The 92,384-nt window shown below is 65.4% G+C and carries 82 protein-coding genes and 1 tRNA gene (1 of these 83 only partly in view); 23 read left to right on the top strand and 60 right to left on the bottom strand.

What is annotated here, in order from left to right; genetic code table 11:
• Positions 1–113: 113 nt before the first annotated feature.
• Together CAL18_RS16670 and CAL18_RS16665 are read right to left on the bottom strand one after the other, a co-directional pair.
• Positions 114–701 (bottom strand): nucleotidyl transferase AbiEii/AbiGii toxin family protein, encoded by a 588-nt coding sequence (locus tag CAL18_RS16670; RefSeq protein WP_249278430.1) that lies wholly within the window; start codon positions 699–701, stop codon positions 114–116.
• A gap of 242 nt (positions 702–943) precedes the next feature.
• Positions 944–1,019: transfer RNA gene (locus CAL18_RS16665), tRNA-Phe, on the bottom strand.
• A gap of 165 nt (positions 1,020–1,184) precedes the next feature.
• Between CAL18_RS16665 and hemA the strand changes: the two genes are divergently transcribed.
• The 5 genes from hemA to CAL18_RS16640 all read left to right on the top strand — a co-directional run bounded on the left by hemA (position 1,185) and on the right by CAL18_RS16640 (position 5,396).
• The gene (gene hemA, locus CAL18_RS16660) at positions 1,185–2,459 is read left to right on the top strand and encodes a glutamyl-tRNA reductase (protein WP_026638906.1); all 1,275 of its coding nucleotides are present in this window, start codon (positions 1,185–1,187) and stop codon (positions 2,457–2,459) included.
• A gap of 93 nt (positions 2,460–2,552) precedes the next feature.
• The gene (prfA, locus tag CAL18_RS16655; RefSeq protein WP_026638905.1) at positions 2,553–3,635 is read left to right on the top strand and encodes a peptide chain release factor 1; all 1,083 of its coding nucleotides are present in this window, start codon (positions 2,553–2,555) and stop codon (positions 3,633–3,635) included.
• Entirely contained in the window at positions 3,625–4,455 is an 831-nt protein-coding gene (gene prmC, locus CAL18_RS16650; RefSeq protein WP_094797475.1) for a peptide chain release factor N(5)-glutamine methyltransferase, read from the top strand. Before prfA ends, prmC begins: the two co-directional genes overlap by 11 nt.
• Before the next feature lie 45 nt (positions 4,456–4,500).
• Complete coding sequence (gene grxD / locus CAL18_RS16645) at positions 4,501–4,830, top strand: Grx4 family monothiol glutaredoxin (RefSeq protein ID WP_026638903.1); 330 nt, start codon at positions 4,501–4,503, stop codon at positions 4,828–4,830.
• Positions 4,827–5,396, top strand: coding sequence for a UbiX family flavin prenyltransferase (locus tag CAL18_RS16640; protein WP_026638902.1), 570 nt, complete (start codon positions 4,827–4,829; stop codon positions 5,394–5,396). The genes grxD and CAL18_RS16640 overlap by 4 nt, the downstream gene beginning before the upstream one ends.
• 201 nt (positions 5,397–5,597) lie before the next feature.
• Here the strand turns inward: CAL18_RS16640 and CAL18_RS16635 are convergent, their stop codons facing one another.
• From CAL18_RS16635 to CAL18_RS16585, 11 genes are all read right to left on the bottom strand, one after another.
• Entirely contained in the window at positions 5,598–6,140 is a 543-nt protein-coding gene (locus tag CAL18_RS16635; RefSeq protein ID WP_026638901.1) for a DUF934 domain-containing protein, read from the bottom strand.
• The gene (locus CAL18_RS16630; protein ID WP_026638900.1) at positions 6,133–7,881 is read right to left on the bottom strand and encodes a nitrite/sulfite reductase; all 1,749 of its coding nucleotides are present in this window, start codon (positions 7,879–7,881) and stop codon (positions 6,133–6,135) included. Before CAL18_RS16630 ends, CAL18_RS16635 begins: the two co-directional genes overlap by 8 nt.
• A gap of 193 nt (positions 7,882–8,074) precedes the next feature.
• On the bottom strand, positions 8,075–8,686 hold the full coding sequence (locus CAL18_RS16625) for a glutathione S-transferase (protein ID WP_026638899.1): 612 nt from the start codon (positions 8,684–8,686) through the stop codon (positions 8,075–8,077).
• Between the two features lie 75 nt (positions 8,687–8,761).
• Positions 8,762–9,406 (bottom strand): carbonic anhydrase, encoded by a 645-nt coding sequence (locus CAL18_RS16620; RefSeq protein ID WP_026638898.1) that lies wholly within the window; start codon positions 9,404–9,406, stop codon positions 8,762–8,764.
• Between the two features lie 85 nt (positions 9,407–9,491).
• Positions 9,492–9,824 (bottom strand): FxLYD domain-containing protein, encoded by a 333-nt coding sequence (locus CAL18_RS16615; RefSeq protein WP_249278429.1) that lies wholly within the window; start codon positions 9,822–9,824, stop codon positions 9,492–9,494.
• 564 nt (positions 9,825–10,388) lie between these two features.
• Positions 10,389–11,429 carry a cyclase family protein gene (locus tag CAL18_RS16610; protein WP_094818363.1) on the bottom strand — a complete coding sequence of 347 codons (1,041 nt, stop codon included), beginning with the start codon at positions 11,427–11,429 and terminating at the stop codon, positions 10,389–10,391.
• A 3-nt stretch (positions 11,430–11,432) separates the two neighbouring features.
• Entirely contained in the window at positions 11,433–12,212 is a 780-nt protein-coding gene (gene pcaD / locus CAL18_RS16605) for a 3-oxoadipate enol-lactonase (RefSeq protein WP_094797470.1), read from the bottom strand.
• A gap of 29 nt (positions 12,213–12,241) precedes the next feature.
• Positions 12,242–12,538, bottom strand: a complete 297-nt coding sequence (locus CAL18_RS16600) for a YciI family protein (protein WP_026639769.1) — start codon at positions 12,536–12,538, stop codon at positions 12,242–12,244.
• A gap of 14 nt (positions 12,539–12,552) precedes the next feature.
• Positions 12,553–12,828, bottom strand: a complete 276-nt coding sequence (catC, locus tag CAL18_RS16595) for a muconolactone Delta-isomerase (RefSeq protein ID WP_026639770.1) — start codon at positions 12,826–12,828, stop codon at positions 12,553–12,555.
• A gap of 21 nt (positions 12,829–12,849) precedes the next feature.
• Entirely contained in the window at positions 12,850–13,494 is a 645-nt protein-coding gene (locus CAL18_RS16590) for a 3-oxoacid CoA-transferase subunit B (protein ID WP_094818362.1), read from the bottom strand.
• On the bottom strand, positions 13,491–14,177 hold the full coding sequence (locus tag CAL18_RS16585; RefSeq protein WP_094818361.1) for a 3-oxoacid CoA-transferase subunit A: 687 nt from the start codon (positions 14,175–14,177) through the stop codon (positions 13,491–13,493). The genes CAL18_RS16590 and CAL18_RS16585 overlap by 4 nt, the downstream gene beginning before the upstream one ends.
• A gap of 145 nt (positions 14,178–14,322) precedes the next feature.
• On the opposite strand from CAL18_RS16585, the gene CAL18_RS16580 reads away from it, so the two are divergent.
• Positions 14,323–15,111, top strand: a complete 789-nt coding sequence (locus CAL18_RS16580) for an IclR family transcriptional regulator (RefSeq protein WP_026639773.1) — start codon at positions 14,323–14,325, stop codon at positions 15,109–15,111.
• Between the two features lie 17 nt (positions 15,112–15,128).
• On the opposite strand, the gene CAL18_RS16575 is transcribed toward CAL18_RS16580, so the two are convergent.
• From CAL18_RS16575 to CAL18_RS16540, 8 genes are all read right to left on the bottom strand, one after another.
• A complete protein-coding gene (locus tag CAL18_RS16575; protein ID WP_026639774.1) occupies positions 15,129–15,767 on the bottom strand; it encodes a histidine phosphatase family protein in 639 nt (212 codons plus the stop codon).
• Between the two features lie 18 nt (positions 15,768–15,785).
• A complete protein-coding gene (locus tag CAL18_RS16570; protein WP_026639775.1) occupies positions 15,786–16,685 on the bottom strand; it encodes a LysR family transcriptional regulator in 900 nt (299 codons plus the stop codon).
• An 8-nt stretch (positions 16,686–16,693) separates the two neighbouring features.
• On the bottom strand, positions 16,694–17,779 hold the full coding sequence (locus CAL18_RS16565) for an ABC transporter ATP-binding protein (protein WP_026639776.1): 1,086 nt from the start codon (positions 17,777–17,779) through the stop codon (positions 16,694–16,696).
• On the bottom strand, positions 17,776–19,485 hold the full coding sequence (locus CAL18_RS16560) for an ABC transporter permease (protein WP_094818360.1): 1,710 nt from the start codon (positions 19,483–19,485) through the stop codon (positions 17,776–17,778). Before CAL18_RS16560 ends, CAL18_RS16565 begins: the two co-directional genes overlap by 4 nt.
• A 144-nt stretch (positions 19,486–19,629) precedes the next feature.
• Positions 19,630–20,952: an ABC transporter substrate-binding protein gene (locus CAL18_RS16555; RefSeq protein ID WP_094818359.1), complete on the bottom strand. Its 1,323-nt coding sequence runs from the start codon at positions 20,950–20,952 to the stop codon at positions 19,630–19,632.
• Between the two features lie 85 nt (positions 20,953–21,037).
• Positions 21,038–21,985, bottom strand: a complete 948-nt coding sequence (locus CAL18_RS16550; RefSeq protein ID WP_094818358.1) for a 3-hydroxyacyl-CoA dehydrogenase family protein — start codon at positions 21,983–21,985, stop codon at positions 21,038–21,040.
• A gap of 179 nt (positions 21,986–22,164) precedes the next feature.
• Positions 22,165–22,557, bottom strand: coding sequence for a Zn-ribbon domain-containing OB-fold protein (locus CAL18_RS16545; protein ID WP_038852355.1), 393 nt, complete (start codon positions 22,555–22,557; stop codon positions 22,165–22,167).
• Positions 22,558–22,577: 20 nt separating this feature from the next.
• A complete protein-coding gene (locus CAL18_RS16540; RefSeq protein ID WP_249278428.1) occupies positions 22,578–23,759 on the bottom strand; it encodes a thiolase family protein in 1,182 nt (393 codons plus the stop codon).
• A gap of 99 nt (positions 23,760–23,858) precedes the next feature.
• On the opposite strand from CAL18_RS16540, the gene CAL18_RS16535 reads away from it, so the two are divergent.
• Positions 23,859–24,665, top strand: a complete 807-nt coding sequence (locus tag CAL18_RS16535; protein ID WP_026639782.1) for an IclR family transcriptional regulator — start codon at positions 23,859–23,861, stop codon at positions 24,663–24,665.
• 32 nt (positions 24,666–24,697) lie between these two features.
• Here the strand turns inward: CAL18_RS16535 and CAL18_RS16530 are convergent, their stop codons facing one another.
• The 8 genes from CAL18_RS16530 to ppc form a co-directional block, all read right to left on the bottom strand.
• Positions 24,698–25,840, bottom strand: a complete 1,143-nt coding sequence (locus CAL18_RS16530) for a 2-methylaconitate cis-trans isomerase PrpF family protein (protein WP_094818356.1) — start codon at positions 25,838–25,840, stop codon at positions 24,698–24,700.
• Between the two features lie 54 nt (positions 25,841–25,894).
• Positions 25,895–27,283, bottom strand: coding sequence for an MmgE/PrpD family protein (locus CAL18_RS16525; RefSeq protein WP_094818355.1), 1,389 nt, complete (start codon positions 27,281–27,283; stop codon positions 25,895–25,897).
• 58 nt (positions 27,284–27,341) lie between these two features.
• Positions 27,342–28,541 (bottom strand): iron-containing alcohol dehydrogenase family protein, encoded by a 1,200-nt coding sequence (locus CAL18_RS16520; protein ID WP_094818354.1) that lies wholly within the window; start codon positions 28,539–28,541, stop codon positions 27,342–27,344.
• Between the two features lie 21 nt (positions 28,542–28,562).
• The gene (locus CAL18_RS16515; RefSeq protein ID WP_026639784.1) at positions 28,563–29,750 is read right to left on the bottom strand and encodes an acyl-CoA dehydrogenase family protein; all 1,188 of its coding nucleotides are present in this window, start codon (positions 29,748–29,750) and stop codon (positions 28,563–28,565) included.
• A 52-nt stretch (positions 29,751–29,802) separates the two neighbouring features.
• Entirely contained in the window at positions 29,803–30,579 is a 777-nt protein-coding gene (locus CAL18_RS16510) for an enoyl-CoA hydratase/isomerase family protein (RefSeq protein WP_026639785.1), read from the bottom strand.
• Between the two features lie 30 nt (positions 30,580–30,609).
• Entirely contained in the window at positions 30,610–33,057 is a 2,448-nt protein-coding gene (locus CAL18_RS19900) for a CaiB/BaiF CoA transferase family protein (protein WP_249278427.1), read from the bottom strand.
• Between the two features lie 55 nt (positions 33,058–33,112).
• On the bottom strand, positions 33,113–34,090 hold the full coding sequence (locus tag CAL18_RS16500; protein WP_026639786.1) for a Bug family tripartite tricarboxylate transporter substrate binding protein: 978 nt from the start codon (positions 34,088–34,090) through the stop codon (positions 33,113–33,115).
• Positions 34,091–34,319: 229 nt separating this feature from the next.
• Entirely contained in the window at positions 34,320–37,175 is a 2,856-nt protein-coding gene (gene ppc, locus CAL18_RS16495) for a phosphoenolpyruvate carboxylase (protein WP_094818353.1), read from the bottom strand.
• 159 nt (positions 37,176–37,334) lie between these two features.
• On the opposite strand from ppc, the gene queC reads away from it, so the two are divergent.
• A complete protein-coding gene (queC, locus tag CAL18_RS16490) occupies positions 37,335–38,048 on the top strand; it encodes a 7-cyano-7-deazaguanine synthase QueC (protein WP_094818352.1) in 714 nt (237 codons plus the stop codon).
• A 165-nt stretch (positions 38,049–38,213) separates the two neighbouring features.
• Here the strand turns inward: queC and CAL18_RS16485 are convergent, their stop codons facing one another.
• Together CAL18_RS16485 and CAL18_RS16480 are read right to left on the bottom strand one after the other, a co-directional pair.
• Positions 38,214–39,449: an MFS transporter gene (locus CAL18_RS16485; protein WP_094818351.1), complete on the bottom strand. Its 1,236-nt coding sequence runs from the start codon at positions 39,447–39,449 to the stop codon at positions 38,214–38,216.
• Positions 39,450–39,461: 12 nt separating this feature from the next.
• Positions 39,462–40,004 (bottom strand): GNAT family N-acetyltransferase, encoded by a 543-nt coding sequence (locus CAL18_RS16480; protein WP_094818350.1) that lies wholly within the window; start codon positions 40,002–40,004, stop codon positions 39,462–39,464.
• Positions 40,005–40,112: 108 nt separating this feature from the next.
• Here CAL18_RS16480 and CAL18_RS16475 point away from each other — a divergent pair, with 108 nt between their 5' ends.
• The gene (locus CAL18_RS16475) at positions 40,113–41,006 is read left to right on the top strand and encodes a LysR family transcriptional regulator (RefSeq protein WP_094818349.1); all 894 of its coding nucleotides are present in this window, start codon (positions 40,113–40,115) and stop codon (positions 41,004–41,006) included.
• 88 nt (positions 41,007–41,094) lie between these two features.
• Entirely contained in the window at positions 41,095–42,954 is a 1,860-nt protein-coding gene (ilvD, locus tag CAL18_RS16470; RefSeq protein ID WP_094818348.1) for a dihydroxy-acid dehydratase, read from the top strand.
• A 236-nt stretch (positions 42,955–43,190) separates the two neighbouring features.
• On the opposite strand, the gene CAL18_RS16465 is transcribed toward ilvD, so the two are convergent.
• Positions 43,191–44,138, bottom strand: a complete 948-nt coding sequence (locus CAL18_RS16465; RefSeq protein WP_094818347.1) for a LysR family transcriptional regulator — start codon at positions 44,136–44,138, stop codon at positions 43,191–43,193.
• Positions 44,139–44,231: 93 nt separating this feature from the next.
• Between CAL18_RS16465 and CAL18_RS16460 the strand changes: the two genes are divergently transcribed.
• Both CAL18_RS16460 and CAL18_RS16455 read left to right on the top strand, forming a co-directional pair.
• Positions 44,232–45,608, top strand: coding sequence for an acyclic terpene utilization AtuA family protein (locus tag CAL18_RS16460; protein ID WP_094818346.1), 1,377 nt, complete (start codon positions 44,232–44,234; stop codon positions 45,606–45,608).
• Complete coding sequence (locus CAL18_RS16455; RefSeq protein ID WP_094797725.1) at positions 45,601–45,990, top strand: AtuA-related protein; 390 nt, start codon at positions 45,601–45,603, stop codon at positions 45,988–45,990. Before CAL18_RS16460 ends, CAL18_RS16455 begins: the two co-directional genes overlap by 8 nt.
• 21 nt (positions 45,991–46,011) lie before the next feature.
• Here the strand turns inward: CAL18_RS16455 and CAL18_RS16450 are convergent, their stop codons facing one another.
• Positions 46,012–46,821 carry an SDR family oxidoreductase gene (locus CAL18_RS16450; RefSeq protein ID WP_094797453.1) on the bottom strand — a complete coding sequence of 270 codons (810 nt, stop codon included), beginning with the start codon at positions 46,819–46,821 and terminating at the stop codon, positions 46,012–46,014.
• Between the two features lie 220 nt (positions 46,822–47,041).
• Positions 47,042–48,205 carry an MFS transporter gene (locus CAL18_RS16445; protein ID WP_094797452.1) on the bottom strand — a complete coding sequence of 388 codons (1,164 nt, stop codon included), beginning with the start codon at positions 48,203–48,205 and terminating at the stop codon, positions 47,042–47,044.
• 108 nt (positions 48,206–48,313) lie between these two features.
• Here CAL18_RS16445 and CAL18_RS16440 point away from each other — a divergent pair, with 108 nt between their 5' ends.
• Positions 48,314–49,195 carry a LysR family transcriptional regulator gene (locus CAL18_RS16440; RefSeq protein WP_094818345.1) on the top strand — a complete coding sequence of 294 codons (882 nt, stop codon included), beginning with the start codon at positions 48,314–48,316 and terminating at the stop codon, positions 49,193–49,195.
• A 60-nt stretch (positions 49,196–49,255) separates the two neighbouring features.
• Here CAL18_RS16440 and CAL18_RS16435 read toward each other — a convergent pair whose 3' ends face one another.
• The 8 genes from CAL18_RS16435 to CAL18_RS16400 all read right to left on the bottom strand — a co-directional run bounded on the left by CAL18_RS16435 (position 49,256) and on the right by CAL18_RS16400 (position 60,228).
• Positions 49,256–49,966 carry an RraA family protein gene (locus tag CAL18_RS16435; RefSeq protein ID WP_026641379.1) on the bottom strand — a complete coding sequence of 237 codons (711 nt, stop codon included), beginning with the start codon at positions 49,964–49,966 and terminating at the stop codon, positions 49,256–49,258.
• 25 nt (positions 49,967–49,991) lie between these two features.
• Positions 49,992–50,882, bottom strand: coding sequence for a TauD/TfdA dioxygenase family protein (locus tag CAL18_RS16430; protein WP_094818344.1), 891 nt, complete (start codon positions 50,880–50,882; stop codon positions 49,992–49,994).
• A 290-nt stretch (positions 50,883–51,172) separates the two neighbouring features.
• Positions 51,173–52,510 (bottom strand): NAD(P)H-dependent oxidoreductase, encoded by a 1,338-nt coding sequence (locus CAL18_RS16425; protein WP_094818343.1) that lies wholly within the window; start codon positions 52,508–52,510, stop codon positions 51,173–51,175.
• 150 nt (positions 52,511–52,660) lie between these two features.
• A complete protein-coding gene (locus CAL18_RS16420) occupies positions 52,661–53,221 on the bottom strand; it encodes a 5'-3'-deoxyribonucleotidase (protein WP_026641382.1) in 561 nt (186 codons plus the stop codon).
• Positions 53,222–53,266: 45 nt separating this feature from the next.
• Positions 53,267–53,833 carry an RNA 2',3'-cyclic phosphodiesterase gene (gene thpR, locus CAL18_RS16415; protein ID WP_094818342.1) on the bottom strand — a complete coding sequence of 189 codons (567 nt, stop codon included), beginning with the start codon at positions 53,831–53,833 and terminating at the stop codon, positions 53,267–53,269.
• A gap of 516 nt (positions 53,834–54,349) precedes the next feature.
• A complete protein-coding gene (locus CAL18_RS16410; RefSeq protein ID WP_419670218.1) occupies positions 54,350–55,822 on the bottom strand; it encodes an efflux transporter outer membrane subunit in 1,473 nt (490 codons plus the stop codon).
• Between the two features lie 13 nt (positions 55,823–55,835).
• The gene (locus CAL18_RS16405) at positions 55,836–59,021 is read right to left on the bottom strand and encodes an efflux RND transporter permease subunit (RefSeq protein ID WP_026641385.1); all 3,186 of its coding nucleotides are present in this window, start codon (positions 59,019–59,021) and stop codon (positions 55,836–55,838) included.
• Positions 59,022–59,037: 16 nt separating this feature from the next.
• Positions 59,038–60,228 (bottom strand): efflux RND transporter periplasmic adaptor subunit, encoded by a 1,191-nt coding sequence (locus CAL18_RS16400; RefSeq protein ID WP_094818341.1) that lies wholly within the window; start codon positions 60,226–60,228, stop codon positions 59,038–59,040.
• A gap of 252 nt (positions 60,229–60,480) precedes the next feature.
• Between CAL18_RS16400 and CAL18_RS16395 the strand changes: the two genes are divergently transcribed.
• The 6 genes from CAL18_RS16395 to CAL18_RS16370 all read left to right on the top strand — a co-directional run bounded on the left by CAL18_RS16395 (position 60,481) and on the right by CAL18_RS16370 (position 68,471).
• Positions 60,481–61,494, top strand: coding sequence for a LysR family transcriptional regulator (locus CAL18_RS16395; RefSeq protein ID WP_026641387.1), 1,014 nt, complete (start codon positions 60,481–60,483; stop codon positions 61,492–61,494).
• 120 nt (positions 61,495–61,614) lie between these two features.
• Positions 61,615–62,718, top strand: a complete 1,104-nt coding sequence (locus tag CAL18_RS16390; protein ID WP_026641388.1) for an AI-2E family transporter — start codon at positions 61,615–61,617, stop codon at positions 62,716–62,718.
• A gap of 57 nt (positions 62,719–62,775) precedes the next feature.
• Positions 62,776–63,546: a phytanoyl-CoA dioxygenase family protein gene (locus tag CAL18_RS16385; RefSeq protein WP_026641389.1), complete on the top strand. Its 771-nt coding sequence runs from the start codon at positions 62,776–62,778 to the stop codon at positions 63,544–63,546.
• 263 nt (positions 63,547–63,809) lie between these two features.
• Positions 63,810–65,450, top strand: coding sequence for a VRR-NUC domain-containing protein (locus CAL18_RS16380; protein ID WP_094818340.1), 1,641 nt, complete (start codon positions 63,810–63,812; stop codon positions 65,448–65,450).
• On the top strand, positions 65,447–67,717 hold the full coding sequence (locus CAL18_RS16375; protein ID WP_094818339.1) for an ATP-dependent DNA helicase: 2,271 nt from the start codon (positions 65,447–65,449) through the stop codon (positions 67,715–67,717). The genes CAL18_RS16380 and CAL18_RS16375 overlap by 4 nt, the downstream gene beginning before the upstream one ends.
• Positions 67,718–67,775: 58 nt before the next feature.
• Positions 67,776–68,471 (top strand): phytanoyl-CoA dioxygenase family protein, encoded by a 696-nt coding sequence (locus CAL18_RS16370; protein WP_094818338.1) that lies wholly within the window; start codon positions 67,776–67,778, stop codon positions 68,469–68,471.
• 85 nt (positions 68,472–68,556) lie between these two features.
• Here the strand turns inward: CAL18_RS16370 and CAL18_RS16365 are convergent, their stop codons facing one another.
• Together CAL18_RS16365 and CAL18_RS16360 are read right to left on the bottom strand one after the other, a co-directional pair.
• Positions 68,557–69,006: a PA2169 family four-helix-bundle protein gene (locus CAL18_RS16365; protein WP_094818337.1), complete on the bottom strand. Its 450-nt coding sequence runs from the start codon at positions 69,004–69,006 to the stop codon at positions 68,557–68,559.
• 104 nt (positions 69,007–69,110) lie between these two features.
• The gene (locus CAL18_RS16360) at positions 69,111–69,596 is read right to left on the bottom strand and encodes a hypothetical protein (protein WP_094818336.1); all 486 of its coding nucleotides are present in this window, start codon (positions 69,594–69,596) and stop codon (positions 69,111–69,113) included.
• A 209-nt stretch (positions 69,597–69,805) separates the two neighbouring features.
• Between CAL18_RS16360 and dbpA the strand changes: the two genes are divergently transcribed.
• Together dbpA and CAL18_RS16350 are read left to right on the top strand one after the other, a co-directional pair.
• A complete protein-coding gene (gene dbpA, locus CAL18_RS16355) occupies positions 69,806–71,194 on the top strand; it encodes an ATP-dependent RNA helicase DbpA (RefSeq protein ID WP_094818335.1) in 1,389 nt (462 codons plus the stop codon).
• A gap of 59 nt (positions 71,195–71,253) precedes the next feature.
• A complete protein-coding gene (locus CAL18_RS16350; protein ID WP_026641395.1) occupies positions 71,254–72,717 on the top strand; it encodes an amino acid permease in 1,464 nt (487 codons plus the stop codon).
• 22 nt (positions 72,718–72,739) lie between these two features.
• On the opposite strand, the gene CAL18_RS16345 is transcribed toward CAL18_RS16350, so the two are convergent.
• The 5 genes from CAL18_RS16345 to CAL18_RS16325 form a co-directional block, all read right to left on the bottom strand.
• Entirely contained in the window at positions 72,740–73,528 is a 789-nt protein-coding gene (locus CAL18_RS16345) for a heme ABC transporter ATP-binding protein (protein ID WP_026641396.1), read from the bottom strand.
• Positions 73,528–74,535, bottom strand: coding sequence for a FecCD family ABC transporter permease (locus tag CAL18_RS16340; RefSeq protein ID WP_038852743.1), 1,008 nt, complete (start codon positions 74,533–74,535; stop codon positions 73,528–73,530). The genes CAL18_RS16345 and CAL18_RS16340 overlap by 1 nt, the downstream gene beginning before the upstream one ends.
• A complete protein-coding gene (locus CAL18_RS16335) occupies positions 74,522–75,397 on the bottom strand; it encodes a heme/hemin ABC transporter substrate-binding protein (protein WP_038852744.1) in 876 nt (291 codons plus the stop codon). The genes CAL18_RS16340 and CAL18_RS16335 overlap by 14 nt, the downstream gene beginning before the upstream one ends.
• A 30-nt stretch (positions 75,398–75,427) precedes the next feature.
• Entirely contained in the window at positions 75,428–76,480 is a 1,053-nt protein-coding gene (locus CAL18_RS16330) for a hemin-degrading factor (RefSeq protein ID WP_094818334.1), read from the bottom strand.
• Between the two features lie 351 nt (positions 76,481–76,831).
• Positions 76,832–77,722, bottom strand: coding sequence for an EamA family transporter (locus CAL18_RS16325; protein WP_026641400.1), 891 nt, complete (start codon positions 77,720–77,722; stop codon positions 76,832–76,834).
• A gap of 163 nt (positions 77,723–77,885) precedes the next feature.
• Between CAL18_RS16325 and CAL18_RS16320 the strand changes: the two genes are divergently transcribed.
• A complete protein-coding gene (locus tag CAL18_RS16320) occupies positions 77,886–78,509 on the top strand; it encodes a response regulator transcription factor (protein ID WP_094818333.1) in 624 nt (207 codons plus the stop codon).
• Positions 78,510–78,633: 124 nt separating this feature from the next.
• Positions 78,634–79,032, top strand: a complete 399-nt coding sequence (locus CAL18_RS16315) for an Hpt domain-containing protein (RefSeq protein WP_038852726.1) — start codon at positions 78,634–78,636, stop codon at positions 79,030–79,032.
• A gap of 5 nt (positions 79,033–79,037) precedes the next feature.
• Here CAL18_RS16315 and CAL18_RS16310 read toward each other — a convergent pair whose 3' ends face one another.
• From CAL18_RS16310 to CAL18_RS16260, 11 genes are all read right to left on the bottom strand, one after another.
• Positions 79,038–80,180, bottom strand: coding sequence for a hybrid sensor histidine kinase/response regulator (locus CAL18_RS16310; RefSeq protein ID WP_170940381.1), 1,143 nt, complete (start codon positions 80,178–80,180; stop codon positions 79,038–79,040).
• A gap of 429 nt (positions 80,181–80,609) precedes the next feature.
• Positions 80,610–81,731, bottom strand: coding sequence for a fimbrial protein (locus tag CAL18_RS16305; protein WP_038852728.1), 1,122 nt, complete (start codon positions 81,729–81,731; stop codon positions 80,610–80,612).
• A gap of 1 nt (position 81,732) precedes the next feature.
• Positions 81,733–84,303 (bottom strand): fimbria/pilus outer membrane usher protein, encoded by a 2,571-nt coding sequence (locus CAL18_RS16300; RefSeq protein ID WP_094818330.1) that lies wholly within the window; start codon positions 84,301–84,303, stop codon positions 81,733–81,735.
• Positions 84,304–84,334: 31 nt separating this feature from the next.
• Entirely contained in the window at positions 84,335–85,081 is a 747-nt protein-coding gene (locus tag CAL18_RS16295) for a fimbrial biogenesis chaperone (RefSeq protein WP_026641405.1), read from the bottom strand.
• Positions 85,082–85,205: 124 nt separating this feature from the next.
• The gene (locus CAL18_RS16290) at positions 85,206–85,772 is read right to left on the bottom strand and encodes a fimbrial protein (RefSeq protein WP_038852730.1); all 567 of its coding nucleotides are present in this window, start codon (positions 85,770–85,772) and stop codon (positions 85,206–85,208) included.
• 170 nt (positions 85,773–85,942) lie between these two features.
• Entirely contained in the window at positions 85,943–86,506 is a 564-nt protein-coding gene (locus CAL18_RS16285) for a fimbrial protein (RefSeq protein WP_094818329.1), read from the bottom strand.
• A gap of 175 nt (positions 86,507–86,681) precedes the next feature.
• Complete coding sequence (kynU, locus tag CAL18_RS16280; RefSeq protein ID WP_094818328.1) at positions 86,682–87,932, bottom strand: kynureninase; 1,251 nt, start codon at positions 87,930–87,932, stop codon at positions 86,682–86,684.
• A gap of 99 nt (positions 87,933–88,031) precedes the next feature.
• Positions 88,032–88,313, bottom strand: coding sequence for a peptidylprolyl isomerase (locus tag CAL18_RS16275; protein ID WP_026641408.1), 282 nt, complete (start codon positions 88,311–88,313; stop codon positions 88,032–88,034).
• 101 nt (positions 88,314–88,414) lie between these two features.
• Entirely contained in the window at positions 88,415–90,667 is a 2,253-nt protein-coding gene (locus CAL18_RS16270; protein WP_170940380.1) for a TonB-dependent siderophore receptor, read from the bottom strand.
• 316 nt (positions 90,668–90,983) lie between these two features.
• On the bottom strand, positions 90,984–92,036 hold the full coding sequence (locus CAL18_RS16265; RefSeq protein ID WP_094797429.1) for a FecR domain-containing protein: 1,053 nt from the start codon (positions 92,034–92,036) through the stop codon (positions 90,984–90,986).
• Position 92,037: 1 nt separating this feature from the next.
• A protein-coding gene (locus CAL18_RS16260) for a sigma-70 family RNA polymerase sigma factor (protein WP_094818326.1) crosses the window boundary here: on the bottom strand, positions 92,038–92,384 show its 3' portion. The gene runs 211 nt beyond the window's last position; only the last 347 of its 558 coding nucleotides appear in the window; its start codon lies off the right edge, out of view; the stop codon is at positions 92,038–92,040.

Genomic DNA, 92,384 nt, shown 5'->3' with positions numbered 1-92,384 from the left:
TCGCCGAACGACTTCAGTAACTCTGCGGGAATGCTCGGCAACTCGGCCAGCGGGGTCTTGGGTTTGCGTGGCATACATACTCCTTGGCGGTATGTTATGCCCTAAACACGAAATTACTGACAGACCCGGCCATACTCAGGCATCTGCTGACAGATCGCCCGCAACTTTTCGCAGACGATCATTTCGGGGGAATACACATAGATGATGTATCCCTCGAATTCCATGCTTTGCTTATGATCGACATACTCGTGGCGACTGATATCGATCAAGAACTTCTTGCCCTGCCCGAGATTGAGCGCGTACTTCCGCATTACGTCTATGTCAGGGCCGTGCTGCTTGTATAAAGGCTCGCTGATTAATTTGAATTCAACGCTGTAGCCACCCCAAAAGGCGGCCATGCCTTCGCTCAAATGCTCGGGTTTTTCAAGCATTTTGAGGTCGAAGACTCGATAGCCGTCCATGCTGAATGTTCGCGTCAAAACGCTGTCGACACGTCGACGCAGTTCGTCGGCGCCGCCAGGGAAATCGCCCGGCATCGAAAAGTCGATGTCAACCGATGCCCGCGCGGCGATCTGATGGATCAGGTCGATCGCATTGCCACCCTTGAGTACCAGATTTTCGAATAGCGTGTCGTCGGATAGGATGGCCTTGACGACAGATCGTTTGATTTGGTCTATGGACAGGGTAAGCGGCTCGCGCATAAGTCACTGCAGGCGGCGGTTCCTCATAACTGATGGCCACCAGCATGCACTAGACTCATGTTGGCGAGAACCAATCCATAAAAAGCAATGCTGGGGTACGTGATCGATTCTATTCCGCAGCTTGCCCAACGCGGTTGATTAACCGCGTCTGATGAATGCCCACCCCACGTTTATCGGGTAGGGCCGCAGACCCCAGCGCACAAATAAAAAATGCCCAGCCATCCGGCTGGGCATTGAATTCTTGGTGGCCTGGGGCGGAATCGAACCACCGACACGCGGATTTTCAATCCGCTGCTCTACCAACTGAGCTACCAGGCCAACGAAGTCCGCCACTATACACAATTTTTTCGATTCGTGCAGGCGGGCTATCGATTCGATCAAAAGTTTTGCTACCCCCGGGAATACCCTTAGAGGTATAATTTTGACCAACTCAGTGTTACAAATGCGCCGTGCTCCGTCCGTACGGCGCTTGCCTCACGCCCAATGTCCGTCGCTGTCCTCGCCTTCGGTCTGAATCACACCTCCGCCCCCGTGTCGGTGCGCGAGCGTGTGTCCATGCCCGTCGATCTGATGCGGCCGGCGCTGGAAGGGCTGCGCTCCGCGTTTGGCGGCGCAGTGCGCGAAGCAGCCATTCTGTCCACCTGTAATCGCACCGAGATCTACTGTGCCGCCGAGGCGCAGGTGGCCGAACACCTGCCGGTATGGCTGGCCGACCACAATCGTATCGAGGCCGGCACGCTCAGCCCCCATCTGTATCGCCACGTGCACGACGACGCAGTGCGCCATGCGTTCCGCGTGGCCAGCGGGCTCGATTCCATGGTGTTGGGCGAACCGCAGATACTGGGGCAGATGAAAGACGCGGTGCGCGCCGCGGGCGAAGCCGGTTCGCTGGGCACGCTGTTGCACCAACTGTTCCAGCGCACGTTTTCCGTGGCCAAGGAAGTCCGCTCGCAAACGGCCATCGGCGCGCATTCGGTGTCGATGGCGGCTGCCGCGGTGCGGCTGGCCGAGCGCGTGTTCGGCAACCTTGACCAGGCGCACACGCTGTTCATCGGCGCGGGCGAAATGATCGAACTCTGTGCCACGCACTTCGCGGCCCAGCGTCCGCGCAGCATGGTGGTGGCCAACCGCACGGCCGAGCGCGCCGAAACGCTGGCGGGCCGGTTCTCGGCCAGCACCATGAAGCTGGCCGATCTGCCCGAGCGCCTGGCCGAATTCGACGTGGTGGTGTCCTGTACGGCCAGTTCGCTGCCCATTCTGGGCCTGGGCCTGGTCGAGCGCGCCACGCGCCTGCGCCGGCACCGCCCCATGGTCATGATCGACCTGGCCGTGCCGCGCGATATCGAACCCGAAGTCGGCCGCCTGGACGACGTCTACCTGTACTCGGTCGACGATCTGGGCCGCCTGGTGCAAAGCGGCACTGATGCGCGGCGGGCCGCCGTGGTGCAGGCCGAAGCCATCATCGAAACGCGCGTCCAGGGCTTTATGCACTGGATGCAATCGCGTGAAGTGGTGCCCGTCATCCGCGACCTGCACCAGGCCGCCGAAGACGTGCGCGCCGCCGAACTCGAACGCGCCCGCCGCCTGCTGGCGCGGGGCGAATCCCCCGAGGCCGTGCTTGAACAGCTGGCGCACGGGCTCACCCAGAAGTATCTGCACGGCCCGCTGGCGGCGTTGAACCGCAGCGAAGGCGACGAGCGCAAGCAATTGCTCGCCTGGATGCCGCGCCTGTTCCCGGGCCGCGATTCGCGCCGTTAGCGCTGCTGCCGCAATGCCCGCCACCTTGGCGGGCGTTCGCTTTTCGGGCGCCCGCTGTTTGCTAATCCGCTATACGCCTTCCTGGTTCTTCCTATGAAATCTTCCATGCGCAGCCGGCTGGAGCAGCTGTCCCACCGTTTGATCGAGCTTGATGCATTATTGGCCGAGCCCGAAATTGCGGCCGACATGGAACGCTTTCGCAAGCTGTCGCGCGAGCGCGCCGAACTTGAGCCGGTGGTGCAGGCTTTTGCGCAGTTCACGCGTACCGAAGACGACCTGAACACGGCGCAGGAAATGCTGGCCGACCCCGACATGAAGGCGATGGCCGAAGACGAGATCAAGACCGGACGCCAACGTATCGAGGCGCTGGAAGCCGAGCTGCAGGTGCTGCTGTTGCCGCGCGACCCCAACGATGGCCGCAGCCTGTTCCTGGAAATCCGCGCGGGCACCGGCGGCGACGAAAGCGCGTTGTTCTCCGGCGATCTGCTGCGCATGTATAGCCGCTATGCCGAGCAACGCGGCTGGCGCGTCGAACTCATGTCCGAAAGCCCGTCCGAACTGGGCGGCTACAAAGAAGTCATCGCCCGCATCGACGGGGACGGCGCCTACGGCAGGCTCAAGTTCGAGTCCGGAGCGCACCGCGTGCAACGCGTGCCCGCCACCGAGGCGCAGGGGCGCATACATACCTCGACCTGCACCGTGGCGGTGCTGCCCGAAGCCGATGCCATGAACGACATTGTCATCAACCCTGCCGACCTGCGCATCGACACCTTCCGCGCCAGCGGCGCGGGCGGGCAGCACATCAACAAGACCGATTCGGCCGTGCGCATTACTCACTTGCCCACGGGCCTGGTGGTGGAATGCCAGGATGACCGGTCGCAGCATCGCAACAAAGACAAGGCCATGCAGGTGCTGGCCGCGCGCCTGAAAGACCGCGAGGTGCGCGAGCGCCAAAGCAAAGAGGCGGCCGAACGCAAGAGTCTGGTGGGCACGGGAGACCGGTCCGAACGTATCCGCACCTACAACTATCCGCAGGGGCGCGTGACGGACCATCGCATCAACCTGACGCTGTACAAGCTGCCGCAAATCATGGAAGGCGATCTTGAAGAACTTACTGGCGCCCTTATCGCCGAACACCAGGCCGAACAGTTGGCGGCGCTGGGGGATGACATCTGACGTGGACCGCCCGATTCTGCACGCGTTTCTGCACGACCCGCGCCTGCCGCGGCTGGAAGCCCGCATGCTGCTCGAACACGTGCTGCAGAAGCCGCGCGCCTGGATGCTGGCGCACGACACCGACCCCATCGAATCGTGGCAGGCGCAGCAATACCAGGTGCTGGCTTCGCGCCGCCTGGCGGGCGAGCCCATGGCCTACCTGGTGGGCCGACGCGAGTTCATGGGCCGCGATTTCGCGGTAACTCCGGATGTCCTGATTCCACGGCCCGATACCGAGCTGCTGGTGGAAACCGCGCTGCAATGGCTGCAAGACCATCACGAGGCCGCCGTGCTGGACCTGGGCACGGGCAGCGGCGTGATTGCCGTGTCGATCGCGCTGGATGCGCCGCACGCGTCGGTAACGGCCACCGACGCCAGCGCGTCCGCGTTGCAGGTGGCCGTGCGCAACGCCGCGCGCCTGGGGGCGCGGGTGGACTTCGCGCAGGGCAGCTGGTACGACGCGCTGCCGGCGCGCGCCCGCTACGACCTGATCGTGTCCAACCCCCCCTATATCGCGCATGACGACGATCACCTGCGGCGTGGCGACCTGCGTTACGAGCCGCCATGCGCCCTGACCGACGGCGCCGACGGCCTGCGGGACCTGTGCGCCATCATTGCCGGCGCGCCCGCACGCCTGCGGCCGGGCGGCGCACTGTGGGTAGAACACGGCTGGGACCAGGCCGAAGCGGTACGGCGGTTGCTGGCGCAGGCGGGGTTCCGTCAAATAACCAGCCGCCGGGACCTGGCCGGCATCGAACGGATTTCCGGCGGGTCCCTATAATGGGTCTATTCCGCCACCACTGCTTTACCTGTTTGTGAGACCACCATGAGCGACGTGCAAGAATTCATCCGCGAAACCGTCACGCAGCACCCCGTAGTGCTGTTCATGAAAGGCACCGCCCAGTTTCCCCAATGTGGCTTTTCGGGGCGCGCCATCCAGATCCTGAAGTCGTGTGGCGTGAAGAAGCTGGTCACCGTCAACGTGCTCGAAGACGAAGAAGTTCGCCAGGGCATCAAGGAATTTTCCAACTGGCCCACCATTCCCCAGCTTTACGTCAGCGGCGAATTCATCGGCGGGTCTGACATCATGACCGAGATGAACGAAAACGGCGAACTCAAGACGCTGCTGGACAACTCCGGCGCAACCGCTGCATGAGTTCGCCCCGGCGACTGGTAGTAGGTATTACGGGCGCCACGGGCGCCCTATATGCAGTACGCCTGCTGCAGGCGCTGCGCGGGGTCGACGACGTCGAATCGCACCTGGTGGTGTCGGCCTCGGGCGTGCTCAACATCAAGCACGAGCTCGACCTCGGCCGCCACGATGTCACTGCGCTGGCCGACCACGTGTACAGCGTGCGCGATGTGGGCGCCACCCTCGCCAGCGGGGCTTTTCAGACGGCCGGCATGGTGATCGTGCCGTGCTCGATGCGCACGCTGGCGGCCGTGGCGCACGGCTTGTCCGATAACCTCATCACGCGGGCGGCCGACGTCACCCTGAAAGAACGCCGCCGCCTGGTGCTGATGGTGCGCGAAACGCCGTTCAACCTGGCGCACCTGCGCAACATGACCGCCGTGACCGAGATGGGCGGCATTGTTTTTCCGCCGCTGCCTGCGTTTTATCACCGCCCTGCGTCCATCGAGCAGATGGTCGACCACACCGTTGCGCGCGTGCTGGAACTGTTCGATATCAACGTGCCTGGCCCGCACTGGGAAGGCACGTGACGGTCAATCGGCGGCGGGTGGGGGCGGTGGCGGCCAGGTGACTGATCGGGACGGTATCGCGCAGTGGCGGCCAGGTAACTGATCGGACGGTGTCAGGCCCCCTTCGGGAGCCTGACACCCAAAATCGCCCCAAGCCCCAGGTGTCTGACTCCCGAAGGGTGTCAGACACCACCCCACTGCCAACACACACATTCCAAACGTTCAGGCTGCCAGCAATTCCGGCGGCTTGGGGTATGTTTGCTGGTAGTGCACCGTGAAAGTCTTGAAGGCGGCCAGCGCCTTGTGCGGGTCGTGCCCTTCTTTGACGAGGAAGCTGTCGAAGCCCACGCGCGCCTGGTAATGAATGGTGTCGATCATCACATCGCCCAGCGCTCGCAGTTCTCCTTGCCAGCCATGCCGCGTACGCAGCAACTGGGCCAGTGAATAACCGCGTCCGTCGGTATAGATGGGAAAGTCGATGGCAATAAATGCCAGGCCGGACGGATCGACGCGGCCTTGGTCGTCGACCAGCTCGTCGAGCTTGGCGGCCGGCCCCAGCAGCACCGCCACGGGATGCTGCCGCTGGCGCAGGGTATCGCGGGCGGCGGCCCACACCGGCAGGGGCACGATCCAGCCGGGTTCGTCCGCAGGCAGTTGCGCGCCTGGCTCGGCGTCGGGCTCGGGCGCGAAGACGCGCGCGTCGTTGGCCTGCAGGCGGCCGTGGCGGATCAGGCGTGGTTCGGCGGGATGGGTCGTGTCAGACATGGGCAACCTCGCGTTGCGGCGCCGGGGCGGATTTGGCCACGCCCGGATCGGCATACACATCTTCTTTGAAAGGCGCGATGCCCACGCGGTCGACGACGTCGATAAAGCGTTCGGCGTCGCTGTCGCGCAGGCGCAGGTAAGTGCGCACCAGGCGTTCGACCACGTCGGGCACCTGGTCGCGCGCAAATGACGGCCCGATAATGCGGCCGATAGCCGCGCCCCCGCCGCGCACCGACTGCAGGTCCGACAGCGGCTTGGCCGCGCCGTTCTGGCGGCCGCCAATGGTAACTTGGTACCACTCCTCGCCGTTCTTGTCGACGCCCAGGATGCCGATGTGGCCTACGTGATGGTGCCCACAGGCGTTGATGCAGCCCGAGATGTTCAGGTCGAGCTCGCCGACTTCGAAAAGGTAGTCCAGGTTGTCGAAACGGCTCTGGATGGCCTGGGCCACCGGAATGGATACGGCATTGGCCAGCGCGCAAAAGTCGCCGCCGGGGCACGAGATGATGTTGGTCAGCAGCCCGATGTTGGCCGTGGCCATGTTCAGGGCGCGCAATTCCTGCCACAGCTCGAACAGCTGCGGCCGGCGCACGTCGGCCAGCACCAGGTTCTGTTCGTGCGATACGCGCACTTCGCCGTAGCCGTAGCGCTCCGACAGATCCGCCACGGCTTCCATTTGTTCTGCGGTGATGTCGCCGGGCGGCACGCCGGTGGGTTTGAGCGACAGGGTCACGGCGGCGTAGCCAGGCACCTTGTGCGGGTGCACGTTTCTACGCAGCCATTGCGCAAAGGCCGGATTCGCGGCGGCATGCGTGCTGGTGGGGTCGGGCTCATTGGCGACGGCGGGGTCGTAATCAGGCCACGTGAAACGGCCGGCAATGGTGTCTACGTATTCTTGCGTCAGCGTGTCCGGGCCGCCCTTGATCAGCTGCCATTGCTCGTCGACTTGCCGGGCATACACCTCGGGCGTCAGGTCCTTCACCAGGATCTTGATGCGCGCCTTGAATTTGTTGTCGCGGCGGCCATGCAGGTTGTAAACCCGCAGCGCGGCCTGCAGGTAGGTCAGCAGATGCTGCCATTCGACGAACGGGTTGATCAGGTGGCCCACCATGGGGGTGCGGCCCAGGCCGCCGCCCACCCACACGCGGAACCCCAGCACGCCGTCGCGCTGCACGGCCTGCAGGCCGATGTCATGAATGCCCACGGCGGCGCGATCTTCTTCCGCGCCGCTGACTGCGATCTTGAACTTGCGCGGCAGGAACGCAAATTCGGGGTGCAGGGTGGACCATTGCCGGATGATTTCGCACCACACCAGCGGGTTCACCAGTTCATCGGGCGCCACGCCGGCGAAATGATCGCTGGTGGTGTTGCGGATACAGTTGCCGCTGGTCTGGATGGAATGCATCTGCACCTTGGCCAGTTCGGCCAGGATGGTGGGCACATCTTCCAGCTTGGGCCAGTTGAACTGCATGTTCTGCCGCGTGCTGAAGTGGCCATAGCCGCGATCCCAGGTGCGGGCGATGTGGGCCAGCGTGCGCAACTGGCGCGCCGCCAGCAACCCATAGGGAATGGCAATGCGCAGCATGGGCGCATGGCGCTGGATATAAAGGCCGTTCTGAAGCCGCAGTGTGCGGAAGTCGTCTTCGCTCAGTTCGCCGGCAAGAAAGCGTTGCGTCTGGTCGGTGAACTGCGCGACGCGCTGTTCCACGAGCCGTTGATCGACGGGGTCATACACATACATGGCGGTTGCCCTTCGGGAGGCGCCGTGAGGCGCAAGGGAACAACCTGCGGGCTGCTTCGATAAGAAGCGCGACGGCGTGGCAAGACGCCGCCGGCCGGTGCCGCAGGGTTCAATTCTTACAACCGTAGCAGGCGATAGATCGCACTGTCTAAGTCATTTTCGTTATAAGAAAAGAAGCCCGCGGCCCACGGATCTACGGCGCGGAAGGAGCCGTTTCGATGAGCGACGGGCGCTCGCTGACCGCGGCATGCCAACGCGCCAGCGATGGGTGCCGGGCGCGCCAATCGTACGAAGCGTAGCGGAAGTCCAGATAGCCCAGCGCACAGGCCAGTGCAATGGTGCCGATGTCCCAGCGGCCGGCGAGCGAGCCGGCCTGCTCTTCGAACCGGGCCAGGGCATCGGCGACCTTGCTCATCTGGGCGTCTACCCAGCCCTGCCAGATGGCGGATTCGGGGCGCACAGTCGTCTCGTAGCGTGCCTGGATGGCAGCGGTTACCAGCCCGTCGGCCAGGGATTGGTCGGTCAGTGCTTGCCAGCGAGCCGGCCCGTCTGGCGGAACCAGCGCCCCGCCGCCCAGCTGATTCAGATATTCGCAAATGACGCGGCTGTCGTGCAGGGTCTGGCCGTCGTCGGTGACCAACGTGGGCACCTGGCCCAGCGGGTTGGCGGCAACGATGGACTGGTCCCGGTTGACCGGGTGCGCGGCGCAGCGTTGCGGCTCGATGCGTTCGATCAGCCCCGTTTCGTGTGCGACCACCATGCATTTGCGCACGAAGGGCGAGGTGGGCGAATAAAACAGCTTCATGGACTCCTCCTGTGGGTAATGCTGGCGCGGCGGCTGCATAGGGCTGCCGCGCTGTTCTGATTATTGTGGTGGGATTCAGGCCGGCTGCGACGTGCAGGCGGTGAACTCGCCGGTAACCGGGTCGCGCAGGAACAGCAACCCCGTCGCCACGCCGAAGTAGGTGCCGTGCAGCTCGAGTTTTCCTTGCTCGACCCGGTCACGGATGGACGGGAAGGTCATGAGGTTCTTCAGGCTGTGCTCGACGACTGCCCATTCTAGCCGTCGGACGTCGGTGGCCCTGTCGCCGGTGCGCGGGATGGCGCTGGCCACAGGGGTGATCTGCGACATCCATTTGCCGATGAAGTCGGTGCGGGTCAGGGGTTCGGCGCAGTCGAACACCGCGCGCACGCCCCCGCAGGAAGCGTGGCCCAGCACGACGATGTGCTTGACTTCGAGCGCGCTGACGGCGAATTCGATGGCGGCGCTGGTGCCGTGATATGACGAGGCCTTGGCATCGCCCTCATAGGGGGGTACCAGATTGGCGACGTTGCGTATGACGAACATCTCGCCGGGGCCGGCGTCGAAGATCACTTCGGGCGATACCCGGGAGTCGCAGCAGCCGATCAACAGGATTTCGGGGTGTTGGCCGGATTCGCCCAGCTCTTCGTAGCGCTTGCGTTCGTTGTGGAAGCGGCCATCCAGGAAGGCCTGGTAACCGTCGGAAAGTCGTTTTGGAAACATGGGGGTGTCCTATTGTTCTTGCCCCCGTATTTTCCCACAGCACCCTTACAGCATTCGGAAGGCGGGCTGCGGCACGGCTGCGGCGCTACTGTGCCTGGATGTCCAGGGCGGTAAAGCGGTTGAAGGTGTGTGGCGTGGTGGCCACCAGTTGCCAGGTTTCTCCTGGCGCGAGGGGCATGTCCCGCGTGGCGCCGGTGCGGCCGATCTCGCTGCCCTGGTCGTCGAACAGCACGAAAGTGACCGACAGGCGGTTCAACGGCTTGTCGCCGTGGTTGACCACGGTGCCGGATATGGACGATGTGCCGTCCGCCTGCCGCGTCGCGGCCAGGTTATCGATAGAAACGCCATAGGGCAGGCTCTGGGCCCCGGCCAGGGCCGAGGCGGCTGCCAGCAACACACAGGCGAACAGCTGTTTCATGACGGTCTCCTGCAGGGTGGGTCGAACCCATAGGCTCCACCATAATTCGCCGCCGGCGGCCGGGCGAAACGGATGGTTTCGGATGGTTGGCAGATGCTTCGCTGGGTGGCATCAGGCGCTTGCGGCTCGGTGTCTGACACCCTTTGGGTGTCAGACACCCCCCGGCGCCGGCGCGGGTGGCGTCAGGAGCTTGCGGTTCGGTGTCTGACACCCTTGGGTGTCAGACACCCCCCGGGCGCATGCGCGGGAGGTGTCGGGGACTAGCGGTTCGGTGTCTGACACCCTTGGGTGTCAGACACCCCCCGGCGCCAGCGCGGGTGGTGTCGGGGGCTTGCGGTTTGGTGTCTGACACCCTTTGGGTGTCAGACACCCCCCGGCGCCGGCGCGGGCGGCGTCAGGAGCTTGCGGCTCGGTGTCTGACACCTTTGGGTGTCAGACACCCCCCGGCGCCAGCGCGGGTGGTGTCGGGGGCTTGCGGTTCGGTGTCTGACACCCTTGGGTGTCAGACACCCCCCGGGTGGGTCCGGCGGCTGTGGTGATGCCGCCCGGGGCCGGGCTTCCGGCCTATACCGTAGCGATGGGCGTGACCGGGGAGCCGATGGCGTGGGGCATGCGCAGCGGCGGGGCGGTCAGCATGAAATGGTGGCGGCCGTTGGCGTGCAGCCAGTCGGCCAGGTCTTTGAGATACCAGAGTTCGGCCAGGGGCAGGCCCAACTTGAAGAGGCAATGGTGATGCAGCGGCAGCATGGCGCGCGGGCCCTGGCGTTCGCGCGCCGGGTAGGCTTCTACCGCATAGTTGTCGGCGCAGATGGCCACAATGCCGCTATCGGTAATCCATTGCAGCAAGGCGTTGTCGGTGCCGTCCAGTGCCGCGCCGTAGCGATGCAGGACGTCGGAATCCGGCTGGCCGGCCATCTCGACGATTTTTTCGGCAAAACCGGTGCGCAGCACCAGCATATCGCCTGGCTCGACCGTGATGCGCTCGGCCTGCAGCGCGTGCGTCAATTCGGCGTGCCCCACCAGGGTGCGCCCCGTGCCGAAGTGGCGCGCCAGGTCCAGCAAGACGCCGCGCCCCTGCATGCCATGCGAGGCCAGGTTTTCGACGCCCAGCTTCAGCGCGGCGGACGGGCCGCCGCTGTTGCATGCGCAGCCGGCATGGTCGGCATCGGCGGGGCCGATGATGTCGACGCCGGCGCGATAGCCGTTGTAGTAGCAAAGCTCGGCTCGGCCATCGCCATCGGCGTCAAACAAGGCGCCCACGTGCGCCAGCGAATCCCACTGGGTGGAGTACTGCATTGACAGCAGCACCTGGTCGTCGCTGAGCACATCGACCGCATCCGGGTTCAGGTTGCGCATCGGAAAGTTCAGGTACGGCGTGTCTTGCAGCCTTGTAGGGCTGAGCTGCGGAGGATGGCGACGCGGGTTCAGCACATTGCCGCCGGGCAGGTCCAGGGGCAGCGACAGGCAGAAGGTCTTGCCCGCGCGGATTTCGCGCGCGCCCTTCAGTACCTGGGCTTCGGTCAGCAGGTTAAGCCGGCCGAGCTGGTCGTCGGGGCCGTAATCGCCCCAGTTCGAGCCCTCGGGACGTTGCTTCCAGCGTGCCATGCGCTACTCCATAAGAAAGTCCAGCAACGCGCGGGTAAAGGCCTGGGGTTGTTCCCAGTTGGACAGGTGCGAGGTGTCCAGCTCCAGGTAGCGTGCGCCTGCTATGCCCGCCGCGAGGTCGCGACCGTCTTGCGGCGTGGTGGCCGGGTCTTGCGTGCCCGCGATCACCAGGGTCGGGCTCTTGATCTCGCCAAGCCGCGCGCGCAGGTCGGCATCGCGCAAGGCCGCGCAATTGCCGTTGTAGCCGTCGTTGGGCGTGCGACGCAACATATCGACCAATACCTGCGTCATGCCCGGTTGCGCGGTGCGGAAAGCAGGGGTCAGCCAGCGTTCGACCAGGGCAGGCGCCATGGCTTCCAGGCCGTTCTGCGAAACGGCGGCGATGCGGGCAGACCAGTTTTCGGGGGTGCCGATGCGGGCGGCGGTGTTGCACAGCACCAGCTTCTGCACGCGCCGGGGATGATCCAGCGCCAGTTGCAGGCCGGTGGGGCCGCCCATCGACAGGCCGCAGAAATGCACCTGGCCGATATCCAGGTGGTCGAGCAGTTCGCACACGTCGCCGGCCAGCTGGCTGAAGCAGTATGCCCCTTCGGGCACCGACGACTTGCCGTGCCCGCGTGTGTCGTAGCGCAACACGCGAAAGTGCTGCGACAGAGCGGGAACCTGTTGCGCCCACATGTCGGCGCAGGTGCCCAGCGAATTGGACAGCACCAGTACCGGCGCATCGGTGGGGCCGTCGACAACGTAATACAGGCGGGCCTGGCTCAGATCAGCATAAGACATAGACGATTTCCTGTGCGGGGCGGCGTGCGCTACAGCATGCGCTGGCCGTTGACATAGGCCTTGCGCCAGCGCGTTATGGTGACACGCTCGAACAGGCCCGCCTTGCTGAAAGGGTCTGCCGCGATAAAGGCTTCGGCGGCGTCGCGGGTGTCGACATCTACCACGTACAGCCCGCCGCCCGCGTCCTGGCCGTCATCATGCAGCTTGGCGCCGCAGGCCAGCAGCAGGTGCTTGTTGGATTCCAGGAACTCGAGATGCGCGGGGCGTTCTTGTTGCCGGACGGCCTGATGGCCCGGCTTGTCGAAGGTCTCGATGATGTAGGGCATGGCGAGCGTGCGGGTCAGATGGCGGAAGGGTGGCGGGCCAGGGCAGTGACCTGGATGTCCATGTACGGGAACAGCGGCAGCGACGACAGCAACTGGTGCAGCTCATCGTTGCTTTCTACATCGAAGACACTGACGTTGGCGTAGCGGCCCGCCACGCGCCACAGGTGGCGCCATTTGCCGTCGCGCTGCAGTTGCTGGGCCAGGGCCTTTTCGTCGGCCTTGAGCTTGTCGGCCCGCTCGGCCGGCATGTCGGCCGGCAGGTTCACTTGCATTTGGACCAGGAACAGCATGGCAAAACCTCCGGTGGGGATTCAGCGGGCAAACTGTAGGGGAAGGCCGGTCAGGCGCAGCAGTTCGTCGGCAGTCATGTCGCCAAACATGTCGATGACGGTAACCCCATTGGCGCCGATATCAAACACCGCGACATCGGTATAAACGCGCGACACGCATTGCACGCCCGTAAGGGGGTAGGTACATTCGGCCACCAGCTTGCTTGCGCCTTCGCGGGTCAGCAGCTCCATCATGACGTAGACGTCTTTGGCGCCGATGGCGAGGTCCATTGCGCCGCCCACCGCGGGAATGGCGTCGGGCGCGCCGGTATGCCAGTTGGCCAGGTCGCCGCGCTGCGACACCTGGAAGGCGCCCAGCACGCAGATATCGAGATGGCCGCCGCGCATCATGGCGAACGAATCGGCATGGTGAAAGAACGAGCAGCCGGGCTGCTCGGTAACGGGCTGCTTGCCCGCGTTGATCAGGTCGTAGTCTTCTTGCCCCTTGGCCGGCGCAGGGCCCATGCCCAGCATGCCGTTTTCGGTATGCAGAATGATTTCACGCTGGGCGGGCAGGTGGTTGGCCACCAGCGTGGGCAGGCCGATGCCCAGGTTGACATAGGCGCCCTCGGGGATGTCTTGCGCGACGCGGGCGGCGATCTGGTCGCGGGTCAGTTTGCTGCTCATTGCTGCTCCTTGGCGGCCGGGGCGTCGATCTGCACGACGCGCTTGACGAAAATGCCCGGGGTAACGATGTTTTCGGGGTCGAGTTCGCCCAGTTCGACGATTTCGCGCACTTGCGCCACGGCCACCCGGGCGGCGCTGGCCATGATGGGGCCGAAGTTGCGCGCCGTCTTGCGGTACACCAGGTTGCCCCAGCGGTCGCCGCGGTCGGCCTTGATCAGGGCGTAGTCGGCGTGCAGGGGGTATTCCAGCACATAGTGCCGGCCGTTGATTTCGCGCACTTCCTTGCCTTCGGCCAGCGGCGTGCCGTAGCTCGTGGGCGTGAAGAACGCGCCAATGCCGGCGCCAGCGGCGCGGATGCGCTCGGCCAGGTTGCCCTGGGGCACCAGCTCAAGCTCGATCTTGCCGCTGCGGTACAGGCCGTCGAATATCTGCGAATCGGTCTGGCGGGGGAACGAGCAGATGATCTTGCGCACTCGTCCCGCGCCCAGCAGCGCGGCCAGGCCGGTGGTGCCATTGCCGGCGTTGTTGTTGATGATGGTGAGGTCTCTGGCGCCCTGCTCGAGCAAGGCGTCGATGAGCTCGATGGGCTGGCCCGCCGTGCCGAAACCGCCGATCAAAACGGTTGCGCCATCAGGAACGTCCGCCAGGGCGGCCGCCGCGTTTTCAACAATCTTGGAAATCATAAGGGTCCCGGAAGGTGAAGGCGTGTCATAATTTTGTTCTATATTCGAACATTCGTTCTATCTAAGAACATCGTTCCACGCTGGCCAGACAGTGTCAAGGCTCACTCGCCCAAGCGTCTGCTGGCCGGACATTACGGATGGCCTCATGGCCCATGACACGCACGAACCCCCGCAGCCCAGCGATACCTACGTCCAGTCTTTCGCGCGCGGGCTGGCGGTAATCCGCGCCTTTGGGCCGCAGCGCCCGCAAATGACCCTGTCCGAAGTGGCGGCGGCGTGCGGGCTGACGCGGGCCGGCGCGCGCCGCATCCTGCTGACGCTGGCCAGCCTGGGCTATGTGTCTGTGGACGGCCGCCAGTTTGCCTTGACCCCGCGGATTCTCGAACTGGGTTACTCGTACCTGTCGGCGACGCCGCTGTGGGATCTGGCGTTGCCCTATATGGAAGAAGTGGCCGAGGCCACGCGCGAGTCCTGCTCGGTGTCCGTGCTGGATGGCACGGACGTGGTGTACATATTGCGGCTGTCATCCCACCGGGTAATGAGCATCAACCTGTCGGTGGGCAGTCGGCTGCCCGCCTGGGTCACGTCCATGGGCCGCGTGCTGCTGGCGGGCTTGCCGCCCGCCGAACAGGACCGCGTGCTCGACGCCAGCGATATCCGCGCCCTGACGCCTCATACGGTGACTGACCGGGCGGTCATCAGGCGCATTCTTGGCCAGGTGCGCGCCGATGGCTACGCATGCGTTGTGCAGGAACTCGAGCCGGGCCTGCAGTCGGTGGCGGTGCCCATCCAGGACCGCGCGGGCCGGGTCATTGGCGCCATGAACGTCAGCAGCCATGCCAGCCGGTATTCACGCCAGGCCATGGTCCAGGCATTCCTGCCGGTTCTGCGGCGCGCCGCGGGGCACATCAACCAGGCGCTGCTCAGCCGCTGAGGCCCGCGCCGCGCCGGCTACGGCACGATGTCGGTCGCGGATTCGGCGTCCAGGTGCGCGATATCGCCCCATTCCAGGACTTGCCACGCGCGGCCTTCGATGCCGACGCGGTTGATGCTGGCATTGAGCAGCGGCACCGGACGGACCGCGTCCAGGGCGGCGCCGCTGGCGCGACGCCAGATGATGTCCATCACCCCGCCATGCGTGACGGCCAGTACGCGCTCGCCAGCGTGGCGTTGCGCGATATCGTCCACGGTGGCGAGAATGCGCGCCTGGAACTGGCCCAGCGATTCGCCTCCCTCGATAGGCAGGTCGGGGTCGCGGCTGCGGCGCGCCGCGGCGGCTTGCGGCGCAAGCTCGTCGATGCGGCGCGGATCCAGCCCTTCGAGCACGCCATAGCAGCGTTCGCGCAGCCCGGGCTCGCTGCGGATGCGCAGGCCCAGCGCATCGGACAACGGCTCGGCCGTGGTGTATGCACGCTGCAGGTCGCTGCTGTACAGCGCCTGAAAGGGGGCGTCCATGGCCCCGATGCGCGCGGCAAGCTGGGCGGCCTGGGATCGCCCGGCCGGATTGAGCGCAATGTCTTGCCAGCCTTGCAGGCGGCCTTCTCGGTTCCACGCGGTTTCGCCGTGGCGGATGAACCAGATTTCAGTCATGAGCAGGTAGATAAGGGGTCAGGGGCGGCGCGACGCGCTGGGCAGCCAGATTTTCTGCATCAGGGAGCTTAACGCGACCAGCATGGGTTCGCTGGCGCGCTCGTTGGATATCATGAAACCCAGTGTGGCGTCGGCCCGGGCCTGCCCCCACACCATGAAATCGCCGGATTCGGCGCCGGCCAGGGCGATTTCTTCGCGCAGCAGCGCGCAGCCTGCGCCCGCGCGCACCAGCGCGTCCAGGTTGGCCTGGTCGTCGTGCTGCATCACGACGCGCGGCGCCAGGCCATGGCGTTCGAACATATCGCGCAGCAGCAAGTGGGTATGGCTGCCCGCGGGGCCGTCGAGCCAGGGAAGCTGCGCCACGTCGCGCCAGCCTCCGCGCTTGACCGTGCCCGCCAGCGCGGCAGGCATGGCAATGCGATACCGTACGCTGCGCAGGGGCTGCCAGCAGGTGCCGCGCGGCGGATTGACCACCAGCGTCAGCGCGGCATGCAGCCTGCCTGTATTGACGTACTCGTCCAACTGTACAGTGGACAGGGTGAGCGTTTTCAGTTCGATCAGGGGCAGCTGGTCGCGCACGGCCGAGGCAAGCTCGCCCAGCCTGAGGAAATCCGGCTGCTCGCTGGGGATGCCAAGCTCCACGGCGCCGTGCAGGCTGCCTTGCAGTTGCTGGGCTTCGGATTTGAGCTGGGCGCCGAGCACCAGCAGCGATTCGGCGGTGGGCAGCAGCGCTTCGCCCGCCTTGGCCAGCGTCAGCCGGCCGGCGGCGCGCTCGAACAGCGCTACGCCCAGGCTCTGTTCCAGCGCCTTGATCTGCGCGGTCACGGCGGGTTGCGTCAGCGACAACGCATCCGCGGCCTTGGTCAGGTTGCCCAGCCGGGCGACCGTGACAAAGGCGCGGATCTGATAGATTTCCATGGCGGCAATTATGCCGCCAGCAGTCGTATTTGCGACGGCTCCAGCCCTACCGATACGGGGGCGCCGACCGGAAAGGGCGAAAGCCCGGCCAGGTGCGGCTGGTCGGCCGTGATCCGGTGTTCGCCCACCTGCACCTGGTAGCGGGTGAACTCGCCCAGGAACTCGCTGGTTTCCACCACGCCCGGCAACCACACGTAGCGCGCGTCGCCCAGCCCGTCGGCCATGTCGATCTGCACCGTATGGGGCCGGAAGCTGGCGGCCAGGCGGTCGCTTTCGGGAGCCTCGCTGGCCAGCGGCAGCTGCAGGTCGCCCACGCCGGCCACCTTCAGCACGAGACTGTTGCGGCTGCGTTCACGCACCGTTCCTTCCAGTACGTTCATCGTCCCCACGAAGTTCGCCACGAACCGGTTCACCGGATAGTCGAACAGGGTGGTGGGCGAGCCGACCTGCTGCACGACGCCGTGGTCCAGCACCGCCATCCGGTCGGCGGTGGTCATGGCCTCTTCCTGGTCGTGGGTGACGAATATCGTGGTGATGCCCAGGCGGCGTTGCAGGCTGAGCAGGTCCTGCCGCATCTGCACGCGCAGCTTCTTGTCCAGGTTCGACAGCGGCTCGTCCAGCAGCAGCACTTGCGGCTCGATGACGATGGTGCGCGCCAGGGCCACGCGCTGTTGCTGGCCGCCGGACAGCTGGTTGGGCCGGCGATTGGCGTATTGCGCCAGGCCTACGAGTTCCAGCGCCGCCTCGACTTTGTGGCGGATCTCTGCGCGCGGCAGGCGGCGCTCTACCAGGCCGAATGCAACGTTGTCCCATACGGTCATGTGGGGCCACAGCGCGTAGTTTTGAAACACCATGCCAATGTTGCGGCCCCATGGCGGCGTGCCCCCGATGTCTTTGCCGTCGATCAGCAGCTGCCCATGGCTGTGCTGGTTAAAGCCGGCGATCAGCCGCAGCAGAGTGGACTTGCCCGAGCCGGAAGGGCCCAGCAGTGCAAAGAATTCGCCGGGCTCTATGTAGATGCTGATGTCTTTCAGGACTTCGGTCTTTCCATAGGAAAGCCGGATATTGCGACATTCGACGCTGACTTTCTTCATTCTGATTCCCCATTGCGCGCGGGCTGCTGGCGCGCGGATGCACGTTCGACCAGCAAATGCGAGATGTACGTTCCGATGCCGACGGCAACCACGGCCAGCACGCCAAGCGCCGCGCCGGGCCCGCGGCCGGCGGCGCTTTGCATGTACAGATAAATGCCGTAGCTCATGGGAGCCTGGCTGTCGCGCGTGACCAGCATGATGGTGGCGGACAGCTCCACGGCAGCGGTCACGAAGCTGGTGACAAAGCCGGCCAGCATGCCCCCGGCCATCAGCGGCACCACCACCCGGCGGATCGTACGCAGGCGGCCGGCGCCCAGCGACTGCGCCGCTTCTTCGAGCGACACGTTGATCTGCTGCAGCGCGGCCACGCACGAGCGCAATGCATAGGGCAGGCGGCGCACCGAATAGGCGATCATGATCAACACCCAGGATGATGTCAGCAGCGTTCCGGTCAGCGGGATTTCCCAGCCGCGGAAGGTGCGCAGCAAGCCGATGGCCAGCACCAGGCCGGGGATGGCCAGCGCGGCCGAAGCCAGGAAGTCCAGCCATTGGCGCGCCGGCAGGCGCGTGCGCAGCATCAGGTACGCGATGGCGGTGCCAAGCACCACATCGATGCCCGCCGCCAGCCCGCAATACAGCAGCGTATTGGTGATCATGCCGTGCGAATCGCTGAAGACCGCGGCATAGTGTTCCAGCGTATAGCCGTCGGGCAAGGGCGCGTAGCTCCACACCGTGGCCAGCGACAGCAGCAGCACGCCGATGTGCGGGGACAGCACCAGCAGCAGCACCAGCGTGATCCATCCATACGCCAGCACGCTTTCCGCCGGCTTGAGCCGGCGTTTCTGGATGGACTTGCCGCCCTTCTGCAGGGTGGAGTAGTCCTTGCCCTTCATGACCCGCGCCGACAGCCACAGGGCCAGGATGGAAAAGCCGATCATGATGACGCTGATCACGTAACCCAGCGGGTCTTCGAGCCCTACCTGCGTGATGCGCAGATAGGCTTGCGGCGCCAGCATGTTGGTGGTGCCCAGCACCAGCGGTGTGCCCAGATCGTCGAACACCTTCACGAACACCAGCGACGTGCCGGCAATATAGCCGGGCAGCGCCAGCGGAAAGATGATGCGGCGAAACAGGCGGAACCCGCGCGATCCCAGGTTGAAGGCGGCCTCTTCCATGGAACCGTCGATGTTGCGCAGCGCCACCACCAGGTTCATGAGGATGAACGGAAAGTAGTGGATGGACTCGACAAAAATCACGCCGTTGAGCCCTTCCATGAAGGGCAGGGTGAAGCCGAACCATTCGTCCAGCAGCAGGTTGACCGTGCCCGATCGTCCGAAGATCAGCTGCATGGCCACCGCGCCGACAAACGGCGGCATGATGAGCGGCAGCACGCCCAGTGTCTGGATGATCAGCGCGCCGCGGAACTCGAATCGCACCGTGAAGTACGCCAGCGGGATGGCGATCAGCGAAGCGAGCAAGGCCGACCAGCCCGCGACATACAGGCTGTTGAAAAACGCTTCCTGCATAAGGGGCAGGCCGAAGAAGGCGCCGAAGTGCCCCAGGGTGAAACTGCCGTCGGCATTGACGAACGCGCTATAGAACACGGTGCCCACCGGGACTGCCAGGAACAGTCCCAGGAAGGCCAGCACCAATAGCGCTGTCAAGAGCGGACCGGCAGGCAGGCGCGGGCCGTTCGCAAACGTCATCAAGAAACTCCAGTCGTGGCGCCGCGGGCGCGGCAGGGGCGGGCCCGCGCGCGGGCAGGCGGGTGTGGCGGCCGGCCCGCGGCGTGCGCAACTGCGGGCCGGCCATGCTTCATCCGGGTTGGGGCCGGCAATGGGCCGGCGGGGCTACAACGCCGCGGCCTCGCGAGCCAGTTTCACCGCCTGTTCGTAGTTGGCGCGGGCCTTGCTGCTCCATTCGCCTTCGAGCTGCGTGATCTGCTTGCTGGTCGAAGCGTCTTTCTTGTCGCGCAGGAACACGGCCAGGAACTCGGGGTCTGCGGCGGTCCTGGCGTCGATCAGTGGAGACCACGCAAGCGCGCGCGCCTGCGAGAGCAGTTCGGCGGCCTTGCCGGACTTGGCCTTGTCGCCCAATGTCTTCTCGGCATCGTAGATGGCTTTGCTGGCCGCCTGCAGATCGGCCAGGCGGAACGTGATGGTCTGGTCGAACAAGGCCTGCACAACGTAATAGCGCTTTTGCGAAAGGTCGGCATCGAAATGCACCTTGCTGCGCTGCGCGATCTGGGCCGGGTCGGGATAACCTTCGGGAATCTTGCCGGCCAGATCTTTATAGGGCAGCACCGGCAGGCGCGAAATCTTCGGCTCCAGCAGCAATTCCTGGCCCGCCTGACTGAGGGTGAACGCCACGAATTTCTTGCCTTCCTCGGTATTCTTCGCGCCCGCGATGAGTGCGATGTTGGCGGGCACCACCGCGGTTTCGGTGGGATAGACGAATTCCACCGGGAACTTGGAGTACTTGCTCGACAGCCCGAAGAAATCGATGACCGGGCCTGCGCCGAACTGCCCGTTGTTGACGCCATCGGGCACGCCGAACGAGCGCTCGGTCATCTGCCTGGCGTTGCCGGACATGCGCAACAGGGTGCGCCAGCCATCTTCCCAGCCTTCGCCCTGCAGAATGGTCTCGACCGTCAGGTGCATCGTGCCCGAGCGGGAAGGCGCCGTCATGCCCAGGTGGCCGAACCACTGCGGATCCAGCAGGTCTTTCCATTCGGCCGGCGGCGTCAGCTTGTGCGCCTTGGTGTAGCGGGTGTTGTACATGATGCCGTAGCCCGCCAGCGCCTGGCCCAGGTACATGCCTCCGGGGTCGTTGATGGGATAGCTGCCGATCTTGTCCGGCACCTGCGGGTTGGCCATGTCAGCGGCCGGGCTCAGCAGTTTTTCGCGGCCTAGTACCTCGAACGCGTCGGGCGCGCTGGCCCAGAACACCTCGGGCCGCTGGCCCTCTGGCGTTTCGCGTACGAACGCGATGCCCGACACCGTGTTTTTGTTCAGGATTTCCAGCGTGATGCCGGGATGGGTTTTTTCGAAGGCGGTTTTATACGCCTGGGTCAAGTCTTTGGGAAACGACGTGATCACCGTGACGGTGCCGGCCAGGGCCGGCGCGCAGGCCGCCAGCAAGGCTCCCGCGAGGGCAGCGCGCATCATGGGCATGATTTGTCTCCATTATGGTTGGAATGTCTGCCCAAGGTAGCCAGCCGCCCGCCGCGCGTCCAATCACAAATTTTGATGCGGGTTATTAATCGAGCGGGCCTTGGCCCGCCTGCCGGCCGTTCAGCCAGGCCACCAGTTCGGCCAGTGCCGCGCTCTTGTCGCGCAGCACCTGTTCGCGCTTGTCGGCCGGCCATTCATAGAACCCCTGGCCCGCCTTGGCCCCGATCTGGCCGCTGGCGACCTTTTGGGCTAGCAGGGGCGAAGGCGTCGTACGGTTTTCCAGATCGGGGTACAGATAGGTGGCAATGGCGTGATGCACGTCGATGCCGTTCATGTCGCGCTGTTCCAGCGGGCCCGACAGCGCCAGCCGGATGCCCAGGCTCCACTTGACCACTTCGTCGATGTCTTCTGCGCTGGCGACGCCGTGTTCCAGCAGCGAGATGGCCTCGCGCGCCAGCGCATGCTGGATGCGGTTGGCGATAAAGCCCGGAATGTCACGCTTGACCAGCACCGGCCGCTTGCCCGCGGCGCGCAGGGCTGCCATGACAGCGTCGACGGTGGCTGTGCTGGTCTCGTCGTTGCGCACCACTTCTACCAGCGGGATGACGTCGGCCGGCGTAAAGAAATGGGTGCCCACGAAACGGTCGCGGCGCGTCACGGCCTGGGCGATGGCATTGATGGACAGGCCCGAGGTGTTGGTAGCGAAGATTGCATCCGGCCGGCACGCGATGTCCAGCCTGCCGAATACGTCGCGCTTGAGTTCCAGTTTTTCCGGAACCGCTTCGATCACCAGGCTGCATGGGGCCGCCGCTTCCAGGCCGCTTTCCATGCGGATGCGGCGGCGCGATGCATCGACGGTGTCGGGCGCGAGCACGCCCAACTGCCGATCAATGATGGCGGCGGCGCGGTCGAGCGCGCCGGGTGCGGGGTCGATCAGCACGACGTCGAGCCCCCTGGCGGCAAACAGCGCGGCAATGCCGCTGCCCATGGCGCCCGCGCCCACGACGGCCACATTCTGGATGGGTAGATTCATGATGTTGCTCTTGATATGCCCAGGGTGCGGCGGCGCACCGGGCCATGCAAAAAGCAGCAGGATAGCGCAAGGGGGGCGGTGCCGACATCAAATGGCAGCCCCGAAAGCGGCATGCCAATACAAAACGCAGCGAGTCCCCGCCCGTGGGGGCGGGCGGACGCTCGCTGCGCGAGAGGCAGTCATTGCAGGGTGAACTTCGGAATGCGATAGCCGTCGGGATGCTCCACATATTCCATCGCCACCGGCTTGTCCAGCTTCAGGTCGGGCAGGCTGGCGTGGTCCATGTAGCCGATCATGATGGGGCCTTCTTCCAGTGCCACCGCCACTACCAGGTGGGGCGCCGGATAGGCCGGCAGGTACTGGCGATGAAACACAGTCCATGACAGGATCGTGCCGCGCCCGGAAACCGGCGCCCATTCCACATCGAAGCTCAGGGATTGCGGGCAGACCGGGCCAGGCGGATAGTAGAAGGCGCCGGTCTTGCGGCAACGCTGCAGCTTCATCTGGCCCTCTTGGATACTTTCCCACAGGGGCGCATCGTAAGGCGAATAAAGGCGTGGTGTCTTGCTCATGATGTGGTTCGTCCCCGTGATTATTTGCCGTAGATGATCGACATGGCCTTGCCTGCCACGTCCGACACGTACTGCACGTGTTGGCAATCAGCCACCTGGCGTTCGCCCTGGCCGCCACGCAGCTGGCGCACGGCCTCGATCTGGTGGTTCCAGCCCTGCATATACGATTCCGACAAGTGTCCGCCGTGCGTGTTGACCGGCAGGCGGCCGCCCACGCCTATGCCGTTTTCGGCAATGAAGCGCGCGCCTTCGCCCTGGCCGCAGAAGCCGAAGCCTTCCAGTGCAAAGAAGATGTGCGGGCTGAAGCTGTCGTATACCAGCAGCGCGTCCACGTCATTGGGGCCTATGCCCGCCGCGCCGTAGACCTGTTCGGCCGCGCGCATCTGGGCCGGGCGGTAGAAGTCGATCAGGCGCGGACCCAGGCTGGTCGCTTGATGATTCAGGTCCGAGCGGCCCAACCCCTTGATGAACACAGGGTTGCGGCAGGTTTTGCGCGCACGCTCGGCTTCCATGATGATAAGCGCGACGCCGCCGTCGTTGATCAGGCAATAGTCATTCAGACGCAGCGGCTCGGCGATGTACTTGGCCGCCAGGTAGTCTTCGATGGTTAGCGGCTTGCGCATGATGGCGTGCGGGTTCAGGCTGGCCCATTGCCGCTGGCCCACTGCCACCTGGCCCAGGTCGTGGTCGGTGACCCCCCACATTTCTTTGTAGCGCTGAAACATCAGCGCATACAGAGCGCCCTGCGAAGTCAGGCCCCAGGGGCTGTGATACACGTATGACAGGAACGCGCCGCCCCCCATCGCTTCGGGCCCCCCATACTGCACCGCGGCCGAGCGCTGATCATTGCCGTACACCAGCGCCACCACCTCGGCCATACCCGAGTGAATGGCCAGCACGGCCTGAAACACCGCCTGGACGGCGTCGGCCTGCCCGCCCCACCGCGGGTCGATATTCAGTATTTCGCCCATGCGCTCGTAGGCGGTGGTGGGGCCGACGATCAGGCCGTCTACATCGGAGCGGCTGATGCCTGCATCCTCCAACGCGCGGCTGAATGCCAGCGCGGCGTATCCGTAGGAATCGAACGGCTTCTCGCCGTTGCGGACTCGGCGGTAGTCTTCGGCCCAGTCGGTATGGCCGACTCCCGCGACCGCCGCGATTCCCGATGTGCGCTTGTAGCGCTCTTCTGTAGATCCGCTCACAGCAAACTCCCTCATAGTGGACTAATTCCCCGGATTCACGGTATTGTAGTGGCCGAAACTTGGTAAAAATGCGCCAAAACGACCACATTGTGATATGTCATGGCTACAACCGATGCACGCAAAGACAGGACAGGCACCCAGGCGATTCAACGGTGTGCCGCGCTGCTGCGGCTGATCACCACCTACAACCGCACCGGCATGCGCCTGGTCGACCTGCATAACAGTGCCAACCTGACGCGGCCTACCGCCCACCGCTTGCTGCAAGCCCTTGTGGCCGAAGGATTCGTAAGGCAGGACGATCGCAGCAAGCGCTATTTCCTGGGCTCGTTGACTTACGAAATGGGTGTCGCCGCGGCGGCGCCCTACACCTACGACTTGCGCGATACCTGTGTGCCGTACTTGCGGCAGGTGGCGGACGCCACCGGCGATACCGTGTTTCTCACCGTGCGCTCCGGGTTGGATGGCGTGTGCATCGCCAGAGCCGAGGGCGCGTTTCCCATCAAGGTATTCGTACTGGACGTGGGCAGGCGGCGGCCGCTGAATGTTGGGGCGGGAGCAACTGCACTGCTGTCGGCGCTGCCCGACGACGAAATCCAGCGTATATGCCTGGCCAACAAAGAACGCACCGAGCGCGGCTATCCCCGTTTCAGCTGGGACGACCTGCGCCAGCGCATTGCGCGCGCCCGCGAGCAGGGCTACCTGGAAAACGAAGTGCTCGAGGTCGAGTCCGTGCGGTCCATCGCGGTGCCCATTCTCGACCCGCATGGCCGCCCTATCGGCGCGGTCAGTATTTCGGCGTTGAGCAGCCGCCTGAAAGGCCCGGCGCTGGCCGACAAAGTCAAGAATCTTCAGTCGGCGGTGCACGCCATTGAAGAGAAGCTGCGCATACACGCCACCGACGACTGACACCGTAGCGGCGCGCCTGCTGCGCACCGGCCTTATGCCGTCTCGCGCGGCATCACTTCGCCCCTGGCGATGGTGCGGGCGGTGCGATAGATGGCCGCCTGCTCTACCTGCAGGGCCGCGTTGGCGCGCACACGCGCGCGCACCATGATGCGGCCGGCGGGGTGGCCGATACGCAGTGGTTCAGATGTACCGCCGCCCGGACGTAGATGGCGCGCGGCAATCGAACCCGGAATCCGGCAGGCCATGCCGATGGTTGCCGTCACTGTGGCCGCCAGCGCCTTGCTGGTTGCGCCCGTGGAGTATTGGCGGCAGACCAGGTCCAGCGTATCGGCATGTACGGTCTCGCCGTTGAGCGCTGCATATGACCGTGGCGCCTGCACGGCGACCAACATGGGGTTCGATGGCGCGGCGCGGCTGCGCCAGTAATCGCCCAGCCCCAGGTGTTCGGCCACCTGGGCACGTATGGCCTGCATCCTGGTTACCAGCGCCGCATCATTGTCGATCTGCTGCGGCGATTCGATACCCAGCATGCCAAGGTCGTGCGCTGCAACGATCACCACCAGGTTCGCGCCATCGATGACGGTGACGTCCACAGGCCCCACGTCGGCGATTTCCATCCGGTTTCGCACGTCGCCCAGCGGAAGCAGCGTGCCGGTAATAGACCCGGTGGCCTCGCGGAAATCCAGTTCGATAGGGGCGCCCGTGCCGGGTACGCCGTCGATGGCCAGATCGCCCGTGTATACCACCTTGCCGTCGCGAACCGGCACGCGTGCGTGGATGACGCGGCGCGTGTTCAGGTTATGGATGCGCACGGCGGTCTGCCCTTCGGTGGCAGGCACGTAGCCTTGTTCGATGGCGTGGGCAGCCACCGCCGCGGATAGATTGCCGCAGTTGAGTTTGTAGTCGACTTCCGCGTGGCGGATCCCGACCTGGGCGAACAGGTAATCCACGTCGGCGTGCGGATGGGTAGGGGGCCCCAGCACAGCTGCTTTGCTGGTCAACTTGTCGCCGCCGCCCAGGCCGTCGATCTGTCGTGGGTCGGGGCTGCCAAACACGTTGAGCAGGAATGCCGCGAGTTCGTCGCGGTCCGAAGGCACGGCGGCGCGGTCGAAGAACACGCCTTTGCTCGTACCGCCGCGCAGCAGATGAAAAGGAACTCCGGGCGTCTGGGACATTGGTAAATTTCCCCCTTGAATGAGGTCGCGTGGCGAGTTGCGCCGGCCAGTGCTTTATCCTGATGAGGCCACGGCGCGCTGGGGCATGCGCTTGAGCAGTTCCGGAATCGAAGCCGATGCGATATCCAGGGCGGCGTCAAAGAACTGCCTGCCGCGATCCCGATAGCCGCCAAACGCCAGGCAATCGTCCCACTTGTCTGCCAGTTCGTCGTCCGACAACGGGCAGTCGTGTGAACCGCGCAACGTGCGGATTTCCTTGCGCAGCTTCGTCCCGTCGTGGAGCGTGACCGTCACGATATTCCAGCGCGGGGTTACCGGCCCGTCGGCTTCTTCGGTGGTCACTCGTTGCATCAAGGCGCGCACGGCCGGCCGCTGTACCGCCTGGTCGGTGAAACTGGCAAGGCGCACGTGGCCGTCCAGCGCGGCGGCCGCCATGGCATACGGCATGCTGAACTTCGCTTCCAATCCGGTTTGCGGGCGCGGGTGGATCAAGGGCACCATGGCGCGCCGGTTCGATTCCACATGAATAGCCACCACCTGCTCGGCCTGCAATCCATGTTCGCGGCGCAGGTCCAGCAAGCCGTCTATCGACCGGAGGGCCGCGTAGCACATCGGGTATTTCTTGATTTCCAATCCGCTGGCCAGCAGTTCCAGCGGCGCCTGGCCGAGGCTGGCCAGCTCCGCATCCAGGCTTTCGCGGTTGCCATACAGCGTGGTGAAACCCTGGGGGCCGTCCAGGGCATCGGGTGCCGCGTCCATGCCGGCTTCTGCCAGCAATGCCGCGCGCAGGGCCGAGGCATTGCAATGCCCGGCCTGGAACGGCTTGGCCATGGTGCCGAAGTTGGCCCGGCTCCCCGAGCTTTGCGCGAAGGCCAGCCCGATGGCGTTGGCCGTCTGGCCCGCAGACAGCCCCAGCAGGTGGCTGCAGGCCGTGGCCGCCCCCAGCACGCCGATGGTGGTGGTGGCGTGCCAGCCTTTTGCATAATGGTCCGACACCATGGCTCGCGCAATCTTCACCATGACTTCAAGGCCCACCGCGTAGGCCGACGCGAGCCGTCGGCCGGCAATATCGCGATGCTGCGCCAACGCCAGCAGCGCGGGAAGCATCACCACGCTGGGGTGTCCGCGCAAGGGCGAATTGACGTCATCAAAGTCGAGCACGTGCGCGGCCAGGCCGTTGTAGAAGGCCGCGCTGGTCAACGAAGCCGAGTCGGCGTGGGTCCAAATGCGCGCCGCAGCGGAGGCGCCTTCGGCGCGTGCAAGGTTCAATGCAATGGCGCACGCGCCATCATCGGCGGCCGCCAGCGCGATTCCCACCGTATCGACAACGGCGCGTCCCACGCTGCGGTATGCCGCCTGCGGCAGGTCGGACGGGTCGAAGTCAGTAGCAAAGCGCGCGATGCGCATCGAGGCGGTATCCAGAATGGATGACTGCTGGCTCATGGATGTTTCCCGTAGGTCTAGGGCAGGTCACGATATCCGGCGGCGATGCATGGCGAGCTCACCAGGCGTGCGCCAGCACCGCCTCCAGCCGCCCGCGGTGCCGGGACAGCTCGCGATTGCGGTCGGCATTGAAGTTCTGCATGGCGTGCTGGGTGGCCGACGCCAGGAGGTCTTTCGATATGTCGAAGTCGCGCAGCCGCATCGGTATCCCCCATTGAGCGAACCATTGTCCGACCGCATCGCCGATGGCGGCCATGTCGCCTGAAGTGGCTGCGTCCGGAATCGACAGGGCTCGTGCCATGTCGCGTACCGCGTCCGGACACAGTTCGCCAAAGTAGCGGATGGCGGGGCCGGTGAGCAGGGCATGCGTGGTTCCCTGGTCGAGCTGCGCAGCCTGGTTGAACAGCGCAGCCCCCAGCGCATACACGGCGCGCGCGACCCAGTGCGCATCCATGGGGCGTCCGCCGTCGTCTTCGTCGCGATTCTGCAGCATCGCCGCCGCACACATATCTATGCGCGCGTCGACGTCATGGGGATCCGCCATCCGGGGCAGTGCCGCCAGCGACAGGGTCAACGCGTGCAGGCGTGACGCCTGCACCAGCGGGTTGGCCTCGCGCACCGCGCCGACGTTCATCAGGGCGCGCCAGAACACGCCTAATCCGGTGGATCGAGCGAGCGAAGTCGGTGCGGTCAACAGTGCGTCGGCGTCCCAGAATATGGCGACGGGCCGAGTCTTGGGGTCGAAGTACTCCAGGCGCGGGCCGCCTGCGGGGTTCTTCAGGGCCGCCCCGCCGCGGTGTTGCGACGAAGTGGCCGCCGTCAGCACGTTGAAAATCGGCGCTTTGGGCGCGCGCAGCCTGGGGCTGACCGGGGGGCCGTCTGGCGGATACTGTGTCGCCAGGCTGGCGGGGTCGCCTGATTCGGCCAGAAATATTGCTACCACACGGGCCGCTTTCAGCACGCTGCCCGCGCCGATGGCAATCAGCGCATCGGCGCCGGCGGCGCGGGCTTGCGCAGTGGCTTCCAAGACGTCGTCCAGCGGCGCGTCCTTGCCAAGCAGGGTGTAGGCGCCCGCATAGCGCTGCCCGGCCAGGGCCTGTACCCGCCGTAGCAGCGGCGTGCGTGTGGCCACGCTGCGGCCGCACAGCACAAAGGCGCGGCGAAGATTCAGGCGGTCCAGTTCGCGGGGCAGGCGCTCCAGGGCCTGCGGGCCGGCATGGATGCGCACCGACGGTGTAACGGAGCTGAAGGGTCTCATGGGCGCCTCTGCTGTCGCGCTTCAGACGGCGGGCAGGCCGTTCTTGAGCAGATCGCGCGCGATGACCCAGCGGTGGACTTCGCTGGGGCCTTCGACAATACGCATGACGCGGCACATGCGCGAGATGTATTCCAGCGGCATCTCCTTCGACACGCCCATGCCCCCGAACAGCTGGATGGCGCGATCGACGACACGTGCGATCATTTCGGTGCCCTGCAGCTTGACCATGGATCCGTCCAGGCGCACGTCGCTGCGCCCGTTGTCCATCTTCCACGCCATCTGATAGACCACCCAGCGCAGCATTTCGATTTCCTGGTAACTGTCGGCGATCCACCATTGGACTGCCTGGCGATCGGCCAGGGGAGCGCCGAAGGTTTTGCGGGTATTGGCCTGCTCGATCATCATCGTCAGGCAGCGCGTGGCCAGGCCCAGGCAGCGCGATGCGATTTCCAGGCGGCGCACGCCCAGGCGCTTGGAGATCGGCGCAAAGCCGCCGCCCACTTCGCCCAGCACCTGGTCGTCGTCCAGTTCCACGTTGTCCAGCACCACCTCGTACGGATGGTATTCGCCGATCATGGGGAAAGAGGTGGGAATCGTCAGGCCCGGGGTGCCCTTGTCGACCAGAAAGGCCGTATAGGCCGAACGCTTGTCGGCCGAGGGATCGGTCACCGCCATGACGATCATGAAATCCGAGCGCCTGGCATTGCTGATCCACAGTTTGGTGCCATTGAGCACCCACTTGCCGTTCTTGCGCTCGGCCCGGGTCTTGATGGCGGCTGCATCCGAGCCGGCGCCCGGTTCCGATAGCGCCAGGCAGCTCTTTTTTTCGCCACGCGAGTAGGGCAACAGGTAGCGGTCGACCTGGCTGCCCTTGCACAGTTCTTTCAGCAGAAACAGATTGGGGCTTTCCGGCGGCAACACAAAAGGAACAATGCTGTGCTTGAGTTGTTCGACGACCAGGCACTTATTGAGCATGCCGAGGTCCTGCCCGCCGAACTCTTCGGGCACATCGATGCCCCACAGGCCAATATCACGCGCCTTCTGCTGCAGCTGCGCCTCGACGTCAGGCGGAATGAGCGGCGTGTCTTCGTAACCGCGTTCGGCCTCGCGCCGGATGATGAGCGGCTCCAGCCCCACCAGCTCTTGCTGGACAAAGCGTGCGACGGTGTCGCGCACCATGCGCGACGACTCGGGTAGTTCGAAATCCATGTGGCTTCCTGTACTGCAGCGCCGGGGCGAGCAGCGTTGTGTTGACGGGCGATCAGCGGCCGCGGTAGACGGGGCTGCGTTTTTCCTGGAACGCCTTGCGGCCTTCGATGCGGTCTTCGGTGTCGCGCAGCACCCCGAACACATAGCGTTCGGTGTCGATGGCGGCCGGCAGAGGCATGTCCATGCCGCTGTACACCAGCCGTTTGATGGCGCGCACCGACAGCGGCGCGTTGCCGGCGATGCGTTCGGCGATCTGGCGGGCCGAGGCCAGCAGTTGGCCTTGGCTGACTACCTTGCTGACCAGGCCGGTGCGCAACGCCTCCTGGGCATCGATGCGATCGCCGGTCAGCAGCATGAGCAGGGCATTGGAAGCGCCGATGGCACGCGGCAGGCGCTGCGTGCCCCCCGCGCCGGGAATGCTGCCGATGCGTACTTCGGACAAAGCGAACACGGCATTGTCGGATGCGATGCGGATGTCGCAGGCCAGGGCGAGTTCCATGCCGCCGCCCATGGCATAGCCGTTTACGGCGCAGATCAGCGGTTTATCGGTATCAAGCCCGGCAAGCAGATGATCCGATTCCGACCGGCCGAAGGTCAGCTCGGCAAAGCTCTCCTTCGGAGGCATCGTCTTTTTCAGGTCAGAGCCTGTACAGAACGCCTTTTCTCCGGCCCCGGTCAGGATGGCGACCCGGATGTCATCGTCCTGCTTGATGCGTTGCCAGGCATCGTGCAGCTCGGCGCGGGTCTCCGGGTCGATGCTGTTCATCGCTTCCGGGCGGTTCAGCGTAATGGTGGCGATATAGTCTTGCACTTCAAACAGCAGCGGCATGATGGGCTCCCTGGCAGGTTGTACGGCGGGTCACGACAGGACGCCGTCTTGCTCGAGTTGGTTGATTTCGTCGTCGTCCAGGCCCAGCAGATCGCTGCACACCTCGCGCGTGTGCTGGCCCAGTAACGGCGCGGGTGAAGAAGGCGCGGATTCGGCGTGCGAGTAGCGATACGGCGCACTGTTGTAGGTGCTGGGCCCCATTTCGGGGTGATCCAGGGTGACCCAGTGGCCGCGCGCCGCGAGCTGCGGATCGTGGTCGAGCACGTCGCGCGCATCCTGCACCGGGCCGCAAGGCACTTTCGCTGCCTGTAGCGCGCGCGCCAGTTCAAGGGAATCGCGCTGTGCGGTGGCCAGACTGATGGCTGCGTCGATGGTTGCGCGGTCGGCCAGCCGGCCGGCCTGGCTGGTCCACTCTGCCTTGTCATCCAGGGCCAGCGTCGCGGCCAGTGCCTGCCATTGTTCGTCGGTGCATACCGCGATCGCGATCCATCGGTCGTCGCCGGCGCACCGGTACACTCCATGCGGCGCGCGCTCCGGATGCGTGTTGCCGGCCCGTTGCTCTATGATGCCATTAACGAAATAGTTCATCAGAGTGGGCCCCAGCATCGCCAGCGTAGGTTCCATCTGGGCCAGGTCTATCAGTTGCCCTTGGCCCGAACGACGCTGGTGGCGCAGCGCCGCCAGGATGGCGAATGCCGCGTGCCCGGGATTGGGAATATGGTCGGGGTAGTTCGTGCCTGTTCCTGCGGGCTCGCGGTCAGGCAGGCCCGTAAGATGCATGAAACCGGTAAGTGCGGCGATGGTAAGGCCGTAGCCTAGATCTTTGGCCGCGGGGCCGCTCGCGCCCTGCATCGACATCGATGCGAATACCAGGCCGGGTCGTAGTTCGCGCAGGACGTCATAGCCCAGGCCCAGCTTGTCCATTACCCCCGGCGTGAAGTTGTTCGATACCAGGTGTGCGTCGGCGATCAGTCGCTTCACCAGGCGCAGGCCGCGCTCATCCTTGACGTTGATCGTGGCGCTGCGCTTGCTGGAATTTCGGTCGGCAAAGTATCCGCTGCGATTCACGCCGGCCACGCCATCCTTGAACGGCTTGGTCACGCGCAGTGTATCCATTCGCTGCGAGCTTTCGATCTTGATCACTTCAGCGCCCAGATCGGCCAGGATCTTGGTGGTATACGAGCCCGCGCCGATCCACGAAAAGTCGATGACCCGCAGCCCGGCCAACAGCCGCTTGCCGCCTGCAGCAGTTCCCCGCGCTATGCGAGCGGGCTGTTCTTTGGCGGACAGTGCGGTCCTGATCTCCGCGCCATGCTGGTCCAGCCTGGGCGCCCCGCGTTCCAGGCGCCATGGCGTGGCGCCCATGCGGTAGGGAGCGCCCGGCATGCGCAGCACCGTGCCGCCGGGTTGCGTCACTTCCACAAAGTAGCCGCGGTGTTCGCGCTGTGGGTCGCGCGCAATGTCGTCCGCATCGCAGATGGGGGCGATGGGTATGCGTTGCTGGCGGCCCTTGGCCTGCAGTTCTGCCTTGGTGTATTTCAGCGCGAAAGGCGCGAATACTTCATGGAAGCGGTGTTTGGCCTCGTCGGTCGCGAGGAACGCCTGGTCGCTCCAGCAGGGTTCCCTGAACTGCATGGCCCCTTGCAGCCCTTCGCTGATCAGCCATTCGGTGGTGATGCCCCAGAAACGATTGCTGCCGATGCCGCCGGCCATCAGATAGACATAGCCGTCCCGGCAAGGGAACGCACCGGTGCCGGCCAGGCGCTGCGTGCCGGCGTTGCGCTTGCGTATCGTGCCTTCAAGGTCGTAGAACTGCACGGCGTTCTCGAGCCCCATGACTACGCATTCCTGCATCGAAACGTCAACGTGCTGACCCTGGCCGGATGCCTCCGCCGCGTAGCAGGCGGCCAGGCTGGCGACCGCGGCGAACAGGTTGGCAGCAGCTACCGCCTGTTCGCCGCAGGCCACCATGGGGGCGGTGTCCGGATAGCCGGCCAGGTACATCATGCCGCCCATCGCCATGGCCGTCAGGTCGGTGGCCAGCCAATCGGCATAAGGGCCTTCCTGGCCGAATGGCGTGATACTGGTCAGCACGATCGCCGGATTGGCCTCGCGCAGCGCCTCGTAACCGAGGCCGCGTCGTTGCATTACCCCTGGCGCATCGCTCTCGATCACAATGTGCGCGCGACGCGCCAGTTGCAGGAACGTCTCGCGATCCGACGCCTGGTCCAGGTCCAGCACGATGCTGCGCTTGTTGGTGTTTTCGTACTGGAACCGGAGGCTGGCCTCGAGGCTGGCGTCTCCCTGGATGTACGGTCCGAGGTGCCGGGTGGCGGCGCCACCCGGAGGCTCTACCAGTATGACGTCGGCGCCCATGTCTGCGTAGAGCTTGCCGCAATAGTTGCCCAGTGGTCCGGCAAGGTCTATGACGGTAATTCCCTCCAGGGCGCGGGCCGGGGCGTTCGTGGATTTTTGCATCTGTACTGCCGGTTGATACTCGAATTGCAAGGAATGGGCGCGGCGTGGGCCGGTGCTATTGCATCTGGTAGATGCCCGCCTGCTTGGCCAGGTCGCGCCACTTGACGATGTTCTTTTCGATACTGGCGCGCATTTCGTCTGGCGTGCTGGCGATCACGGTGTAGCCCTGGCGTTCCAGTTCCGCACGATGCGCCTGCAGCGCTTTCACGATGGACGTGTTCAGGGTCTTTACGACGGCCGGGTCGGCATTGGCCGGCATGTTGAAGCCGTACCAGGTGTCCGAGTCATAGCCTTTCAGGCCCACTTCTTCGAAGGTGCGCAGTTCGGGCAGGGCGGGGCTGCGGGCCGGGCTGCCGATGGCCAGCAGACGCAGCTTGCCCTGGTCGGCGAGGTCTTTCGCCGACGCGCTCTGCACGAACATCATGTCGATGTGGCCGCCCAGCAGGTCGGCCATGGCGGGCGCGCCGCCACGGTAGGGCACGTGGGTGATCTGCACGCCGGCCATCTGCTTCATCAGTTCGCCCGCCATGTGCTGCGAACTGCCCACGCCGGCGGAACCGTACGTGAGTTCGCTCGGGTGGGCCTTTGCGTGCTCGATGACAGCGTCCATGGTCTGGAAAGGCGAGTTCACGGTTACGGCCAGCACCAGCGGCGCGGCGACCGCGATGGACAGCGGCGAGAAGTCCTGCAGCGAGTCGTAGTTCAGCGTCTTGTAGATCGACGGGTTTACCGAAAGCATGCCGTCGGTGGTCAACATCCAGGTGTAGCCGTCGGGCTTCTGGCGTTTGACATAGTCCGATGCGATGGTGCCGCCTGCCCCTGCGCGGTTTTCCACGATGACCGACTGCTTCAGGTCTTCGGCCACCGACTGGCCCACCAGGCGGGCGAGCGTGTCGGTGCTGGCGCCGGCGGCATAGGGCACCACCAGCTTCATGGGCCCGGTGGGGAAGTCGCTGGCGACACTGACGCCGCAGGCAGCCAGGGCCATCGTTGACGCAAGCAGCAATTTACGGACGAAGGTAGGGGATCGCATGTTGTCTCCTGTGTGTATCGATCGATTCAGGCGAATCGTATGCAGTACCCGCTACCCGAGGCAATGAAAAATAGTCCGCAGTGTGAGATTGGCTCCAGATATGGGGCGAAAGAGGGCCGACAACAAAATTAAAAGATCGAAATGTGGACTTTAAGGCGGCAGCCAGAAAACAAATCGCCGGTGCCGGAAGGTATCCGGCACCGGCGTCGCGTGGTGTGCACGTGGGCGCTTAGCCGGTGTTGCGCAGCCCCGCCGCGATTCCGTTGATGGTCAGGTGAATGGCGCTGCGTACGCGCGGGTCGGGCTCGCCGTTGCCGTCGCGCTGCGCGGCGCGCCAACGGCGGATCAGTTCGATCTGCAGGTAGTTCAGCGGGTCGATGTAGGCAAAGCGCTCGCGCAGCGAGGTAAGCAGCACGGGGTTGTCCGCCAGCAGGTCGCGCTGCGTCAACAGGCGCAACATGGATACGGTGCGCGCGTGTTCTGCGCTGATCTGCCCGAAGATGCGCTCGCGCAGCGAGCGCCCCGGCACCAGTTGTGCGTAGCGCGCCGCGATGGCCAGGTCGGACTTGGCCAGCACCATTTCCATGTTCGAAAGCAATGTACGGAACCCGGGCCATTCGCGTGCCATTTCGCGCAGCTGGGCCAGGCGGGCGCGGCGCGAACGCGGTGCGCCGGGTGCGCCGCTTTCCAGATAGGTCTCGATGGCAGAACCCACGCCGTACCAACCCGTCAGCATCAGGCGGCATTGCGCCCATGAAAAGCCCCACGGAATGGCGCGCAGGTCATCAATGCGCTGGCCTTGCTTGCGCGCCGCCGGCCGTGAGCCGATGTTCAGTCCGGCAATTTCGGTAATGGGGGTGGCCGCAAAGAAGTACTCCGCGAACCCCGGGGTGTCGTACACCAGGCCGCGGTAGCAGCGTTGCGCGGTGTCGGACATGAAAGACATTGCCGGGCCGTAATGCGCCATGTGCGCATCTTCGGCGCTGGTGGCGGCCGCGCGCGGCGCCAGGGTCGATTCCAGCGTGGCGGCAACCAGCAGTTCCAGGTGCCAGCGGCCGACTTCCGCGTCCTTGTATTTGCTCTGGATGACTTCGCCTTGTTCGGTCAGACGCAGCTGCCCGGCCACCGTGCCCGGCGGCTGCGCCAGGATAGCGTCGAAACTCGAACCCCCGCCGCGGCCCACCGAACCGCCGCGGCCGTGGAACAGGCGCAGCCGCACGCCACGCGCGCTGAATACGTCCACCAGTTCACGTTCGGCCTGGTACAGCGTCCAGTTCGACGTAAGAAAGCCGCCGTCTTTATTGCTGTCGGAATACCCCAGCATGACTTCCTGCGTGCCGCCCTGTGCAAGCTTGACGCGCTGGCGGACTTCGGGAAGATCGAGCCACGCGGCCATGATGCCGGGGCCGCGCTGCAGGTCGGGTATGGTCTCGAACAAGGGCACCACCATCAGGCCGTCGCCGGCGGCGACGGATTCGCCGGGCGCCGGGTCGACGATCAGACCGGTTTCTTTTTGCAGCACCAGCACTTCGAGCAAATCGCTCAGGGTTTCGGTGTGCGACACGATGGTCTGCTGCACGGCGAGCTTGCCGTAGCGGGCGCGCCCTTCTGCCGCCGCGCGCAGTACGGCCAGCTCTCGCCGGGTTTCTTCACTGTAGGTGATCCAAGGCGATACCAGCGGCCGGGCCAGCGCCAGCTCGGCGCGCAGCACGGCGATACGCGAGTCTTCATCGAGCCTGGCGTAGTCCACCGGCTTGCCGTCGTGCTGGGCGCCGGCGCGTTCGAACAGTTCGGCAAGCACGCGCTCGTGCACGTCCGAACTCTGCCGCAGGTCGACGGTGGCCAGGTGAAAGCCAAACACTTCAACGGCCTGTTGCAGGCCGGCCAGGCGCAGGCGGGCAATGGGCGCGGCGTGATGCGCGGCCAGCGAGGCCGCAATGACGGCCAGGTCGGCGGCCAGTTCTTCGGGCGCGTCATACGGCGGCGCGGGGTGCGTGACGCGGCGCGCCAGGTCGCGGTCGGTCAGCCGCTGCGCGGTGGCGGCCAGGCGGGCATAGACCCCCACCAGAGCCCGCCGGTAGGGTTCATCGCGGCGGTGCGGCGAGTCGTCGCCGCCGCTGTCGGCCAGCGCGTGCAGGGCAGGGTCTGCCTCGATCAGCAAGGTGGTGATCGAAAGTTCCGCGCCCAGCGCGTGTACTTCTTGCAGGTAGTATTCAAACAGCACGGTAGCCTGTCGCAGCAAGGCCAATTCCAGCGTGCGGGCGTCGACGTTGGGGTTGCCGTCCCGGTCGCCGCCGATCCAGCTTCCCATGCGCAGGAAGGGCTCGAGCGGTGGGGGCGGCGCGGCGAACGGTTTGCCCGAATCCCGCCCCAGCAGGCGCGAAAGTTCGGCATAGACGCGCGGGATCACGTTAAGGAACGTACTGCGGTAGTACGACAGCGCGTTCTCGATCTCGTCGGCCACCGTCAGGCGCGTGTAGCGCAACATGCGGGTCTGCCATAGTGTGGCCACGCGGCCCAGCAGGGCCATGTCGATGTCGGCGGCTTCTTCGGTGGTGAGCTCGCCGTCGCGCTGCAGCAGCAGGGCGGCGATTTCGCGGTGCACGTCCAGCGTGCTCTTGCGTTGCACCTCGGTGGGGTGTGCGGTAAGCACGGGCGACACGAAGGCCTCGGCCAGCATGCGCCGGATGCGCGCCGTGCTCACGCCCTGTTCTTTCAGTTGCGCAAAGGCATCGCGCAGGCTGCCGCGCGCAGGGGCGTCGTCGGTCAGGGCGCGCTTGCGCTGTTCGCGGTTCTGGTCGCGGTCTTCGGCAAGGTTGTACAAGTGCAGAAAATAGCTGAACGCGCGCGCCACCGAGTTGGGGTCGCTGTTGCGCAGCCGCTTGACACGCTGCTCCAGCAGTTTGCTGTCGGCCTCGTTGCCCTGGCGACGAAATCGCACCGCGGTGCGCCGCAAGGTTTCGATGGTGTCGAAAACGCGTTCGCCTTCGCATTCCTGAATGACTTGTCCCAATAATCGGCCCAGTAGCCGGATGTCGTGGCGCAAGGGTTCGGCAGTGGCAGACTGCGGGCGGATGGCTTTCATGGAAAATCCGTCAGGAAGAGAAGGTTGACAATCGATTCTTCGGCGATACGAAACAGCAGCAAAAACAGTTGACGGCGGCCATTGTACGCATGCGGCGGCGCAAACACGCCTGCGGTACATTTCGATAGTGCCTTGTCTATTAATCCGGTTGAATTCTTTATGCAAAACCATCAACGACGCGCCCTGGTGCTGTTCTCCGGCGGGCAGGACTCCACCACTTGCCTGGCCTGGGCGCTGGCCCGTTACGCGCACGTGGAAACCGTGGCGTTTGACTACGGCCAGCGCCACCGCATCGAGCTCGATGCGCGCATCAATGTGCTGAACCAGCTGCGGGCGGCGTTTCCGCACTGGTCCGAAAAGCTCGGGGCCGACCATGTGCTTGATCTGCGCGTGCTGGGCCAGGTTGGCGATACCGCCATGACGAGCGAACGCGCCATCGAAATGCAGGCCAATGGCCTGCCAAACACATTCGTGCCCGGTCGCAACCTGCTGTTCTTGACCCTGGCCGCCGCGCTGGGCTACCGGCGACAGCTGGACGTGCTTGTCGGCGGCATGTGTGAAACGGATTTTTCCGGTTATCCCGATTGCCGGGACGACACGATCAAGGCGCAACAGGTGGCGTTGGGGCTGGGCCTGGGCACGCGCGTCACGATCGAAACGCCGCTGATGTGGATAGACAAGGCCGACACCTGGGACCTGGCCCGGCAGCTGGGCGGCCAGACGCTGGTGGACATCGTCGTGGAACATAGCCACACCTGCTACCTGGGCGAACGCGGTGCGCGGCACGGCTGGGGTTACGGGTGCGGAACATGCCCGGCATGCGCGCTGCGCAAGGCGGGGTGGGAACGCTGGCGCAACCGCGCCAAGGCGTGATGGCGGTGCAAGGTGCGCTGCCCTGGGCAGGTGTCTGACTCCGAAGGTGTCAGACACCCTGCGGGAGTCAGACACCGGACGCGCTGCCGTTGTCGCCGAGTATGCAAGGGTGCACAGGTGTCTGACTCCGAAGGTGTCAGACACCCTGCGGGAGTCAGACACCCATCACGGCCCGTCTTCTGATGGGCCGGTTGCCGGGCTTGCGATGGCGTCGGCGTGGCCCGGCGCCGCTGGCCGGAACCGCCAGTACAGCCACGCCGATGCCCACAGGATCACGGCGGCCAGGCACATCGACGTCAGCATTGCCGCGCGCGGGCCTTGCCAGTCAATCAATTCGGCATAGGCCACCGGCGCGACGGCGGTCAGCAAAAAGCCCGGCACCAGCAGCCGGCCCACCAGGGCGCCATACACCCGATAGTCGAACAGCGCGAGCGGCAACGTGCCGCGCGTAATCGTCAGCAACCCGTTGCAGGCGCCATACAGGCCCGCGTATAGGGCTGCCGCCACCGGGTATTCCGCCAGTGCTCCCGCCAGGAAGCACAACGGCATTGCCACCGTGGTGGCCAGGTTCAGGGTAAGGGGATGCAGGCGCGCACCAAACAGCAATTCCAGCAGCCGTGCGCCAACCTGGCCTATTCCCCACAGCGCCGAAATGCCTACCGCCGCAGACGCCGCCAGGCCCAGTCCGGTCAGCATGGCGATCAGGTGCGTGGCGTTGGCCGCCGCCAGGAAATTGGTCAGCATGGCGATCAGCGCGTACAGGCCTTGCGCCAGTTTCTGGTCGGCCGGCGTGCGTGCCAGGCCGGGCCGATGCGCCGCCTGGTGCGCGCCGCTTGCGTAGCGCGCCCGCGGCAGTGTCAGGTACAGGGGTAGCGTCAGCAACGCAAAGCCGGCATAGGCCAGCACGGCGCCGCGCCACCCCAGCCACTGCGCCAGCAACTGCCCGGTTGGCCACATCACGGTCGAGGCCAGCCCGCCGAACAACGTGATCTGCGACATTGCGCGCCGCGCCTGCGGACCGCCGATGCGCGCCAGTGTGGCGAACGCCGCGTCGTACAGGGTCAGCCGCATCCCCAGCCCCAGCACTATCCAGGCCGCGTAGTAGGGGATGGGCGCATGTGCCGCTGCCAGCAACGCACACCCTATGGCGAGCAGTACCGCGCCCGCGGGCATCACGCGTTGTCCGCCCCACCGGTCGATGGCGCGGCCTGCCGCGGGGGATGCAAAGGCCATCACCACAATCGCCAGCGAGAACCCCGCATAGATCTGCGCGCCGCTCCATCCCAGCTCGCCCTGCATGGCGGGGCCGAAGTTGCTGATCAAGTAGAACGAAATGCCCCAGCTCACCAGTTGGGTCAGCCCCAGGCAGACGACGGCTCGTGCGGGGATAGCGGCTGCCATGGCTGGCGCCGTTCAGGGGCGCGACGGCGCGCTGCAGTCGCCGTCGCCCAACGCCCGTTGCATCAGCACGGTGTCGCGCCATTGGCCAAACTTGTGGCCCACCGACCGCAGCGTGCCGGCCGGGTGGAATCCCTGGCTGGCGTGCAGGGCCAGCGATGCGGCGTTGCGGCTGTCGCCCACCACGGCCAGCATCTGGCGCCAGCCCGCCGTGGTGCAGCGCTGGATCAGCTCGGCCAGAAGCCGGCCGCCTATCCCGCGTCCTGCCCTGGCGGGCTTGACGTACACCGAGTCTTCCACGGTGTGCCGATAGGCCGGGCGCGGCCGGTAGGGCGTGACGTACGCATATCCCACCACCTCGCCAGCCTGCTCGGCCACCAGGTATGGCATCCCTTGCGCCAGCACGGCCGCGCGCCGGGCGCGCATGTCTTCCAGGGTAGGCGGGTCCAGCTCGAATGAAGCCGTGCCGTGCAGCACGTGATAGCTGTAGATCGCCTGGATGGCGTCCAGGTCGGCGTCGGTGCTGTCGCGCACGATCACGGGATCGGGATTGGGCATGGCAAAAGGGCGCAGTGTCGAACCCGGCAAGTTTGCGCCCCGGCACCGCATTAATAAAGCTTTGGTTTATTATTCAATGCATAAGAAATTCTTTGGGACTGCCCCGTCATGCGCGGCCTGAACCTGGATCACCTGCGCATTTTTCTCGACGTGATCGAGCTGGGCAGCTTCTCGGCTGCGGCCCAGAAGCACGGGCTGACCCAGCCTGCGGTCAGCCTGCAGATTCGCCAGCTTGAACGCCGGTACGGCTTGAGGCTGGCCGAGCGGGTGGGGCGCCGCGTGGCGCCCACTGCCGCCGGCGCCGACTTGCTGGCGCATATCCGCGCCATCGATGCCGAGGTCGAGCAGGCCGAGCGCAGCATGCAGGCCCACAGCACCCAGATCGTCGGGCGCGTGCGCCTGGGCACGGGCGCCACGGCGTGCGCTTATCTGCTGCCGCGGCTGCTGGCCGACCTGCGGCGCCGCTTCCCTGCGCTGGAAATCGTGGCCAGCACCGGCAATACCGCCGATGTGCTGCGTGGCATCGAAGCCAACACGCTGGACATCGGCCTGGTGACGTTGCCCGCGCCGGGCCGCATGTTCCAGACAACGCCGGTGCTGGACGACGAGTTTGTCGCCATTTTTCCGGAGCAGGGCAAATGGCCAGCACGCGTGACCCCGCACGCGCTGGCCGAACTGCCGCTGGTGCTGTTCGAGCCCGGCGCGCGCACGCGCGAACTGGTCGATGGCTGGTTCGAGACCGCTGGCCTGCGCGTGCGGCCCGTCATGGAACTGGGCAGCACCGAAGCCATGAAAGAGATCGTCGCGGCCGGCCTGGGCTGCGCAATCCTGCCCGGCATGGCGGTTCCCGCAGGGCGGGGCAGGCACGGCGTGCGCGTCAGGCCGCTGGCGCCGCGGCTGTCGCGCACCTTGGCCGTGGTGTTGCGGGGCGACAAGCCGCTGCATCGCGGCCTAGGGCAGCTGCACGCGGCGCTGCTGGGGTTGCGGGGCGCGCGCCGCTAGGGCGGGCGCGGGCGCGGAACCGGACGCCGGCTCGCGATCCGGCGTATTATTTAGCAGTTTGCGAACCCAACCCCGCTCGAGAAAGACCATGCCGCAATACCGCTCACGCACGTCCACCCACGGCCGCAATATGGCCGGCGCCCGCGCCCTGTGGCGCGCCACCGGTATGCAGGACGGCGACTTCGGCAAACCCATCATTGCGGTCGTCAATTCTTTTACGCAGTTCGTGCCGGGCCATGTGCATCTGCGCGACCTGGGCGCGCTGGTCGCCCGCGAAATCGAAGCGGCTGGCGGCGTCGCCAAAGAATTCAACACCATCGCCGTCGACGACGGCATCGCCATGGGCCATGGCGGCATGCTGTATTCGCTGCCATCGCGCGAACTTATCGCCGACTCGGTCGAATACATGGTCAACGCCCACTGCGCCGACGCGATGGTGTGCATCTCGAACTGCGACAAGATCACCCCGGGCATGCTCATGGCCGCGATGCGGCTGAACATTCCGGTGGTATTCGTGTCGGGCGGCCCGATGGAAGCCGGCAAGATCAAGTCGCCTACCGATGGCAAGGTCATCGCCAAGATCGACCTGATCGACGCCATGATCAAGGCGGCCGACCCCAACGTCACCGATGCCGAGGCCGAGCAGTTCGAGCGCAGCGCCTGTCCCACGTGCGGTTCGTGTTCGGGCATGTTCACGGCCAATTCCATGAACTGCCTTACCGAAGCCATCGGCCTGGCATTGCCCGGCAACGGCACCCTGGTGGCCACGCATGCGTGGCGCAAGGGCCTGTTCGAGCAGGCCGGCCGTCTTGTCGTCGACCTGTGCCGCCGCTATTACGAGCAGGACGACGCGTCCGTCCTGCCGCGCAGCATCGCCACCAAGAGCGCATTCCAGAACGCCATGACGCTGGACGTGGCCATGGGCGGGTCCACCAATACGGTGCTTCACCTGCTGGCCGCCGCGCAGGAAGCGGGCGTGGATTTCACCATGGCCGACATCGATCGCATTTCGCGCAAGGTGCCCTGCCTGTGCAAGGCCGCGCCGGCTACCGACAAGTATCACATCGAAGACGTGCATCGCGCCGGCGGCATCCTGGGCATTCTGGGCGAGCTTGCCCGCGCCGATCTGCTCGACCTGACCTGCGGCAACGTGCACAGCGGCACGCTGGGCCAGGCCATCAAAAAGTGGGACGTCAACGGCGGCGCGGGCAGCGATGCGCTCGACTTCTATCGCGCGGCCCCCGGCGGCATTCCCACCACGGTGGCCTTCAGCCAGGACGCCACCTTCCTGACGCTGGACCTCGACCGCCAGTCGGGCTGTATCCGCAGCAAAGAACACGCCTACTCGCAAGATGGCGGCCTGGCCGTGCTGTACGGCAACCTGGCGCCCAACGGCTGCATCGTCAAGACCGCAGGCGTGGACGAATCGCAGTGGGTCTTTACCGGCCGCGCGCGCGTGTTCGAAAGCCAGGACGACGCCGTTGAAGGCATCCTGGGCGACAAGGTGCAGTCGGGCGATGTCGTGATCATCCGCTACGAAGGCCCGAAGGGCGGCCCCGGCATGCAGGAAATGCTCTATCCGACTTCGTACCTGAAGTCCAAGGGCCTGGGCAAGACCTGCGCGCTTTTCACCGACGGCCGCTTTTCGGGCGGGTCGTCGGGCCTGGTTATCGGCCACGCTTCGCCTGAAGCGGCCGAGGGCGGCAATATCGGCCTGGTCGAAGACGGCGACACTATCGAAATCGACATCCCGAACCGCAAGGTGCATCTGGCGGTTTCCGATGAAACCCTGGCCGAGCGGCGGGCTGCCATGCAGGCGCGCGGCGCACAAGCCTGGCGGCCGGTCGACCGCCAACGCGTGGTGTCGCAAGCCCTGCAGGCTTACGCCGCGCTCGCCACCTCCGCCGACCGCGGCGCCGTACGCGACGTCTCGCAGCTGCGTCGCTGAGCAATTGGCCGGTGTCTGACACCCTTCGGGAGTCAGACACCAATAGAGCACAGGCCACCGTTTACCGGTGTCTGACACCCTTCGGGAGTCAGACACCCATACAGCATACGCCGTCCATTTGCTCTACCGGTGTCTGACTCCCGCAGGGTGTCAGACACCCGTACAGCACACGCCGTCCATTTGATCGTCTACCGGTGTCTGACTCCCGAAGGGTGTCAGACACCTGCCCGCCGTCACTACACCCGCTGGCGCTGGCTACGCCGCGCGGGCCCGGCCGCGGGCGTTCCCAGGCGGTCTATCACCAGGTCGTACAACGCCTGTGCGGCGATCGACAATTGCTCGTCCTGCCGGCGGATGATGTAGATCTGCCTTTTCATGCCCGGCAGCGAGATCGGGCGCACCGCCAGCCCGGGGCGTTCAAACTGATAAAGCGTGTAGGTCGGCACCAGGCTGATGCCCAGCCCCGCCTCGACCATGCCGGCCACGGTGGCCAACTGTTCGACCTCGAGCAGCGTGCGCACCACCAGCGGATGCAATGCGGCCTCGACCGCCTGGCGCACGCTGCTGTGGCGCGCAAGATGGATAAACGGCCAGGGCGCCAGGTCGCGCAGCGTCAGGTTCTGTTCCTGCGCCAGCGGGTGGTCTTTGCGGCAAACCAGGTGGAATGTGTCGCTGCACAACGGCTGTGCGTGCAGCACCGCCGGGTCGGCGGGCCGCGTGCCCCGCGACGCCAGGGCGAAGTCGGCCTGGCCCCTGCGCACGAGCTCTATGCACTGGTCCGACAGCACGTCAGACAGCACAAGCTCAATATCGGGATGCGCCGCGTGGTAATCCTTCAGTACGCCCGGCAGCCATCCCGCCGCCAGCGACGGCAAGGCGGCAATATGCGCGCGGCCGCGGCGCAGTTCAGCGTAGTTTTCGATCTGCGCCATCGCATGCCCCAGGTCCGCGAGCAGGCTGCGGGCCAGCGGGTCGAAAAGTTCGCCTTCTTTGGTCAGCATCACGCGGCGGGTGCTGCGGTCGAACAGGCGCACGCCCAACGCCGATTCCAGAGACTGGATCTGCGCGCTGAATGCGGGCTGTGACAAGTGGCACGCCTGCGCGGCCTTGGTGAAATGGCGCAGATCCGCCAGCATTACAAAGGCGCGCAACTGGCGCGTCGAGAGGTCTGCCGAGAGTTTCATCCGGATTGCCGATTAATCGATACGTAGAATCGATTTAACTTATCGTTGCGCCTATTCTAGACTCTGCATTGACTGATGGCGGGCAGAACGGCGATGAATTCGATTCCTTCCCTATGGATAGGCTGTGCGGCGGGCTTCTCGGGCGACCGGACCGACGCGGCAGGCCCGGTGGTCGACACCCTGATTGCGCGGCTGGGCGGTGCGCCGGCGCAGGGCCGCGCCTTTCTTATTTTCGAGACACTGGCCGAACGCACCCTGGCCCTGGCGCAGCTGCGCAAGCGCGCCGATCCGCAGGCCGGCTACGAGCCACTGCTCGACGACATGCTGCGTCCGGTGCTGGCCCGCTGCCTGCAGTACGGCATACGCATCGTCAGCAACTTCGGGGCGGCCAACCCCAAAGGCGCCGCTCGCCACATCCTGCGCATGGCGGACGAACTGGGGTTGCGCAAACCGCGCATCGCGGTCGTCACGGGCGATGACATTTCCGGGCAACGCCACGCGGAACTGCTGTCGCGCTACCTGGGCCCATCCTACGATCCGTCGCATGTCGTCAGCGCCAACGCCTATCTGGGCGGCGAGCCCATCCGCGCCGCGCTCGACCACGGGGCGGATATTGTGGTGTGCGGGCGCGTGGCCGACCCGTCGCTCACGGTGGGGCCGGTCATGTCGTATTTCGGCTGGCAGCCGCACGACTGGACTCGTCTGGGGCGCGCCACCATGGCCGGGCATCTGCTCGAATGCGGGGCGCAGGTTACCGGAGGCTATTACGCCGACCCCGGCTACAAGGACGTGCCCGGCCTGCACCGGGTGGGCTTTCCCATTGCCGAGATCGACGCCGACGGCAACTGCATCATCACCAAGGCCGACAACACCGGCGGGCTGGTTACCGAGGCCACCGTCATCGAACAGTTGCTCTACGAAGTGCATGACCCCGCCGGCTACCTTACGCCCGACGTGGTCGCCGACATTACCCAGGCCGAGGTACGGGCGGTGGGCTCCGATCAGGTGCGCCTGACCGGGGTGCAAGGCCATCCCAGGCCGTCTTCTTATAAGGTCAATGTCTGTGTCGAAGGCGGCTGGCTGGCCGAAGGCGAAATCTCATATGCCGGCCCCCGCGCCGAAGCACGGGCGCGGCTTGCGGCCGATGTGGTGACCGCGCGCCTGCCCGACATGCGCATCCGCGCCGACCTGATCGGTTGCGTCAGCATTTTCGGCGATGACGACGGTCGCCTGCTGGGAAGCCAACCGGCCGGCGATCGCGACGACGTCAGGTTGCGGCTGGCCGCGCACGGCAAAACCCGCGAAGACGCGGCCCGGCTTACCCGCGAAGTCACCGCCCTGTACTGCTGCGGCCCCGCCGGCGGCGGCGGAGTGCGCACAACGCTTACTCCCCGGCTGAACCTGGTGTCATGCCTGGTTCCGCGCGACCTGGTCGCAACCGGCTTCGAAATGGTGGATGCCCATGGCTGATCTCATCGTGCCCTTGTCGCGCGTGGCCCACGCGCGCACCGGCGACAAGGGCGACCGCACCAACATCAGCGTCATCGCCTGGAACCATGCGCTTTATCCGCTGCTGGTCGAGCAGCTCACCACGGCGGCGGTGCAGGCCTTGTTTGCCCATCGCCGGCCGTCGGCCACGCGGCGTTACCTGCTGCCCAAGCTGGGCGCGCTGAACTTCGTCATGGATTCGACACTGGACGGCGGCGTCAACGGCGCGCTGAACCTGGACGCGCACGGCAAGGCCCTGTCGTACTGGATGCTTACTGCGGAAATCGCGGTGCCACCGCATCTGGCCCAGTACCTGGCCGGGCCGGCGGCGCCGCCTTGCGACGCGGCAGCCGCGCGGCCCTGAACCCGGGCGCAGCGCGCCTCTTCAGATAACAGCCGATGCGCCGCCATCCATCGGAATAATCGCGCCCACCACATACGACGCGCGCGGGCTGGCCAGAAACAGAGCCACGTCGGCGATTTCTTCGGGCTTGGCGTAACGGCCTATCGGGATGCCGGCCTGGTTCTGCTGCAGGGCTTCATCGCGCGTGATGCCGCGTCGCCGGGCGTCCAGGTCCAGGGCCTGTTCTACGCGTTGCGTAAACACGGGGCCCGGGTTGATGGCATTGATGCGGATGCCGTATTGCGCGTAGTGCCCCGCCAGCCCCACCGTAGACAGCATCAGTGCGGCGTTGGCCGAACCGCCCGCCAGGTGGGTGCTCTTGGGATGCTTGCCTCCGCTGCCGATGATGTTCACCACAATGCCGTTGATGGCTCCCGGCGGGCGCGACGCCGCTCGTTCGCGCATGCGCGGCAGCACGGCGTCCTGCACGTAGATGTACGGGAAGAACTTGGCATCCATGGCGGCGCGCCATTTGGCGGCGTCCAGCTCTTCCGGTTCGTGGCGTCGCGCGGCGCCCGCGCTGTTGACCAGGATGTCGATGGGGCCGATGTCGGCCTCGATGCGTTCAATGACCTGTGCGGCTGCCTGGGGGTCCGACAAGTCCGCCGCATACGCCGCGACGTTGTGGCCGCTTGCCTGCAGCTGTGTGCGCGCCTGTTCCAGCCCTTCGGGGCTGCGCGCAATGATGACCACGTATGCGCCTTCGGCGGCGAAGGCATTCGCTACCGCCAGCCCGATACCCTTGCTGCCGCCCGTCACGACCGTGACCTTGCCGTTCAGTTTCAGATTCACTTCGTTCCCCGTCGCAGATAACGTCGCGGTCAACGATACCTCATCCGCGCGCGGGCGACGGCAGCAGTCCGGTGTCAGACACCCTGTGGGAGTCAGACACCTAACATGCCCCCTGCCACATGCCCCCCGGCCAGTTCGGCTACAAGCCACCGGTGTCTGACTCCCGAAGGGTGTCAGACACCCTCAACAATCCGTCACCAGGCGCCGGCATGCCTTGCTCTTACGCCGTGGCCAGTGTGCACGGCTGGCGGTCGAGCTTCCAGCTATAAAGTGCAATGAGCAGGCCGCTGGCCGTAACCGCCGCGGCCACCAGTGGCGTGGCTGCCAGGCCGGGGCCGTGGTCGATGGTCACTCCCCCCAGCCACGCGCCCGCCGCATTGCCCAGATTGAAGGCCGCGATGTTGAAGGCCGAAGCCAAATTGGGCGCGTCGCCTGCCTTTTCGAGCACACGCATCTGCAACGCCGGCACGGTGGCAAATGCCGCGGCGCCCAGCACCGCCACCGTAATCACAGCGGCGATCTTGTCGTGCGCGGTGATACTGAATACCGCCAGGACCACGCTCAGCAAAGCCAGGCTGCCGGCCAGCGTGGGCATGAGCCGCTTGTCCGCCAGTTTGCCGCCATAGGTATTGCCCGCCACCAGTCCCACGCCAAACAGCAGCAGGATGGGCGAGATCGCGCCGGCGTTGAATCCGGCCAGTTCGGTCAGCAGCGCTGCGATATACGTAAACACAGTGAACACGCCGCCAAAACCCAGCACCGTCATGGCAAAACCCAGCAACACTTGGGGGCGGCCCAACGCGCGCAATTCCACCATCAGGTCGCCGCCATGGTCGCCGCGGATGCGCGGCACCCACACGGCGATTGCAAGCATCGCCACCACGCCCACCCCGGTTACCGCCCAGAACGTCGCGCGCCAGCCCCACAGCTGGCCCAGCCAGGTGCCAAACGGTACGCCCAGCACGTTGGCCAGCGTCAGGCCCGTAAACATCAGCGCAATCGCCGAGGCTTGTTTTTCGGGCCTGACCAGGCTGGTGGCCACCACCGAACCAACACCGAAGAACGCGCCGTGCGCCAGCGAAGTCAGCACTCGCGCTGCCATCAGCGCGCCGTAGCCGGGCGCCATGGCACAGGCCAGGTTGCCCAGCGTAAAGATCAACATCAGGGCCAGCAGCAGCGTCTTGCGCGGCATGCGGGTCGTGAGCATCGCCACGGGCGGCGCACCCGCCACTACGCCCAGGGCGTAGCCGGTGACCAGAAGCCCGGCGCTCGATAGCGACACGCCCAGATCCGCCCCGACTTCGCGCAGCAGGCCCATGATGACAAACTCCGTGGTCCCTATCCCAAAAGCTCCCACGGCCAGCGCCCATAGCGCGATCGGCATATCAAACTCCTTGAAACGTTGGGGTTTACCCCGATGCCGCATTGTGCGCCGCCTTATTTTTGAGAAAAATACTCTCCTGGTCATATCACCTTTGCTTTTGAGTCAATAATGCCCTTGAATTCTGACGCCTTGCGTGTGTTTCTGGCGGTGGTGGACACCGGCACCCTCAGCGGCGCGGCCGAGTTGCTGGGGCAAACCGCGTCCGGCGTCAGCAGGGGCCTGTCGCGGTTGGAGTCTCAACTGGGGGTGACTTTGCTGGCGCGCACCACACGGAGGATGGAACTGACTGAAGAAGGGCAGTTGTTCCTGAAGCGGGCGCGCGAGATCGTGGCCAGCCTGGACGATGCCGAGGAATGCATGCGTATCCGTCACCAGCAGCCATCGGGCCGGCTGCGCGTGGACGCCTCGGTGCCCGTGATGCTGCACTGTGTTGCGCCGCATATCGCCGACTTCCGCGCCCAGTATCCCGAAATTTCACTGGAGCTGACCAGTAACGACCGTATCGTCGATCTGGTAGAGCACCGCACCGATATTGCATTAAGAGTGGGGACGTTGGCCGATTCCAGCCTGCACGCCCGGCCGCTCAGGCCGGCTCGCCGGTGGGTGCTGGCAAGCCCCGCCTACCTGGTCAGGCGCGGCACGCCATGCAGTGTTGAAGACCTGCAGCGGCACGAATTGCTGGGTTTTACCCAGCCGGAAAGCCTGAACGTCTGGCCGCTGCGCCACGCCGGCGGCAGCGAACTCGCCATCGTGCCCACGCTGGCCGCCTCCAGCGGCGAGACGTTGCGCCAGCTGGCTATCCACGGCGCAGGCATCGGTTGCTTTTCGGAATTCATGGCAGATGCCGACGTGGCCGCGGGGCGGCTGGTCCGGCTGCTGGAGGACGCACACACCGATCACGTCCAGCCGGTGCATGCGGTGTACTACCGCAACACCCAGCTTGCACGCCGGATCGCCTGCTTCCTGGATTTTTTCGCGCGACGAATGTAGGCAGGCACGCGCCTGGCACCGCCGCGCCGGCGGCGCCAGGCGCGTGCCGACGCGGGCGGGTCAGCGCGGATCGTCGAAGGCCGCGTCGATTTCCTCGATATCCATCTGCGCGTAGCTGGCCGCTGCGCCGCTCAGGTCCCAGACCGCCGCGCCATTGGCGACCTCGATCGCGGCTGCGTCTTCTTTGCGCATGCGCGCCAGCGCGCGCTCTACCGACTGGGCCGCGTGTTCGCGAGGCACGCAGATCACGCCATCACCGTCGGCCACGATCAGGTCGCCCGGCGACACGGGGGCGCCGTCGCAGACCAGCGGCGCGTTGACGCGTCCGTGCCCCGACTTGTCCGGGTGCGACGGGCAGATATGGGTGGCCCAGGTGGGGCTGCCCAGTTCGCGCAGCATATCCGTGTCGCGCACGCTGCCCTGCACCACAATGCCGGCCAGGCCCTTCTTCAATGCATAGCGCGCCGCCATGTCGCCCCATTGGGCGCCCGAGACGGCGGGTTCGCACACGACCACCAGCACATCGCCCGGCTGCGCCAGGTACAGCGCGCGGTGCATCATCAGGTTGTCGCCAGGCGCGCAGTAGGCGGTGACCGCCGGGCCGGCGATGCGCATGCCGGGCACCACCGGGCGCATGCGGCTGGACATCAGGCCGCGACGGCCCGCAGCGTGCTCGGCCTCGTGCAGGTCAGACACGCTGACCTCGCGCGCCTGCGCGCATACGGCGGCGTCCACGCGGTTGACGCGCAGATAGACTAGGGATCGATTCACTTGCGGTTCCTTTGGCAGTCCAGGGTTAGTGCGGCACGCAATAGGCTTGCGGCGACAGGCGGAAGGTCGTGCGTTTCATCAGGCGTGGCTGGTCCAGCCGCATTTCATCGCGCCGGTGCATGGTGCAGCCGTTGTCCCACATGATCAGGTCGCCGTTGTGCACCTTGTGCCGGTACACGAGTTCGGGGCGGCTGCCCGCTTCAAACAGCAGCGGCAGCACACGCTCGTTCTCGGCCTCGCTCAGGCCGTCTATCGACACCAGCGTGGTCGGGTCCGCGTACAGCGCCTTGCGGCCCGTGATGGGGTGGGTCAGCACGACAGGATGGCTGGCATCCGGAAGGCTCAGCATCGCGTTGGCCTGTTTGGCGTCTTTTTTGAGCTCCAGGGGGTTCATGATCGCCATGCGCTTGGCATAGCGATAGATGCCGGCGCGGCCGTCGATAAGCGCCTGGATGTCGCGCGGCAGGCTTTCCCAGGCGGCGTATTGGTTGGCCCAGTAGATGTCGCCGCCGCCCTTGGGCACTTCCACCCCGTACAGCATGGCGCCGGTGGCCGGCTCGCGCATGAAGGTCTGGTCGGAATGCCAGGCCACGTCGTCGCCGCCTGCGAAGCCGCCCACGCCGCGTCCGTCGGCATAGCGCAGCGTACTGAAATAGATGATCTCGTCGTGGTAGGGCGAAAGAATGTCTTTGCGGGCGATGACCTCGCAGGCGCCGAATTGCTGGCTGAACTGCACCTGCTCGTGCTCTTCGATAGACTGGCGCCGGAACACCATCACGGGCGCTTGCTGCCACAGCAGGCGCAGTTGTTCGATGGCGGCGGGATCCTGCAGCAGCAGCTCGATTTTTTCCTGCACTTCCACGACGAAACCGTCGTGCAGCATCTGGTGATTCAGTTCAATGCGCTGGTCGGGCATGGCGGGCCTACTTGAAAGACATGGCGGCGACGCACGCCGCCGGATCGAAGTCCAGCATATCGGCGCGCCGCGGGCCTGCCCATAGCTGCGGGCAGGGGAATTTCACCATTTGAACTTCCGGGGGCGAATCAGCTGATCAGGTGTCTGACACCAAAGGGTGTCAGGCACCTTTGCGGGCACCGTTGCAGGGGCGGACCAGCTCGAGCCAGGTGTCTGACTCCCTTTGGGTGTCAGACACCTTTGAACGGCGCTGTGTGACACCACCTGCCGCGCTTCGCGGCACAGCGCGTCTAGGCAAACAACTTTTCCATCTCGCGCCGAAACCGCACTGCCGGCGCATGCTCATCGAACTCGATGTCATGCCACCGTATCGGCTGCGACTGCCGTACCGGACGCTTGAGCCTTACCTTGTGTGCCAGCCCCAGCGGCAAGAAGCCATCATGCAGCGAATCGCGTGCCGGCGTGAGCTTGCCGTACACCGTATAGCCGCCTTCGCCATCCAGTTCCTGGCCGGCGGGCAGGTCGCGCTTGGCCGTGGCCACCACATCGGCGTGCCATCCCGACGCGGACCCGGTAGGCTCGTGCCGCAGCCCCACGCTTGCCACGCTGATGCCCAGCTCCAGGCCGATCAGGTGGTAGGGTTTGTACATGGCGGCATAGTTGCCGCTGGGGTCGGTGATCAGGCCGTATTCTTTGAAGCATCGCTGCACATAGTCGCTGTCGGCTGCCAGCGTCACGTATACCCCCCAGCGCAGGTCGCGGAACACAGGGCGTCCGTCGCGTTCCAACGACGAAATCACTTCTACCTGCCCGCGATGGTGCAACATGCCGCCGTCTTCGCGCGGGCGCAGCACGCGCGCCAGGTCGTCCACGCCGCAGGGCGGAAAATGCAGGCCCGAAGGCGCCGGCCGCAGCCCCGTGGCGTTGGCCACTGCGGCCATTTCGATGGCGCTTTTGGTGCCGTCCAGAAAGCTGTTGAACATCTGGGCATTGAAGTCGCCGGCCGCCACCATTTCGTCGGTAAAGCCGTAGTACGGCCATACGGTATCGGGGGTAGAGGTATGGAACTCGGGCAGGTATTTCGTGCCTTTGCCCGCCGCGATCACTTCAAAGCCGCTGGCGCGGGCCCAGTCGATCATTTCGCAGATCAGCGCGGGCTGGTCGCCGTAGGCCAGCGAATAGACAATGCCGGCCTCGCGTGCGCGGCGCGCCAGCAGCGGGCCGGCCAGGGCATCGGCTTCTACGTTGACCATGATGATGTGCTTGCCGTGTTCGCAGCAGGCCAGCACGTGGCTGATGCCGGCGGCGGGCTGGCCGGTGGCATCGATCACGATTTCGACCTCGGGGCTGGCGATAACCGACGCCGCGTCGTTGGTGAAATACACCCGCCCCGAGCGCATCGCATCCTGCGGGCTGGCGGCCCGCAAGGCATCGGCAGGCCATCCCACCCGCGTCATGGCCGCGCGCGCGCGGTCCGGTTGCAGGTCGGCGACGGCAACCAGCTGGATGCCGGGGGTGCGGCGCGCCTGGCTGAGAAACATGGATCCGAACTTGCCCGCGCCCAATAGTGCGACACGTAGCGGCTTGTGGTCGGCCTGGCGCTGCTTGAGCAGGCGGTGCAGATTCATGGCTCGGTCTCCTTGGCGATGCAGGCGCCGGCGCCCGCGCAAGGCGGCCCGACGCGGGCATGTTGCGAAGGCCAGAATAGCGGCTTTTTTGAACTTGTGGCGCTACATTTTGTGCCGCTGCCTGGGCGGCGGGGCGGCCTGCGCCTGGCGCTATCGGTCGGCGCGATACAGTTCGCCCGCCAGTACGTTGCGCCAATTGGCCCAGGTCAGCCGCGGGCGGTCGGCAACGTGGCGGTTATAGGGAGCGTCGTACACGATATGGCGCCAGCTGGGCGGCACCGCTCCGTTGATACTGGGCCGATCATCGATCAGCAGGTCGCCGCGCACCAGCGTCTTGTCGCGCGTGAGCACCATGCGCTCGGTGGCCGCGCGCCCCAGGTGTCGTTCGACCCATAGGAATTTCTCGGCCACGCAATTCTCGAACTGCCGCAGGGGCGACGTGCAGATGCGCACGTCCATGCCCAGGCCGAGCAGCGCGTGGTAGGCCTCGACCGCGCCGGGTACCGGGGGCAGATTTCTGATGAAGCCCGGCGACGTATAGATGGCTTCGGCACGCGGGCGCAGCTCGGCCGGGTAGTCTTCCAGGATATGGAAAGCGCGGCGGTCTTCGTATGCCACCGGCTCGATATCGGGGTGGCGCTCGCGCCAGGCGTCGATGAAAGCGTGCTCGAAATCGGCCAGCACGCCATCTTGGTCAAGCAGGATCAGCATGTGGGCTGTACAGGCAGGATGGGGTCTAGATTGTGCCATGCGGCGTCAGCCCGGCGAGCGGGCCAGCACCTGATAGTTTGCGACGCCGTTCTGCGGGCGCGACTGCACCAGCACATAGCCGTCGTAGGCCCAGTTCGCCGGCGGCGGCGCGGGCGGCAGGTTGTCCAGCTGGCTGGCGCGCCGCAGCAAGGTGACGTGCGGCCGGAAAGCCTGGGCCGGCCTACGCCAACCCATGGGTTCCAGCCAGTCCCACAGGCGGTCGTAGGTGTTCTGCAGCGCGGCCTGCGGGTCCGCAGGGCCGGCCCACACGATGCCCTGGCGGCGGAACACGCCGTACCGGTCCAGGGTGATGCGGCCCGGCAACGCGGGCTGGCTCAGGGTTTGGGCCACCAGGTCGGGCACCCGGTCAGCGTCGACCGCGCCCAAAAACGCCAAGGTCAGGTGCAAGGTATCGGGCCGCATGGCGCGACCGCCGCAGGCGGCCTGGGCTTGTGCGGCCCAGCCTGCCAGCGTGGCGGCCAGTCCTGGCCCAGGCCATAACGCAAAAAACAGCCGTGCCCGGCCTGGAGCCGTAGCAGCGTCGGGCACAGCGGTATTGAAAGAGGCGGGCATGACGCCACATTATGGACGACTCCAGGCAAATCGAAACCAGTGCGCAAGAACAACAACATCAGTCACGCCGCGGCGAACGCGCTCAGCTGAAAGCGGCAACCCCGTTGCCACCCCACATTCGTCGGTGTCTGACACCTTCGGAGTCAGACACCCAGGCCGTCTCCTCAGACACCAAGGCCATCTCCCGGACGCCAGGCCCGTCTCATTCAAGACAGCCCACAGGTGTCTGACTCCGCCAGGTGTCAGACACCCCCGCGCACCCCTTGCCGTCATCGTTGCGCGAATGCGGGCGCCAGCTAGGTGTACCCGTCGGTGTCTGACACCTTTCGGAGTCAGACACCCAGGCCATCTCCCGGACGCCAGGCCGTCCCATTCAAGACAGCCTACAGGTGTCTGACACCTTTCGGAGTCAGACACCCAGGCCATCTCCCGGACACCAAGCCCGTCCCATTCAAGACAGCCTACAGGTGTCTGACTCCGCCAGGTGTCAGACACCCTCCCGCGCATCCCTTGCCGTCAGCGTTGCGCCAATGCTGGCGCCAGCGGGGTGTCCCAGCCGCCGCCCAGCGCGCGCACGAGCCGGACGGCCGAGCGGGCGCGTTCGCCGTCGAGCTGCACCGATACACGCTGCTGCGCAAGGACGGTGCGGTCGGCCTCGATCACATCCAGATAGCTGATCGACCCTTCCTCATACTGCACATGCGAAATGCGTGCCGCGCGCTGCGACGCCTGCAGGGCCGCATCCTGTGCCTGTGTCTGGTTCGACAGAATGCGCAGGTTCGACAGGTTGTCTTCCACTTCGCGGAATGCGTTCAACACGGTTTGCCGATAGTTCGCCACATCTTCTTCGTACGCCGCGCGGGCCCGGTCCAGCCCCGCCTGGCGGCGGCCGCCATCAAAGATCGGCAGCGACAGCGCTGCGCCCACAAGCGGGCCCAGCAGGAAGGTACGGCTGGACCACTGGAACAGGTTGCCCAGTTCGGATGATTCGAACCCTGCTGCTCCCGTAATATCCAGGCGCGGGAAGAATGCCGCCTGGGCGGCGCCGATGCGCGCATTGGCCGCGGCCATCGCGCGTTCGGCGGCCGCAATGTCCGGACGGCGCTCAAGCAGCGCGGACGGCAGCCCGGCCGGTATGCTCACCGACACCCGCGTCAGCGGCTGGGCGGGCAGGCTGAATTCGGCCGGTGTCCTGCCCAACAGCACGGCCAGCGCGTGTTCGGCTGTAGCGCGGCGGCGCTCGAAGCCCAGCGCTTCGGCGCGTGCCGATTCCAGTTCCGACCGCGCCCGCGCCAGGTCCAGTTCGCTGATGTCTCCGGCGTCGTAGCGGCGCTGGATCAGGTCGAGCGTTTCGCTGCGCAATTGCACCGTCTGCCGGTATAACTGCAGGCCGGCGTCAAGCTCGCGCACCTGGAAATAGGCTTCGGCCACGTCCGCCTGCAAGGCAAGCAACACCGAACGGTACAAGGCCTCGCTCTGCTGCACGTCTGCGGTGGCCGCGTCCACGGTCGATGCCACACGGCCGAACAGGTCGGCCTCGTATGCCACCCCCACCTGGGCGCGCCACAGTGTGGTGGTGTCGGCCGAGGCGTCGTCGGCCAGCCCCTGCGAGGCCGGCGACGGGCGCTGGCGCGTTGGCCCGAAACCCGCGTCCACCGTCGGAAACAGCCCGGATCGCGCCGTGCCCAGCAGGGCGCGCGCCTGCTTGAGACGGGCCGCGGCGGCTTGCAGGTTGTGATTGGCCTGTTGCGCCTCTGCCTCGAGCGCGTTCAGCGTCGGGTCGCCAAACAGCTTCCACCATTCGCCGCGCAGGGCCTCTTCGGCGGGCTGCGCGGTTTTCCAGCTGCCCGCTTCATGGGCGGGCAGCGCCTCTTTGTAGGCGGCCGGCGTGTCGACCTGCGGCCGCTGGTACTCGGGGCCCACCGCGCAGCCGGCCAACAACAGCAGCAAGGGCAGCAGCGCGGACGAACGTGTCAATAAGTGCTTCATGGTCATGCTCTCTTCAATGGCCCGCATGCGGCGCGGGGACGGGCGCCTCGTGATGGGTGGCCGAGTGCAGCTTGCGCGAGCTCATCGACCTCAGCAGCACGTAGAACACCGGCGTCAGGAACAGCCCGAACAGCGTCACGCCCAGCATGCCGAAGAACACCGCCACGCCCATCGCCTGCCGCATTTCCGAGCCGGCGCCGGTAGACAGCACCAGCGGCACCACGCCCATGATGAAGGCGATCGACGTCATCAGGATCGGCCGCAGGCGCAGGCGGCTGGCTTCGATAGCCGCGTCGAGCGGACTGCTTCCCTGGATTTCCAGCTCGCGCGCAAACTCCACGATCAGAATGGCGTTCTTGGCCGACAGCCCCACCAGCACCATCAGGCCGATCTGCGTGAAGATGTTGTTGTCGCCCTGCGTGAGCCATACCCCGGTCAGCGCGGCCAGAATGCTCATGGGCACGATCAATATCACCGCCAGCGGCAGCGTCAGGCTTTCGTACAAGGCGGCGAGCACCAGGAACACCAGCAGCACGCTGATGGGAAACACCCATATGCCCGCGTTGCCTGCCAGGATCTGCTGGTAAGTCAGGTCGGTCCATTCGAACTTGATGCCGCGCGGCAGGGTCTCGGCCGCGATGCGCTCGGCCGCGTCTTGGGCCTGGTCCGACGAATAGCCGGGCGCCGGCCCGCCGTTGATGTCGGCGGCGGTAAAGCCGTTGTATCGCACCACCATTTCGGGGCCGAACGTCTGCTTCACGTCCACCAGCGCCGACAACGGCACCATCTGGCCGGTTTCGCTGCGCGTTTTCAGCTGCAGGATGTCGTCGGGGTGCGAGCGATACGGCGCATCGGCCTGGGCACGCACCTGGAACACCCGGCCAAAGCGGTTGAAGTCATTCACATACATCGAGCCCAGGTAAATCTGCAGCGTATCGAACACTTCAGTCACGGGCACGCCCAGCTGCTTGGCCTTCACCCGGTCAAGATCCACATCGAGCTGCGGCACATTGATCTGATAGTTGGTGAACGTGGGGCCCAGTTCAGGCGCCTGGCGCGCCTTTTCCAGGAATGCCTGCGTCGCCTTGTCCAGCTCTGCGTAGCCCAGGGCCGAACGGTCTTCGATCTGCAGCTTGAAGCCGCCCATGGTGCCCAGCCCCATCACCGGCGGCGGCGGAAACACCGCGATGAAGGCGTCCTTGATCGCCCCGAACTGGCCGTTCAGGCTTGCCGTGATCGCGTCGCCCGACAGGCCGGCGCTGTCGCGTTCGGCAAAAGGCTTGAGCGTCACGAATACGATGCCGGCACTGGAACTGTTGGTGAACCCGTTGATCGACAAGCCGGGAAAAGCAATGGCGCTTTCCACGCCGGGCTCTTGCATGGCGATGTCCGACATGCGGCGTATCACATCTTCGGTGCGATCCAGCGATGCGCCGTTGGGCAGCTGGGCAAAGCCGATCAGGTACTGCTTGTCCTGCGCCGGCACGAACCCGCCGGGCACGATATACGAAATGCCTACCGTGGCCGCCAGCAGCGCGGCGTACACCGCCATGGCGCCACCCTTGTGGCGGATCACGCGGGTGACTCCCGTGGCATATGAGTCCGACGCGCGCCCGAAGAACCGGTTGAACCAGTTGAAAAATCCGCCAAACACCTTGTTCATGCCGCGCGTCAGCATGTCCGGCCTGTCGTGGTGGCCCTTGAGCAGCAGGGCGGACAGCGCCGGGGATAGCGTCAGGGAATTAAAGGCCGAGATCACCGTCGAAATGGCGATGGTCATGGCGAACTGCTTGTAGAACTGTCCCGACAAGCCCGTCATGAACGCCAGCGGCACGAACACCGCGCACAGCGTCAAGGCGATGGCGATGATGGGGCCGCTTACCTCGCGCATGGCCCGGTAGGTGGCATCGCGCGGCGTGAGCCCGGCCGCGATATTGCGTTCTACGTTCTCGACCACCACGATGGCGTCATCCACCACAATGCCAATGGCCAGCACCATGCCGAACAGCGACAGCGCGTTGATCGAATAGCCGAACATCAGCAGCAGCGAAAACGTGCCCACAATGGAAACCGGCACCGCCAGAAGCGGAATAATCGATGCGCGCCAGGTCTGCAGGAACACGATCACCACCAGCACCACCAGCGCAATGGCTTCCAGCAGCGTGGTGATCACCGCCTTGATGCTGGCGCGCACAAACTGCGTGGGGTCGTATTCAATGCGGTATTCGACCGACGGCGGAAAATCCGCCGACAGTTCCTTCATGGCTTCGCGCACTTGCGCCGACACATCCAGCGCATTGGCGCCCGGCGACTGCATGATGCCCATGCCGATGGCCGGCTTGTTGTTCAGCAGCGAACGCAGGCCATATTCTTGCGCGCCCAGTTCGATGCGCGCCACGTCAGACAGGCGGGTCACCGCGCCATCGGGCGACGACTTCAGGATGATGTTGCCGAACTCCACTTCATCCTGCAGGCGGCCCTGCGCGTTGACTGAAAACTGCATAGGCACATCGCCTTGCGTGGGCGACGCGCCGATCACGCCGGCGGCCACCTGTACGTTCTGTTCGCGGATGGCATTGACCACGTCGGTGGCGGTCAGCCCGCGCTGGGCAACCTTCTGCGGATCGAGCCATACGCGCATCGAGTAGCTGCCGGAACCCCATATCTGCACTTCGCCGACGCCACCGATGCGCGCCAGCCGGTCTTTGATGTTCAGCACGGCATAGTTGCGCAGGTACGTAATATCGTAGCGGTCGTCAGGCGAAATCAGGTGCACCACCAGCGTCAGTGTCGGCGAGCTCTTGGTGGTGGTAACGCCCAGGCGCTGCACGTCGGGCGGCAGGCGCGGCAGCGCCTGCGCCACGCGGTTCTGCACCAATTGCTGCGCCTTGTCCGGGTCCACCCCCAGCTTGAAGTGCACCGTCACAGCCAGGTTGCCGTCGCTATTGGCCTGCGACTGCATGTACAGCATGTCTTCGACGCCGTTGATCGATTCTTCCAGCGGCGAGGCCACCGTGGCCGCGATCACTTTAGGGTTGGCGCCGGGATACTGCGCGCGCACCACCACCGAAGGCGGCACCACTTCCGGATACTCGGAAATGGGCAGCTGGAACATGGCCAACAGGCCGGCCAGCAGCACCACCACCGACAGCACGCCCGCGAAAATCGGGCGGTCGATGAAGAATTTGGAAATATTCATGCTCGGCTTCCGAGGGCTATTTCAAGTTGGCCGCGGCGGTCTGTACAGCGGCCGGCGCCGTATCCATGGACACGAGATTGGGAGCGACCATTTCCCCGGGGCGCACACGCTGCAGCCCGTTGACCACGATGCGCTCGCCTGCCTGCAGGCCGCTGGTGATGACGCGCAGGTTGCCCTGGGCTGCGCCGAGCGCCACCTGGCGGTAGGCCGTGCGGTTGTTGTTGTCCACCACCAGCACGAAGCGCTTGTCCTGGTCGGTGCCGATGGCCCGTTCCTGAACCAGCACGGCATCGTGCGGCTGGGTGCTGCCCAGGCGAATGCGCGCATACATGCCGGGCACCAGCAAGCCGTCGGCGTTGTTGAACACGGCGCGCACGCGGATCGTGCCCGACGAGGTGTCGATACGGTTGTCCACTGAGTGCAGCACGCCTTCGCGCGCATAGCCTGCTTCGTTGGCCAGGCCCAATTGCACGGGAACCTGCGCACCGGCCATCCGCGCCGGGCTGACATACTTCAGGTAAGCCTGCTCATCCACGTCGAATGACGCGTACATCTGCGATACCGACACCAGCGTGGTCAGCGGCACCGAGTTTGCGCCAGCGGCCACCACATTGCCTTCGGTGACTTCGGCGCGCGACACGCGCCCGGCCACCGGCGCCACGATTTCGGTGTAGCCCAGGTTCAACTGCGCCGTCTCCAGGGCCGCCTCGGCCGCCTTCAGGTTGGCTTCGGCTTCGCGCGCATCATTGCGCTTGGACTCGAAGTCGCGCCGGGCGATAGCGTTCTCGGCCAGCAGGCGCTTGCCCCGGGCCAGTTCCGATGCCGTGAAGGCCACCCGCGCGCGCGCCGCGGCCAATTGCGCCTGCGCACGGCTGACTTCGGCTGCATACGGGCGCGGGTCTATGGTGAACAGGGGGTCGCCCTTGTTGACCAGGCTGCCATCCTGAAAATGCACGGCCATCAGGGTGCCGGACACCAGCGGGCGGATTTCCACGCGGTCGATGGCTTCCAGCCGGCCGGAATAATCCTGCCAGTCAACGATGCGCTTTCCCAGGGCGGGGGCGACATCCACCGCGGCGGCCGCCGGCGCGGACTGGGCCTGGGCAGCGCCCTTGCCTTCGGGGGTGGCCAGCAAGCTGTAACTGCCGCCTGCAATCAACAGGGCCGCGACGACCGCCAATACAATACGTTGGCGCGAAACAATCATGGTGTTTCCTTGAATTAAATGGGGACATTTGGCCGGCGCAGCGGAAAATGCGATTCCGGGAGCCGGCTGCCGGCGTGTTTGGACGTCGGTTGCGGCTATCGGCCATGTCAGAGCGATTGCATTTTGAGTGTTTTCCCTTAAGGGATAAACACAGATAAATCGTCAACACTAGTCGGCCCAGACGAACAATCTCGGCAAAAACCGCGTTATGCTGAGCGCACTTTCTCTTTTTTGCTCATCCAGGACACGACCATGGACCGCTTTCAGGCAATGCAGGTCTTCGTGCGCGTTGTCGACGCCAACAGCTTCACGCGCGCGGCCGACAGCCTGGCCCTGCCGCGCACGACCGTCACCACCGCCATTCAGAACCTCGAGCGACGCCTGGGCGTGCGGCTGCTCAATCGCACCACACGCCGCATCAGCCTTACCCCCGACGGCGCCGCTTACTACGAACATTGCACGCGCATCCTGGCCGAGGTCGAGGAAACCGAAGCCTGCTTCCAGGACGCCGCCTTGCGCCCCCAGGGCAAGCTGCGCATCGATGTGCCCGCCAGCATCGGGCGGTTGATCCTCATTCCGGCGCTGTGCGAATTCCACACGCGCTATCCGGATGTCGAACTGGTGATAGGCATGGGCGACCGCCGCGTCGATATGGTCCAGGAAGCCGTTGACTGCGTGATCCGCGGCGGCGAACTCGAAGATTCCAGCCTGGTGGCCCGCCGCATCGGCACGTTCCAGGCGCTGACCTGCGCGGCGCCTTCGTATCTGGCGCGCCGCGGCATGCCGCATACGATAGAAGACCTGCAGAATCACTACGCCGTGCATTACTTTTCGAGCCGGTCGGGCCGCAACTGCAATTGGGACTTCGTCATCGATGGCAAGACCCGCGAAGTCGATGTGCCCGGCTGCGTGTCTGTCAACGACTGGAGCGCCCACCTGGCCTGCGCGCTGCAGGGCTTCGGGCTCGTGCAGACGGCGCGCTTCATGGCGCTGCCGCACTTGCAGGCCGGCGAGTTGATCGAAGTGCTGCCGCAGTGGAAGCCGCGTTCGGTGCCCATATCGCTGCTGTATCCGCAAAGCCGGCAGCTGTCGCCCAAAGTGCGGGTGTTTTCGGATTGGGTCGCCGAACTGTTCTCGCGCTGCCCGCTGCTGAACGGCGGCGATGGTTCCGAACCCTGCGCGGATATCGGCAAGCCCGAGCTCACCCCGGCCGCCGAGCGCGCCACCCGGCTGGGCCGTTCCGTGGAAGCCGAATACGTGCTGTAGCGGGCCCGCCGGGCTCGTATCGACGCGCTCGCGCAAGCTGCGCAAGGGCTGTCGCCGGACGGGCGGCGGCGGCCTTACTGTATATTTGTGCGTCGCTTCCACGCAGCTTTGTCCCGCTATATGCAGCAGCCCGTCCTACCCGCATACCTGATTGCCCGTTGGCTCCTTCTGCTGGTGCTGCTGGCGGGTGCGTATTTTCTCAGCGGTTTCCTCGTTCCCGCCCTGGCCGCGCTGATCATCGGGCTGGCCACTTGGCCCGTGTTCCGGCGCGTCGTCGACCGGTGCGGCGGGCGCACGATTCCCGCGGCGACGGTGATGCTGCTGGGCGTCATTCTGATACTGATCATTCCGCTGACGCTGGCCCTGACATACGCCGTGAAAGAGGCCAGCAATTTTTTCGCGTGGGCGCTGGCGGCCAACCGCTACGGAGTGGCCGTGCCGGACTGGATATCTTCGTTGCCCGGCGTAGGGCCGCGCCTGGCGGTGTACTGGCAGACCTACCTGGGCGAGCCGCATGCCCTGGGCGCCATGGTCGAGATGGTCAGCGGCGAACACCTGGGCAACATCTATCGCATGGTCCTGTCGGCCACCGGCAACGCATTCCAGCTGCTGCTCAGCGTGGTCTTCATGCTGATCACACTGTTTTTCGTCTACAAAGACGGCGACCGCATGATCGCGCAGCTGGACGTACTGGGCGAGCGCATCCTGCCTGCGCGCTGGCAGCGTTTCTCGCGGGTGGTGCCCGCCACGGTGGGGTCCACCGTTACCGGCATGAGCCTGATCGCCGCGGGCGAGGGCGTGGTGCTCGGCATTGCATACTGGCTGGCGGGCGTGCCGTCGCCCGTGCTGCTGGGCGTGGTAACGGGCTTCATGGCCCTGATTCCCGGCGGGGCTCCGCTGTCGTTCACCCTGGTTTCGCTGTACCTGGTGGGGTCGGGGCACCTGGTGGCGGGGCTGGCGCTGTTTGCCTGGGGCACCATTGAACTGTTCATTGTCGACAAGACGCTGCGCCCGCGCCTGGTGGGCGGGCCGGTCAAACTGCCGTTCCTGCCCACTTTTTTCGGGCTGGTGGGCGGCGTAAAAACCATGGGCATCGTCGGCCTGTTCGTCGGGCCGGTGCTGATGGCGCTGCTGGTTGCGGTGTGGCGCGAATGGGTGCGCAATGTCGAGCAAGAGCGTGACGCGGCCCGGCTGCAGCCGGCCGCGGAATCGGGCGACAATTGATATCCGCCCGTTGGGCGGGCATAACGTGTACGGGCTTACATCTTCCCGAGGTTGAGAATGTCTGCATCATGCGTGGCCGAGCAATTGGCCACTCTGCGTCGGCAGGGCTATGTCGTAGTACGGCAATTCGCGCCTGCCGCAGTGGTCACGGCGCTGCGCGACGAAGCCGAGCGCCAATTGGCCAGCCAGGCCGGGCCCATCGAGTACGAAGCCGATCTGCAGTACCCTGGCGCGCCACCGTCGCGCCAGGCGCCGGGCGGGGCCACCGCAAGGCGCCTGCTGGGCGCCTTTGGCCGTGGCCCGCAGTTCAAGGCGTGGGCTACGTCGCCCGCCGTGGCCGCCTGGCTGCGCGCGTACTTCGGCGAAACGCCTGTGCTGTCCACCGTGCATCACAACTGCGTGATGACCAAGCATCCCGCGTATGGCAGCCTTACGGGCTGGCACCAGGACATCCGCTATTGGTCGTTCAGCCAGCCCGAGCTGGTGTCGGTGTGGCTGGCGCTGGGGCCGGAAACCGCCGAAAACGGCGGGTTGTACTTCATCCCGGGCTCGCACACGGCGTCTTATTCTGCCGAGCAGTTCGACGAGAAAAAATTCTTCAGGGATGAACTACCGGAAAACCGGCGCTGGATCCAGCAGGCGGTCTGCCCCGAACTGGCGCCTGGCGACGTGGTGTTCTTTCATTGCCGGACTCTGCATGCCGCCCGCCAGAACGGCACCGACCGCGTGAAGTTCTCGCTGGTTCACACGTACCACCCGCAAAGCTGCCTGCCCCTGCCAGGCAGCCGCTCGGCGTCTGCGCCCGGCGTACCGCTGGGCGACGAATAACGCAGCAGGTTCCGTCTGACACCTTTGGGTCAGCCTCCGCGTGGAGGGCCGGCCTGGCTCATCGGGGTCACCTGGGCTGTATCGCAGCGGTGTCTGACACCTTTGGAGTCAGACACCGGGTAGCGGGCGGCCTGGCTTATCGAGGGGCTGTCTGTGGCGTGTGGGGTGTCAGGCTCCGAAGGTGCCTGACACCGCCGACTCTTGTCCGCGCCCATGCCCGGTTTGGTACTATAACTGGACATTTATCCAGCTCTTCGGCCGCCATGCTGCCGCCCCACCGCTTTTACTACCTGCACAACTTCCAGCGCGCGCTGCAAGTCGTGGCCAGCCGCTGCGCGGACTTGCTCGACCCCGCCGAGCACGACTTTCTTCGCCAGTTCGCCATGCTTTCCCAGCCCGCGCAGGCGCTGTTCGTGCGCATGGCGATGCGGCGCGGCCCATGGTTTCGCGCCAGTCGGCTGGTGTACGAAGAAATCCCGGACGTGCCCGCGGCCGCCGCTGCCCTGGCGCAACGGGGCTGGCTGGACGCCGCCGCGCCCATGACGCTCGACGAGCTCTTCGGCCTTTGCACCTTGCCAGAGCTGCGGGCCATCTTTGCCGGGCAGGCGCCCGCATCCGCGCGCAAGTCCGACCTGCTCGAAACCCTGCGCGCGCGCCATGACCAGCCGCGCACCTGCGCGCAATGGTGCGGGCCTTCCTGGGAACCCGCCTGGCGCTTCATGCTCGGCGAATGCTGCGATCGCCTGCGCCTGATGTTCTTCGGCAACTTGCACCAGGACTGGTCGGAATTCGTCCTGGCCGACCTGGGCATTTTCCAGTACGAAGCGGTTCCCTTTGATGCCGCCGCGCGCGCATTCCAAAATCGCGACGACGTCGACCGATACCTTGCCCTGCACGCCTGCCGCCAGGCGCTGGAAGACGGCGCGCCGCCCGCCGGGCTCTTGCCCCACATCCAGGCATGCGCCAGTGCCAACCCCTGGATCGAACAACGCCGGGCCAAGACGCTGATGCGCGTGGGCCAGGCCTGCGAACGCGCGCAAGACTGGCAGGCGGCGCTCCAGGTGTACCAGCATTGCCAATATCCGGGCGCACGCCACCGGCGCATCCGCGTTCTGGAACGCATGGGCAAACATCGCGAATCGCTGGGGCTGGCCCTGCAGGCACTGGACGCGCCCGAAAACGAAGAAGAGCACCAGCGGGTGGCGCGCATGTTGCCGCGCCTGCGGCGCAACGCCGGCCACCCCGCGGCCCCCAGGGCGGGCAGGCTCGTGCCGCGCCGGCTGGATCTGACGCTGCCGCGTCCGGCCCGGCCGCAGCCCGTCGAGCACGTTGCGCGCGACCACCTGCACTGCGATACCGCGCCGGTGTACTACGTTGAAAATACGCTCATCACATCTTTGTTCGGCCTGCTGTGCTGGCAGGCCGTTTTCGCGCCCGTGCCTGGCGCGTTCTTCCATCCCTTTCAGCGCGGCCCGGCCGACCTGCACGCGCCCGATTTCGCGCAGCGCCGCGCCGGGTTGTTCGCGACCAGCCTTGCGCAACTCGACACCGGCGGCTATCGCGACGTCATCCTCCACAACTATGCCGGCAAGGCAGGGGTGCAGTCGCCGTTCGTCTTCTGGGGCGCGCTGTCCGAACCCTTGCTGCACACGGCGCTGGGCTGCCTGCCGCCCCAACACCTGAAACTGTTCTTCACGCGCATACTGCAAAACGTCGGAAGCAACTGCACCGGCTTGCCGGATCTTGTTCGTTTCTGGCCGGCGCAAAAGCGCTACGAGCTCATCGAGGTAAAGGGGCCGGGCGACAAACTCCAAGACAACCAGGTGCGATGGCTGCAGTATTGCGCACTGCACGACATACCGGCGCAGGTGTGTCATGTGCGCTGGCTGGAAGAGTCTGCATGAACTACACGGTGGCAGTGCGCGCCCTGTGCGAATTCACCGCCCGCGCCGGCGACCTGGATCTGCGCTTCACGCCCGCCCCTACCGGCCCCGAAGGGGTGGCCGGCCACGCCGTCGTCACGGGCCGGCGCGGCCCCGCCTATGAATCCGAAATCAGCTTGTCGGCGCGTTACCAGAACCTGCAGGTGCGGGGCCGCGCCGACGGGTACGACCCGGAGCTGAACCAGCTCGAAGAAATCAAAACCTACCGGGGCGACTTATCGGGTGTGCGCGACAACCATCGCGCCTTGCATTGGGCACAGGCGCGCATGTATGGGCACCTGCTGTGCCAGGCGCGAAGCCTGCAAACCCTGCGCATCGCGCTGGTGTACTTTAACGTCGCCACCGAAGAAGAAACCGTACTGTCCGAAACACGCGATGCCCCGTGGCTGAAGGGTTATTTCGAAACGCAGTGCGGCCTGTTCCAGGCCTGGGCGGCCGCCGAGCTGGCGCACCGGCAGGCGCGCGACAACGCCTTGGCGGCGCTGGGTTTTCCTCCGGGCGAATTCCGGCCCGGCCAGCGCGAACTGGCGGTGGCCACCTATCGCACCGTGCGGGCTGGCGGCTGTCTGCTTGCGCAGGCGTCCACGGGCATCGGCAAAACGTTGGGCACCGTGTTTCCGGCGCTGCGGGCCATGCCCGAAGGGCGCATCGACAAGATGTTTTTCCTGGCCGCCAAGAATGCGGGCAAGCGCCTGGCGCTCGAAGCGCTGGACGCGCTGCAGGCGTCGCTGCCGCGTCCGGTGTTGCGCGTGCTGGACATGCAGGCCCGCGACAAAGTCTGCGTCCACCCCGACAAAGCCTGCCACGGCGATTCGTGCCCGCTGGCCAAGGGCTTCTACGACCGCCTGCCCCAGGCGCGCGCCGCCGCGTTGGCGCAGCCCAATCAGCATGGGCCCGCGGTGCGCGCGGCCGCCACGGAACACGACGTCTGCCCATACTACCTTGCGCAGGAACTGGCGCGGTGGAGCGATGTGGTCGTGGCAGACTACAACTACTACTACGACGCGCACGCCTTGTTGCATGCGCTGACCCAGGCTCACCAATGGCGGGTGGCCGTGCTGGTCGATGAAGCGCACAACCTGGTCGACCGTGCACGCCGCATGTATACGGCGCAGCTTGCACAGCCGGCCCTCAAGGCCGCCCGGCGCGCCGCGCCCAAGGCATTGCACAAGCCCCTGGACAGCGTTTCGCGCGCCTGGGCGGCGTTCAATCGCAAGCAGGCAGCCGCCTACCAACGCTACGACGCGGTTCCGGCGGGCATCCTGGCCGCCCTGCAGAAAGCCGCCGCCGCGATCGCGGAACACCTGGGGCACGCGCCCTTGCCGCAAGACGACCCGCTGCTGCGTTTTTACTTTGACGCACTGCATTTCATACGCCTGGCCGAACAATTCGGCTCGCACGCGCTGTTCGATGCCGATCAGCATGCGGCAGGCGGCGCCGGGCCATCGGCCTTGGCATCCAACTTGTGCGTGCGCAATGTCGTGCCCGCGCCTTACCTCGCGGCGCGGTACGCGGCCGCGCATGCCACTGTCCTGTTCTCGGCCACGCTTAATCCGCAGCAGTATTATCGCGACGCGCTGGGCCTGCCCGCCCAAACCGCATGGATGGATGTGGCAGGCCCGTTTCGCCCCGAACAGCTCACCGTGCGGCTGGCGCGCGGTGTATCTACGCGCTACCGCGATCGCGAGCGCTCGTTGCAACCCATTGCAGACCTGATCGCCCGCCAGTATGCCCAGCGCCCGGGCAACTACCTGGTCTTTGTGAGCAGCTTTCAATATCTCGAGCAAGTCGCCGCCCTGTTGCGGCAGCGCCATCCGCACGTCCCCGTCTGGGCCCAGGCCCCCGGCATGGACGAAGGCAGCCGCGCCGCGTTCTTGCAGCGCTTCACCGACGACGGCGCGGGCATCGGTTTTGCCGTGCTAGGCGGCGTTTTCTCAGAAGCCGTGGATCTGCCGGGCAAGCGGCTCATCGGCGCCTTCATTGCGACGCTGGGGCTGCCCCAGGTCAACCCGGTCAACGAAGAGATCAAGGCGGCCATGGACCAGCGTTACGGCAGCGGCCGGGGATACGACTACACTTACCTGTATCCGGGATTGCAGAAAGTGGTGCAGGCCGCCGGCCGGGTCATCCGCAGCGAAAACGACACCGGCGTGCTGCACCTGATCGACGACCGCTACCGGCGCGCCGAGGTGCAGGCGCTGCTGCCCGCGTGGTGGCAGATAGGTTAGGGGGCCTGCAATGGGGCGCGCGCTGTTCCCGCGGCTCGCTGCCACGACTGAAACCGCTATGACGCCTGCCATCGCCCAGTTTTTTGCCACGCATGGCTACGTGCGGTTTCCCGGTTTTTATTCCGCGAAGCACCTGGCGTCGCTGCGTCAGGCATTGAAAGAGGAATGGAAGCGATTGTCGGGCGCGCCGGGTTTGTCCAGGTCGCTGCGCACAATGCCGGCGTTTCAGCAAATTGCGAAACTGTCGTCATTGACGCAGTGTCCGGGCCTGCATCAGGCATTGGTCACCCCAGTGCTTCTTGGCGAAGTCGCGGGGCTTGCCGGGCGTCGGCCCGCAGTAATCCAGGACGCGCACTTATTGCTGTCCCCGCCGCGCCAGGGTGACTGGACACTGCAGCGCCTGAACTGGCATGTAGACGTAAAAGGCGCCCTGCCCGGCAGCCTGCCAGGCATACAGGCGTTCGTTCTGATCGATGACGTTGCACAGCGGGGCGGGGCCACCCTGGCATTGGCGGGTTCGCACCGCATGGGTGCGGCGGCCCCGGACCTGCGCGATGCGCTCAAGCAGGGCGATCCCGATCTGATCGCGCGCTTGAGTGACTTGCACACGACGCTGGTGGAAATGGCCGGCAGCGCTGGCGACGTGTTCTTGATGGACATGCGTGTACTGCACACACCATCGATCAACACGACGAACCGGCCGCGCATGATGGCAACCGTTCGCTTTTTGTTCGATAACGCGCCGATAGGGTAGCCCTCCATCCGGCACGTCTGCCGCACAGCCCGCGCATTGCGAGCGTCGTGAAACGCCCGGCTCGGGGCCGGGCGCATCGGGCCGACTATTCTGCGGCCTTATAGCGGTTGCGCAGGTCGCGCACCTGGTCGTGGTTGCGCAGCACGCCCTGGTATTGGCGTTCAACAACCGCACGGATGTTTTCCGGCAGCGCTTCCTTCAGCGCATCGGCATATTGCGCCTTGGCGACGTCTTCGCCGCGTTCGCATTCTTCCAGAATGGCCGTGTCGCTGCGGCCGGTCACGGCGGCCTTCAGGTTCGTCCAGCCACGATGCACCGCGCCGGCCACCGTGCCGCTGTCCTCGGGCTTGCCGCCCAACTGCGCCACCAGCGTCTGCAGCTCGGCCGCGCCCGCCGCGCAGTCGCGCGCCCGGTTGCGGAACAGGGTCTGCAGTTCGGCGTTCTTAGTGTCTTCGGCGGCGGCCTCAAAGCCCTTTTCGCCGTTCTTGGACGTTTCAATAAGGTCGTTCAGTACCTTGATCACTTTGTCGGCCATGCTCTTCTCCATAATGGGTGGAATGATCGGGCGACATGCCCGCGTGCCGACAGAGCGTCGCAAGTGCCGTGCCTGCCCATTGGCCCCGGGGCAGGAGCAGGGCGCTAATACCCGCGCAACATCTCGTACTGGGCAACTTGGCCGGCGGACAGGATTTCCATCATGCTCAAGTGGTACCGCAGGTGGGTTGCGCGCAACCTGCCGTGGGCTGCCGCGGCTTTGGCGGTGGACGCTGCCACGTTGTCCCGGGTAGCCTTCTTGTCGGCGAACAGCGCGTCCAGTTCGCGTTCCGCGTCGATCACCTGCTGGCCGGCGGCCCGCGCATCTTTCAGCATTTCCGCATACAGCTCGCGCGTGCGCGCGGCTTGCAGATCAGATAGCTTGAGTTCGGCGGCCAACTCCAGCACGTGCAAGGGCCCGGGGTAGCCATTGAGTTCGGCCGGCATCGCCATGCCCATGCCTCGGCCGTTGAGCAGGCCATCGGTCTGCTGGGGAGAAAGCGCCTTGATCGCACGGCCTTGCATGCCGGCGTACGGGCCGGCCTGGCTGTCGGCGTGGCCACGGGGGCCGTGACCATGGTGCTGGGCCATTGCCGGCCATACAGTGGAAAACACCAGGGCTGTGCATGCCAACGCAGATCTGTTTATCGCGACCATCAGATGTAACCGTCCCGTTCAAGAGCGCCACGCCGGTCTGCCGAAGGCCGGCCTTCAATGTATAAGCTCTCAAGGTTATCAGCTGTCAGGCTCGGCGCGATTACACTGTTGGCCATTTCCAGGCACCGATTTTTCCTTGTTTCGTGACTTCTACCTCCTTTTCCGCGCTTGCTCTCGGCCCCGCCTTGCAGGACAACCTGCAGCGCCTGGGTTTTACCCGGATGACGCCCATCCAGGCACAGAGCCTGCCCCTGATCCTGGAAGGCCGCGACGTTATTGCGCAAGCCAAGACAGGCAGCGGCAAAACGGCGGCCTTCGGGCTGGGGCTGCTGCAAAAGCTTGATATCGACCGGCTTGCGCCCCAGGCGTTGGTGTTGTGCCCGACACGCGAACTGGCTGATCAGGTCGCGCAGGAACTGCGCCGCCTGGCGCGCCTGATTCCCAACGTCAAGGTGCTGACGCTGTGCGGCGGCGCGGCGGCGCGTCCGCAAGCCGAATCCCTGGCGCGCGGCGCGCACCTGGTGGTGGGCACGCCCGGCCGGGTGCAAGACCATCTGCAGCGCGGCAGCCTGGACTTGTCGGCGCTGACCACGCTGGTGCTGGACGAGGCCGACCGCATGGTCGACATGGGGTTCTACGATGACATCGTCGCGATTGCGTCGCATTGTCCGCCGCGCCGCCAGACGCTGATGTTCTCGGCAACTTACCCCGACAACATCCGCAAGCTCAGCGCGCGCTTCCTGCGCAACCCGGCCGAAGTCAAAGTCGAGGCGCAGCACGACGCCAGCCGCATCGAGCAGATCTTCTACGAAATCGACGAAGATGCCCGGCTGGACGCCGTGGTGGCCTTGCTGTCTCATTTCCGGCCGTCATCCACCCTGGCGTTCTGCAATACCAAGATACGCAGCCACGACCTGGTTGAACGGCTGCGGGCCGAAGGCATCAGCGCCCATGCGCTCAATGGCGATCTGGAACAGCGCGAGCGCGACGAGATACTTATCCAGTTTGCCAACCAGAGCTGCGCCGTGCTGGTGGCCACCGATGTCGCGGCGCGCGGCCTGGACATCCAGCACCTGGGCGCCGTAATCAATGTAGACGTCACCAAAGACACCGAGGTGCACGTGCACCGCGTGGGCCGCAGCGGCCGTGGCGACCAGAAGGGTCTGGCGCTGAGCCTGTGTTCGCCCGACGAAATGCGCTGGGCGAACCTGATCGAGCAATATCAAGGCGCCCCCCTGAAGTGGGGCGACATCAAGTCGTTGCGGCCCAAGTCCGACCGCCCGTTGCGCGCGCCCATGGTGACGCTGTGCATACAAGGCGGCAAGAAAGACAAACTGCGTCCCGGCGACGTGGTGGGCGCGCTGACGGGCGATGGCGGCCTGGCCTTCGAGCAAGTGGGCAAGATCAATATCACCGAGTACAGCGCCTATGTCGCGCTCGACCGCTCGATTGCCAAGCAGGCGTTTGCGCGCATATCCAACAGCAACATCAAGGGCCGGCGCTTTCGCATGCGCTTCCTTGAAGAGTTCTGAGGCCCCGCGTATACAGGATGCCCACCTTGGCCGAATCTCAACGCCGCAACGAAGCGGACCTGACTTCTCCCCACGGCGCCCCGTCCGGCGGCCTGCGCCGCACCCTGGCCACGCGCCACCTGTCGATGATCGCGGTCGGCGGGTCGATAGGCACGGGGCTGTTTGTCGCATCCGGCAATACCATCGCCCAGGCAGGCCCGGGCGGGGCGCTGCTGGGCTACGCGCTCATCGGCCTCATGGTCTATTTCCTGATGACCAGCCTGGGTGAACTGGCCGCCGCCATGCCGGTGTCGGGCTCGTTCTCTACTTATGGCGCACGGTATGTCGAGCCCGGCTTCGGCTTCGCGCTGGGTTGGAACTACTGGTACAACTGGGCCGTTACGGTGGCCGTGGACCTGGTGGCGGCGCAACTGGTCATGGCGTACTGGTTTCCCGACGTGCCGGGCGTGTACTGGAGCGCGCTGTTCCTGGCGCTGACCTTCGGCCTGAACGCCTTGTCCGCGCGCGGCTTCGGCGAGGCCGAGTTCTGGTTCGCGCTTATCAAGGTGGTGGCGGTGGTGGTGTTCATCGCGCTGGGCGTAATGATGCTGCTGGGCATCATCCGCGGCGGCGAAGCCGGTGGCTGGCAGAACTGGACGACCGGCGACGCGCCCTTTGCCGGCGGCTTTGCGGCCATGATAGGCGTGGCGATGGTGGTGGGGTTCTCGTTCCAGGGCACCGAGCTCATCGGCATCGCGGCCGGCGAATCCAAAGACCCGGCGCGCAATATCCCCCGCGCCGTGCGGCAGGTATTCTGGCGCATCCTGCTGTTCTATGTGCTGGCCATCGGCGTTATCGGCCTGCTGATTCCCTATACCGATCCGCAGCTGCTGCGCAACGACGTCACCGACATCAGCGTCAGCCCGTTCGCGCTGATCTTCGAGCGCGCGGGGCTGCTGGCTGCAGCTTCCATCATGAACGCGGTGGTGCTGACATCGGTGCTGTCGGCCGGCAACTCCGGCATGTATGCGGCCACGCGCATGCTGTACGCCCTGGCGTGCGAGGGCAAGGCGCCGGCCATGTTCGCCCGCGTGTCCGCCGCGGGCGTGCCCGTGCGGGCATTGCTGGCCACCACGGCGCTGGCCGCGCTGTGTTTCCTGTCGTTCGTCTATAGCCCCAACGACGTGTACATCTGGCTGTTGAACACGTCCGGCATGACGGGCTTCATTGCGTGGCTGGGCATCGCCATCAGCCACTACCGCTTCCGGCGCGGATACGTTGCCCAGGGCGGCCGGCTGGCCGATCTGCCGTACGTATCGCCGTTCTTCCCGTTCGGGCCGATATTTGCGTTTGCCCTGTGCCTGCTGATCACCCTGGGGCAGAACTACGAAGCCTTCCTGCAGGACCGCATCGATTGGGTGGGCGCGGCGGCAACGTATATCGGCATACCGGTTTTCCTGGCCGTATGGGCGGGTTACCGCATCACGCGCGGTTCGCGGTTTGTGCGGTATGCCGAAATGACATTCCCGTTTCGCAAAGAGTAGCGCGCAGCCGATGCCGCACGCGTCAGTGCGGCAGCACCAGCAGCCGCCCCGGCAAGGTGGGATGCGCCAGCACATCCGCCTCGATGTCATATACCTGGCGCAAGGTGGCGGGTGTCAGCACCGCGGCCGGCGGCCCATCCGCCGCGACCGTGCCCCCGCCCAGCATGACGATACGGTCGCACCAGCGCGCGGCAAGATTGATGTCGTGCAGCACCACCAGTACACCCATGCCGTGATCGTGCGCCAGGGACGCGGTCGTGCCCAGCAGCTCGATCTGGTGCCTGGGATCCAGGCTGGATATCGGCTCGTCCAGCAGCATATAGCGCGGCGCCTGCCGGTCGTACAGCGCCTGGCATTGCGCCAGCACGCGCGCGAACTGCACGCGTTGCTGCTCGCCGCCCGATAGCTCGGGATAGCGGCGCGCCGCCAGTTGCGGCACCCCGGCCATGGCCAGCGCGGCGTCGGCAAGCTCCTGCACTTGCACGGGGTCCAGTTCGGGGAACGGGTAGGCGCCCATGGCTACCACTTCGTGCACGCCCAGGTCAAAGGTCAAAGAGGGCTTCTGTGGCAGCACCGCGCGCTGCCGCGCCTGGCGTCGCGCCGGCAGTGCGCCCAGCGCGGCGCCGTTCATTTCGATGTGGCCGCTGTCGGGCGCAAGCTCGCCGGCCAGCGCCGCCAGCAGCGTCGATTTGCCGGCGCCGTTGGCGCCCAGCAGCCCCAGCACGCAGCCGGGTTCGATGGTCAGCGACACGCCCGACAGCAGGCGCGCGCCATTGCGCGACAGGGCAAGGTCGATGGTGCGCAGGCTCATCAGTAGCGCCTACCCCTGGCCAGCAGCCACAAGAAGAACGGGCCGCCCACCAGGCTGGTGACCAGGCCTATCGGCAGTTCTGCCGGAACAACCACAACGCGGGCCAGCCAATCGGCCAGCGTCAGCGCCAGCGCGCCGGCCAGCATCGAGCCCGGCAGCAGCCAGCGGTGGTCTGCGCCCAGCGTCATGCGCACCAGGTGCGGCACGACCAACCCCACGAACCCGATGCCGCCGGTGGCGGCAACCAGGGGGCCAACGATCAAGGCCGTGGCCACGACCAGCCTGTACCGCACCGCAACCAGCGCAAAACCCAAATGCTGCGCTTCGCGCTCGCCCAGCAGCAAAGCGTTCATGGCGCGCCATTGCCGCATCAGCCATGCCGACCATATCAGCGTCCACGGCGCCAGAAAGCCCAGCAAGGCCCAGTTGGCGCCGGCCAGGCTGCCCATGCTCCAGAAGGTAAGGTCGCGCAGTTGCGCGTCCGAGGCCATGTAGGTCAGCAGGCCGATCAAGCTGCCTGCCACCGTATTGATGGCGATGCCTGCCAACAGCAGCCCCGCCACGCCGGCCACGCGCCGTCCCACCGCGTAGGCGGCGCCTGTGGCAAGCAGGCTGCCCGCGAACGCCGCTGGCGCAGTCATTGCAAAACCGCCCGCGGTCAGCACGATGGCAGCCACCGCCCCCAAAGCGCCTCCCGCCGAAATACCCACCAGGCCGGGCTCGGCAAGCGGGTTGCGAAACAGCGCCTGCATCGCAGCGCCCGCAATCGCCAGCGCAGCGCCGGCGACGGCGGCGAACAGTACGCGGGGCAGGCGGATGTCGAGCAGCACATTGCGCCACAGCATGTCGTCGGGCTGGGCGGGCGCGTCGGTAAACAACACGCGCAGCGCATCGCCCAGCGGAATATCGACTGCGCCGCTCAGCGATGCGAGCACCGCCGCCAGCAAGGCCGCCACGCCAAGGCATGCCAGCAGCGCCGGCCCGGCAGGGCGCCTACGCGGCGCCATCGGCGCGCCGGCCTTGGCGAGCAACACAATCGGTCTCCTTTAATGTGCGTATGGCCTGCGGCAGGCGCGGCCCCGTGCCGAGTATAAGCAGGTCGTCCATGACGACAATACACTGGTTGGCCGCGGCCGGCGTGCCTGCCAGGCCCGGCATGGCCATCAGTTGCCGCATTCCCCCCGATGCTTCGAGCGCCGTGCGCGGCACCACGATCACGTCCGGCGCCAGGGACATCAACGCCTCGGCCGACAACGGCTTGTAGCCTTGCTGGCCGTCCAGCACGTTCACCAGCCCCGATAGCTGCAGCACCAGCGATGCCGCGGTATTGCTGCCCGCGCCCAGCGGCGTGCCCGTTCGATTCATGATCAGCACCGCGCGGGCATGCGACTCGGGCAAGGCTTGCGCCTTGTTCAGCGCAAGCGCTACCGAATCGGCCAGTTGCGCGCCGCGCCCGGGCACGCCCAGCGCATCTGCCACCTGGCGGATGCGCGCGTATAGCGACGATACGGTCGGCTCGTCAGACACAATCGCCAGGGGAACGCCTGCTTCCTGCAAGCGCGCGATGGCCGGCGGCGGGCCCGCTTGGTCGGACGCCAGAATCAAGTCGGGCCGCAGCGCCAGCACGCCTTCCACAGGCACCGCGCGGTAATAGCCGACTCGAGGCAGCCGGGTCGCGGCCTCGGGGTACAGGCTGGACAGGTCGGCCCCCGCCAGCCGGTCTCCCTGGCCCAGCGCATAGACGATCTCGGTAATGGTGCCGCCCAGCGACACCACCCGTTCGGCGGCAGGCGCCTGCGCGCCCCGGGCCGGGTGCACGGCAGCAAGCAGGCCGGCGCATGCCAGCACAGCGGCTACCGTCTTGCGGATACGTGCTGCCATGATGTTCCCCAGTTGGCGTCAGGCGGCCAGCGGCCGCGGGCACAAGCTGCCCAACAGGCTGCGCCATTCGGCCAGTTCAGGTCTGCCGGGCTTGCGTTCGCCAAAGAACTGCACGATCAGCTCCGCGCTGTCCGAGTACAGCTCCAGCGAAGTCACCCAGCCGTCGCTGGTGGGTTTGCTGACCACCCAGGCCTGGTCGATAGCCTGCGTGTTCAGATGCAAGTTAAAGCGCGCATCCAGCACGTTGAACCAGGGGCCCGTGCGGCGCAGGTTCGATACCGGCCCGGTGTGAATCTGGATCATGCCGCGGTTGCCCACAAAGCACATGATGGAAAGCCCCGATGCGGCGGCGGCGGTCAGCGCTTGTTCGGCCGCAGCGGGGTCCACGCGTTGGGCCAGGTCGGTGCCGGCAGCCTGCAGCGCGGCCAGGCGCGATACCTTGAACTTGCGCAGCATCGGGAAAAATTCATGCGTGTCCTGCATGGCCAGCCAGGCCGCGCGCAGCGCCTGCGGGTCGGCCACCGCATGGGATTCGTCGCTGCAAGGGTAGGGCTGCGCCTGCGGCCATGCGGGCTCGCCGGCGTAGCGCGCCACCAGTGCGTCATATGCGGCGCGGTCTGTGGCGTCCGTGCAATACACCTTGTGTACCGCCACACCCGCTTTGTCGAAAAACTGCAGGCTGTGCCGCCCGTCGTGTTGCACCGCCCATGCCGTGTCCCACTGGCTGAAGAACACACGCAGGTCGATATCCGGGCCCAGCACCAGGCCCACCGGGCCGTCGGCGTGGATCGATTCGTATCGGCCGTGGCGCTCATGCACGCACCATTCGTTGCGCGTCAGCGCCATCACTTCGCCCAACGACCCCAATTCGCGAAAGATAACCTGCGGCGATTCCGCTCGTGTCAACGCGGTGGCGCGCACCCCGCCACACTGCGCCGCGACCCATTGCGCTTCAGGCACCCCCAGGGCTTGCGCCAGGTTGCGGGCCCGCAACCCGGGTTGGCTGGCGGCCAGGGCGTCGTTGCGCGCGCGCAGCGCAGCTGCCTGTTCATCGTACGAGGTAGAACTCAAGAGTGCTGCTCCGGACAGAAGTTGTACTTGCGAACAACTCTCATTCTAAACGGGCACGCCGCCGCCAACCGAATTCCCGCGCCGCAGCCAAGGGCATGCACGGGCGCAGCCATCACCGCGGCAGCAGCGTGCCTTGCGCAGTCCGGTGTCTGACACCCTTCGGGAGTCAGACACCCGATCGCAACGCGTTACGCAGTCCAGGCGCCGTTCGGCAGCAATCCAGGTGTCTGACTCCCGAAGGGTGTCAGACACTCACACCCGAACGCAGCACTTCGGCAGCAATCCAGGTGTCTGACTCCCGAAGGGTGTCAGACACCGACGCACGCCGTCCCCAACATTCCGGCCGTCAGATCAACGCCGCTCCGCCCGCGCAACCCCAGGCGCCGCGCGGGGCGCGGAGGCCTGCGCGCGTTGCACTACCCACACACTGCCAATAACGACGATCATGCCCACCAGTTGCGGCAGCGTCAGGCTTTGCCCCAGCAAGCCCCATCCCAGTATCACGGCCGTCATGGGGCTCAGAAACCCCAGTGCCGCCACCGCCGCAGGTCCCAGCCGCGCCAGCCCGCGAAACCACAGCGCGTAGGTAAAAGCGCCGCCTATCACGGCCAGGTACGCCAGCCCCCCGATATTGGCCGCGGTCAGTTCCGGCAGGGGCGGTTCCAGCCACGCCGCAAAAGGCAGCAGCACCAGCCCGCCGGCCAGCAGTTGCCAGCTTGCGAAGGTAAGCGCAGACACCGGCGGCTGCCACCGGCGGCTCAGGACGGTGCCCAGCGCCATTGCCGCCGCCCCGACCAGCCCCGCGGCCACGCCATAGGGGTCCAGCGCGGCGGATGGCGTCAGCACCAGCAAGGCCACGCCGCCTATGCCGGCCAGCGCCGCCACGACCGACCAGCCGCGTACCGGCGAACCCAGCAGGACGCGCGCCAGTCCGATCACAATCAGTGTCTGAATAGCGCCCAGCGTGGCGGCGACCCCGCCGGGCAGCCGGTAGGCCGTCACGAACAGCATGGCCCAGAACAGCGCGAAGTTCAGCGAGCCCAGGGCCAGGCTGCGCAGCCACCAGATCCCACGAGGCAGGCGTCGCGCCCACAGCAGCAGCAACAGCCCTGCAGGCAGGGCCCGCAGCATGGCCACCGTCAAGGGGTACCCCTGGGGCAGGAACTCGGTTGTCACGATATACGTGCTGCCCCAGATGGCCGGGGCCAGGGCGGTGGCAAATACATCCGCGCCGCGCGTCATATACAGGTTCCTACGGTTGCCAGGCGGGCGCGGGCGGCGCTACTGCCATCAGCCACGCAAGCTCGGTTTGTCTTAGATCAATAAAGTTTACGGCTTGCGTCGCGACAATGCCTATCTGTGGCAAAGACCCCGAAAAGGCAAACAGCAATGGGTAAAACAACTCGTGACTAGCGTGCTCATCGTCGACGATCACCCGTCATTGCGGCTGGTAATACGGCAGCAGCTTTCGCAGATGCTGGGCGTTACGCAGATCATCGAAGCAAGCAATGGGCAAGATGCCATCCGTCTGGTGCGCGAGGCTCAACCCCGCCTGGTAGTGCTCGACCTGGACTTGCCCCGGCTCAACGGCCTGGACACCATCCCTCGTATCAAGCAGGCCAGGCCCGACACCCGCATTCTGGTCATATCCGCGCAAGATCCCCTCTTGTACGCGCCGCGTGTCAGGGCGGCTGGGGCGCAGGGCTACATCAGCAAAACCCAGGACGTCACCGAAATCGTGCGAGCCATCGAAACCGTGCTGGCCGGCTATAGCGTGTACCCGGACGATTGCGCCGCGCCCCAGGCGGCGGTCCGCCCGGCCGCCGACGTCATCAGTCTGCTGTCCGACCGCGAAATCACCGTCACGAAACTGCTGGCCAGCGGCATGAGCAACAAAGCCATCGGCGAAACCCTGTTCATCAGCAACAAAACGGTCAGCACATACAAGACGCGGCTGATGGCCAAGCTGGGCGTGCGCACCCTGGTCGAACTCGTCGACTTCGCGCGCAAGAACCGTATCGTTTCCTGATTCCATGACTACCGCTGTCGTTTCAGCACGGGGTGTCTCACCCCGCCCGCCACACCCCGCCTCGCCGGTGCCGGCCGCGCCAGGCGCTGCGGCGCCGCATTTCCAGTTCATTACAGCCGGTGCATTGCCCACGGCAGACGAATGCCGCGCCATAGGCGCGCATGTTTTCCGCTTGGTCAACGATGACAGCGCCGTGGCCGCGGAACTGCTGGCCAGCCTGCTGGAAACCAACCAGGCCGACCTGCACGACATCCAGATCGCCTGTGCCGAAAAAAACTGGGCCGACGTGCGCGCGCACGCGCATCGCATAAAGAACACTGCGCAACTGTCGGGCGCCGGCACCCTGGCCGCGCTATGCCACCGCGTGGAAGCGCTGGCCGAACAACGCGATGGCCAGGCATTGCAAAGCCTGCTTGGCGTATTCTCGGCTGCGGTGCAGCGCCTGTCGCACGCATTGCAGGGCTGGGCCAACCTTGCGGCCACCCAGCGATCGTTCACGGCAGAAGCTTCGCACTGGCGTTAATGCGCCTATGACCCGCCGGGCTGCTGTTCGCCGGCCAGATGCGCTTGCAAGGCCCGTTGCAGGTCTGCCAGACCTACGGGCTTTACCAGCACCGCATCCATGCCGGCATTCAGCAGCGCTTGCTCGTAGCTCTTCTGCACGCCGGCCGTATAGCCCAGCACCGGCACCGCCGCATTCATGCCGCCGCCCGCCCGCAACGCGCGCACAAACTCCAGCCCGTTCATGCGCGGCATGGCGCAGTCGCAAATCACCAGCTTGAAGGCTTGCCGTTCAGTGGCGGCCAAAGCCTGCGCGCCGTCTTCGATGCATACGGCACGGTGCCCCAGCGTCTGCAACTGTTGATTCAACAAAATGCGGTTCGGCGCATGATCGTCCACAACAAGTATGGGCAACCGGGCCTTTGCGGCAGGCGGGCCCGCCAGTGCGCCCGCGTGGCCATCCGAGATGGCCAGCGGCAGTTCTACGTGAACCCGCGTGCCACGCTGCGGCCTGCTATAGACCCGGATACGCCCGCCCATCGCATCCACCAGCTGCTTGCAGATAGACAGGCCCAGCCCGACGCCGCCCTCGGCGCCCGGCGTGTTGGCCTGCACAAACGGTTCGAACAGCGTTGGCAGCGAAGCGGGCGGAATGCCGACGCCAGTGTCCGACACCGTAAACCGTATCCATTGAATGCCTGCGCCCGTAGGCAATACGCTGGCAGGCGCCGCCGCCACCCGGATGCGCACGCGACCGCGTCGTGTATGGCAAATGGCGTTGGACACCAGGTTGTTCAAGACTTGTTTCAGACGCAGCGTGTCGACCAGGTGAGCAGGCGCCAGCCTGTCCGACACCCGGGCGTCCAGCGTCAGCGCCTTGCGCTGTGCCGTTGCCGCGAAAAGCTCACGCACTTCGTGCACCACGTTCGGCACCGATGCCACTTGCGGCCGGATGGCAAACTTGCCCGACTCCAGTTGGGACAGATCGAGCAGGTCGTTCACCAGCGTCAGCAGCGAGCGCGACGCATCCAGTGCGGTGGAGAGCTGACGTTTTTCGGCAAACCCAAGCGAGCCGCTGACCAGGGTGAGTTCCAGCATGCCCACCACCGCGTTCATGGCGGTGCGCAGGTCATGGCTTATTGCGGCCAGGAACGCGGATCTGGTGCGCAATGCCGCTTCGGCTTGGCGGCAGGTGTGGCACGTATTGCCCGGCGTGTGGCCGTGTTTGGCATTGTTTTTCGATGGGCGCGTGGCACCCAGTGCCAGAACGACAACTGCCGCAAGTATCGCAACGCAGGCGACGGCCATCGATGCAGCCGGAACGCCCGGCAAGCTATGCCAAAGAGAGGTAATCGACCCGTATGTCACTTTGCTCGGCCGAACCCTTGTTCGTGGACGCAAATGGGCCGACGCCCGAAGAGGTTGAGGCCAAGCACTCCGGCCATTGAAGGTGCGGCAAACCCATGGCGGCGAATTCGTGCGAGTTCATGAAAGCGGTGCGCATGCGAAGCCTTCCGGCAATGCTACGCAGATGTCGCCCGGGGTCTATAAGTAGATGCCGCGGAGCGTGCGACAAATCGCACTTGCCATGCAGTCGAGTCATTGGTGCGTAATCGTGACCGTGGCTGATGCATTAGCCGTTCCGGGCACTACCGAATTGCTGATCTGGTAATAGCGTGCCTTTAGCTGCAGGTCATAATTGGGATAAGCAAGGCCGGATGACGTGAGCGTGATCTTGGTTTCCAGGGGCAACGGAGAGGTGTCCTGGTGCAGCAGCTGGATGCCGACACCAGACGCAATGGACGTGGTGCTATCCAGTTCCATCAGCGACGAGTTTGCGCCCGGGGGGCCAGGAACCACCGCAGTGGTGGGATCGATGCGGTAATAGATCGGCACGCCAGTAGGGCAATTGGTCATCGAAATTGCAAAGTCTTGGGCGGGCGACGTCGATCCTATCGTGCCGCCGCCGAAATCGTGGGTACCCAGCGTTACTGTGCGATCGGCGACCTTGCAAGTCGTTTGCGAAACTGGAACCTCGTTGTTGCTCCACAATAGAGTCACCAGCTCGTTGGAGACCAAATCCCGGCCATAAGGATCTACCCCCTTGATCGCAACCATCGCTCGCGCGAATAGCCCAGATTCCGACAGCTTTACCACGCTTCCGTCGACTGGGCCCGATCCCAAGTGGACCAGTTCAAAATCGACCTGACCACCATTGCCGTACCAGATCTCGAAGGTATCGTTTCGGTATCCTATATCGCCCCACGCCATGCGCAGTGGATTGTTCTGGATCGTGCGGCCGGCGGTCGTCAGGCGCAGACCGAAGTTCGAGGTTCCCAGGCGTATCGTTTTCGAATCCACATATTGGTAGTAGGGGGTGTCAAAGTACAGAAAGATGCGAATATTCCTGCGCAACCCCTCTGTAGGTTCGATCTTTGCGCCGTGCTCACAGTCGACGGTGCGGCCCGGGCCCGCTGGACCGGGATCGGTTGCCGAGAATTTTGTTCCGCTGGTTTCCATTCCGGGCATTAGCACGATTTGGGTCGGAGTCGGAATGTGCTGTGTGCGATTCGGGTTGAAGAAGGTGCATGAGTACTGCGCCGCATCGGCGGCTCCCCAGGCCAATGCCAGTGTGGCGACGGCAACCAGCCGGGCGAGCAGGGGCCTGGCGGGATGTCGTGCGACGGCACGGGGCGCGGCGTAAATGGCATTCAATAGCATGTTAGAGTCCTTGCGCGCAGGTGCCTTGCAACAGATGGAACTGCTGTGTGTCCTTGCCGTTTTTGTCGGGAATGCGGTAATCCACCGAACAATGCTCCAGCACGGATTCGCCCCACTTGACGCGCAGGCGGCCCACCGTGTCTTTCAGATTGTTGGCCAGGATGCGGCTGCCCTGCGCCACGGTGCCTATGCTGTTGCCATGGGCATCCTGGACTTCGGCGCCGAAGGGTAGCGGGCTGCCATCAGCCAGGTGCGCGCGTATTACTGCCGCGTGGCCGCCCGCTTCCACTTCGAACTTCACGGGTACGACGGCGCCGGCGGTGGGGGCCACATGCTGGATGGTGGATTTGAACTGCACGTTCAGGGGCAAGCCTTTGGGGTCGACTTCGATCGTGTTTTGTACGTATGGCGTCAGGTTAGGCACCAGGCCGTAGCCGCGCCCGTCTACCCGCAGGCCGTTCATGTTGGCTAGCCGCGCCCCTTCGGCACCTTGCGCTTGCACGATGGCGAAGGTGTCGCCTAACGCTGGCGCCAGCGCCATTCCTCCACCCCAGGCTACGGCGGCGCCGGAAATGCTGGCGCTGCTTTGGCTGCCGGACCTTGATCGGCTGGCACTGCCTGCCAGTTGGGCATAGGGCGACATCCATGACGCGTTGGCGCTGACGTTGTTCGAAATGCCGTGGCGCGACCGTACGTGATTCGCGCTCAGGCCGTAGTAGAGCGGATTGTCGGACCGGCCCAGGCTTCCGTTGACTGTTTCGTAAATCGACGTGCTGTGGTCACGGTTGTTGTGGCGGATGCTGGTGCTGGATCTCGGCGCACCCGCAGACCGGCCCAGCGGCAGGGTGACGTTGAGCATGTAGGTGTTGCCCCACTTGCCGTCGTACGCGTTGTACTGGCGCGCAGCGCTGATGCTGTAGCCGATCTGCTTATACGTGTTGCGGTAGCCCGCCTGGTATTCGGTGTCACGGCCTTCGTAGCCCCAGTAATTCTGGCTGTATCCCGACAAATACACTGATCCGAGCCGATCGCCCAATGGCTGGTTCAACATGACTTGAAGGCGGCCCTTGGCATTGGCACCATAGTGGCGCGGCAACCCGTGCCGTGATCCGGGCGAGCGCAATGCCATTGTGTCGCTCAGGCTGAGAAACCCGCGGGTGGAGTATCGATAGGCTGCCAGCGTGACACTGGTGCTGGTGGGTACAAAGAAGCGCGAGTAGCTCACGCTGTAGCTCTGGCCCGTGCGGTTGGCCTGGTTGTTCAACTTGGCACGCGCGTAGGTGGCGTCCAACCCGAAGGCGCCGATGGCGGTATTGAGCGCTGTGCCCAATTGGCCGGCAAGGTAATGCTTGGATGCGAGTACGCCGCCGTACCCCGTCAGCAAGTTGTTGAAACCATGGCGTACCGTGCCCTGGAAGACGTACGGCTTGTCGTTGACCAGCGCGCTGCGGTACTGGCCGGCCGCCACGCTGTAGCGGGTTGTGCCGGCCCGCAGGGCGTTGACCGGTGCCGAGTAAGGCACCATGGATATGTGTTCGCTGCCATCGGCTTCGGTTACGACGACTTGCAGGTCGCCACCATATCCGGTGGGGTACAGATCGTCGATTTCGAACTCGCCCGGCGCCACCGTGGTTTCGTATATGACGTTGCCATTCTGCAGCACGCGTACGCGAGCATTGCTGTTGGCAATGCCGCGTATCGTGGGGGCATAGCCGCGCTGCGATTCCGGGTACATGCGTTCGTCGCTGGACAGGGCCACGCCCGTGAGACCTATGCTTTCGAGCACGGCGCCTTCGGTATGGAATTCGCCGGCGGTGAGCTGGCTCTTTATGGTTCCAATCGAACGCTGCGCATAGGTTTGTATGCTTTGATACCGGGTACCTTGGGTTTTGCTGTAGTTCAGGTTCCCGCGATGGCGCAGTCGCCAGGCGCCAAGATTGAGGCCGCTGTCCAGCCCCACATAGGCCTGTGTGGTGTCGTTGCCGTGGCGGGCGGCGTACCGGTACAAGTTCGCGTTGTAGCGCAGCACGCCTGCGGTCGTACCTTCATTCCAGTATTTTGGGTCGATATAGCCGCGTGCGCTGCGGTTTAGCCATATCTGCGGAATGCTCATGGTCAGCCGCTGTTCGCCGTTGTCGAATTCGGCGTGCGAGTCAGGGATGAAGTCGTGCAATCGACCGCACGGCGCCGACCGCAGGCGTTCATGGGTGGGCTCGTCCAGCCGACCAAGGTTGACCCCCGCGAGGAGCAGCAGATCGGCGTCTATGCAGGGCTGCGGGTACGCTTCGCCGGCCAGCTGGCGCACCCTCACGATGCTGCGTCCGGCTTGTATGTGGTTGACCACCACAGGAACGGTGTAATCCCCCGGCGCGGCATAGTTGCCGCGGTTGAAACGGCTGACGTCCACAGCCGTGTCGCCGAAGTTGCGCACCATGTCGGTGTTGAACCGAACTTCTGCGACCTGTGTGGGTGCGGCCTGAGCCTGGGCCGCGTTCCACAGCGACGCAGCCAGCGAGGCCAGTATCAGGTTGAGCGAGTGGCGTCGGGTCGGGATGTAGCGTACGGGCAGCATGTTATCTAGCCTTTGCCTGAGGGCTGCGCGGCTAGCGCGGAACGTCGTGCAATGCGGCTTCGCCGGAAGTCGTGCCGCCATAGTCGTTGATGAACTGATAGCGGACCCGGGCTCCTGCCGAGGAGGATGCGGCGCGTGGCAAGCGCATCGTCCGCGTTTCGAAGGGAGCCAGCATGCCGGGTTCGTCCACTGCAGAAGCCTGGGCGCCTGAAACGAGTTCGACACTGGCAAAACTCACGTAGAACGGCGTGGGATTGGTGACTTCGAGTGCAGTGGGGCCCGAGCGGGCCAGGCGCCAGTTGAGCTTCGCCGCCGCATCCATGGCGCTACCCGCCAACCCTGCCGGCCGGTAGAACAGCTTGATGCGCGAGCGGATGGACAACTGCAGGAAATTCTTTTGGTCGTTGGCGTCGGGGCGCGGCGGGATGCCCAGCACGTTCAGCCAAAACACGCTTTCGCGGTCTTGCGCAAGAGGCTCGCCGGTATGAAGAATGCGCAGCGTCTGGCTTTTCTCAGGATCGATGCGGGCCATGGCAGGCGAGACGATGAACGGTACGACGAGCGCCGAGCGGGCGCCTTGCGGATCTCCGGTGTCCAGCCAGGCCTGCATCAGTACCGGCGCCGCTGCCTTGTTGGTGAGACGCACGGTTTTTTCACCGCTGGCGGCGTCGTAAACGACGCGGGTGGCGCCGATGACGATCGATGCGTCGGCCGGGGCGAAGGCGGCTGCGCATGTGATGGCTACGGATATGGCAGAGAACAAGCGTCGGATGAGCATGGAAATTCCTGGTCTTGCGAGCCCGGCCAAGGGTTCGCCGCGGCCGGGATGCGGCCGCGCAAGCAAGCATGCGCGGCCGCACGAGCGCGCCTGGTAAGGCGCAAACTGCGCAGGCGGTAAACGCTTACTCGTAGTTCACCGAGTAGGTCACCGACGAGGCGACGCTGCCGGGTGTTACGGCCGTGGCATCCGCGGCGTAATAGCCCGCTTCGTAGCGCATCGTGGCGGTGCCTGCGGTGGTGTCGATGTCAAAGCCGTCCAGCGCGGCCTGGGTGGGGCTGCCGATGGTGATCAGCTGGCCGCTTGCGGCTTGGCGCAACTGCAGTTCGACCCCGGTGGCCGCGCCGGCCACGCTGCCGGTTTCATCGGTGTTGTACAGGCGGCCTTGCGCGTTGACGGTGGTGCCGGATTCGAAGATGGCACGGGCCGTGCTGTACGTGGCGCCCGAGCAGTCTTTCAGTTTGATTTCGAACTGCTGCCAGCCGGCGGTGCTGCCGGTGCCGGTGAACGCGGTGGCGTTGACCGGCAGCAGGCCTACTGTTTGGCTGTGCGGGTTGGCGTGGTCAACCACGCAGGTGCTGGCCTGGATTTCGCCGGTGAAATGGATGGTGCCTTCGCTGGCGAGGGCCACGTTGGCGGCGGCCAGAACCCCAGCGCCCGCGAGCAGGCTGGCAATGCGAGACAGTTTCATGTTTGACTCCTAAAAGATGAAAGGCTGGCGAGCAGGCGCACTCAAGAGCCGATCGCAGCAAGAGGAGTCTAGGTATGAAGCCTGTTTAAAAATGGACGAAAGTTCCGACCAAGGTATAGGAAAGTTCTTATCGAGCGGGGCCGGGTGATGGAACCCAAGCGGCGCCAGGCTCAGTGATAGACCAGGTTGTATTCGACGCTAGTTCGCACACTGCCGGGCGACGCCTGGCCCAGGGCGTAATAGCCCGCTTCATAGACCAGCATGGCGTGGTCTTGCAGAAGCTGCAGCGTCGGCCCTTGTTGCCCGACGGGCGCACCGATGAGTATGTGTCGGGCGCTACCCTGTTCGCGCAGCGCGATCTGCACATTGCGTGCGGAACTGTGGGCGTCGACGTCCAGGCGACCGGTAGCAGGGTCGACGAAGGTGCCCGGCTCGAAGTGTGCTCGAACCAGCCTGGCGAACCCGCCGCATTGCCCTATACGGATGACAAACGGCGACCATCCGGCGGTTTGCCCGCGCGTGGTGAGTGCGTCGGTACCTACGGTGGGAAGATCGACGGTAAATGTGGGCGACAGGCTTCGTACCGGTGCGCCATGGGCGTGAGTATGTACGGCGCAGCTGTTGGCGGCGATCGTGCCCTGGAACAACAAGGTGCCGGATTGTGCCAGGCCGCAAGGCGCGACGGAAGTCAAGGCGAGCAACGTAAGGTAGCGCAGCAGTCGGACGGTTGTCATGATCGGCTCTTTTGGGCGCCGCCAGCAACGATGCAGGCGCCCCGTGATACAGCTTGACGGAATGCTTGCTGATGATGTCCGATCGTGCGTTATTACTTCGTCTGAAACTTCCCCGTGTGTGCCGGATTTTTCCGATGGGTATGCGCGGTTGCCGGAACGCGTGCGCCGCGACGCATCAGGTCACCGCGCCGCGCCGCGAATACCGTTCTTGCTTCCACGTTTCGCCGTCCAGCACCTCTTTCAGTACCTGCACAGCGTCCCATACGTCGCCATATCCCAGGTACAGCGGCGTCAGCCCGAACCGCAAGACTTCCGGTTCGCGGTAGTCGCCGATGACGCCGCGCTCGATCAGCGCCTGCATCACCTGGTAGCCGTGCGGATGGCGGAAGCTGACGTGGCTGCCGCGCCGCGCCGGGTCGCGGGGGGTGACCAGTGTCAGCGGATGCTGCGCGCAGCGGCTTTCTACCAACTGGATGAACAGGTCGCCCAGCGCCAGCGACTTTTTGCGCACTTCGTTCATGTCGGCGGCCAGGGCGATATCCAGGCCGCATTCCACCAGTGAAAGCGACACGATGGGTTGCGTGCCGCACAGGTAGCGACGAATACCGGCGGCGGGTTCGTAGTCGACAGCCATGTCGAAAGGCCGCTGGTGGCCCCACCAGCCCGACAGCGGCTGCCAGAACTGGTCGGTGTGGCAGGGAGCGACCCAGATGAAGGCCGGCGCGCCCGGGCCCGCGTTCAGGTACTTGTATGTGCAGCCCACCGCGAAATCCGCGCCCGATCCGGTCAGGTCCACGGGTACGGCGCCGGCGGAGTGGGCCAGGTCCCAGATGGCCAATGCGCCGCGGCTGTGCGCAAGCGCGGTAACGGCGGCCATGTCGTGCAGGTGGCCGCTGCGGTAGTTGACGTGGGACAGCGCCACCACCGCCACCGTATCGTCCAACGCCTGCTCCAGCGACAACTGTTCGTCGATCAGGCGCATTTCGTAGCCCTGCTGCAGCAGGTCGATCATGCCCTGGATCATGTACAGGTCGGTGGGAAAGTTGTCGCGCTCGGAAACGATGACGCGCCGCTCGGGCGCGGCATGCTGCTGGATGCGCAATGCGGCGGCCAGCGCCTTGAACAGGTTCAGCGATGTGGTGTCGGTGATGACTACCTGGCCGGGGTCGGCGCCGATCAGCCGGGCCAGCTTGTCGCCCAGCCGCGCCGGCAAGTCGAACCAGCCGGCGGTGTTCCAGCTGCGGATCAGGCCGCTGCCCCATTCCTGGGTGACTACGCTGGCTGCGCGCGCCGCCGCTGCCTTGGGCAACACGCCCAGCGAATTGCCGTCAAGGTAGATGATGCCGTCCGGCAGCTCGAACTGCTGCCGAAGGGGCGCCAGGGGATCTCGCAGGTCGGCGTGCTGGCAATCTGCGCGGGTATGCATGCTCGGCTCCTAAGGTGCCTGCAAATACTAGCAGAGCCAATGCAGCATCGCGCCCGGCTGGCCGCGCAGCGCCATGCGTGGCGCTGCGGGCGGCGGCGATCAGTCCTGGCGGTCGGTGACTTCTACCAGGTGGTAGCCGAACTGTGTTTTTACCGGACCTTGTACCTGGTTCAGCGGGGCGCTGAACACGACGGTATCGAATTCGCGAACCATCTGCCCCGGGCTGAAGGTGCCCAGGTTGCCGCCGTCGCGGCCCGACGGGCAAGAGGAATGTTCGCGCGCCACTTGGGCGAAATCGGCGCCATTTTCGATGGCGGCCTTCAGCTCGTTGCACTTGGCCTCGGTAGAAACCAGGATATGGCGGGCGGTGGCTTGGGTCATGAGGATTCCTTAGTTTTTTAAAGCGAACGCCCATATTGCCTTAGTCGGCCGCATGAGTAAAACGCCGCAGATGCCGGTCCCGGGGGCGCCGAAACGCCTGGTTACCACCGATAGGTAGTGGTCAGGGTCACGATGCGGCCCAGCCCATACGCGCAGGATCCCCATTCCCAGCACTGTGTGAAGTACACCTTGTCGGTCAGATTGTTGGCGTTGAGCGCGACGCGCCAGTTGCGGTTTTCCCAGGCCAGCATGGCGTCCAGCAAGGTTACGGATGGCGTGCGGGGCACGTTGGTGCCGTTGACGGATTCATCCACGAAGCTGCTGGCGTAGTGCACGCCTGCGCCCGCCGTAAAGCCGTCGATATTGCCCAGCGAGAACCGGTACGTGCTCCATATTGCCGCCTGACGCTTGGGCACGCCGGTCAATTCGCGATCGACATTCAAATAGGTAAAGCTGGCGTTAATGTCCAGGCGTGGCGTAAGGGAGCCGACCCACTCCAGTTCCAGGCCGGTGTTGCGCGTCTTGCCGCGCTGAGATACCTGGGTTGGCGACACGTCGACGGCGCGATTGACTTCGCGCAGTTCGAACACGGCTGCCGAAGCGCGCCAGTTCTTTGCGGGCGGCTCATACTTGACGCCGGCTTCCCATTGCTTGCCGCGTAGCGGCCGCAGGCGCTGGCCCTGGCTGGTGTTGGCTTGCGGCATGAACGATTCGGCATAGCTGACGTAGGGGAGCAGGCCCGGCGCGATTTCGTACATCAGCCCGACGCGCAGTGAATCTGCTCTGTCGTTGCGGTCGTCCGTGCCGTCTTCCCAGTTGGTGGATTCGTCGTGCCGCCACCCGGCCAGCAGTATCCAGTCGCGCCAGCGCATTTCGTCCTGGATGTAGATGCCCAGTTGTTTGACGCCGCTGGTCGCAATCGGCTCGCGCGGCGGCGGCTGGTACCCCACTTGGTAGACCGGGTCGTATACGTCGATAGGCGCGAGTCCGGTGTAGTCGTCGATGCCCGAGCCCGAGTCGCGATAGCGCATGTAATCCAGGCCCACCAGCAGTTGGTGCGAGACCGGTCCGGTGGAGAAGGTGCCCAGCAGGTTCTGGTCGGTGGCCAGTATCTGCGTGTGGTGCTTCCAGAAGTATCCGGCGCGGTTGAGCGTGCGCTGTTGCGGGTCCAGGTACGGTGCGTATACATCGAAGGCTGCGTAGTCGGTTCTGTTGTCCGTCCAGCGGGTGCTTTGCCGGAACGTCCATTGGTCACTCAATGCCTGGCGGAACGACCAGCCGGCCTGCAGACTGTCGGCGTTGAAATGATCCAGGCCGGGTTGCCCCACGAACGTGTGTCTTGAGATGCGGCCGTTGGGATTGGGCCAGATCGTGCCCTCCCAGGGCAGTGTGCTGCCGGAGTCGCCGCTGGCGCGGTCTTTCTGCCACTTGAGCCGCAACGTCAGTTCAGTGTCTGCGCTGGGCGTCCAGGTGAGCGAGGGCGCGATCAGCTGGCGGTCGTCCTTGCCATAGTCGACCTGTGTGCCGGCTTCGCGGCCCAGCGCCACCAGGCGGTACAGCCATGTTCCGTCTTCGGTCAGCGGGCCGGTCAGGTCGGCCTGTAGCTGGCGCGCGTCATGGCTGCCTATCTGTACGCCCAGTTCGTGGCTCGCTTCGGCTTGCGGAAGCTTGCTCACATTGTTGATCAGGCCGCCGGTGCCTCCTTGCCCATACAGCATGGATGAAGGGCCGCGCAGCACTTCCATGCGTTCCATCAGGTACGGTTCGACGCGCGGCGTGCTGGTCCAGAAGTTGACTCGGTCTTTCAGGCCGTCCAGGAAGATGTCTTCAATTTCCACTCCGCGCGCCTGTACCGTGTCCATGCGCGAGCTTGCCCCATAGATGGACGTGCGCACACCAGCGCTGTACACCAGGGCTTGGTCCAGCGTGTTGGACGCCGTATCGCGGATCTGACTGGCGGTGACCACGGAGATCGATTGCGGTGTTTCGAGAATGGCAGTGTCGGTCTTGGTGGCTGTGGCACTGCGCTGCGCCATGTACCCCACTACCGGCCCGGTAGCGGATTCAGACTGCCCGGTGACGGTCACTGTCGGCAGCTCGCTTACCGCAGCCTGAGGCATGGGTTGCAACACATATCGCCTGTTAGCATCGGGCACGGCGCGCAGGCCGCTGCCGGCGAGCAGGCGCGCCAGGCCTTGTTGTGGGGTATAGCTGCCCCGCAGGCCCGGGCTGCTCTTGCCGTTGGTCAGCTCAATCGAGCCGGCCAGATAAATGCCGGCTTCGCTTGCAAAACGCATCAGCGCCGCGTGCAGCGGGCCCGCCGGTATGTCATAGCTGCGTTGGGGCGCTGGCATGCCGGGGATAGAGGGGTGGCCTGGCGGGGCCGCTGCGTACACGCGACCGGGCAGCGGGCTCAGCCCCATCGTCGTGGCGACGGCCGCAGCCGCCGCCGCGCGCGGCCACGCGCCGGCGCGGCAACCCTGCGGGCGAGGCCGGGTCGGGGCAGGGTTGGAATGGGGCTGTGGGCACCGGGGCATCAGGCGAGTTCCTTTAGATTCAATAGGGCAGGGCCGCGCTCGCCCGTCCGCTGTCAGGCGGATAGTGACGACGAGGCCTTCTCTACCCATGAATCAATCGAAAGGGCGAAAAGCGGAACTCAAAGGGGCAAAATCATTCGGGCGGCGAAGCAGCCGCGCGATCTGCGACCGATATCCAGAACGGCAGCGGCCGTCGCACATGTAGTGACGCCGCTTGCGCCAGCATCGCCAGCGCGCCGTCCAGGTCGCGCAGCGGAAACGTGCCGAATACGCGCCGTTGCGCCACGTCGGCAGCCAGGCTGATGTGGCCAGGGTAGTAGCGGCCCAGTTCTTGGACGACCTGCGCTACGGACAAATCCGACGCAATGAGTTCGCCGCGCGCCCAGGCCTGGCGGGCAATGTCGGCGGGTGACTGGCTTGCGATGTGATCCCTATCGAACCGGGTCTGCCATCCGGCCGCGACGACGCGGGCGCCGCCGGGGCCCGCCGTGCGGATTTCGACCGCGCCTTCATAGACGGCCAGGAAGGTCTGCCCCGCCTCGCGGCGCACGGTGTATCGGGTGCCCAGGGCCTGCATCCGCCCTTGCGGCGTGTCCACCACGAAGGGCCGCGGATCACCGTGCGCCGTGGCCACCAATATTTCGCCATACGTCAATGTCAGACGGCGCAGCTCGCCGCCCATGGCAACGTCCAGGGCGGTGCGGGTGTTGAGCCACGCCCGGGAGCCGTCGGGCAGGGTGAATTCGCGGATGTCACCTATGCCGCTGCGGTAGTCTGCCCCCAGCGTTGCCGTGATACCTTCCAGCGGCCCTTGCGGACGGGCGGCCCAGCCCAGCATGCCGGCGCCGGCGGTCACGCCCAAGCCCAGCAGCAGTCGTCGCCTTGCGCGAGCCCGCGACTGTGCATTTCCGACATTGGCGGCGAGCAGCTTCGCGTCTGCTGCGCCGTGCAGAGGCGACAGCACCTGCTGGCTGACCGACTCCACATATTGCCATGCCTGGCGATGGTACGGATGGACCGAGAGCCACGCTTGCCAGTCTTCCCAGTCGGCGGGGCGCGCGTCGCCAGACACCAACAGTGCGTACCAGGACGCCGCTCGCTCCATGACTTCGTGTGGCGGGGATGCGTGATCGTTGCCGCTTCCCGACAGGCGCAGATGCGCGGGGATGTCGTGCGGATCGGCCATATCAGTCGGGCGGCATGCCTCGCAGCCCGGCGGCGGTGTGGGCCGCCTGCGCCTGAATGCAGCGCAGCATGGCCTGCGCCACGTACTTGCGCACCATGCGCGATGACACACCGAGTTCGCTGCCGATTTCCGCCGCCGTCATGCCGCCTACGGCCGACAACAAGAACGCCTGCGAGGCCTTTGCGGGCAGGCTTTGCAGCAGCGCGGCAATCTCCTGCAGGGCTTGCAGCACGACGGCCTGGCGTTCGGCAGAAGGTGCGACGCTCGGAGGCTGTGCAGCCAGCGTGTCGAGCCAGGCTTGCTCGATCTCGCGCCGGCGCCAAAGGTTGATGCACATGCCTTGCGCCA

Origin of the sequence: Bordetella genomosp. 7, from assembly GCF_002261415.1 — a bacterium.
Classification (GTDB): Bacteria; Pseudomonadota; Gammaproteobacteria; order Burkholderiales; family Burkholderiaceae_B; genus Bordetella_A.
The sequence above is the reverse complement of the archived record's forward strand: the minus strand, read 5'-3'. Positions and strand labels throughout refer to the sequence as shown.

Bases quoted from the DNA above. Each gene is read 5' to 3' on its own strand.
- CAL18_RS16500 (WP_026639786.1), bottom strand. From the start codon at position 34,090: ATGCGATCCCCTACCTTCGTCCGTAAATTGCTGCTTGCGTCAACGATG.
- CAL18_RS16585 (WP_094818361.1), bottom strand. From the start codon at position 14,177: ATGATTTCCAAGATTGTTGAAAACGCGGCGGCCGCCCTGGCGGACGTT.
- CAL18_RS16455 (WP_094797725.1), top strand. From the start codon at position 45,601: ATGGCTGATCTCATCGTGCCCTTGTCGCGCGTGGCCCACGCGCGCACC.
- CAL18_RS16550 (WP_094818358.1), bottom strand. From the start codon at position 21,985: ATGAATCTACCCATCCAGAATGTGGCCGTCGTGGGCGCGGGCGCCATG.
- CAL18_RS16485 (WP_094818351.1), bottom strand. From the start codon at position 39,449: ATGGCAGCCGCTATCCCCGCACGAGCCGTCGTCTGCCTGGGGCTGACC.
- CAL18_RS16285 (WP_094818329.1), bottom strand. From the start codon at position 86,506: ATGACAACCGTCCGACTGCTGCGCTACCTTACGTTGCTCGCCTTGACT.
- CAL18_RS16290 (WP_038852730.1), bottom strand. From the start codon at position 85,772: ATGAAACTGTCTCGCATTGCCAGCCTGCTCGCGGGCGCTGGGGTTCTG.
- CAL18_RS16520 (WP_094818354.1), bottom strand. From the start codon at position 28,541: ATGAGACCCTTCAGCTCCGTTACACCGTCGGTGCGCATCCATGCCGGC.
- CAL18_RS16380 (WP_094818340.1), top strand. From the start codon at position 63,810: ATGCTGCCGCCCCACCGCTTTTACTACCTGCACAACTTCCAGCGCGCG.
- CAL18_RS16465 (WP_094818347.1), bottom strand. From the start codon at position 44,138: ATGAAACTCTCGGCAGACCTCTCGACGCGCCAGTTGCGCGCCTTTGTA.
- pcaD (WP_094797470.1), bottom strand. From the start codon at position 12,212: ATGTCTTATGCTGATCTGAGCCAGGCCCGCCTGTATTACGTTGTCGAC.
- CAL18_RS16620 (WP_026638898.1), bottom strand. From the start codon at position 9,406: ATGTTTCCAAAACGACTTTCCGACGGTTACCAGGCCTTCCTGGATGGC.
- CAL18_RS16425 (WP_094818343.1), bottom strand. From the start codon at position 52,510: ATGAATCTGCACCGCCTGCTCAAGCAGCGCCAGGCCGACCACAAGCCG.
- CAL18_RS16575 (WP_026639774.1), bottom strand. From the start codon at position 15,767: ATGACTGAAATCTGGTTCATCCGCCACGGCGAAACCGCGTGGAACCGA.
- CAL18_RS16565 (WP_026639776.1), bottom strand. From the start codon at position 17,779: ATGAAGAAAGTCAGCGTCGAATGTCGCAATATCCGGCTTTCCTATGGA.
- queC (WP_094818352.1), top strand. From the start codon at position 37,335: ATGCAAAACCATCAACGACGCGCCCTGGTGCTGTTCTCCGGCGGGCAG.
- CAL18_RS16410 (WP_419670218.1), bottom strand. From the start codon at position 55,822: ATGAAGCACTTATTGACACGTTCGTCCGCGCTGCTGCCCTTGCTGCTG.
- CAL18_RS16270 (WP_170940380.1), bottom strand. From the start codon at position 90,667: ATGCCAGCGCCCCAACGCAGCTATGACATACCGGCGGGCCCGCTGCAC.
- CAL18_RS16560 (WP_094818360.1), bottom strand. From the start codon at position 19,485: ATGACGTTTGCGAACGGCCCGCGCCTGCCTGCCGGTCCGCTCTTGACA.
- CAL18_RS16570 (WP_026639775.1), bottom strand. From the start codon at position 16,685: ATGGAAATCTATCAGATCCGCGCCTTTGTCACGGTCGCCCGGCTGGGC.
- CAL18_RS16365 (WP_094818337.1), bottom strand. From the start codon at position 69,006: ATGGCCGACAAAGTGATCAAGGTACTGAACGACCTTATTGAAACGTCC.
- CAL18_RS16610 (WP_094818363.1), bottom strand. From the start codon at position 11,429: ATGGCACGCTGGAAGCAACGTCCCGAGGGCTCGAACTGGGGCGATTAC.
- CAL18_RS16510 (WP_026639785.1), bottom strand. From the start codon at position 30,579: ATGCCGCTGCTGTTTGAAGTGCAAGACTATATCGCCACCATTACGCTG.
- CAL18_RS16640 (WP_026638902.1), top strand. From the start codon at position 4,827: ATGAGTTCGCCCCGGCGACTGGTAGTAGGTATTACGGGCGCCACGGGC.
- CAL18_RS16440 (WP_094818345.1), top strand. From the start codon at position 48,314: ATGCCCTTGAATTCTGACGCCTTGCGTGTGTTTCTGGCGGTGGTGGAC.
- ilvD (WP_094818348.1), top strand. From the start codon at position 41,095: ATGCCGCAATACCGCTCACGCACGTCCACCCACGGCCGCAATATGGCC.
- CAL18_RS16370 (WP_094818338.1), top strand. From the start codon at position 67,776: ATGACGCCTGCCATCGCCCAGTTTTTTGCCACGCATGGCTACGTGCGG.
- CAL18_RS16480 (WP_094818350.1), bottom strand. From the start codon at position 40,004: ATGCCCAATCCCGATCCCGTGATCGTGCGCGACAGCACCGACGCCGAC.
- CAL18_RS16475 (WP_094818349.1), top strand. From the start codon at position 40,113: ATGCGCGGCCTGAACCTGGATCACCTGCGCATTTTTCTCGACGTGATC.
- grxD (WP_026638903.1), top strand. From the start codon at position 4,501: ATGAGCGACGTGCAAGAATTCATCCGCGAAACCGTCACGCAGCACCCC.
- prmC (WP_094797475.1), top strand. From the start codon at position 3,625: ATGACATCTGACGTGGACCGCCCGATTCTGCACGCGTTTCTGCACGAC.
- CAL18_RS16580 (WP_026639773.1), top strand. From the start codon at position 14,323: ATGGCCCATGACACGCACGAACCCCCGCAGCCCAGCGATACCTACGTC.
- CAL18_RS16600 (WP_026639769.1), bottom strand. From the start codon at position 12,538: ATGCCCTACATCATCGAGACCTTCGACAAGCCGGGCCATCAGGCCGTC.
- CAL18_RS16530 (WP_094818356.1), bottom strand. From the start codon at position 25,840: ATGTCCCAGACGCCCGGAGTTCCTTTTCATCTGCTGCGCGGCGGTACG.
- CAL18_RS16295 (WP_026641405.1), bottom strand. From the start codon at position 85,081: ATGCTCATCCGACGCTTGTTCTCTGCCATATCCGTAGCCATCACATGC.
- catC (WP_026639770.1), bottom strand. From the start codon at position 12,828: ATGCTGTTCCTGGTCCAAATGCAAGTGAACCTGCCGGCCGACATGCCG.
- CAL18_RS16630 (WP_026638900.1), bottom strand. From the start codon at position 7,881: ATGTATGTGTATGACCCCGTCGATCAACGGCTCGTGGAACAGCGCGTC.
- CAL18_RS16265 (WP_094797429.1), bottom strand. From the start codon at position 92,036: ATGGCCGATCCGCACGACATCCCCGCGCATCTGCGCCTGTCGGGAAGC.
- CAL18_RS16360 (WP_094818336.1), bottom strand. From the start codon at position 69,596: ATGGCCCAGCACCATGGTCACGGCCCCCGTGGCCACGCCGACAGCCAG.
- CAL18_RS16275 (WP_026641408.1), bottom strand. From the start codon at position 88,313: ATGACCCAAGCCACCGCCCGCCATATCCTGGTTTCTACCGAGGCCAAG.
- CAL18_RS16535 (WP_026639782.1), top strand. From the start codon at position 23,859: ATGGCTACAACCGATGCACGCAAAGACAGGACAGGCACCCAGGCGATT.
- CAL18_RS16345 (WP_026641396.1), bottom strand. From the start codon at position 73,528: ATGAGCCTGCGCACCATCGACCTTGCCCTGTCGCGCAATGGCGCGCGC.
- CAL18_RS16615 (WP_249278429.1), bottom strand. From the start codon at position 9,824: ATGAAACAGCTGTTCGCCTGTGTGTTGCTGGCAGCCGCCTCGGCCCTG.
- kynU (WP_094818328.1), bottom strand. From the start codon at position 87,932: ATGCATACCCGCGCAGATTGCCAGCACGCCGACCTGCGAGATCCCCTG.
- CAL18_RS16670 (WP_249278430.1), bottom strand. From the start codon at position 701: ATGCGCGAGCCGCTTACCCTGTCCATAGACCAAATCAAACGATCTGTC.
- CAL18_RS16460 (WP_094818346.1), top strand. From the start codon at position 44,232: ATGAATTCGATTCCTTCCCTATGGATAGGCTGTGCGGCGGGCTTCTCG.
- CAL18_RS16385 (WP_026641389.1), top strand. From the start codon at position 62,776: ATGTCTGCATCATGCGTGGCCGAGCAATTGGCCACTCTGCGTCGGCAG.
- CAL18_RS16515 (WP_026639784.1), bottom strand. From the start codon at position 29,750: ATGGATTTCGAACTACCCGAGTCGTCGCGCATGGTGCGCGACACCGTC.
- CAL18_RS16325 (WP_026641400.1), bottom strand. From the start codon at position 77,722: ATGACGCGCGGCGCGGATGTATTTGCCACCGCCCTGGCCCCGGCCATC.
- hemA (WP_026638906.1), top strand. From the start codon at position 1,185: ATGTCCGTCGCTGTCCTCGCCTTCGGTCTGAATCACACCTCCGCCCCC.
- CAL18_RS16555 (WP_094818359.1), bottom strand. From the start codon at position 20,952: ATGCCCATGATGCGCGCTGCCCTCGCGGGAGCCTTGCTGGCGGCCTGC.
- CAL18_RS16340 (WP_038852743.1), bottom strand. From the start codon at position 74,535: ATGGCGCCGCGTAGGCGCCCTGCCGGGCCGGCGCTGCTGGCATGCCTT.
- CAL18_RS16445 (WP_094797452.1), bottom strand. From the start codon at position 48,205: ATGCCGATCGCGCTATGGGCGCTGGCCGTGGGAGCTTTTGGGATAGGG.
- CAL18_RS16590 (WP_094818362.1), bottom strand. From the start codon at position 13,494: ATGAGCAGCAAACTGACCCGCGACCAGATCGCCGCCCGCGTCGCGCAA.
- CAL18_RS16400 (WP_094818341.1), bottom strand. From the start codon at position 60,228: ATGATTGTTTCGCGCCAACGTATTGTATTGGCGGTCGTCGCGGCCCTG.
- CAL18_RS16420 (WP_026641382.1), bottom strand. From the start codon at position 53,221: ATGCTGATCCTGCTTGACCAAGATGGCGTGCTGGCCGATTTCGAGCAC.
- CAL18_RS16625 (WP_026638899.1), bottom strand. From the start codon at position 8,686: ATGAAGCTGTTTTATTCGCCCACCTCGCCCTTCGTGCGCAAATGCATG.
- CAL18_RS16390 (WP_026641388.1), top strand. From the start codon at position 61,615: ATGCAGCAGCCCGTCCTACCCGCATACCTGATTGCCCGTTGGCTCCTT.
- prfA (WP_026638905.1), top strand. From the start codon at position 2,553: ATGAAATCTTCCATGCGCAGCCGGCTGGAGCAGCTGTCCCACCGTTTG.
- CAL18_RS16545 (WP_038852355.1), bottom strand. From the start codon at position 22,557: ATGAGCAAGACACCACGCCTTTATTCGCCTTACGATGCGCCCCTGTGG.
- CAL18_RS19900 (WP_249278427.1), bottom strand. From the start codon at position 33,057: ATGCAAAAATCCACGAACGCCCCGGCCCGCGCCCTGGAGGGAATTACC.
- thpR (WP_094818342.1), bottom strand. From the start codon at position 53,833: ATGCCCGCCTCTTTCAATACCGCTGTGCCCGACGCTGCTACGGCTCCA.
- CAL18_RS16525 (WP_094818355.1), bottom strand. From the start codon at position 27,283: ATGAGCCAGCAGTCATCCATTCTGGATACCGCCTCGATGCGCATCGCG.
- CAL18_RS16430 (WP_094818344.1), bottom strand. From the start codon at position 50,882: ATGCCCGACCAGCGCATTGAACTGAATCACCAGATGCTGCACGACGGT.
- ppc (WP_094818353.1), bottom strand. From the start codon at position 37,175: ATGAAAGCCATCCGCCCGCAGTCTGCCACTGCCGAACCCTTGCGCCAC.
- CAL18_RS16635 (WP_026638901.1), bottom strand. From the start codon at position 6,140: ATGTCTGACACGACCCATCCCGCCGAACCACGCCTGATCCGCCACGGC.
- CAL18_RS16405 (WP_026641385.1), bottom strand. From the start codon at position 59,021: ATGAATATTTCCAAATTCTTCATCGACCGCCCGATTTTCGCGGGCGTG.
- CAL18_RS16305 (WP_038852728.1), bottom strand. From the start codon at position 81,731: ATGCTATTGAATGCCATTTACGCCGCGCCCCGTGCCGTCGCACGACAT.
- CAL18_RS16395 (WP_026641387.1), top strand. From the start codon at position 60,481: ATGGACCGCTTTCAGGCAATGCAGGTCTTCGTGCGCGTTGTCGACGCC.
- CAL18_RS16300 (WP_094818330.1), bottom strand. From the start codon at position 84,303: ATGCTGCCCGTACGCTACATCCCGACCCGACGCCACTCGCTCAACCTG.
- CAL18_RS16375 (WP_094818339.1), top strand. From the start codon at position 65,447: ATGAACTACACGGTGGCAGTGCGCGCCCTGTGCGAATTCACCGCCCGC.